We start from the raw sequence: 112,497 nt of genomic DNA, 5'->3' as shown, positions 1-112,497 counted from the left end.
AGGCGAAACCCATGCTCGAACGCGCCAAACACTTCTCCATCAAGCAGCTCGCGACCCAGGCGGGCGTGAGCAAGGCCACGGTCGACCGCGTGCTGCACCAGCGCGGCAGCGTGCACGCCCAGACTCGCCGACGTATCGAGCAGGCGCTGGATGAACTGGAATCCCAGGAGAAAAACGGCCTGGCGGTAGGGCGCACCTTCCATGTCGACGTGATCATGCACACCCCTCAGCGTTTCAGCGCCGCAGTGCAGGCGGCGATCACCGCGCAACTGGCCAGCCTGGCGCCGTTTCGCATCGCCCCGCGTTTTCACCTGTTCGAAGAAATCGAACCCCAGGCCATGCACGATCAGTTGCTGCGCTGCCTCGACACCGGCAGCCAGGGCGTGGTGCTCAAGGCCGCCGACGAACCGGCGGTGAACCAGGCCGTCAAGCACCTGATCGCGGCGGGCATCCCGGTGGTGACCTTGGTGACGGACCTGCCGCAAAGCGAACGCATCGGCTACGTCGGCATGGACAACCGCACCGCCGGCCAGACCGCCGCCTACCTGATGTCGCGCTGGCTGCCGGCGTTGCCCCAGGACGTGGCGGTGGTGATCGGCAGCGAGTTGTTCCGGGGCGAGGAGGAGCGCGAGATGGGCTTTCGCGCCTGGCTGCGCGGGCGAGCCCCTCACCTGCGGGTGCTGGACGTCAGCGGCGGCTATGGCGTGTACCCGCGCACCTTCGAGCGGGTCACCCAGGCGCTGCAACAGCATCCCGGCCTCAAGGCGGTGTACAGCGTCGGCGGCGGCAACCGTGCGATTGTCGACGCCTTCGCCGCCCTGGGTCGCCCGCTGGAAGTGTTTATCGGCCATGACCTCGACGAAGAAAACCGCCAACTGCTGCTGGACGAAAAAATCGCCGCGATCATCGACCACAACCTGCAGATCGATGCCCGCCACGTGTTCCTGCACATCCTGCACTACCACCGGTTGTGGAAGGCCGGGCCGATTGCGCCGTCACAGGTGCAGATCGTCACCCCGTTCAACCTGCCGGACTGAGTACTCCCTCCAACAACAACACCAGGAGTTCAACCATGCTACGTATCGCTGTTCTAGGTGCCGGGCGCATCGCCAGGATCCACGCCGCCAACGTCGCCGCCCACCCGAATGCCACGCTGGTGCTGGTGGCCGACCCCTGGCGCGAAGGCGTCGATGCCCTCAGCCGCCAACTGGGCTGCGAGGCGGCCTACGATTGTGCCGCCGCCCTCACGCGCAAAGACATAGACGCCGTGGTCATCGGCACCCCCACCGACACCCATATCGACCTGCTGTTGGCCGCCGTCGCCGAGGGCAAGGCGGTACTCTGCGAGAAGCCCATCGACCTCGATATCGCCAAGGCCCGCAGCGCCGCCCAGGCCGTGGAGCGCCAGGGCGGCAAGGTGATGCTCGGCTTCAATCGCCGTTTCGACCCCGACATGCTGCGCCTGCGCCAGGCCCTGGATGCCGGCCAGATCGGCGCAGTGCGCCAGGTGATCATCACCAGCCGCGACCCAGGCCTGGCGCCGCGGGACTACCTGGAACACTCCGGCGGCATCCTGCGCGACATGACCATCCACGACTTCGACACCGCCCGCCACCTGCTCGGCGAGGAACCGGTGGAAGTCAGCGCCATTGCCAGCCGCCTGGTGGACCCGAGCCTGGAACAGATCGACGACTACGACAGCGTGATGGTCCTGCTGCGTACCGCCTCCGGCAAGCAATGCCATATCAACTGCTGCCGCCAGGCGGTGTACGGCTACGACCAGCGCGTGGAAGTCTCCGGCGCCCTTGGCGTGCTGCTCACCGACAACCATCGCCCCAGCACCCTGCGCCACTGGAGCGCCGACCACACCGAAGCGCTGGAACCGTTGCAGCATTTCTTCCTGGAGCGTTACGCCGATGCCTATCGCAATGAGCTGACCCGGTTTATCGATGCGCTGAACAGCGGCCAGCCGCTGCCCACCAGTGTGCGCGACGGGTTGTATGCGCTGCATCTGGCAGATTGTGCGTTGGAGTCGGTGAGGACGGGGAGGTGTGTGGCGGTCAGTTACGACCTGTAGGCCCCGGTCCGATCCACCAACCGAATGCTGTCCCGTCCGCCACGCTTGGATTCATACAGCGTGGTATCGCCCTGTTCGATCAGCGCCGCCAGGCTGGCCGGCGGCTGGTCGAACAGGGTGGCGCCGATGCTCAGGGTCACCGGCGCGGGCGTGGCGAAGGTTTGTGCGGCCAGTTGCTGGAACTGCTCGCGCAGGCTGCTGCCCAGTTCGACGATCTGCTCGGTCGAGGCCGGGTTGAGCAGGATCACAAACTCATCACCGCCCAAACGTGCGGCCAGCGCGCCTCGGGGCACGACGGCGCGAATCATCTCGCTCAAGGCGATCAGCACGCGGTCGCCGGCGGTATGGCCGTGGAGGTCGTTGACCGACTTGAAGTTGTCGATATCGATCAGCAGCAGGGCGCCCGGTTGTTGCGCCGACACCTGGGCCAGCAGGCGCGGCGCGCGCAGGTCGAGGGCGCGGCGGTTGTAGAGGGCGGTGAGCGGGTCGCGGGCGGCGAGGCGGGCGATCTGCTGTTCGCGGCGGTAGCGCTCCGAGCCGGTCATTGACAGCGCAATCAGCATGATCGCCATGGCGCCTTCCACCAGGGACACCTGGATGATCTCGCCCTTGAACGCCGCAAGGTCGATCAAGGTGCCGGGGATCACCACCGACAGCGCCTTGGCCACGTAGAACATGCCGTGGACCAGCAGCACATAACGCAGTTGCACCGCGCCGATGCTCAATGATCGGCCGTGGGGCCGCAGCAGGAAACTGGCGCGCAGGGTCGGCAGTGCGACCAGCAGCGACTGCACGCCCAACATGGCTTTGGACCACGGCAGGTCGGTCGGGAGCATCAGCATGCCCAGCCACACGGCCAGCAGCAGCCACCATCGCGGCGACAGGCGTACCTGGGTAAAGCGCGCGACCCCGAGCAAGAACAGGCAGTGCGCGGCCACCAGCAAGCCGTTGGCAAACCAGATGCCGATGAGCAGGTAGCCATTGATGCGCAGCAGGGCCAGGGTGGAGCCGACGGTGATGGTGGCGAAACCGGCGCTCCAGAACAGCAGCGAAGGTTCGCGTACGCTGCGCCATTCTATGGCCAGGTACAGGGCAGCAGCAGCGGCCAGGGCAACGGTGAGTGCCAAAATCGTAGGAGGGTCGAGCGTCATTTCGTGCCGGGTCTGCCTGGGTGTGCGTTGAAGCCGGGGATTGTAAGCGCACACGCAGGTTTTTCAGAGCCCAAACGATAATGGCATACAGCCATCCGATGATCGGCGGTCTAGACGCCTTTGGTCGACGGCAGCAGTATCGTCAGGATGCCCACCAGTGGCAGGAACGAGCACAGTGTGTAGACGTACTCGATGCCGTGGCTGTCGGCGAGCAGGCCGAGCAAGGCCGCGCCGATCCCGCTGAAGCCGAACATCAGGCCGAAAAAGATCCCGGCGATCATGCCGACATTGCCCGGCACCAGTTCCTGGGCAAACACCACGATGGCCGAGAACGCCGAGGCGAGGATAAAGCCGATCACCACGCTGAGCACGGCGGTCCAGAACAGGTCGACGTAGGGCAGGGCCAGGGTGAACGGCGCGGCACCGAGGATCGAGAACCAGATGACTTTCTTGCGCCCGATCCGGTCGCCGATCGGCCCGCCCGCGAAGGTGCCCACGGCCACCGCACCGAGGAACAGGAACAGGTACATCTGGGAACTCGATACCGACAGGTGGAATTTTTCAATCAGGTAGAACGTGAAGTAGCTGGTCAGGCTGGTCATGTAGAAGTACTTGGAGAACACCAGCACCGCCAGCACCACCAGGGCAAACGTCACGCGGCCCTTGGACAAGCCGTGGGTGGCCTTGCCGCCTTGCTTGAGCTTGAACAGGTTGAGGTGGTTGCGGTACCAGCGGCTCAAGCCATACAGCACCAGGATCGCGAACACGGCAAACAGCCCGAACCAGGCGATGTTGCCCTGGCCGTAAGGAATGATGATCGCCGCCGCGAGCAACGGCCCCAACGCGCTGCCGGTGTTGCCGCCGACCTGGAAGGTCGATTGCGCCAGGCCATAGCGCCCGCCGGAGGCCAGGCGGGCGACGCGCGAGGTTTCCGGGTGGAAGGTCGACGAGCCGACGCCCACCAGGCCTGCCGCCAGCAGGATCGCCGGGAAGCTGCCGACAAACGCCAGCATCAGGATGCCGACCAGGGTGCAGACCATGCCCGCCGGCAGCAGCCACGGCTTGGGATGCCGGTCGGTGTGGTAGCCGATCCAGGGTTGCAGCAGCGAGGCGGTCAGCTGGAACGTCAGGGTGATCAGGCCGACCTGGGTAAACGTCAGGCCGTAGTTGGCCTTGAGCATCGGGTAGATCGACGGCAATACGGCCTGGATCAGGTCATTGATCAGGTGCGCCAGGGCACAGGCGCCGAGGATACGCAGGACTAACGGGCTTACTTGGGGCGGACTCGAGGTGGCGGCAGGTGATGCGGTCAGGGTCGACATGCAGGCATTCCATACAAGGCAGCGAACAGGGGCAGCGAGTACTTGAGCAGGCTGCCCATTTCAATTTGTTTCAGAGCTTATGCTAGATTCGCCAGGAATGCCTGTCTCGCGTAATTCGGGAGGCAACCATCGTAAAAAGGGCGAAATGATCAAATCACTGGATAAATTTTTGCAGGAAATCGATGAGGGCGACTGGGCTGTCATCAGTTCGGCCACCGATTATCCGGAAAACTGGGTGATCCCCGACCACAGTCACGAAAAGCATCAATTACTCTACGCCACCGAAGGCGTGATGGTGGTGCATTCGGCGCACAACCAATGGACGGTGCCGCCCCATCGCGGCTTCTGGATGCCCTGCGGGCACGTGCACTCCCTGCGCTGCGTGGGCGCCCTGAAAATGCGCAGCGTGTTCGTGCGCCCCGACAGTTTCCCCAACCTGCCGACCGAGACCAAGGCGGTGAGTATCTCGCCGCTGCTCAGCGAGCTGATCAAGGCCTCCGTGAGCTTGAAACCGCCCTATGCCGAAGACTCCCGCGATGCGCGGATCATGCACTTGATCCTCGACGAGCTGGCGCTGTTGCCGGCCTTGCCGCTGTCGCTGCCGCAGCCTGCCGATCTGCGGATCCAGCAGATCTGCCTGGCGTGGCAGGAGGACCCGGGCGATGCCTCCACCGTGGCGGATTGGAGCGAGCGCCTGGCCCTCGACCAGAAAACCATCCAGCGCCTGTTCCGCAAGGACACCGGCATGACCTTCGGCCAATGGCGCCAGCAGGCGCGGCTGCTGCTGGCACTGGAGCGTATCGCGGTGGGGCAGAAGATTATCGACGTGGCCCTGGAGCTGGGCTACGAAAGCCCCAGCGCATTTACCAGCATGTTCAAGAAACAGTTTGGCAAGACCCCGAGTCATTTTTTCCGCTGACGTCGGCGCAGTAGTCGTCCAGCAAACCGTTGAATGCGTCGATATCCAGCGGTCGGCTGAGGAAGTAGCCCTGGCCTTCTTCACACGCCACGCTTTTGAGCATGGCCAGGTGCTCAGCGGTCTCAATGCCTTCGGCCGTGACCGTCAGGGCAAGGGCACGGCCCAAGCCGACAATGGCTTGGATAATCGCCTTGTCATCCTCGCTTTCCTCCAGGCGGGTGAGGAAGCTGCGGTCGATTTTCAGGCCATCGAACGGGAACGCCCGCAGGTAGCTGAGGGACGAATAGCCGGTGCCGAAGTCATCCATGGCAATGCGGATGCCCAGTTGCTTGAGCGTGCGCATCACCTCAAGTGCGCCGACGGCGTCCTCGAGCATCACGCTTTCGGTCATTTCCACCTCAAGGCGCGCAGGGTCGATACCCGAGGCGTCCAGGGCGTGGCGCACGCGCTCCACCAGGTTGCCGCGCTTGAACTCGGTGGGTGACAGGTTCACCGAGACGAACAGCGTGTCGGGCCACTGCGCCGCGCACGCACACGCGGTGGCCAGTACCCAGTCACTCAGCGCCAGGATCAGCCCCGATTCTTCGGCAATCGGAATAAAGGTGTCCGGGGCGATCAGCCCGCGTACCGGGTGCTGCCAGCGCACCAGGGCTTCGGCCCCGACCATCTGCCCATCGGCGATGCGATAGCGCGGCTGGAAGTGCAGGCGCAGTTCGGCGTGCTTGATCGCAAAGCGCAGATCGCTCTCCAGGCGCCGCCGCTCGATGATCCGCGTATTCATGTCCCCGGAGTAAAAGCGCCAGGTATTGCGCCCGGCCGCCTTGGCCTCATACAGCGCGATATCGGCGTAGCGCAGCAGTTCGGTGGCATCGCGGGCATCGGTGGGCGCCAGGGCAATGCCGATACTGGCACTGATAAACACCTCTTGTTCGTCGATTTTGATCGCCTGCTCGATGGACTCGATCAAGCGCAGGCACAGGCTTTCGACTTCATCCTGGCTGCCGGCGTCGCTGAGGATCAACACAAACTCATCGCCGCCGACGCGAGCCACCAGGTCACCATGGCGCACGCAAGCAGCCAGGCGGGCGGACACTTGATTAAGCACCCGGTCACCGGCGGCGTGGCCGAGCAGGTCATTGACCGGCTTGAAGCGGTCCAGATCGAGGCTGAGCATCACCAGCGGCTGCTCGGTGCCGGGCAGGGCCTTGAGTTTTCCGTCCAGGAACGCCTGCAGGCGTGTGCGGTTGGGCAGCCCGGTCAGGGCGTCGTGTTGAGACAGGTACTCGATGCGCCGACGTGCTTCGACCTCTTCGGTGACGTCGGTGGCCGTCCCGCGAAACCCGCCACAGGGCATTTCCCGGGCCGACAGCCGGGTTGTGCGCTCCTGTCCCTGGGCATCGATATAGCGGCATTGCACACTGATGTCCACGCGCCGGCCCGGAGTGCTCAGCCACTGCGACAGCAGGTCGGCCTCGGTGTCCAGCAGGTCGCTCATGGCCGCCCCGAGCCAGGCTTGCCGGGTCAGGCCGGTGACGCTTTCGAAGCGTTCCGACAGGTAGATAAAACGCCAGCCGGCATCGATTTCCCAGACCCAGTCCGAGCTGGCCTCCACCACGTCGCGAAAGCGCGCCTCGCTGGTGGCCAGGGCGGCCTGGCTGTCCAGCAGAGAGGTGTGGCTGGCATCCAGGGCGAGGGCGGCGGCGGTGGTGCGGCGCAGTATCACCCAGGTCATCAGGCACACCAGCAACGCGGCCAGGCCCAGCAGCGGCAGGCCTACGCCCATCAAGCGCAGGCCGGGCCGGGCCGGTTCCCAGTGCAGGCTGCCGGCGGCGCCGTTGTCGCCCAGGGGGAAAACCAGGGTCTGGCCGATGTCATCGGGCGTGGCCACATGCAGCTTGCCCACGCCGAACTCATCGCCGATTGCGTGCAACTTGGCGCTGTTGAGGACATCGACAAAGATCAATACCGAGGCCGGCCGGCCATCGGGCACTACCGTGGGGTCGGTGCCGGGTGTGATCGCGGCGGCGGCCACCAGCGCCGGGCTGCCGCGTACATTGATGAACGCCGTGACCGGTGTTTCGTTTTCAGCCCCGGCACGCGCCTGCTCGATAATTTCGGTCAAGGGCTGGTCGAGCCACTGCGAGAGCTCGATGCTTTGCAGCTCGCCCTTGATCACCGAGTAGACCGTGCCATTGTCGTTATCGACCACAAACAGGCCTTGGAAACCGAAGTCCTGATACAGCGTGGCGCCGACGTTGCCGCGCGCGTAGGCCCAGTTGCTGTCCACGGTCATGTGCAGGTGCTTGTAGGCATCGCTCCAGAAGGCGTAGTCCTTGACAGTCACCCGCAGGGACTTCTCCAGGGATTGCACGGCTTTACGCGTATAAAACGCGCTTTCCTGCTGTTCGGAGTGATCCAGCTCGTGCGCGAGATAAACCAGGGAATAGGCGGCGGCGGCAAAGACCAGGGCCAGCAACGCCACGAAATTGAACAGCGACGTGCGCGCCAGCGACAGGCTGCTGCGGTCGGACAAGGTGCGGACGATAGGGGCGAGAGAGTTCGGCATGGTTTCCCGCAGGACGTCGCTGCAAGTCATTGGTATGACGGGTTATCGGCGGTGCGGGTAAAAAGCTTAGTGCTTCGGTGTTGGCGGGCGTTGAAGCGCGGTGCGCCCTCGGGATGGCGGCTTCACCGGCAGGCTTTCGCCGTATTCAGCCCACCACGCCATCAGCGCCTGCAGGGTCGGCGCGAGCGCGCGGGCTTTGGCGGTTATTTCATATTCGACCCGGGGCGGTACTTCGGCGAACACCGTGCGGGTCACCAGGCCATCGTCTTCCAGCTCGCGAAGTTGGGCCGTGAGCATATGTTGGGTAATGCCGCCGATGGTCTTGCGCAGCTCGCCGAACCGATAGACCCGCTGGTTCAACAGCCACATGATTTCCAGTTTCCACTTGCCGCTGAGCAGTGAAAATGCACGCCGCATTTCTTCATGCATATTCAGCTTTTCAACGCTTTTAGTCTGGTTTTCCATACTGACTGCCACTTTTTCATCCTACTTGTGCGAATTCATCTCCGCGGGGATCTTAGCTGAAATTCATCCCTCACAGACTGGAGAAAACACATGTCCCGACTCAACGCAAAAGTCGCCATTGTCACCGGTGCCGGACGTGGTATCGGCCGCGCCACGGCCAAGCTGTTCGCGGCCCAGGGCGCCAAGGTCGCCGTGGTGTCGCGCACCCCGGAAAACGTCGCGCGCGTGGTGGCCGATATCCAGGCCGCAGGCGGCACGGCGCTCGGCGTGGTGTGCGACCTGGCTGATGCGGCGCAGGTCAGCGCAGCGGTGGCGAACGTCGTCGCCACCTATGGCGGCATCGACATTCTGGTCAATAACGCATTCGACCCGTCCGTGGTGTTTTCCTCGGTGCTCGAGTTGCCGGTCGAACAACTGCAACGCAACCTGGACATGGGCCCGATCGCCTACCTGCGCACCATGCAAGCCTGCTACCCGTACCTCAAGGCCAGCGGCGCAGGGCGGGTGATCAACTTCGGTTCGCTGGCCGGCATCATCGGCATGCAAGGCTACGCGCCCTACAACATGGCCAAGGAAGCGGTGCGCGCGCTGACCCGCTCGGCCGCGCGGGAATGGGGCGTGGATAACATCACCGTCAATAACCTGCTGCCGGTGGCCGATACCTGGGGTGATAGTTATGACGCGCCGGCACCCTCCAATGTGCTCGGGCGTTATGGCTCGCCGGAAGACGACATCGCGCCGGTGGCGCTGTTCCTGGCCAGCCAGGATGCGCAGTTCATCACCGGCTACAGCCTGACACCGGATGGCGGGCAGATCATCGACAGTGCGCGTTGACTGACCCGCGCAGCGGCCCAGGCGAGTAGCGCTGCGATGCACAGGAGCGCGGCGCTCAATGCAAACGTCACCTGGTAGCCGCACAGGTCAAACACCACACCGCCCAGCGTTGCCCCGGCAGCGATTGCCAGTTGGATGATGGCAACCATTAAGCCGCCCCCTGCCTCGGCATCGTCAGGCAGGGTTTTTGCCAGCCAGGTCCACCAGCCCACCGGCGCGGCGGTGGCTACCAGGCCCCACACACCGAGGAGCGCGGCGGTAATAACGGGCGAACTGCCGAATGCGACCAATGCCAGAGCGATCACCGCCATCAATACGGGAATGGCGATCAGCGTGGGGTACAGGCCGTTCTTCAGGAAACGCTCGATCAGCAGTGTGCCGGCCAAACCGGCCAGGCCGAGCACCAGCAGCATCAACGACAGCAGCGATACACCCACCTGGGTAACACCTTCCAGAAACGGCCGCAGGTAGGTGAACAGCATGAACTGGCCCATGAAAAACACGCTGACGGCCAGCATGCCCAGGGCCACCGGGGCGCGCTTGATCAAGCGCAACAGGTGGCCGTTGCCGGCCTGGCTGCGGGGCTTGATCGACGGCAGGCTCAGCAGCAGCCACAGCACCGCGACCACGGCCACCGGCACCACGCAGAAAAACGCGCCACGCCAGCCGATCAAACCACCGAGGAAACTGCCCAGCGGTGCCGCGATCACGGTTGCCAGTGCGTTACCGCCATTGACGATAGCCAAGGCGCGCGGCACCTGGCCCTCGGGCACCAGGCCCATGGCAGTGGCTGCCGACAGTGACCAGAAACCGCCGATGGCCACGCCGATCAGGGCGCGGCCCAGCATGAAGATCAGGTAGTTCGGCGCGAACGCTACCACGCTGCCGGACACGATCATCAGCAAGGTCAGCGCGACCAGCAGGCGCTTGCGATCCACGCGCGCCGCCACTCGGGCGATCACCAGGCTGGTGAGCAAGGCAAACAGGCCTGACACCGAAATACCCTGGCCGGCCTGGCCTTGGCTGATGCCCAGGTCGGCGGCCAGCGGGGTCAACAGGCTCACCGGCATGAACTCCGAGGCCACCAGGGCAAAGGCTGCCAGGGACAGGGCGAAGACGGCGCCCCAGCGGGGCGCGTGAGGGTTTATCGAGATCACTTCAAGTGACTGTTAAAGAAGCTGGTGAGCTTGGCGAAGGGGATCAGGTTGACCCGGTCGTAAAGGTCTACATGGCCGGCGTTGGGGATGATTACCAGCTCCTTGGGCTCGGCGGCACGGTTGTAGGCGTCTTCGCTGAACTCGCGGGAGTGGGCATCGGCACCGGCAATCAACAGCAACGGGCGAGGGGAAATGGTCTCGATGTCGCTGAACGGATAGAAGTTCATGAACTTCACGTTGCTGGTCAGCGTCGGCATGGTGGTGGTCTGCGGCGACGCGCCAGCCGGGGTGACTTCGCCGCGCGGCGTGCGGTAGAAATCGAAAAACTCATCGCCAATCGGGTTGCCGGTCCGCTTGAGCGGCGTGCCGCTGGTGTAGAGGGTCTGGCCGCCCTGGAATTCCACGTAACGCTGGTTGGCCGCCTGCACCAGCACCTGCTGGCGTTGTTCCGCTGTCATGCCGTGCTTGAGACCGTTGCGGTTGGCGGCGCCCATGTCGTACATGCTGACCGTGGCGATGGCCTTGAGGCGCGGGTCGATCTTGGCCGCCGCGATGGCAAAACTGCCGCTGCCGCAGATGCCGATCACGCCGATGCGCTCACGATCGACCAGCGGCCGGGTGCCGAGGAAGTCCACGGCGGCGCTGAAGTCTTCGGCGTAGAGGTCGGGCAGCACCGCATTGCGTGGTGTGCCTGCGCTTTCGCCCCAGAACGACAGGTCCAGCGACAAGGTGACAAAGCCCTGTTCGGCCATTTTGGTGGCGTAGAGGTTGGCGCTCTGTTCCTTGACGGCACCCATCGGGTGGCCGACGATCAGCGCGGCATTTTTCGAGGCCGGGGCGAGCTGTTTGGGCACGAACAGGTTGCCCGCCACCGGCATGCCGTATTGATTGTTGAAGGTGACTTTTTCGACGGACACCTTGTCGCTTGTGTAGAAGTTGTTTGCACCGTTGGACATGTCGGCTCCCAGAGAAGAGAACGAAATCACCAGCAGACTCAGGGTGAGCAAGAGGCTTTTCATGGATGGATCCTTGAGAAGGGGGTCGGCACATTTTCCCGGCGTGGCTGAGGGTTCTGTAGTGCGTTCCACTGGATTACTTGCCTGATCCTCTGAGTCTGGCGGGTTGCCGGGGACGTAAGCGGGCCGGTCGGGGTAAAGTCCAACGATCAGAGCGAAGGGCCCTTTATGAAGATCAATCAAATGCCCCTGGACGTGCTGGTCCACGCGATCGGCTCAAGGGTCTGCATACCCGGCGACTACCCCATGCCCATCCCCGGCCTGGGCTTTTATCGGCGTGAGCAGCCCGCGACACCCGTGGTGTGCATGGTCGAGCCGAGCATCGTGCTGGTTGCCCAGGGTGAGAAGCGGCTGTGGGTCGGCGGCGAGGGGTACCCGTATGACACGGCACGATTTCTGCTCACGTCGCTGGATATACCGGCCAACTCCGAAGTGCTGGTCGCCAGCCCGACCCGCCCGTGCCTGGGCCTGACCTTCAAGCTCGACCTGCGCATCCTGGCCGAGCTGATCGCCCAGGGGGCGTTGCCGCCAACGCGTGAGCGGGCGGTGATGAAAGGCGTGGGGATTGGTGTCGTGACCGGCGCCATGCTCGCCTCCTTTGCGCGCCTGGTTGAATTGCTTGATGAGCCCGAAGCGATACCGGTGCTCGCACCCTTGATCCAGCGCGAGATTCACTTCCGGCTATTGCAGAGCGACCAGGCCGGCCGACTGCGCCAGATCTGTTCCGTGGACGGGCAGGGTTATCGGATTGCGCGGGCGATCGATTGGCTCAAGCTCAATTACGACGTGCCGTTGCGCGTGGACGAACTGGCCGCGCGTGTGCAGATGAGCGCGGCGACCTTTCACCATCACTTTCGCCAACTGACGGCGATGAGCCCGCTGCAGTATCAGAAATGGCTGCGCCTCAACGAAGCGCGGCGCTTAATGTTGAACGAGCACCGGGACGTGTCCAGTGCGGCGTTCAAGGTCGGCTATGAAAGCCCGTCGCAGTTCAGCCGCGAGTACAGCCGGCTTTTTGGTGTGCCGCCCAAGCGCGATATGGCCATGCTGCGCGGCAAAGCGCCGGTCAGCGATCCGCTGGCGTCAAGTTAGCGTAGAAGATGCAGCCGATCAGCCGCGCAAACAGGCTGAGGGTTTCCGGCAGGTTGGGGTCGTCAAACAGCATCGCCCGGGAATCCAGCGCACACAGTGCGCCGAACAGGCGGCCATCCGGCAGGAAGATCGGCGCCCCGGCGTAGCTCTCGATGGCGTATTGCTTGACCACCGGGCGCGTGGCAAAGCGGCCATTGGCGCTGACCTGCGGGATGAACAGGGTCTGCGGGTTGATGCAGAACTCGCTGCACAGGGTGGTTTCCAGGTCGAGCACGTCATCGGCATGAATGCCCATGTCGAAGGGGTCGTGCGCTGAACAGACAATCCATTCCAGGTCAGTGAACTTGGCGATGCCGGCAAAGCGCATGCCCGTCAGGCGGGTGACCAATTGCAGGATGCTGGTGGTGGCTTCGATTTCGGCGATGGCAGCGCGTTCGTCGGCGCTGAGTAACGCGTGTGCGGCGGTGAAGCTTGGAAGCATGGTTGAACACTCCACTGGCGTGGCGGCCCTTGCCACCACGCTTGGTCAGGTCTTAATTGATACGCGGATGCTGCTGCACCAGGTTCTGGCGCTTGGCTTCCAGTTCGGCAATCTCGGCGTCGATGTCTTCGATTTTCTGCTCGATATTGTCGTGATGCTCCTGCAGCAACTCCTTCGCTTCTTCCATGTCCGACGCAGCCGGTGCGGCGCCGCGCAGGGGTTTGTTGGCGGTTTCCTTCATGGTCAGGCCGGTGATCAGGCCGACCACCGCAAACACCATCAGGTAGTAGGCGGGCATGTACAGGTCGTTGGTGCTTTCCACCAGCCAGGCCACCGCGGTAGGGGTGACGCCGGCGATCAATACGGAGACGTTGAACGCACTGGCCAAGGCACTGTAGCGCAGGTGCGTGGGGAACATCGCCGGCAGCGTGGACGCCATGACGCCGATGAAGAAGTTAAGCACGACGGCCAGGATCAGCAAGCCGGCGAAGATCAGGCCGGTCTTGCCGCTGGTAATCAGCATAAAGGCCGGAATGGCCAGGAACAGCAGGCCGATGCTGCCGGCGATGATGAAGGGCTTGCGGCCGATCTTGTCGCTGACAAAACCGATGAACGGCTGCACGAACAGCATGCCGACCATGATCGCGATGATGATCAGCACGCCGCTGTTTTCGGAGTAGTGCAGGTTATGGGACAGGTAGCTCGGCATGTACGTGAGCAGCATGTAGTACGTCACGTTGGTGGCCGCGACGATGCCGATGCAAGTCAGCAGGCTGCGCCAGTGCTTGGTGGCGATCTCCTTGAATGACACTTTCGGGCCATGGGTCAGGCCTTCGCGGTCACCCTGTTCGAGCTTGTCGACATGCTGTTGGAACGCCGGGGTTTCTTCCAGCGCATGGCGCAGGTACAGGCCGATCATGCCCAGGGGCAGGGCCAGGAAGAACGGCAGGCGCCAGCCCCAGGCCTCGAAGTCGGCTTCGCCCAGCACGCTGGAGATCAGCACCACGACACCGGCACCGAGGACGAAACCGGCGATGGAACCGAAGTCCAGCCAGCTGCCGAGGAAACCGCGCTTGCGGTCCGGCGCATATTCGGCAACGAAGATCGAGGCGCCGGTGTATTCACCGCCCACCGAGAAGCCCTGGGCCATTTTGCACAGCAGCAGCAGGATCGGCGCCCAGATGCCGATGGAGGCGTACCCGGGAATCAGGCCGATGGCGAAGGTGCTCAGCGACATGATCACAATGGTCGCGGCGAGGACTTTCTGGCGTCCGTATTTATCGCCCAGCGCGCCGAAGAACAGGCCGCCCAGGGGACGAATCAGGAACGGCACGGAGAACGTCGCCAGTGCCGCGATCATTTGTACGCTGGGGGAGGCGTCGGGGAAGAACACCTTGCCCAATACATAGGCGACAAACCCGTAGACACCAAAGTCGAACCACTCCATGGCGTTACCCAGTGCGGCGGCGGTGATCGCCTTGCGCATCTTGGCGTCGTCAACAATGGTGATGTCTTTCAAACCGATGGGCTTGACGCTTTTCTTACGTAATTTCATGCGGACCACTCTAAAACAGAACAGGGGAGGTGCCATCGTTGCAATGGCACCGCTCTGTCAGTTCAGATACAAGCGGACATGAAATAATTCACCGCTATTTGCGTTTTTTTGCCTGGGGTGCAATTTGCGTGCAATTGCCTGGGTTTTCGGGGTGAGCACCTACCCTGGGGCGATCCGGCATTCTGTGGTGAGCGGGCTTGCCCCGCGTTGGGCTGCGAAGCGGCCCCAATCAAGATCACTGTGTTCCATCAGACAAACCGCAGTGCCTGATTTTGGGGCCGCTTCGCAGCCCAGCGCGGGGCAAGCCCGCTCACCACAAAAAGCCTGTTCGCCACGGTCATGCGCGCCTGTCGTCCTACAACCTAGCCGCGCCTGACACTTTTCACACCCGTGAGATAGCCCGCAAAAGCCGTAATCTTTCAGATTGACAGCGGGTAGGTAGCCCGATATAAAAGCCACAGTTGTACGACGACATATGACGTTACATATGTCCTACCTAACAAAAATAAAAAGTGATGCCATGAACTTGATCGAGCCCATCAACGCCCAGCGCGTTGGCCAAGCTGTAGGCAACTATCGCTGGACCATCTGCGCGATGTTGTTTTTCGCGACCACCGTCAACTACCTCGACCGCCAGGTGCTCAGCCTGCTTGCGCCGCAGTTGTCGACGCAATTTGGCTGGAGCAACACCGATTACGCCAATATCGCGGCGGTGTTCCAGTTTGTGTATGCGATTTCCATGCTGTTTGCCGGGCGGTTTGTCGACAAGATCGGCACCAAGGCCGCCTACGTGATCGCGATTGCGGTCTGGTCCACCGGCGCCATCATGCATGCGTTCTCGGTGCCGATGGGCGAGGGCATCGCGGCGGTCAGCGCCGCGTTCGGCCTGGCGGTGATCCCCGTGTCCATCGCCGGCTTCATGCTGTCCCGGGCCGTGCTGGCGATTGGCGAGGCGGGTAACTTCCCGATTGCGATCAAGGCCACCGCCGAATATTTCCCCAAGAAAGAACGCTCGCTGGCCACCGGGATCTTCAACTCCGGCGCCAACGTCGGCGCGATCCTGGCGCCGATCTGCGTGCCCCTGATCGCCGGGATGTGGGGCTGGGAAGCGGCCTTTATGGTTATCGGCATGCTGGGCTTTGTGTGGGTGGCGGTTTGGGCGGCGGTGTATGAGAAGCCGGAGCAGCAGAAACGCCTGTCGGCCGAAGAGCTGGCCTATATCCGCAGCGACCAGGCGCAGCAGCCCTCTATCCCGCCGTTTGCAGGCGCGGTACAGAAAAAAGTCTCGTGGTTCAAGTTGCTCACCTACCGCCAGACCTGGGCGTTTGCTTTCGGCAAGTTCATGACCGATGGCGTGTGGTGGTTCTTCCTGTTCTGGCTGCCTACCTACCTGTCGGCGCAATACGGCATGAAAGGCGCCGATATCGTCATGCCGCTGGCCGTGCTGTACAGCATGACCATGGTCGGCAGCATCGGCGGCGGCTGGTTCCCCAGCTACTTCATGGCCCGTGGCGATGCCCCCTACGACGGCCGCATGAAAGCCATGCTGGTAATCGCGCTGTTCCCGTTGGTGGTGTTGCTGGCACAACCGTTGGGCTACATCAGCTTCTGGGTCCCGGTATTGCTGATCGGCGTCGGCGCCTCGGCGCACCAGGCGTGGTCGTGCAACATCTTCACCACCGTGTCCGACATGTTCCCGCAGAAAACCGTGGCCTCGGTGGTCGGCATCGGCGGCATGGCCGGCGGCATCGGCGGTGTGGTGATGACCAAGATCGGCGGCTGGGTGTTCGACTACTACAAGTCCATCAATGACATTCACACCGGCTACATGATCATGTTCGCGATCTGTGCGCTGGCGTACCTGGTGGCGTGGAGCGTGATGAAGACCCTGGTGCCGCGCCACAAGGAAATCACGGACCTGTAAACCCAGACCCGCTACCTCTGTGGTGAGCGGGCTTGTCGAATCGTCGCACCGCCCGCGTTGGGGTGCGAAGCGCCCCTAATAAAGACGGATGCGTTGTATCAGGCACTCCGCTGCGCCTGGTTTAGGGGCTGCTGCGCAGCCCAACGCGGGACAAGCCCGCTCGCCACAGGTCCGTCGAATCACCCATAACGTTGTGTCGAGACCCATTCCTTCAAGCGTCTTTTCTACAACGCGCACGCCCAGGTCTGGCTGACCAGCTGCTTGCCGAAACTCAAGGTCGGCTCTTCTTCCACCAACTCGAAACCGGCTTTCTGGTAGAGCTTGCGCGCATCGGTCAGGGCGCTCATGGTCCACAGCATCATGCGGGTGTAGCCGGCATCGCGGGCAAAGCGCAGGCATTCGTCCACCAGGCGCTGGCCGATGCCCAGGCCCCGCGCACTCGCATCCACGTAGAGCATGCGCAGCTTGGCGGTTGTATCGTCATGGCGCACGACGAACACCGAACCCACCACCTCGCCATCCTTCTCCGCGATCCAGCAGTGCTCCCGCGCCGGGTCGAACTCGCGCAGGTACTTGGCGACGATCTCCGCCACCAGCGCTTCAAACTCCCAGTTCCAATGGTATTCGCGGGCATACAGCGCGGCTTGCCGCTGCACCACCAGGCCCATATCCCCGGGGCGTGGATCGCGCAGCAGGTAGCTCGACGGGCTGCCTTGCAACAGGGCCTGGATGCGTTGCATGGCGTCGGTCAATTGCTGCTGCTGGGGTTCGGGCAGGCTCTCGAGCAGGGCGATGACTTCATCCTGGGTCTGCTGTTCCAGCGGCGCCAGGACCGCGCGACCGAGATCGGTGAGGTGCAATTGCACCGCGCGCGCATCGGTGGCGCAGCGGACTTTCTGGATCAGGCCGTTTTTCTCGAAGCCACTGGTCAGGCGGCTCAGGTAACCCGCGTCGAGGCTGAGCATCTGGCACAGGTCGGCGCTGGTGAGGTCGCCACGGGAGGACAGCTCGTACATCACCCGAATTTCAGTCAGGGAATAGTCGCTGTGCAGCAGGTGTTCCTGCAGCACGCCGATCTGGTGGGTGTAGAAGCGATTGAAGCCGCGCACGATGCCGGCGCGTTCCACAAGCAGGGGAGTGGACATGGCGGATGCTCGAATGGTTGCCTTAGGCAATTATATTGTTGCCTCAGGCAAGCATGTCAATGGCTTTGCTCGACGGTCACCGTCCTCCCTGCACTGGCCGTCGCCTGGGGGCTCGTCAATATGATTCGAATCGCCATGACCACGCCGATCAGCACCGCGCCCAGGCCCGCGGCTTCCATGGGTGTGGGCCATCGCCCGTGGAACCCCAGGCCGAGCAGGGTGGCGAAGAGGGATTCGAGGGCGATCAATTGGCCGCTGAGCACCATCGGCAGGCGTCGGGTCGCGGCGTTCCAGGCCCAGGCGCCGACGAGGGTCGACATCACCGCAATGATCAGGGCCCAGGCATAGAGCGGGCCTGCCTGGGAAAGGCCGAAGCCGAGCGTCGGCAGCGTGAACAAGCCAAGTGCCTGGATGAACGGCAGCAGGCACAGCGTAGCGACACCGGCGCCCACCATCATCAGTGCGGTCCAGAGGCCGGTTGCCTGCGCCGCGAGGTGCGTCAGTTGCCGTTGGTTGATCACGCTGAACCACAACCAGAGGGCGACCGCACTCAGGGAAAAAACCAGCCCCGCCAACCAGGCGCTTGTATCCAATGCAGGTTGATGAAAGCTGCTGATGTTCGACAGCACGAGGCCCGTCGTGAGGCATGCCAGGGGGGCTGCCAGTCGGCGCCATGGGACTGTCCGGGTGCTGGCGTTACCCACCAGAGCCAACAATACCGGCACCGTGCCGATAAACGCCGGGGTCATGACCGGGCCGCCGAACATCACGCCGGCAGCGATGCACAGGCCGTAGCCCAGGCAACCCACCGCCCCGAGGGCGGCAGCGAGGCATCGCTGGGCGGGCCTGAGCGTGCGCAGTTGTGCCCGGCATAGCAGCACACCCGTGCCGCCCAGCACGCCTGCGATCAAAAACCGCACGGCCATCAGGTCATAAAGGCTGTAGCCGCCAGTGACGTAGGGCGCGATGAAGTTCAGCGCCCAGCCCAGTGTGGCAACAATCGCGAGCAGCACGCCGACGGCAATGGAGGTCTGTGCAGCGTTCATCTGGGGGCATCCATTGAGGTAATGGATCCATGGTGCCCAGTCATGCGGGTGTGCTACAAACGAGTTCTCGGCCGTGGATGTATAACCTCAGATTATGAATACACTTGGCAAGACCCTGCCGCCCCTGGCCAGCCTGTTGCCGTTTGAAGCGGCGGCACGCCTGGGCAGTTTCTCCAAGGCAGCCGATGAGCTGCACATCACCCAGGCCGCCATCAGCCGCCAGATTCGCGGGCTGGAAGACAACCTGGGGGTGAAGCTGTTCAGCCGACGCAACCGGGCGGTGTTCCTCACCCAAGAGGGGCGGGAACTGGGCCGGGTGGTCGGCGAGGCGCTGCGCAGCATCAGTGAGAGTGCCACCAGCCTGCGGGGGTCAACCCACAGTCATCGCGTGGTGTTGCTGTGCCAGTTGTGCGAAGCGTTTTATTGGCTGATGCCGCGCCTGTCGACGTTCCACCAGCAATACCCGCACATCGAAATCCAGGTGGTGACCTCCACCCGGCCCCTGACGGAGTTCACCAGTCACTTCGACGTGGCCTTGCAAAGTACCGGGCGCGCGAGTGGCAGCCATCCGCTGATGTTCACCGCCGCCGACGAAGTGTTCCCGGTGTGCAGCCCCGGCTATCTGGACAGCAAACCACCGCTGTCGCTCGCCGGGTTGCAGTCGCGCACCTTGTTGCACCACAGCTCCCATCCTCCGCACCTGATGGAGTGGGACAGCTGGTTGCAGGTGTTCGGCCAGGCCTTGGGCGGGGAGGTGCGCGGTGCGACCTTCGATAGCTACCCGCTGATGTTGCAGGCGGCGGTGGAGGGGCATGGGATCGCCATGGGCTGGCGGCGTACGGCGAGCCGGTTGATTGACAGCGGGGCGCTGGTAAGGCCCTGTGTCGAGAGTGTGCATTTGCCCCAGGCGCTATCGATTTATCGGCAGCAGGGAGAGGACATCCGCGCTGAAGTCATGGCGTTGCTCGACTGGCTGGAGGTGCAATTGCAGGATGAAGGCTGACAGGGGCGCCGCCGCCCCTGTCATATGCCGCTATGGCTTGCGCGTCACCCGCCACACGGTATTGGCCAGGTCGTCGGCGATGATCAGCGCGCCTTTCGGGTCGACCGTCACCCCCACCGGGCGCCCACGGGTCTTGCCGTCGTCACCGCGAAAGCCGGTGGCGAAATCAATCGGCTCACCCGATGGCCTGCCATTGCTGAACGGCACGAAGATCACCTTGTAGCCCACCGGGTTGTCGCGGTTCCAGCTGCCGTGCTCGCCGACGAATACGCCGTCGGCAAATTGCTCGCCCATGGCCGGGATGGAAAAGTCCACGCCGAGTGCGGCCACGTGGGAGCCCAGGCTGTAGTCGGGCTTGATCGCGGCGGCGACTTTGGCCGGGTTCTGCGGTTGCGCGCGCGGGTCGACGTTCTGGCCCCAATAGCTGTAGGGCCAGCCGTAGAACGCGCCTTCTTTCACCGAGGTCAGGTAGTCGGGCACCAGGTCGGGGCCGAGTTCGTCGCGCTCGTTGACCACCGTCCACAGTTGCCCGGAGTCGGGTTGGATGGTCAGCGCCGTCGGGTTGCGCAGGCCGGTGGCGTATGGTTTGTGCGCGCCGGTCGCTGCATCGATCTGCCAGACCATGGCGCGGTCGATTTCCACTTCCATGCCACGTTCGGTCACGTTGCTGTTGGAGCCGATCCCCACATACAACTGGCGTCCATCGGCACTCACCGCCAGGGACTTGGTCCAGTGATGGTTGATCTGCGCCGGCAGGTCGGTGACTTTGACCGGTGCGCCGCTGGCCTTGGTCTGGCCATCGGTGTAGTCGAAGCGCACGAGCGCATCCTGGTTGGCCACGTAGAGCTTGCCATCGGCAAACGCCAGGCCGTAGGGCGCGTTGAGGTTGTCGGCGAACACCGTCTTCAACTCATAGGTGCCGTCACCGTCGGCATCGCGCAGCAGCGTCAGGCGGTTGCCGCCCTTGACCTTGGTATTGCCCTGGGCCTTGATCACGCTGGCGATCACATCCTTGGGCTTGAGCTTGGCCGCACTGCCGCCTCGGCCTTCGGCGATCAGGATGTCGCCGTTGGGCAGCACCAGGGTCTGGCGCGGGATGGCCAGGTCGGTGGCGATGGCCGTGACGCTGTAGCCGTCGGGCACCTTGGGTTTCTGATCGCCCCAGGGGGTGGGCTCGGCGATCTTCATGCTCGGCAACAGGCTGCTTTGTTGCTCCGGCAACGTGGGGTCGGGGCCACGGGCCTGGGTCTTGTCACCTTCGCCGCCGCAGGCGCTCAGCAACAGCGCGGCGCTCAATACGCTCAGTGTGTGGGACGTTTTCATTTGGCACCTCCCGAGCGCAGGCCGGTCCAGGTGGCCGCCAGTGTCAGCAGCAAGACGACGGCCGACATGATCAGCCCGGCAGGCATTGAGGCGTAGGCATCCTTGGCATGTTGAAAGGCATTGACCAGCCCTAATACCCAGGTGGCTAACAGCAGCAGGACATACCGCGTGGGTTGCCCCGCCTTGCGCTCGGCGCGAAGCAGGTTGACCAGCGCAAACAGGAACGCGAACCCACAGAACAACAGAGCACCGGCAATCAACCAGGACGCAAAGTTGGCCCATTGAATCTGGTAGGTCTGGGTGTAGGCAATGTCGCTGAGCAAGGCCCCGAGAAACAGCGGCACGGTGCCGGCCAGCAAGGTCGCATGCAGCGGCCCCGGCATGTATCGGTAGGCGGGAAGGGTTGTCATGGTAAGGCGGCTCCTTGTTGTACAACGCCCCTGGTCGGGGCTGCGCATAGGAAATGAACGCCTTACCTGTCAGATAGTTCAGCATAATTCGTGTCGAAATATTAAGAACCAGCCGGAAAGCTGGCATGCTCAAGGCTTCACATAAGGAGCCGTACCCATGCCAACCCTGCACCTGCTGTGCGGCAAGATCGCCTCGGGCAAGTCGACACTGGCCAAGACCCTGGTGGCCGAACACGCCGCCATCCTGCTCAGCGAAGACACCTGGCTCGCCCAGTTGTACCCCGGTGAAATCCTCTCGATCGCCGACTACCTGCGCTGTGCCCAGCGTATTCGCGGGGTGTTGGGCCCGCTGGTGATCAACCTGCTTGAATCCGGCGTCAACGTGGTGCTGGATTTTCCCGCCAATACCCTGGCCAATCGCGAATGGCTGCTGGGGTTGGCGCAGGCCGCCAAGGTGCCGCACCGCCTGCATTACCTCGAGCTGGACGACGCCACCTGCCGCGCAAGGCTGCATGCGCGCAATGCCCGGGGCGATCATGATTTCGCGGCAACGGATGCCGAGTTCGACCTGATCACCCGGCATTTCTGCGTGCCGAGTGAGGCGGAAGGGCTGGTGATCGAGGTGCATCGCCCATGAGTCCGCCTTCTGCGGGCATCGACGCGGACGGTTTTATCCTCACCGTCCCCGACACCGCCGTGCAGCTTGAATACCAGCCGTTGCTGGCGGATGTCTGCGCGTCGCTCTCGAGGGACGACCTGGGCCTGGACGGCCTCTATCTCTACGGCAGTGTCGCAAGGGGCGACGCCATTCCCGGCGTTTCCGACCTCGACCTCACCTTGGTGCTGCACGAGCCGGCAACCGCGGAGCTATTGGCCCGGCTGGAGGCAGTCCGGCGTGCGCTGGAGCAGCGGCACCCCCTTGTCACCAAGGTGGATTTCGATATCGGCCACCGCGCGCAAGTACTGGCGGCGGAAAACCGCAACAGGTGGGGCTTCTGGCTCAAACACCAGTGCCGCTGCCTGTGGGGCAATGATCTGTCAGTGCATTTCGAACGGTTTCGGCCATCCCGTGACATCGCGCTGGCGGTAAATGGTGATTTTTACGCCGTATTGAGCACGTACCTCACGCGCATCGCGTGCGCCGACACCGAGGTGCAGCGACTTCGCTTGCAGCGCGAGGCTTCACGCAAGCTGATCAGGTCCACCCATGTATTGCTTTCGGAAGATGCGTCGACATGGCCCCTCACCCTCGAAGAGCATGTGGCGATGTTCGTCCGGGGGTATCCGCAGCGGGTCACTCACCTTGCGTTCTTTCTCTTTGAGGCCAGGAACCCTGGCGCCACGATGGAAAACTTCACCGCGCGGCTTCGGGCTTTTCTGGATTGGATGGATTCACCCACCGTCCTTCCTACGTACGTAGCGGATTAAAAATGTGGGGCTGTGCTTGCGCCATAAGGCTTATCCAAAGATGATAGGTTTATTAGCGTTAAACCTGACATTTCATACGTCAAGCCTATGGAACTCCCATGATCAACTTCCGCCTTATTCGCCACCTCTGGCTGTTCCTCGCCGTGGCCGAAGAACAGAACTTCGGCCGTGCCGCCAAGCGCCTGGGCATGTCGCAGCCGCCGTTGAGCGAGCAGATCCAGGTGCTGGAGCAGGCGCTCAAGGTCACGTTGTTCGAGCGTTCGCGGCGGGGCGCCAAGTTGACGCCGGTGGGTGCGGCGATCCTGCCGGCGGTGCGCAAGTTCGCCGAACAGTTGGAGCGCCTGGAGCTGGCGGTGGAGGAGGCGGTGGCGGGGCAGTCGGGCATGCTCACCATTGGCGCGATTTCCACGGCGATGTTTGATGTGTTGCCTGGCTTGATCGACCTGCTCAAGCAGCGATACCCCCAGCTCACCGTATCGGTGCGCGAGATCGACAGCGTGGAGGCGGTACCGGCGCTGGAGGCGGGGGATATCGACCTGGCGTTTGCGCGATTGGACGGCGACCTCGGCCCGGCGATCCAGTCCTTGCCGTTGCGCGAGGACCGCCTGATGGTGGCGCTGCCCGGCGATCACCCGCTGGCGTCGCGCACGCGCATCAGCCTGTCGAGCCTGGCCAGCGAGCCTTTGGTGATGTTTTCGCGCAAGGTCAGCCCGGTGTACTTCGACAACCTGATCGCCACGTGCCGCGCCAGCGGGTTCTCGCCGCGGGTGCTGCATGAGGTGCGTTCGGTGGCCTCGCAGATTGCCTTTGTCAGCTGCGGCCAGGGCATCGCGCTGGTGCCGGCCTCGTTGAAAAAACTCGCCCCGGATAACGTGGTGCTGCGGGCCTTGACCCAGAAGCTCAACGTCGTGACGACGGCGGTCGCCTGGAACTCGCAAAGGCCAAACCCGTTAGTCACAGAACTGGTCGCACAATTCCAGGCTCATACGATTGGCGTATGAAAACGTTCTGCAATCGGTCATTTACACGCGCAGGGAAACCCTTGAAATTGGCCGCCTTTGTGTTCAAGGAGCCCTCGCCATGTCGTTCACTCACACCCGTCTGCCGCTGACGGTAGATGGCGTATCGCTGGATATCGCCGCCCTGCATCGCTCCGGTGAGCACGCGCCGATCCTGTTCCTGCACGGCTTTGGCTCCACCAAGGAAGACTACGCCGATATCGTCCTGCACCCGGCTTTCGACGGGTATCCCTTTGTTGCGTATGACGCGCCCGGCTGTGGCGAAAGTGAATGCGCCGACCTGGGGGCAATCAGCATCCCGTTCCTGCTCGAAACCGCCTTGCAGGTGCTGGAGCACTTCCAGATCGAACGTTTCCACCTGGTCGGCCACTCCATGGGCGGGTTGACGGCCTTGCTGCTGGCGCACCGTTTCCCTGGCCGTGTCCTGAGTTTCACCGATATCGAAGGCAATATCGCCGCGCAAGACTGCTTTCTCAGTCGCCAGATCGTCGACTACCCGGCGGATGACCCGGAGGTGTTCTTCAGCGCCTTCATCGAACGCACCCGCCAGGCGCCGGCGTATGCCAGCGCCCTGTATTCAGCGAGCTTGCGCCACAAGGTCCGCGCCGGCGCGGTGCGCGGGATTTTCCAATCGATGGTGACGCTTTCCGATAACGCCGACCTGATGGACAAGTTCCTCGGCCTGCCATGCCCCAAGCTGTTCATGTACGGCGCGGAGAACGCCGGGCTGTCCTACCTGCCGCACATCCAGGCTAACGGTGTGCGCCTGGCGCCCATTGCGACGTGCGGGCACTTCCCGATGTATTCCAACCCGCAGGCGATGTGGCAACAGATCGCGGCATTCATCAGGACTTGAAGCGCCCCACCAGGCCATTCAGCTCATCCGACAGGTTCGACAGGCGCCCCGAGTCGTCCTGCGCCGAGTTGGCCAGGCTTTCCACCAGGCGTGCCTCGTCGTAGATCTGCTGGATATGCCGGTTGATCTCTTCGGCCACGCTGTGTTGTTCCTCCGCGGCGGCGGAGATTTGCAGGTTCTGGTCGCGGATTTCGTTGACCGACAGCTGGATGCCTTCAAAGCTGTCCCGCGCGCTTTCGATGGACGACACACTGGCCCGTGACAGGTCCAGGCAACTGCCCATTTTTTGCGTGACTTCCTGGGTCTTGTTTTCCAGGGTGCCGAGCAGGTGCTCGATCTCGCCGGTGGAGTCGGAGGTGCGCTTGGCCAACGCGCGCACCTCGTCGGCGACCACGGCAAAACCACGGCCCTGGTCACCGGCACGGGCAGCCTCGATGGCGGCGTTGAGGGCCAGCAGGTTGGTCTGTTCGGCAATCGCACGGATGGTGCCGATGATTTGGTTGATGCTGCGGCTGCCGGCTTCCAGTTCGACCATGGCGTCGGACGATTCGGTCAGGCGGCGGCCCAGACGGTTGACGTTATCGGTGGTGACTTCGATCTGCTGCTTGCCCTCGGCCACGCGGCGATGGCCGTTCTCCGCCGACTCTGCCGCACTGCTGCAGGAGCGGGCGACTTCGTTGGCGGTGGCGACCATTTCGTTGAACGCGGTGGACACCAGTTCCACCGCCTCGCGCTGGCGCCCGGCGGCTTCGTTCATGTTATGTGCGACTTCGCTGTTGACCTTGGAGGCGTTGTGCAAATTGGCCGACGCCGCGCCGATGTGCTGGATCAATTGGCGAATCGCGGCGAGGAACTTGTTGAACCAGCCGGCCAGTTCGGCGGTTTCATCCTTGCCCTGCACCTGCAGTGCGTGGCGCAGGTCGCCTTCGCCCTCGGCAATCGACTGCAAGCCGCTGCTGACCTGGCCGATGGGCTTGACGATCACCTTGGAAAACGCCGCCGCAAGCACGCCGAAGATCAGCACCAGCACGCCGACGATGACCGCTGTGAGGTAGGTCATGCGCGTGGCTTCGGCCATCACTTCGCGGTGCTCGATCAGGCCGATATAGCGCCAGCCCAGGCCGGGAGAGGTCCACACGTTGGCCATGTAGCGCACGCCGTCGATTTCCACCTCGGTAGAACCCTGGGACGTCTCGGCCAGGTGCGCATAGGCGGCGCCCAGGTCCTTGAGCGGCTTGAAACTGTGGGCGGCGTCGCGCGGGTCGACCAGCACCACGCCGTCTTCGATCAGCATCACGTAGCCGCTTTCGCCGAGCTTGATGCTCTTGACCAGTTCGGTGAGGTTCTTCAGCGACACGCTGACCACGAACACGCCCTTGGCCTTGCCGGCGTTATCCAGCAGCGCCCGGGCAGTGCCCACCAGCGCCACGTCGTCTTTGTCGTAGTAGTAAGCCGGCGTGCGCACGGTCTTGCCGGGGCTGGCCATCGCGGCCTTGTACCAGGGGCGCGTGCGTGGATCGTACTTGGCCAACTGCGGGTCATCCGGCCATTTGGCGTAGGTACCGTCTTCCAGGCCGATGGACAGGATCGCGGCGGCCGGGTGCGTGGCGCCGAAGCGTGCAAAGCGCTTGATCACATCCTGCGCCGCCGCCGGCATCGGCTGGCTGGCTGCATCGGCAGGCTGGTAATTCTTCAGAGAGTCCACGGCGGTGTATACAGGATCGGTGGCCATTTGATCGACGTTCTGCAGTGTGCCGTCGAAGAACTGGCGGATATTGCCGTCGATCTGGCGGATTTCCCGGGTGCTGCCATCGATGAACTGATCCACCGCCTGGGTCCGTGTGTTCATCACGGAGATCACGGCCACCAGGCTTACCGGAATAAACGCCACAGAGACAAATGCCAGCACCAGCTTATTTTTTATTTTCATCGAGACGACCATCAGCGCAGAGGGTGGTCAAATCGTCCGCTCAGGAAAAACAGCGCGGCGATTTGCTATCACTGCTGTTTCGGCCCGGTGCCGGTAAATCTTTAGGGTTTTTTGTACACAATACAAAGTGCTTATTGTTCTGTATCCAATCAGTAGACATCACGCAGGTAACGCTTCTGTTCGCTCAACTGGCGCCAGTATTCCACTGCGCCCTCAACGCCAAGCCCGCCGTGGGTTTGCGCGACCTGGCGCAGCGCCTGGTCGACATCCTTGGCCATATGGCTGGCATCCCCGCAGATATACAGCCTGGCGCCGTCCTGCAACCAGCGCCACAGCTCGGCACCCTGTTCGTGGATGCGGTCCTGTACGTAGATCTTTTGCGCCTGGTCGCGGGAGAACGCCAGGCTCAGGTGGGTGAGCAGGCCGTCGCGCTGCATGCCTTGCAGTTCATCCTGGTAATAGAAGTCGCTGGCCGCGTGCTGCTCGCCGAAGAACAGCCAGTTGCGGCCCTGGTGCCCCTGGGCCCGACGTTCCTGCAAAAACGCGCGGAACGGCGCCACACCGGTGCCGGGGCCGATCATGATCATCGGTACGTCGCCGTCGGCCGGTGTGCGGAAGTGCTTGGACGGCTGCACGAACAACGGCACCTCGCTGTCTGCGGCGCGGTCGGCGAGGAAGGTCGAGGACACGCCCTTGCGCTTGCCATAACGCACGGCGGCCACGGTGAGGTGCACTTCCTGTGGGTAGGCCTTGGCGCTGGAGGCGATTGAATACAAACGTGGTTGCAGGCGCTTGAGGGTGCCGAGCAGTTCGTCCGCCGAGCAATCGATGGGGTACTCGTGCAGCACATCCACCAGTTGCCGGCCCCACAGCCAAGCCTGCAGTTCGGTCTTGTGCTCGGGGCTCAGCAGGCGCTTAAGGCCTGGGTTGGCACTGCGCTCGGCGATAAAGGCGAGGGTGTCGCTGCTGGGGCGGGCGATTTCGAAACGCTGGGTCAATGCCTGGTGCAGCGGTACATCGCCGAAGGTGTCGATGTTCACGCAGGCACTGGCATCCAGGCGCGTCAGGTCGAGCAGTTCGTTGACCAGTTCCGGGCAGTTGCGCGGCATCACTCCCAGGGCATCACCGGCTTCATAGCTCAGCCCGGAGTCGGTCAGGTCCAGGGCGAACTGGCGGGTTTCCTTGTGGGTGCTCTGCGGGTTCAGGTGCCGGTTGAGCAGCAGCCGTGAGCCATGCAGCTTGGTTTTGCCGGCCGGTGTGGCGGGTGTTACCGGGGCTACGGGCTTTGCCGGGTGGAGGGTCTGTTGGAATTGGGCCAGCCACGCATCGGCGCGCTCTTCGAATTCGGTGTCGCAATCCACGCGCTCCAGCAGGCGGGTCGCGCCCAGCTCCAGCAGGCGCTGGTCAAGGCGTTTGCCGTGCTTGCAGAACTGGTCGTAATTCGGATCGCCCAGGGCCAGTACCGCAAAGCGCAGCGACTCCAGGCGCATCTCGGCGGTGCTGAGGCTGTGCCAGAAGCCTTCGCCATTGTCCGGCGGGTCGCCGTCGCCGAAGGTACTGCTGATCAGCGCCAGGTTTTGTGTGCTCGCCAGTTTGCTGGCCGGGAAATCCGCCATCGCGCTGAGCTCGACGCTGATACCGGCGTCGCGCAGGCGCTTGGCGAATCGCTCGGCGAGGGCTTCGGCGTTGCCGGTCTGGGAGGCCCATAACAGGGTGACGCCCGGGGAGGGCGTTGCGGCGATGGCGCTGACGTCTGCGCGGCTGAACAATCCGCCGAGCAAACCGTCCAGCCACAGTCGGGAATCCTTGGTCAGCGGCGCATGGGTTGGCATCACCGGCACACCCGCTGCCAGGCGCCCGGCCTCGGAGCGCAGACCGCTGAGGAAACCTGCCAGGTAAGTACGCTCGCTGTCGCTCAGTGTCGGCGCCGGCACGTTACGGAGGCCGGCAATATCGGCGAAGGCGTCGAGGCGCGACAGGGTGAGGTCCTCTACTAAGGGGGGCAAGTCTTGCGAGACCGGCCCATCGAGAAACTGGTGATCGATCAACTCGACCCGGGCCAGGGCGACGGCACAGAACTTGAACTCGGGTTGCAGGGAAATCGGATCGACCGCGTCGTTGGTCACCGCGTTGATCGCCAGGTTTTCGCCAAATACATCGTTCCAGTGGAAAGGCGCAAAACAGTTGCCCGGCCGCACGCGGTCGGTGACCACCGCAGGCAGTACGGCACGCCCACGGCAGGAGCGCACCTCCACGCGGTCCTTGTCCTGGATGCCCAGGCTGGCGGCGTCTTCGGGGTGCAGTTCGACGAAGGGGCCGGGGTTGAGTTTGTTCAGGGTGGCGACCTTGCCGGTCTTGGTCAGGGTGTGCCACTGGTGCTGCAAACGCCCGGTGTTGAGCACGAAAGGGAAGGCCTCATCCGGCATCTCCGCCGGCGGCATATGCGGGCGCGCCAGGAACTGGCCCTTGCCGTTCTCGGTGGCGAATCTGAGCGTGCCTGTATTCAGGTAGCGGATCGGGTTGCGGTCCGCGCCGGCGTCTGAAGCGCAGGGCCATTGCAGCGGTTGCGCGCGCAGCCGTTGATGGCTGGCGCCGCGAATGTCATAGCCGGTCTTGGGGTTCCAGGCGCGCTTGATCTCGTCGAAGACCTCGGCGGCGCTGGCATAGGTGAAGGCTTCGGCAAAGCCCATCTCGCAAGCGACCCTGGCGATGATCTGCCAGTCGGGCAAGGTCTGGCCCGGTGGTTCGACGGCTTTTTGCATCAGGGTCAGGTTGCGCTCGGAGTTGATCATCACCCCATCGGCCTCGGCCCACAGCGCACCGGGCAGCAGGATGTCGGCGTAGCGGTTGGTTTCGGTGTCGAGGAAGGCGTCCTGGGTGATCACCAGTTCGGCGGCTTGCAGGCCTTCGATGACCTTGCGGCGATTGGGCGCGCTGGCCACCGGGTTGGTGCAGATGATCCAGCAGGCCTTGATCTGCCCGGCGCTCATCTGCTCGAACAGCGCCACGGTGCCGCCGCCGACCTGGCGCGGCAGGCTGCCTGGGGGGATCTGCCAGAGGTCTTCGATAAATGCGCGGTCGGCTTCCACCAGCACCGAGCGCTGCCCCGGCAGGCCCGGGCCCATGTAGCCCATCTCACGGCCGCCCATGGCATTGGGTTGGCCGGTGAGGGAAAACGGCCCGCTGCCGGGGCGGCAGATGGCGCCGGTGGCCAGGTGCAGGTTGCACAGGGCGTTGGTGTTCCAGGTGCCGTGGGTGCTTTGGTTGAGGCCCATGGTCCAGCAGCTCATCCACTCGGCGGCGGCGCCTATCCAGTCGGCGGCCTGGCGGATATCCGCTTCCGCCAGGCCGGTGATCTCGGCGACCGTGTGCGGCGGGTAGTCCTCGAGAAAGCCGGGCATGGCCTCCCAGCCCTCGGTGAACGCGGCAATGAACGCGGGGTCGGTGTGGCCGTTCTTGACCAGCAGGTGCAACAGGCCATTGAGCAGGGCGAGGTCGGTGCCGGGTTTGATCGGCAGGTACAGGCCGGCCTTGTCCGCCGTGGCGCTGCGCCGTGGGTCGACCACGATCAGCTTCGCCCCGGCCTTGATCCGGTCCATCATGCGCAGGAACAGGATCGGGTGACAGTCGGCCATATTGGCGCCGATCACGAAGAACAGGTCGGCGCGGTCGAAGTCTTCATAGGAGCCCGGCGGCCCGTCGGAGCCCAGGGACAGCTTGTAGCCGCTGCCGGCGCTGGCCATGCACAGGCGCGAGTTGGACTCGACGTTGTTGGTGCGCACAAAGCCCTTGGCCAGCTTATTGATCAGGTACTGGGCCTCCAGGGACATTTGCCCGGAGACGTAAAAGGACAGGGCATCCGGCCCGTGACTGTCGAGGATGCCGCGCAGGCGCCCGGCGGTTTCGCTGATGGCGGTGTCCATGGCGATGCGCACCGGGTCGTGGTCACGCTTCTCGCGCAGGTAGGCGTTTTCCATCCGCCCGGACTCGGCGATGGCCTGCCCGCAGGTGGTGCCTTTGGTGCACAGGCGGCCGAAGTTGGTGGGGTGGGCCTTATCACCGATGACCTTGACCACCTTATTGTGCTCGACCTGCATGATGATGCCGCAGCCCACACCACAATAGGGACACACACTGCGTACGCTTTGGTTTGCCATCCGTCACCCTCGAAACTTTTTCTGCCCGCCAACAAAAAAGCGCCCTGCAACCCTCCGTTGGAAACGGGGATTGCACGGCGCCTTTGTCGTGAATGGGCAATCAGCGTTGACTGCTCTGTGTGTGTTCCTAGCAAGTCACGCGCCAATTTCTTAAGCACGGGCAAATTGTGGCAAGCCCGCTCACCACAATAAGCCCGCTCTTCCGTGACCCTTTGATTTTTATCCGGGAATGCACTTTTTTGTCGCGGGATGCACCAGTTGGAGGCGCTGAAGTGTGCATTCAGTCTCGATGAGTACCGCCAGAAGGCGTCGCAGTAAGGCTCGCGACCAATTGGCACAGACCCTGCAAGCTCCCCCTCAACCCACCTCGGTCAACGACGATCGACAACAGGGGCATAAAGCGGTAGATCCGGCGCAGTCGCCGATCCGATCCCGCATAAGAACAGGCAAAGGCGCCTGGAACCGCAAGGTTTCAGGCGTTTTTTTTTGCTTTTTAAACCGTGATGAACGTTGTCGGGTGCTTGCTATGAACAAACAGATGAAAACCCTGATCGTCGTCGGCAATGGCATGGTCGGCCACCATTGCGTGGAGCAATTGATCGAACGCGGCGCGCTGGATCACTACCGGTTGCACGTGTTCAGCGAAGAGCCGATGCGTGCCTATGACCGCGTGCATCTTTCGGAGTACTTCACCGGCCGCGATGCCGAGTCCCTGGCGTTGTCGGACGCCGCGTTGTACCAGACGCCGGGTGTCACCCTGCACCTGGGCGTACCGGTGCTGGAGATCGACCGCGAACGCTGTGAAGTGATCACCGCCCAGGGCTGCGTGGGCTACGACAAGCTGGTGCTGGCCACCGGTTCCTATCCGTTCGTGCCGCCGATCGAGGGCGCCGAAGGCGACTCGCGCCTGGTGTATCGCACCCTCGAAGACCTCGACGCCATCCGTGCCGCAGCCGCCAATGCCCGCCGTGGTGTGGTGGTGGGCGGTGGCCTGCTCGGCCTGGAAGCCGCCAACGCCCTGAAAAGCCTGGGCCTGGAAGCCCATGTGGTGGAGTTCGCGCCGCGCTTGATGCCGGTACAGCTGGATGATTTTGGCGGCCTGGCCCTCAAGGCCCAGATCGAGCGGCTGGGCGTCGGTGTGCATCTGTCCCGCGCCACCCAGTCGATCAGCGCCGGCGAGCGGTACCGCTATCGCATGAACTTTGCCAATGACGAGTTCCTTGAGACTGACCTGATTGTGTTCTCCGCCGGGATCCGCGCCCAGGACGCCCTGGCTCGCCAGGCCGGCCTGGACATTGGCCCGCGCGGCGGCGTGGTGATCAACGACGAGTGCTTGAGCTGCGACCCCAACATCTATGCGATTGGCGAATGCGCTTCCTGGAACGGCAGCCTGTTCGGCCTGGTTGCGCCGGGTTACCAAATGGCCCGTGGCGTCGCCGCGCTGTTGTGCGAGCACAGCGCCGAGCCGTTTGTCGGCGCCGACATGTCCACCAAGCTCAAGTTGCTGGGCGTGGACGTGGGCTCCATCGGCGACGCCCACGCCCATACGCCGGGTGCGCGCAGCTACCAGTTCATCGACGAGGCGACCGCCAGCTATCGGCGCCTGGTGGTGGATGCGAGCGGCAAACACGTGATCGGCGCGGTGCTGGTCGGCGACAACAGCTACTACGACACCTTGCTGCAATACATGCAGAACAGCATCGCGCTGCCGGCCGAACCGGCCAGCCTGATCCTGCCATCGTCCAGCGGCGCACCGACCCTCGGCCCAGGCGCCTTGCCGGACTCGGCCACGGTGTGCTCGTGCCACAACGTCAACAAGGGCGCGATCTGCTCGGCCATCGACGGCGGTTGCAGCGACCTTGGCCTGCTCAAGTCGCAGACCAAGGCCTGCACCGGTTGCGGTGGGTGTGCCGGATTGCTCAAGCAGGTGTTCGAGCACGAGCTGATTGCCCGTGGCGTCAGCGTCGACAAGAGCCTGTGCGAACACTTCGCCTATACCCGCCAGGAGTTGTATGCCCTGGTGCGCGTGGAAGGGGTGACCACCTTCGAAGAACTGCTGGCCAGACACGGCCGTGGCCACACCGGCTGCGATGTGTGCAAACCGGCGGTGGGGTCGATCCTGGCCTCGTGCTGGAACCAGCCGATCATGGACGCGTCCCTGGTGCCGTTGCAGGACACCAACGACACCTTCATGGCCAACATGCAGAAGAACGGCACCTACTCGGTAGTGCCGCGTATTCCGGGCGGTGAGATCACCGCCGACAAGCTGATCGTGATTGGCGAAGTGGCGAAGAAATACGACCTCTACACCAAGATCACCGGCGGCCAGCGCATCGACCTGTTTGGCGCGCAACTGCACGAGTTGCCGGACATCTGGGCCGAGCTGATCGCGGCCGGGTTTGAAACCGGCCACGCCTATGGCAAGTCCACGCGCACGGTGAAGTCCTGCGTGGGCAGCACCTGGTGCCGCTACGGTGTGCAGGACAGCGTGAAAATGGCGCTGCTGATCGAGGACCGCTACAAGGGCCTGCGTTCGCCGCACAAGCTCAAGTTCGCGGTATCCGGCTGCACCCGCGAATGCGCCGAGGCGCAGAGCAAGGACGTGGGCGTGATCGCCACCGAGAAGGGCTGGAACCTCTACATCGCCGGCAACGGCGGCATGCGCCCACGCCACGCCGAACTGTTCGCCACCGACCTGGATGACGCCACGCTGATCCAGTACATCGACCGCTTCCTGATGTTCTACATCCGCACCGCCGACAAATTGCAACGCACCTCGGTCTGGCGCGAAAGCCTGGAAGGCGGCCTGGATTTCCTCAAGGACGTGATCCTGCACGACAGCCTGGGCCTGGGCGCCGAGCTCGAAGCGCAGATGCAACTGGTGGTCGACCGCTATGAATGCGAGTGGGCCAACGCCCTCAAGGACCCGGAAAAACTCAAGCGCTTCCGCACCTTCGTCAACGACAAACGCCCCGACCCGGACATCCACTTTGTCCAGGAACGCGGCCAGCGTCGGCCGATCATGGCCGCCGAACTCAACCTGATTGCCGTCACCGAGGAGCTTGCCTGATGAGCCAGTCCAACACGCAGCGCAACCTTGCCACCTGGAAAAGCGTGTGCAACGAGACCGACCTGGTGAGTAATTCCGGCGTCGTAGTGTGGCTGGACGGCGCCCAGGTCGCGCTGTTCTACCTGCCCGGCGCCCGGGACCAGACGCTGTACGCTATCGACAACCACGACCCGGAATCCGGCGCGAATGTGATCGGACGCGGGCTGGTCGGCAGCATCAAGGGCGACCTGGTGGTGGCCGCGCCGATCTATAAGCAGCATTACCGTTTGGAAGACGGCCAGTGCCTGGAGGCACCGCACCAGCGTTTGCGGGTATGGCCGGTGCGGCTGAGCGGTGGGGTGGTGGAGTTGGGAGTGGACTGATGCAGCGCTGCAGGTGAGTGGCCAAGCCGCTCTCCTGCAGCACCCTGGCGCCTACTTGCCGGCTTTGCGGCTGGCCGGCCTGAACAGCAGGCTCAAGAGGAACACAGCCGTCTTGATATCAAGCAGGCGCAAGGCTGCACGTGCTTCTTCCGGTCGCACCCTGGCCAGCATGGGCATGGCGCCGAAGATCTTACCCTTGAGTACCAGGTCGTCACCGCTGCGCTCTATGGCGCTCACGGTCATCAGCTCGCTGTTGTCGCTGCCGAATATTTTCATGATCAGTTCCTTGTCACACGGTCGAAATCGATGCCCAGGTCATCGAATATTTTGATTGCGGTGCCCCGGCCGGCGCCGAATACGCCGCCGCCCGGGTGCATGAAAGGACCCACCAGGTACAGGTTGTCCAGCCCGGGTACGCTCAAGCGGCCGAGGTCGGGCGTAGGGCGGTGGGCGAAACTCTGGTAGAAGTAGGGGGCGACGCCGTGTACATCGCCCTTGACCATGGAGTTGGGCGAACTGCGTTCCAGGTCCAGCGGCGAGCACACCTTGCGGGCGATGATGTTATCCGGCGTAAGGTTCTTGACGAACTTGCGGTACGCCTGGAGGCTCAGATCGCCGAATTCCTCCTTGTACTCGTCCCAGCGTGCGGCACCGCCTTCGGCGAGGTCATAGGGTGCGAACGTCATACCGTGGAACATGCCCTTGCCTGGCGGCACGCGGGTCGGGTCGTTGATGCTCTCGTCGCCACCGGCCACCAGCCTGCGCCTGGACACCCGCCCACGGCGCAACTCGTCGAAGTCGTCGAGCATGTCGCTCAGGCGGTCGCAGCTCATCATGGTCAGCATCGTGGCGCGACCGACATCGGCGCCGGCATGAAACTCGGCCTGCCGGTGCAAGTCGTAGTGGCTCACGAACAGGCTGAATGGGGCCAGCGTGGCGCGTTCGGCGCGTGCGGTCACCCCAGGATCAAGCCCGTCGACGAAGCGTTTGATGACATGGGGGTGCAAGGCGCCGACCACCGCGTCTCGGGCCAGAATTCGCTCACCGTCGGCCAGCTCCACACCGTTGGCGCGCCCGCCTTCGACGATCACCTTGCGCACTTCGCTGTTACAACGGATCTCGCCGCCGTGGTGCTCGATGCAGCGCACCAGGGCTTCTGAAAGCTTGCCACTGCCACCCACCGGTTGCGACACGCCGTAGGTGTGCATGATGCCGACGAACACATACACCCCCATACCTGTACCCAACTCGTCCGGGGCTTGCAGGTTTTCGGCGATCACCCGCAACAGGTGGATCTTGACCTTGTCGTGCTCAAACAGGTTGTCGACGATGTCCAGGGTACTGCGCTGCATGGCGTCGAACATCTCGCGGCCTTCCTGGCTCTGGTCAAGCATGGCGACCATGGCCCCCATGGGCGGCGGGGGCGAATAGAAACCGGAGAGGAACATCGGCAGCAGCCCGGCGGCCTTGGTCGCCAGCTTGCGATAGGTCTCTGCGTCGCGAGGCGACACGCTGGCGATGGATTCGCAGGCCTTGTCCAGGTCGCGGTAGGTAATCAGTGCGCTGCCGTCTTCGAAGACGGTCGCATGGGGCACATCGGAGTAGTTGTACTTGAGGCCGAACCGGCTGAACAGACCGAGCTCGTCGCGGGTGATCATGGGGTTGCCCTGGATCATGATATGCACGCTGGAGTGCTCGTCATGCCAGAAGCCTGGAGTGTTAAGCTGGCGCGTTGTCACGCCACCGCCCACATAGTCCTTGCGTTCCAGCACGAGGACTTTTTTGCCGGCCTTGGCCAGATAGGCTGCGGCCACGAGGCCATTGTGCCCGCCGCCGATGGCGACGATATCGTAATGATTCATAGGATCTTCCGCTTCTGTTGTTTTTGTTGTCGGCGTACTGCCCGGGGGCAGGGCGCCGCTGTGCCGGATACTGGGGCAACGGGCCGGCAGGCGGAAGACGGCACTTTAATGTAGGTCGGTTACCTGAATGTACGTACCCCCCAGGGGCTGGCAGGGAGAGAGGGATGCACAAAGGTGAAGGCTCGATGCATGTGGTCGACAAGATTCAGCGCCAGGCGCTGGATGATCTGAAAGCGCGGGTGCTGCGCGGCGGCAATGATCCCCATGGGCCTGTGCGTGAATCCCTGGCTCGGCTTGGCGACCGCTGGACCCCGTTGCTGTTGCTGGTGCTGCACACCGGTACGCTGCGTTTTACCGAACTGCAACGGCAGGTCAACGATATGGCGGAAGGTAGCTTGTCGCAGCGCATTCTCACCCTCAAGCTGCGTGCGCTGGAACGTGACGGCATGCTCGAACGTCGTGTGATCGCTACCATTCCGCCGCAGGTGGAATACAGCCTCAAGCCATTGGGCGTTTCATTGGTCACCCAGTTTGAGGCGCTGCTGGTGTGGCTCGAACAACAGGCCCCGGTCATCGAGGCCGCCCGCCAGGCCTACGATGCCTGATCGGGATCCATCGAGGCGGCGGTCTCGATGATCAGGTTGCGCAACCAGGCCAGCCCGGGGTCGAGCTGCTGGTATTTGTTCCACTGCATGGACATGGTCAGCGGCGGCGCGGTCCAGGGGGCGGACACGATCCGCAGCGGCAAGTATTGTGCCCATCTCTCCGCCAGGCGACGGTGCATGGTGGCGACCCGCAGGGTACCGATCAGAAACGGCGGCACACTGTTGAAGGTGTTGGTGGTCACTTCCACCCGGCGTGTGAACCCGAAACTGCGCGCAAACCACTCATCAGCCATGGGGGCGCGATGTTCGCCGCCCCAGCGCACCAGCACGTGCCCCAGCGCCTTGTAGTCATCCATGGACAAAGGCCCATTGGCCGCCGGATGGTCCTTGCACATCACGCACACGTATTCATCGCTGAACAGCGCCACACAGGGGTGTTCCTTGAGGATGTTCTTGTCCGGCAGCACCAGGAAGTCCACGTGCCCACGCTCGATCTCAAGGGCGGCCTCATCCGTGGGCAGGAACTGTTCGATGGAGCATGACGGTGCCAGGGTGTTCAGCCTGCGACTGACCTCGGGCAGCAGCACCATGCCCACATAATCCGACGCCATCAGCGTGAAGTTTCGGCGTGCCAGGTCCGGCTGGAATCGGCTGCGGTTTTCCAAGGTGGAGCGCATCTGGATCAGCAAATCACGAATCGGCTGGGCCAGGGTTTCGGCCATCGGTGTACGGACCATCCTGCGACCGACCTGTACCAGTAAATCATCTTCGAAATAGTCGCGCAGGCGTGACAACGCCGCACTGGTGGCCGGCTGGCTGAGGTGCAGGCGCTCACCGGTACGGGTGATGTTCTGCTCCGCCAGCAGCATGTCCAGCACCACGAGGAGGTTCAAATCCAGACCGTGAAAGCGCATGGCGTTACTCCGTTTTTTATGATTGTGCTTACGGGCATCCAGGCTTGTTATACCTGCCTGGCAAAGGATTTGAAACGCAAATAGCGGTGGCTGTTGGGCTATCCATCTGATGGATGGGACCTATCCGAACAAACAATTTCCGGCATACCTGAGGGGTGAGTAAGGTTGGCCCATGTTCAGCCAGCCCCCTGTGAGGCCGGCCATAACAACAATAAATATGGAGAGCAGTCCTGTGTCCCACCTCACGCTTCCAAGCCTGTGTGCCCACTTCACTCTGCATCCAAGAGGAGTGCGTTGATGAGCGCCATCAAGCATGTGCTGATCGTCGGCGGTGGCATTGGCGGCCTCAGCGCCGCCATCGCCCTGCGCAAGTCCGGCGTAGTGGTCGATATTGTCGAAATCAGCCCCCAGGCCAAGGTGTATCACGTGGGTATCGTGGTCCAGGCCAACTGCATTCGCGCCATGGCGCAACTGGGTATTGCCGACGCGGCCGTGGCCGCGGGTTTCCCTTACAAGGGCCTGCGCATCTGCAACCAGCAGGGGGAGGTAAAAGCCGAACTCAGTGGTGCACGGCTGGCCGGCGAGCAGTATCCCGCGAACCTCGGACTGACCCGTCCGGCGTTGCATCAGGTATTGCTTGATGCGGTGGCCGCCAGTGGCGCCAACCTGCGTCTGGGCCTGACCTTCAGTGATATTTCTCAACATGAACACGGCGTCAGCGTGGGGTTCACCGACGGCAGTCGGGGTGATTATGACCTGGTGGTGGGGGCTGACGGTGTGTACTCCAAAGTGCGTACGACGGTATTCGGCGAGCAGTACACGCCGCAATTCACGGGGCAGGGCGTGTGGCGCTACAACCTGCCACGGCCCAAGGACCTGCTCTGGTCGCACATGTTTGAGGGCAAGCCGGGCGGCAAGGCTGGCTACACGCCATTGACCGAAGACAGCCTGTACATCCTGTCGGTGTTCGAAGAACCCGGCAACCCGTTCTTCGACCCGGACACGCTGGCCGCCGAGTTCCGCCGACGTCTTGAAGGCTACGGCGGCCTGGTGCCGGAGCTGAGCGCCCAGATCACCGACAACACCCAAGTGGTCTACCGCCCACTCGAAGCCCTGTTGATGCCGGCCCCCTGGTACCGCGGGCGCGTGTTGTTGATTGGCGATGCCGCGCACGCCACCACGCCGCACATGGGCCAGGGCGCCGCGCAGGCGGTGGAGGATGCCGTGGTGCTGGGTGAACTGTGTGGCGCCGAGCTGAGTCTGGCCGAGGTGCTCGAAGGTTTCATGCAGCGTCGCTACGAGCGTTGCAAATTCATCAACCAAGGGTCCGTGCAGATCGGCGAGTGGGAGCAGCGGCCGACACCGGATGCCAACTTCGCCGGTTTGATGAAACAGATGATCGATGTGGTCGCCCAGCCTATCTGACCCAAGGACATGCTCATGCAACGTAATCCACTCAAAGGCTGGCAGGTCGACCGCGACGCTATCGGTTTCGTCGGCCACGATCTGCAACGCCCCGAATGCATCATCGCCCAGCCCGACGGCAGCCTGTGGTCCGCCGACGCACGTGGCGGGGTGATGCATATTACTGCCAATGGCGAGCAGACCTTGTTGGCGCCCACGCAGGTGGAGGCGCAGGCGGCGTCCTTCGAATCGCGCTATGTGCAGTCCCAGGGCGCGTCGCTGCCCAATGGCCTGGCGCTGACGGAGCAGGGCGACTTCATCATCTGCAACTGGGGCCTGGACCGTATCGAGAAGCTCGACCGCCAGGGCCATGTCCAGGTGCTGTTTGACCAGCTCGACGGCAAGCCCCTGGGCAAGACCAACTTCCCTCTACGGGATCGCAAGGGGCGTATCTGGTTCACGGTGACGACCACGATGCAACCGTGGACCGACTCGATCAATTCCGGCGTGCTGGATGGCTACATCGGCGTGATCGACGCCCAGGGCATTCGCATCGTCGCCGAAGGGTTTGGCGGCACCAACGAAATCCGCTTCGACGACAACGAAGAATGGTTGTACGTGGTGGAAAGCAATGTGCGGCGAATCTCCCGCCTGCGCCAGCAGGCCGACGGCTCGCTAGGGGAGCGTGAAGTGTTTGGCCCGGCGGAGCTGGAGGGCTTTCCCGACGGTTTTGCCTTCGACAGCTTCGGCAACCTGTGGGTGACCTTGGTGATGAGCGACAAGCTGATTGCCCTGACCCCCGATGGCGAAGTACTCAACCTGCTTGATGACGGTAACCCGGTCGCCACAGCGTTGCTGAACCAGCACTACCGCGCCAAAACCCTCACCCCGCAGATCATGCAGGCCGCCCACGGCACACTGGCACCGTGGATGGCCAGCCTGACGTTTGGCGGGCCCGATTTGAAAACCGTGTACCTGGGCAGTCTGCAGGGCACACGCATTCCGTTTTTCCGGGCGCCACTGGCGGGCCAACCGCTGATCCACTGGCGCTGAATACCGAATAACAAGACAGGAACCGGCTCATGATTCGTTATCTGAAAAAAGGCAAACCGGCGGAGCACAAGGCGGCACTCAACGCCCAGGTGCGCGACACGGTCGAACAGATTATCCATGCGATCGATCAGCGTGGTGAAGCGGCTGTGCGGGAGTACTCGCAACAGTTCGACGGCTGGAACCCGCCGAGCCTGCGGCTGAGCCAGGAGCAGATCCAGGCGTGCATAGACAGCCTGTCGCCCCAGGCCATTGAGGACATCACCTTCGCCCAGGCCCAGATCCGTCGCTTCGCCCAAATCCAGTTGCTGTCGATGCGCGACGTGGAGGTCGAAACCCTGCCGGGCGTGGTGCTCGGGCACAAGCACATCCCGGTGAGTTCGGTAGGCTGTTACATCCCTGGCGGCAAGTACCCGCTGCTGGCCTCGGCGCACATGAGCGTGCTTACCGCCAAAGTGGCCGGTGTGAAACGCGTGATCGCCTGTGCACCGCCATTCGATGGCCAGCCGTCGCCGGAGATCATCGCCGCGATGGCCATGGCGGGGGCTGATGAAATCTATGTGATGGGTGGCGTGCAAGGTGTCGCTGCCATGGCCCTGGGCACCGAACACATCGAGAAGGTCGACATGATCGTCGGTCCGGGCAATGCCTACGTGGCCGAAGCCAAGCGTCAACTGTACGGTCGCGTCGGTATTGACCTGTTCGCCGGGCCTACGGAAACCATGGTCATCTGCGATGACACGGTGGATGCCGAACTGGTGGCGGTCGACCTGCTGGGCCAGGCCGAACATGGGCCGACTTCACCGGCGTTTTGCGTGACCACCAGCCGCCGTATTGCCGAAGAATTGCCGGCGGCCATCGAGCAGGTGCTCGCGCGCCTGGACACCGCTCCGGTGGCCAGTGTGGCCTGGCGCGACTATGGCGAGATCATCTTGTGTGACAGCGACGAAGAGATGCTCGCCGAATCCGAGCGCATCTGCTCTGAACACGTGCAGGTGATGACCCGCGACCCGGACTGGTTCCTGGCGCGCATGACTCACTATGGCGGCCTGTTCCTGGGGCATCGCACCAATGTGTCCTACGGCGACAAAGTGATCGGCACCAATCACACGCTGCCGACCATGGGCGCCGGGCGTTACACCGGCGGGCTCTGGGTGGGCAAGTTCATCAAGACTCATACCTACCAGCGGGTGCTCACAGACGAAGCCAGCGTGGCCATCGGTGAAGTCTGCTCGCGGTTGTGTGCACTGGAGCATTTCTCCGGCCACAAGGAACAGGCGGATATCCGTGTGCGTCGCCTGAAGAAGGCCTCCTGATGGGCCGCCTGGAAGGCAAGGTCGCCGTCGTTACCGGAGCCACCGGCGGGTTGGGGGTGGTGATCTGCCATGCCCTGGCCCGCGCGGGTGCCAGCGTAGTGGCGGGGTACAACCGCTCCAGCGATGCCGCCCATACCCTGGTGACTGACCTGCCGACTGTTGCCGGTGGCCACCTCGCCGTGGCGGCACCTGTCACCGACAGCGCCATGCTCGAGCGACTGGCCACTCAGGTACAGAGGCACTTTGGGCGTTGCGACATTCTGGTCAATTGCGCCGGCACGACGCGGTTTGTCGAACATGCCGACCTTGAGGGTCTGGATGACGGGCTGATCGACAATATCCTGGCCATCAACGTGCGCGGTCCGATCGCCTGTATCCGGGCCTTGGCACCGCTGCTCAAGGCCGGCGGCGATGGGCTGGTGGTGAACATCAGCTCGATTGCCGCGCGTACGGCGATGGGCAGCAATATTGCCTACTGCGCCAGCAAGGCGGCGGTGGACAACCTGACCCAGTCCCTGGCCCGTGCCCTGGCGCCTCAGGTAAGGGTGGTGTCGGTGGCGCCGGGGTTGGCCGATACGGAGTTCGTCCAGGGCCTGGCCCAGGGCTGGCGTGACGAGCAAGCCGCACGTACCCCGTTGGGTCGCCTGGCCTTGCCCGAAGAGGTCGCCCAGGCGGTGTTGGCCCTGGCCTGCCACCTGACATTTACCACCGGCGCGGTCATCCCAGTGGATGGCGGTCGGGCACTGAACTGAGGAAGGCTGCCATGTTTGCGATCAAACCCCACCACGGCGGGATCAGCGTCCCCGACCTGGAGGCGTCCATCGGCTGGTACCGGCGGATGCTCGGTTTCGAGCTGGAAAGCCGCGCCTACATTGACCGGATCCCGGCGCATATCGCCTTTATCCGCTGCGGCGACTACCGCATCGAGCTGTTCCAGCTGGACCAAGCGCACCCGTTACCGAGTGACCGTCGCGAGCCGCACCTGGACCTCAAGACCCACGGCCACAAGCACTTGTGCTTTGCCGTGCAGGATGCCGCGACTGCCTTCCACGCGTTGCGCGGCAAAGGTGCCGACATCGTTTTTGAGACGGTCATCGAAGGCAGCCCCATGGGCTTTGTGCGCGACAACAGCGGCAATCTGCTGGAACTCATTGAATGCCCGGCCCTGTGGTCCGGGCCAGGAGCACACCGATGAAACTTGCAACCCTGAAGGATCACACCCGCGATGGGCGCTTGGTGGTTGTCAGTCGCGACCTGGGCCGCGCGGTGCTGGCCAGTGGAATCGCCGGCACCCTGCAGGCTGCGCTGGAAGAATGGCCCCGCTGCGAACCGGCATTGCAGCAGTTGTCCGCCGCACTTAACGCAGGCCGGGCACCCCAGGCGTTCGATTTTGACCCGCGCGCGGCCATGGCACCGCTGCCCCGTGCCTACCAATGGGCCGATGCCTCGTCGTTCCTCAACCACGGCAGCCTGATGGAGCGTGCGTACAATCTGGACATCAAGAAAGATCCCGGCGTGCCTATCATCTACCAGGGCGCCGGGGACGATTTCTTCGGTGCCTGCGACGATTACCCGGTGCCCGGCGAGGACCACCAGATCGATTTCGAGGGCGAGGTGGCAGTGGTGCTTGATGATGTGCCCATGGGCGTTCAGCCAACGGCAGCGGCGGGTCATATCAAGCTGCTGATGCTGCTCAACGACGTGAGCCTGCGCGCGCATCTGTTCAAGGAGGTGAGTATCGGTTTCGGTCCACTGCGGGCCAAACCCAGTACGGTGTTTGCGCCGGTGGCGGTCACCCCGGATGAACTGGGCGAAGCCTGGCACGACGGCCGCGTCAAGCTGCCGCTGCATGTGCAGTGCAACGGCCAGCGTTTCGGCGAACCCAACGGCGATGAAATGGACTTCAGCTTCCCGGAACTGGTAATGCACCTGGCTCGTACCCGCAACTTGCGCGCCGGTACGGTGCTGGGCTCGGGCACCTTCTCCAACCGTGACTACACCGCCAAAGGCTCGGCCTGCCTGGCCGAGCGACGTGCAATAGAAGTGATCGAGCAGGGTGAGGCGAACACGCCTTTCCTGAAATTCGGCGACCGTTTGCGCTTTGAAATCTTTGGCCTGGACGGGCAAAGCCTGTTCGGCGCCATCGATCACCGGTTTGTTCCAGCCCCCGTGCAGGAGCACTGACATGCATGTATTGATCACCGGCGCCAATGGTTTTGTGGGCGCCACCCTGGTACGTCGCTTACTGGCCGATCCCTATGCACTGCCGGGCTGGACACGTTTGACCCTGCTGGACCTGGCGTTTCCTCAGATACCGCCGGACCCCCGCGTGCGCTGCCTTGCCGGCAGTATCGCCGACCTGCGGTTGCTGGCCGATGCCCTGGAAACGCCGGTCGATATCGCCTTCCATTTGGCGAGCATCCCCGGTGGGGCCGCCGAGCGCGACTACAGCCTGGGCCGTCGAGTCAACCTGGACGCCACGTTGGCGTTGCTGGAAGGGCTCAAGGATCAACCCAACCCGGCGCGGGTAGTGTTCGCCAGCACCATTGCGGTGTATGGCTCGCCCTTGCCGACCGCGGTAGACGACCATACGCCCCTGCACCCGCAATTGAGTTACGCCACCCAGAAATTGATGGGTGAGTTGCTGATCGATGATTTCAGCCGCCGTGGCTGGATCGATGGCATCAGCCTGCGCTTACCGGGCATTGTGGCCCGCCCGCCGCAACCTTCCGGGTTGTTGTCGGCCTTCATGAGCGAGGTGTTCTGGGCGCTGGCGGCGGGCACGCGTTTCGAGTGCCCGGTATCGCCGCAGGCGCAGGCCTGGTGGATGTCGGCGGCACGCTGTGTCGATAACCTGCTGCACGCCGCTACGCTGGCGCCCGAGCGACTGGTGGCGCGGCGAGTGTTCGCGCTGCCGGTGTTGCACCTGAGTATGGCGCAGTTGGTCGACGGGCTGTGCAGGCGTTTCGGCGAAGACCGCCGTGCACAGGTGGAGTACCAGCCTGATGAACACCTGGAGGCGAATTTCGGCCGCTATCCGCCCTTGCATGCCGAGGCATCCGAAGCCCTGGGCTTGCGCCATGATGGAGGCATCGAGCAACTGATCGAGCGAACCCTGCAGTTGTAATACCCAAGCGTGCGTTTCACCCTTTAATAATAACAATCCGGAGAGGCCATGAACGCTCCTACCCGCGTCACCCAGTCAAAGGCGACCCTCGCTACGTACCTGTTGTTGTTGATCAACTGTCTGTCACCGATGGCGGCCATCGTGGTAGCGCCGAGCCTGCCACAGATGCAGGCGCATTTTTCCGACGTGCCTAACGTCGAGTTCCTGATCCCGGTGGCACTGACTATTCCCGGCTTGCTGGTGGCGTTGCTCAGCCCGCTGGTGGGCGTGTTGGCCGATCGGTATGGGCGCAAGCAATTGCTGGTGGCGTCGATTGTCGGCTACGGCGTGTTCGGCCTGATGCCGATGTTTCTCGACTCGCTCTACGCAATCATCGTCAGTCGTATCGCCCTGGGCTGCGTGGAGGCGGTGGTGGTGACCATCAGCACCATGCTGATCGGCGACTACTACAGCGGTGCGCAACGCCAGAAGTACCTGGCGCTGCAAACCACCTTTGCGTCGTCGTCGGCGATCCTGTTCTTCATGGTAGGCGGCGCCTTGGGTGAACTTGGCTGGCGCATGCCCTATGTAGTCTACGCGGTGCCCCTGGCACTGGCGCTATTGAGCAAGGTCATGCTGTGGGAACCGCGCGCAGCCAGCATGGCGTCGGACGAAGAGCAGGCGCGCAACAACGTGAGCTTTCGGCCGTTGCTGATGCTGGGGATTTGTGTGGTGACCTTCATCGGCGCGGTCATGTTCATGATCCTGCAGATCCAGATGGCCTACCTGCTCGGGGACATCGGCGAACCGTCGCCGCAGACCGCTGGCCTCGTCGCGTCGGCGTGCAGCGTGATGATCGTGCTGGGTACTCTTAGCGTGCACCTGCTGACTCGCCTGGGCCTGCGTACCCCCCATTGCCTGGCCCTGGCCTTTGGCCTGATCGCTACCAGCTTTCTGTTGATTCCGGCGATGCACACCTGGCAGGCAATCATGGTTGTTGCACTGATCAACGGCCTGGGCTGCGGCCTGATGTTGCCCACCCTGGCCATCTGGAACATGCGTGAACTGCCGTGGCAGCGCCGCGGGTTGGGCACTGGCATGTGGTACGGCAGCTACTGCCTGGGCATGTTTTTCAGTCCGATCCTGGTCGTGGCCGTTGGCAAGGTCAGCGGAAGCCTGGCCACCACCATTGGCTGGGCCGGCTGGCTCTGCCTGCCGGTGGTACTGCTGGCACTCGGCGCCAGCCTGGTGAAGTGCCGGGCGGCACGCAACCTGCGCCTGACCGGCGTCAATCTCGAAGACGCCTGACCCTGGAATGACCGAACACTCCGGTGCCCTGGTACCGGAGCAGGCCCCCTTATCTCATAAAAACAACAAAAGAGACTGAACATGACGATTCGAATGGTGGTTGGTTGTGCATTGATCATCGTGACGGCAGGCCCCGCCCTGGCTGCCGACGCGCCGAGCGACGAGTACCCGAATGAAAAAGTCGGTCCGCGCGTATTGAATGTGGAGCCCAATGTGCCACCCAAAAGTGGCAAGCTTCTTGAGGCGCAGGGCAAGTGGCTCAACGACCATGGTGTGAGCCCGCACCTGTCGATGACTGAGATTTACCTGCGCAACCCCAGCGCCGGCCTGTACACCGGTAACCACGAGTCACTGACCATCTTTGCCATCGGCGCCGACTTCAACCTCGACAAGCTCATTGGCCTGCCCGGTGGGACGATCCACTTCGAGCAGCTGTACGTGCCCTGGACCAGCAACCTGGACTACGGTCGGCAGGTGGGTGATGTGATTGCCGGTAAACCGGGCCCTTACATTCCGAATGTCAGCCACCTGAGCCTGTTCACCTACGAGCAGAAATTGCTCGACGACAAGCTGTCCATCGAAGCGGGCAAGAGCAACGCCGGCAACTACTTTGCGCTGCCGCTGTGCAACGTGCCGCTGGGATGCGTGAACGCGATCCTGCAGGACACGGCCGGTATCAACCCGCCGCCCTACGCCAACTGGGGCGCGCGCGTCGGCTACGATTTCAGCCCCGCCGTGCGCGCGCAGGTCGGTGCGTGGCGCAGCAACAATGCCTATCCCTTCACCAATGGCTGGGAGCGCGACGTCGGCGAAAGTGGCGGCACCTTGAGTACGGTGTACCTGGCGAACCTGGCCTATCGCACCGACTACCGCATGCAAGCCTACCCGCAAACGTTCGAGGTGCTGGGCTTTCACAATAACGGGCAACAGACCGACCCCTATTTCACGGTCAACGGCACCTCGAAAGTCACTGACACAACTGCCGCTGCCGATACCCGCAAGGGCGTGACAGGTTTCTACCTGGGCGCCAAGAAAACCGTCTGGCGCCAGGACGGCGGCGCCACCCAAGACCTCAACCCAACGGCGGTAGCGGCCTATGCCAGCTTGACCCACACACTTGATGAAGGCACCACCAATGGCGTCGGCACCCAAGGCAACGCAGGGCTGATTCTTTCCGCACCCTTTCGCAGCCGACCGTTCGACAGCTATTCGGTGAACGTCAACTGGGCACAACTGACCAGTCGCGAGCAACGCTTCCTTGAAGAGGCCCACGCGGCATCGGGCGGTGGCAGTTACCGCCCCGGGCGCAACGAGTATGCGGTCGCGCTGGACGCCAACTTCATCCTCACCGACAGCATCGTCCTCAGCCCCTTCGTGCTGCGTACGTGGGGAGCCAGCAGTTGGTTGAACCCCTACACCGGCGTCAACCCGCGCGATGGTTATGCCGCCGGGCTGCTGTTGCATGTGCAATTCGACGAGATGCTGGGTTTGAACAGCCGTCACTGATTCGCCGCACTCCATGGCGGGCGCCTGAAGCCATCCACGCCATGGATAGAACCCATGTCGACAAACGATTAGTCGGCATGGGCCGGGCTTCTTACTCTGGCCTTAGACCCCTGTTTGACGAGGACACAACCATGCAGCGCAATTTCACTTTCCAGGAGACCTGAGATGGCGATCATCGGCATCGACACCCTGTTGTATGGCGTCGAGGACCTGGCCCTGGCCTCGCGCTTCTTTGATGATTTCGGCCTGGTGCGCCTCAGTGCCAACGATCAGGAAAGCCTGTATCGACTGGAGGAAGGCTCGACCATTATCGTGCGCGAAATGCATCACCCCTCTATTCCGGCGTCGCGCTACGAAGGCTTCGGTGTGAAGGAGACCATCTGGGGCGTGGACAACGCTGAAAACCTGGCGCGGCTGGTCGCCGACTTGTCCAGCGACCGTGAGGTTCTCCTGGGCGATGATGATGCCTGGCACTTTCTCAGCGATTGCGGCCAGGCCTTGGGGCTTCGCGTGTTCAACCGCAGGAAAGTCACTTACGCCCCCGACCCGGTCAACGCTGCCGGCAACGTCAACCGTCTCAACCAGCACCGCAAATGGCGCACGCGGGCTCGACCTAAAACCATCAACCACGTGGTGTTTGCCGTGGATGACTATTGGCAGAGCTTTGCGTTCTTTCGCGACCGTCTGAACTTTCGCCTGTCCGACCATCAGAAAGGCGTGGGTACCTACCTGCGCGCCGACGGTGCCAATGAGCACCACAACACCTTCCTGCTCAATAACAAGGCACCGGGGGCGGGCGGGGTGCCGCGTTTTCATCACACCTGCTTCGGGGTCGAGGACTTCGACGAGGTGATGGTCGGCTCCAATTACATGACCCGACGCGGTTGGCAGCATGGCTTTCTCGGTACCGGCCGCCACCGCATCGCTTCGGCAATCTTCTGCTACTTCAACTCACCCACCGGTGGTGAGGCCGAGTACGGCGCCGACACCGATTACCTCGACGACAGTTGGGTACCGCGCGAATGGGAGTTTCGCTTCGGCACGGCCCAGTGGATGGGCAACCCGCCTGCGTTCATGCAGGACGACATTCCCTGGGACGTGACCTTTTACCAGGGCGAATTCCCGGCTATGCGCCGCTGATTTTCACAAGGATTGACCCATGAGCATGTTCCAGTATTTCGAAACCAATTATGTGTGGAGCCTGGCAGTTGCGGCAGCCATCGAGATGGGCGGCAAGATCGGCGAGATCGACACCATGTGCCGGCCGCTGCTGGAGGTAGCCCGCCAGGGTGACGATGCGGGCACCCAGGCGTTTATGGCCGCCTGGGAGGCTGGAGGCGACAACCTGGTGGCCTTGGCGCAGGAAGACAAGGCGGCCGGCAGGTGGCTCAGCGCCGGTGACAAGTTGAACCGCGCGGCGGTGTATTTCATCACTGCCGAGCGTATGCAGGCTCACGGTCATGCGCCTCGCAAAGCGTTGTACGCCAAGTTTCTGCGCACCTTCGCCGAAGGCGTCGAACTGTCTGGCGAAAATACCCGGCGGTTTGAAATTCCCTACGACGGTGCCCATCTCGCCGGGCTGTTCACCCCGGCTGAGGGCGTAACTGACGCGGCGCCGTGTCTGGTGGTGATCAATGGCCTGGACAGCACCAAGGAGATGGTCCATCGCGCCGGGCTGTTCCCGCAATTGCTTGCCAAACGCGGCATCTCCAGCCTGTTCATCGACCAGCCCGGCACCGGCGAAGCCCTGCGCCTGCATGGCATGACCGCAGTCGTCAACACCGAACTGTGGGCCAGCCCGCTGATGGACTACCTGCAAACCCGCCGCGAAATCGACCCGCTGCGTATCGGCTTGCTGGGGGTGTCCCTGGGTGGGTATTACTGCCCGCGCGCTGTAGCGTTCGAACCGCGCTTCGCCCTGGGCGCAGTGTGGGGGGCGAACCATAACTGGGGCGAAATGCAGAAGCGCCGCCTGGCCCGCGAAGGTGAACGACCGGTGCCGCACTACTGGGAGCACGTGTGCTGGGTGTGGGGTGCGAGCAGCATGGAGGCGTTCATGACGCTCGCCGAGCAGGTGCACCTCAACGGGGTAATGGAGCGTATCAAGGTGCCGTTCCTGGTGAGTCATGGCGAGGCCGACCGGCAGATTCCGCTGGCGTACGCGCATCAGTCCTATGACCAACTCACCAACAGCCCGGATCGCGAATTGAAGGTGTTCACCCCGCGTGAAGGCGGTATCCACCACAGCAGCCTGGACAACACCTCGAACGCCGGCGCCTGGATTGCCGATTGGGTTGCTGAGCGCCTGGGCGGTACTACCCACTCCGGGTGAGCGCTCAACAACGGTCTATTTCGGGCTTACTGCTCTTTGCTGCAATCCCGCGGCGTGATGCCTTTCTCCTTGGCGTACTGCGCCGCCGAGGCTTCGATGATCGGCCGCAGCAGGGCGCGGTCGGCCTGTACCCAGTCGCTGATCAGGTTCCAGCGTTGGCCATCCCATTGCTGGAAGCGCACGGCGCCGCCGCCTTCGTGGTCGGCGCAGGACAGTTTCAGCGGTTGCACCAGGCCCTTGGCGCCCAGGGCCTGCAGGCGTGCGTCGTCGAGGTTCAGGTGTTCGAAGCCCCAGCGTACCTGCTCGCCGGTCAGTGGTTTTTGCCCGTATTTTTCCTGGGCCAGGCGCAGGGCTTCGACGTTGAGGATGCCGTTGACCACGCCCAGGTTGTAATACACGGTGCCGAAACGCTTGGGGTCGGCCAGGTTGCCCTTGCCGGCGTCTACCACGCTTTGCTTGATCCCTTGCAGCACCGGGAAGTCGGTGCCCGACGGGTGGGTGGTGATCGAGATAAAGCCTTTGGCGGCGGCGCCGGCCGGTACCACGTCTTCTTCAGAGTTGCTCCAGATATTGCCGATGATGTGATCGGCCGGGTAGCCGACTTTCTGCGCGGACTTGAGCGCCACCGGGTTCATCACGCCCCAGCCGCGCAGGATCACCCAGTCGGGCTTGAGGCGCCGGATGTTCAGCCACTGCGATTGCTGCTCGTTGCCGGGGTGCGGCACTTCCAGCAGGGTCAGTTCGAAGCCGGCGTTTTTCGCCAGGGTTTCGAGCACGCCATTGGTTTCCTTGCCGTAGGGCGAGCCGTGGTAGAGCACGGCGATTTTCTTGCCCTTGAGCTTGTCGGCGCCGCCTTCGCGTTGGCCGATGTAGTTGATGATCGCCGAGACTTCCGAATACGGGTTGAGCTGCAGCGGGAACACGTAGGGGAACACGCTGCCGTCGGTGGAATCGGTGCGGCCATGGTTGATGGTGATCAGCGGCAGTTTGTCGGCGGTGGAGCGGTCCAGGGTGGCATAGGCGATGCCGACTGACAGCGGGTTGGTGGCGGCGGCCGGCGCACCGTTGAGCCCACCCTTGAGGCGCTCATAGCATTCAACGCCTTTTTCCACCACGTACTCGGTCTCGCATTCGCTCCAGGTCAGCTTGACGCCGTTCACCCCGCCCTTGGCATTGATGTATTGCAGGTAGTCGATAAAGCCCCCGAAAAAACCGGTGCCACCGGCCGCGTACGGGCCGACCCGGTAGCTCTGCAACGGGAAGTATTGTTCGTTGGCAGCCTGGGCGCCGGCCGTGAGCCCGGCGGTGATCAGGGCCAGGCCCAAGGCCAGGCGGCGCAGCGATAAGCGATGTGTCATGGAGGTGATTCCTGGGGGGTTATTGAGTTCAGTAACGCAGCGGCCAGACCCTGGCCCGTTGACGAAAGCGCTGCCACAGACGGGCCAGCCCCTCCGGTTCCTTGATCAAAAACGCGATGATCAGCGCGCCAAACAGCATCTTCTGGATGTTTTCCAGCTGTCCGGCATCCATCAGTCCGGCGGGCAACAGCGCGAAGAGATTGGCCAGCAGAATCGGGAACAACACGATGAATGCCGCGCCAAGGACGTTGCCGAGCACGCTGCCCAGGCCGCCGATAATGATGATGAACAGCACCTGGAACGAGCGGCTCAGGTCAAAGCCGTGGGGCTCCACCGTGCCGAGGTAGGCGAACGCCCACAGTGAACCGGCGATGCCCAGGTAGAAGCCGCTGATGGCAAACGCCAGCAGCTTGGCCTTCAACAGGCGAATGCCGATGACGGCAGCGGCGGTGTCCATGTCGCGCACCGCCATCCAGTTGCGGCCCAGTTCGCTGCGCACCAGGTTCTTGCCCAGCCAGAACAGCGTCACCACCACGGCCAGCGTCAGCACGTAGCGGCCGCGCGGTGAGCTGAAATCCAGCCCGGCAATCAGCAGTGGCGGCGAGGTGATCACGCCCGAGGCGTTGTCGTTGGTAAACCAGCTGAAGCGGGTGAGCACCCACTCCACCACGAACTGCGCGGCCAGGGTCGCCACCAGCAGGTAAAAGCCCTTGATGCGCAGGCTCGGCAAGCCGAAGAACACCGCCACCGCGGCGGCGATCACGCCACCCAGGGCAAAGCTCACCAGCAGCGGCAGGCCGGGCACCCGCAACTGCAGGTTGTAGGCGGCAAACGCGCCCACCGCCATGAACGCCGCCGAGCCGAGTGAAAGTTGCCCGGCGTAGCCCGTCAGCAGGTTGAGCCCAAGCCCGGCCAGCGACAGCACCAGCAGCGGCACCAGGATCGCGCTGAACCAGTAGTCATTGCCCAGCCAGGGCACCGCAAAGAACGCCACGCCCAGCAGCAGCCACAGCGCGACGCGGTCCTGGCGCAGGCGAAAGGTGCGGCGCTCGGCCGCGTAGGAGGTGCTGATTTGACCGACTTCTTGATACAACATGCAGGCATTTCCCCAAGGACAATCAAACCCGTTCGATGGCGCGCTCGCCGAACAACCCGGCAGGCCGCACCAGCAGGAACAGCAACGCGAGGACGTAGGGCACCCAGTTCTCGATGCCGCTGCCGATGATCGGGCCGAGGTAGATCTCGGCGACTTTCTCCGCCGCCCCGATGATCAGGCCGCCGACAATCGCCCCGCCGATGGACGAGAACCCGCCGATGATCAGCACCGGCAGCGCCTTGAGCACCACCAGCGAGAGCGAGAACTGCACTCCCAGGCGTGCGCCCCAGAGCAACCCGGCCACCAGCCCGACGAACCCGGCCACCGCCCACACCAACGCCCAGATGCGCGGCAGGCGAATACCGATGGCCATGGACGCCAGCGGGTCATCGGCCACCGCACGCAACGACAGGCCCACCCGGGTCTTGTTGAACAGCAGCGACAGCACGATCACCAGGGCGGCGGCGGTGCCGGCGGCAAACAGGTCGAATTGCGAAAGCAGCATGCCGCGGATTTCCAGCGGTTCGTCGGCGATGCCCAGGTCCAGCCCGTGCACCTGCGCACCCCACAGGAACTGCGCGAAACCTTCGATCAGGTAGGACAGCCCGAGGGTGGCCATGAAGAGGATGATCGGTGGGCGATTGACCAAGGGCCGCAGCACCACTTTTTCGATCAGCAGCGCCAGCACCACCATGCTCGCCAGGGTGATCAGGAACGCCCAGGCAAACGGGAAGCCGCGCTCCAACAGGCTGACAAACGTCAGCGCGGCGAACAGCACCATGGCGCCCTGGGCAAAATTGAACACGCCGGAGGCCTTGTAGATCAGTACAAAACCAATCGCTACCAGGGCATACATCACGCCCGCCAGCAGGCCGCCGATCAGCACTTCGAAGAAAAATTCCATGCTCAGGTCCCCAGGTAGGCGGCGATGACATGGGGGTTGGCGCGCACCTGTTGCGGGGTGCCGTCGCCGATCTTGCGACCGTAGTCGAGGACCACCACGTGGTCGCACAAGCCCATGACCACGCCGATGTCGTGCTCGATCAACACCACGGTGGTGCCGAACTCGCGGTTGATGTCGCGGATGAACTGGCTCATCTGGGCTTTCTCCTGGGCGTTCATGCCGGCCATGGGTTCATCCAGCAACAGCAGGGTCGGTTCGGCGGCCAGGGCGCGGGCCAGTTCGACACGTTTTTGCAGGCCATAGGGCAGGGTGCCGACCAGCACGTGGCGCCAGGGATGGATCTGCAGGAAGGCAATCACCTTTTCCGCGTGCAGGCGGTGGGCGTCGTCCTCCCGTGGCGCACGGCCCACGCGCAGCATCTGCTCCAGCCAACTGCTGCGGCGCTTGAGGTTGCGCCCGGTAAGCACGTTGTCGAGCACGCTCATGCCCTTGAACAGCGCGATATTCTGGAAGGTCCGCGCAATCCCGCCTTCGGCCGCCTGGTGCGCACGCATGCGCCGCCGGGTCTGGCCGGCGTAGCGGATGCTGCCGCCCTGGGGGTGGTAGACCCCGTTGATCACGTTGAGCAGCGAGCTTTTACCCGCGCCGTTGGGGCCGATCAGGCCGCAGATGTCACCGGCCTTGACCTCGAAACTGATGGAGGTGATGGCCTTGATGCCCTTGAACGACAGGGAGATGTCATCGAGCCGCAGTAATACCGCTTCAGTGGGTGTGGGCATGGAAGGCTCGTCAGGCAGATTGAGGCAGCAAGTGGTCGCTGGGTTCGTTGCGGGTGGACGGCTCTTGCCAATGGCCGGGACGAATGCCCAGGGCCGCAAAGAAGGCGGCACTTTCCGGATGCAGCGGCGGCCCGACCAGCAAGGGCACGCGCAGGCGGCTCATGCCCAGTACATCCAGCAACGGGCGACGCACCAGCCAATGGCCCAGCCAGCGGCGCACGGGGGAGGGGGTCGGCTGCATGGCCCAGTGGTATAAACGATGGCTGAAGCTGCCCGGCAGTGGCAGGCGTTCACGCACCCATTGCTCCAGGCGCCCATAGGATTCGCGGGTGCCCAGCACCAGGGTCGGGCCCAGCTCGCGGCGGTCGGTGTCGCGGGTGGCCAGGGCCTCGGGGAAGTTCAGCCGAAAGCCGGCGTGCAGCCAGGGCGCGAGCAGGTAGCGTGCCTGTCCGCTGGCGGCAAACACCCGTGCGGCGAGGGCTTCGTCGTCGGCGCCGAGGTGTTCGCGGTCGATCAGCGTCCGCGCGCCCGCGAGCAGTTGCGCGTGGGTCAAGTGCAGGGAGGTGTCGGCATGAAAGACGAAGGCGGTGTCGCTCGGCTGCGGGGCGTGGGCGGGTGGCGGTGCATCGGCACGCAGCTCGGCATAGTCGATCAAATCGGCGTCTGCGAACTGGCTCAGGCCACGCCCGTCAAGAAACACCACCACCCCGCGTTCACCGAGTTGTTGCAGCGCTTCCAGGTCTTGCACGAGCACGAAGCGCGGTCGCAGCCCGGCCAGCAGCGCCCGGTTGTCGCGGTCCGGGTCCAGCAGCGTGACGCTGGCGCCCAGCCATTGCGCGGCCAGCGCCAGCAGCAACGCTTCGGGGCGCGCCTGGCTGAGGATCAACAGGTTATCGTCAGGCCCGAAGCGGCGCTGATGCAAGGCGGCAGCGAGCTGGCTGACCTCGTGCGCCACCGCGCTCCAGCTGCGCTCATGCCAGATACCCAGGCGCTTGAAGCGCAAGGCAATCGCCGACCCTCGGGTGTGGGCTTGGCGCAACAGCGCCTGGGGCAGTGTCTGGGGCATGGGGGTATTCCTTCGTCAGTATGCGAAGGCGATTGCACGCGCCATGCCAGAGGATTAAATGCTTTTATTTCAAGGGGATATGTGGATTTTTGGGGGAGGAGGCGTGTGTTGATTCAGCACAAGCTGTCCAAGCAGTGTTGTTGGGCCAACAGCGATGGGGCCATTGCTGGAGCGCTACCTGTCGCCGGCAGGGCTCCAGCTTGTCACGCCGGGATAAGCCCCGCGTCCCGATAACTCTGGACCAGTTCGTCGTACAAACCGAGATCGGCCCGGGTGCGGGCAATCAACTGCGCGCCGGCAATGGCGGTGTAGATGGCACGCGCGCGACGCTCGCATGCCTCTGTATTGCCGGGTTCGATCTCGGCAAGCAACGCCCCCAGCCAGGCTACGTTGATATTGGCAAACGTCAGTATCTCTTCCTTCACCGGCTCCGGCAGGTCCTGATATTCGGCCGCCATAAAACTGGACAGGCACAAGCGGTTGCCGTCTTCGAGTGATTTTCGAAAGATGCTCGGATAAGCACGCAGGCATTGCAGCGGCTCCGGGTTCTCGCTGCGTATCGCCGCGAGGGCGCTGGCGGCGTCTTCCCAATAGCGCCTGGCAACGGCTGCGCCGAGATCGGCTTTGCTCGGGAAGTGGTAATAGATACTGGCGTTCTTGATCCCCACCGTTTCGCCGATGCTGCGGAAGTTGATGCCACTGTAGCCGTAGTGCTGAGCGGCGAGTCTGGCGGCTTCCAGAATCGCTTCGCGGGCATTTTCACTCACGGGTGGATTGCTCTTAAATGTGGGGAGGGGCGAATTCTACGCTGATAAGGGTTTACCTGCCAACTGGTAGGTAATGCTTGACGGCCTGGAATAATACCTTCAGTCTCTACCTACCATTTGACAGGTAGGCGAGCAGATCATGACGTTCCAACAACCACAACCCCACTTATGCCAACCGCCGTTGATGAAGATTTATGATTGGTACAACGGCCCTTATCCAGCGCGTGTTCGTATTGCGCTGGCCGAGAAAGATCTGTTACCGCGCGTTGAGTTCGTGTCGGTCAACCTATGGAAAGGGGAGCACAAACAGCCTGAGTTCCGGGCCCTCAACTACTCCGGCACCCTGCCAGTGCTGCAACTGCACGACGGCACATTCATCGCTGAATGCACGGCTATCACCCAATACCTGGACACGCTCGATGGCAACCCGACCCTCACCGGCAGGACGCCGACCGAGCAAGGCCTGATCCATATGATGACCAAGCGCGCAGAGATTGAATTGATGGATGCGGTCAGCGTGTATTTCCATCATGCCACCCCTGGGCTTGGGCCTGAGGTCGAGCTTTATCAGAACGCCGAATGGGGCATGCGCATGCGGGACAAGGCGGTCAGGGGGATGCACTATTTCGATAACGTGCTCAAGACCCGCGCCTTTGTGGCAGGCGATGCCTTCTCAATGGCCGATATCGCGTTACTCGGCGGCATGATCTTCGCGGACCTGGTGCAATTGCCCGTGCCGCAGACGTGTGAAGCCCTGCGCGCCTGGCAGGCCAGGGTCAACGAGCGAGCTAGCGTTCAGGCCTGGCGTGCAATGGTTGCACAACCGCACTGAGGGCAACGGCCCGCATAGCTGCCGCCAGCCCGGCCGCTGCGCTGGTGAGGGGCAGCGGGCCGGCCGTTACCTGCACGGCGGCCGCGCTCATCGACGCCTGGCCCAGCGCAACCCGTGTCATTCCATCCCTATAGGCGGCATCGGCAGCTTTGGCGATTGTCGCCAGGTAGCCGTCGATGTCACCCGCCTTGAACAAGCGCCATGCCCCCGGAACCAGCCGCACTTCGACGACGGCGTTCGATTGCAGCGCGGCCTTGTGAAACAGCCGCGCGGTCGGTTCGAGGGTGGTTTCCACCGCGCACAGCACCGCAATTTTTCCGCCCGCCTGCACCGCCGAGGCGGCCAGCGCTTCGTCTGTCCTCAGGATCGGGACACTGCTGGAGATACCTTCAACGACCGGACCCAGGGTCGAGCAGGTGAGCACCACGGCGTCGGCCTGTTCAGCCAGTGCAAGCAGGGCTGATGCGGTGGATGCGCAGATGTCGGCGCTCAGATGACCGGCGTTTTCGGCAGCAGCCAACAGGTCGGCGCGCACTTCATGGCGTAGCACATCAGCGCCGATACCCAGTGCTTTCGCGGCGGTTTCAAACACGCTGATATTGCTGGCTGCGGTATGAAGGCAGGCGATGCGCATGGGCTGTTTCCAGTGCTGAAAATGTCGACGATGGTTAAGATGCAGCCCGCACTTGCCTATAGCAAGGGCGCGAGTTGACATGCTGGTGCAAGCCGGCGTGTTCAGCGCATAGCGCCGAGAATCCCGGCCGTTTCGACCACCCTGGCGTAGTCCATGGCCAGGTTGCTCAGCGACAGCGCGTGCACGTCCTCCGCTGGCCACAGGCGTCCGGATCCATCGGTTTGATCGAAGGTGTAGCAGGCGTCTGCGGCGACGAGCACGTCAAAGCCCAGGTTGCCGCCTGTGCGTGCCGTTGCTTCGACGGAATTGTTGGTGATCACCCCGGCGATCACCAGTTGCTTGATCGATCGCGCGTGCAGCCAGCGGTCCAGCCCGGTGGCGATAAAGGCACAGGGTACGTTCTTTTCCACCACGTGTTCGTGGGCCAGTGGTTGCAGCGCAGGCTGAAATTCGCAGCCCGGCTGGCCCGGCCAGAATACCGAGCCGGGGGTACGGGAGATGTGCCTGACGTGCACCACAGGCCGCCCCGACTGCCGCCAGGCGCCGAGCAATTGCTGCAACTGTTGCTCGGCCTGCGGGTTGTTGCGGCGCCCGAGCTTCGGGTCATTCATGCCCTGCTGCATGTCGATGATCACCAGTGCAGCGTTGGTGGCTAACGGTTCCATGGCACATCCTTTGGCTCGTGAGGCACAAAACATAGCAGCCATTGAGTGCGCCTAAACAGCGATTTGTTCGATGCCTTTGCCATTTGCCTTTACACTGCCGCCCCCGAATTTCAGCAAGGATGCGTTGGATGCGTACGCGACTCAGCGGTGTACTCCTCTCCCTGGCCCTGGCCGCTCCCGTCATGGCCGAGCCCCGTTCGTTCTCGGTCAATGACCCCAGCGGTCAATACCTGGTCGAGGTGTTGTTCCCGGACGTGCCGCAGGACTTACAGCACCTGGCGCCGGCGCTCATCACCCTGCGCGACAAACGCTCCCTCGAAATCCTTCAGCAATTGCAGACCCCGGATGCCCAGGTGCCGCTGGATCAGCAAGGCAGAACCGTGGACTGGCGCCTGATGGGGGAGAACGGCGTGGTGTACTTCGCCGATATCAACCAGGATGGCCGCCAGGACCTGGCGATCCGCAATGGCACCGGTGCGGACAAGGACTTCCAGTCCAGTTACGACGTGTATCTGCAAGACCCGCACACGTCCCACTGGGTGCTGAATGGCCCCTTGACCGACCTGGCCAACGAGACCTCCGGCGGGATGTTTTCGATCAATCCCAAGGACGGCATTATCCATTCGCAGACCGACCGGGGTTGCTGCTGGACCCGCGCCAGCCGCTATCAGATGCGCGACGGCAAACTGGTGCGACTCAGCGCGTACACCCAGGCGGAAGTGCCGGCGACGGACGATGACGCCAACAACAGCATGCCCAGCGGCTACATGCTGCGCACCACCGGTGAGTGGAAGGACGGCCAGTGGCTGGAAACGCCCAGACTGGAAGGACCGGTCAACGAAGACCCCGAGTTCCTGGCCGGCACCCTCAACGGCAAGATCCCGGTGCAGCTCTGGTACCAGCAACAGGGCGCGGTGCTGATCGGTGAGTTGCGCTATACCAAAAGCGGCAGCGGCAAGCCGATCAAACTGGTGGGGGATCAGGGTGAATACGGCGACCAGTCGTTTATCTACCTGCACGAATACGCCGATGATGGCCGTCAAACCGGCATCTGGCGCATCACGCGGGAAACCGTCGAACCTTATGCCTACGCGGGCACCTGGGTCAGTGGCGCCAAGGGCGACCAGCCCGAGCTGCAGATTCAACTGCACAGGCAGGACCGGGCGCCTGAGTACGACAAACTCGGCGACGTGGCCCGCGACCAGCGCGATGGCCATTACCAGATGCGCGATGACTTTCTCGGCCGCGACGGTGACCTGGACCTGAAAATCCTTCCCGAACGCGATGCCCAGGGCCGGGAAGTGGCGGAACTCAGCGTGACGCTCAAAGACACCGGCACCGACAAGATCATCATCACTACGCACCAACGCGTGCCGATGGAAACCGCAAACCTGATCATCGTGCGCGCGCCCCAGGCGCCCCCTCGGGCCGGGCCGTATCACATCCAACTGGTGAAGGGTTTTGCCGTGATCGAGCACAACTCGGCGCCGGACAGCCAGGACTACCTGACCGGGTTTTATCGTAAGCAGCCCTGAGGCCGGGGAGTAATGCCGCCTGAGTGTCGATCCTGGGTCAGGCGGTTAGACACATCGGGTATCTTCAACCGCCGGCCGCTTCAGGCTCGGCGCACAATTGATTGATCAAGGAAGCAGGCAATGGCACTCAGGGTGATGGTGATCGGCGGCTACGGCAACTTTGGCAGCATCATTTGCCGGCACCTGGCGGGCGCGCCGGGCATTGAACTGGTGGTCTCGGGCCGCAACTCACACAAGTTGCAGGGCAAAGTCGACGGGTTGAAAACGTCCTCGGGCCGCGAGTGCGAAAGCTGGTGCGGCGATGCCATGGCGGCCGGGTTCGCTGGCGTCTTGCAGTCGATGGACATCCAGTTGGTGATCCACACCGGCGGCCCGTTCCAGGGGCAGTCCTATGCCGTCGCCCAGCACTGCATCGACGCGGGCGTGAACTACTGCGACCTGTCGGATTGCCGGACCTTCGTCAATGGCGTCGGCGTGCTGGATGCGAAAGCCCGGCAGGCGGGCGTGGCCGTCCTCAGCGGTTGCAGCTCTGTACCGACGTTGTCGTCCGCCCTCATCGATCAGTACCGCGATCGCTTCATGCGCATCGACACCATCGAGCATGGCATTTCCTCTTCGGCGAAGATGCCGGGGCTGTCGACCATCGAAGGCGTGCTTGCCTACGCGGGCAAACCGATCAAGCAACTCAAGCAGGGCCAGGTGCACGAGGTGCTGGGCTGGCAGGACCTGACCCTGCGCAGGATGCCCCAGCTCGGCACGCGGGTGCTGGCCAATGTGGACGTGCCCGACATGGATATATTCGCTGGCCGTTATGGCGCCCATACCCTGCGCTTCAAGGCCGGTGCGGGGCTCAAGCTGGGCGGTGTCGCCAATTATCTGCTGGCGCAAGCGCTACGCATGGGCATTGTGCGCGACCACCTCGTGTGGGCCGCCAGGCTGCATCGCCTGGGCACCTGGTTCGAACGATTTGGCGATGGCAAAAGCGCGATGTACATCGACGTGCAGGGGCTGGGCATGCAAGGCCAGCCGCTGTCCCTGGCGGTGCAACTCACGGCCCTGGACGACAAGGGACCGGAAATCCCCAGCTGTGCAGCCGTCGCCCTTGCCATCAAAATGGCCCACGGTTACGTGCCCGAACCCGGTGCCCGCCCGTGCGTAGGTGAAATCAGCGTCGACGAATACATGGCCGCCATCAACGAACCGACGAAGCTCAGCCTGACGGTGCGCTTCTCTGACGGGCAGGCCTGACCGATGCTCTACCTGTGCCTGAAGTACCTGCACATCATCGCGGCGATTTTCCTGTTCGGCTTCGGCATGGGCTCGTACCTCTACCTGATCGCCGCCAGTCGCACGGCCAACCCGCAAGTGATCGCCCAAGTGGCGCGCATGGTCGTGCGGTTTGATACCTGGATTACCACGCCGGCGGGCGTCATTCAGATCATCACGGGCTTGCTGCTGATCCAGCTTGCCGGGCTGCCTGTGACCACGGAATGGGTACTGACCGCGTTGATCATCTTCCTCGGCGTGGGCTCGCTGTGGCTGCCGGTGCTGGTACTGCAGAAGCGCATGCAGCAGATGGCCTCGCGGGCGGTCGAGACCGACACGGTGCTGGATGATGGATACCGTGGTGTGTACCGGCAATGGTTCTGGCTGGGCGTCTTCGGCTTCCTGGGGATGTTTGTGATCGTGATGATCATGGTGACGAAGATGACGCCGTGGCAGTTGGTCGGGCTGTTGGCGGCGGGCTGAGTGCCCGCTCAAGGCTTGGCATCCCAAACCGGTGCAACGATGCATAGCGCTGTGTTCATAGCGGCCCCCTCAAAAAGCGCTGCTCATGCGTCGGCCGCTGCTACGGTTTGGACGGTGTGGGTGCTTAACGCGAGAGCAGCGGCGCCGGGCTTTTGTCCTCTGCGCCCACGTCGTGCAGGGAAATCCTCGACGTCTCCGGCAATGCCAGTCCGCCCGCCAACGCCAGCAATGCCACGGCAATCAGGTAGAACGCCGGTGACAGGTTGCTGCCGGTGGTGCTGATCAACCACGTGGCCATCAGCGGCGCGGTGCCGCCGAAGATCGTATACGCCATGTTGTAGGTAATCGCCGAAGCGGTATAACGCGTGCGGGTCGGAAAGGTCTCCGACAGCAACGCCGCCGTCACCACACCACACAGTACTGCGCCGACCGCCAGCAACATCACCCCGACAATTGACGCCGTGAACGAACCGGAACTGGCCATCAGGAACGACGGATACACCACCACCATCAACAACACGCACGCCGTCATCACCGTGACCCGACGCCCCACGCGATCCGAATACAGCCCCGCCAGCGGGCAAATCGCCGCGGCGAAGATCAACGCGATCAGCGACACCAGCAACGCCATCGCCCGACTCAGCCCACCGGCCACTTGCAGGTACGTGGCGAAGTAGGTGGTGAACATATAAAACGACAGCGCCGTCAGTGACACAAAAGCGCCCAGGCAGCAGATCGCCGCACCATGGTTGCGCAAGGTTTCCTTGAGTGGTGAGTGGGCCACCGCGTGCTCCTGCTTCACGGCCTGGAAGGCGGGCGTCTCATCCAGCTTCCAGCGCAGGTAAAGGCCCACCAGGCCCAGCGGCGCGGCGATCAGGAACGGCAGGCGCCAGCCCCAACTGCCCATCGCCTCGGCGGACAACGACGCTTCGAGTGCGTACGCCACCACGGCGGCGGCGGCGAAGGCAGAGAACGTCGACACCGGCACGAAGCTGCCGTACCAGGCGCGTTTGTCCCGGGGCGCGTGCTCCATCAGGTAGGCACAGGCGCCGGCGTATTCGCCGCCGGCGGAGAAGCCCTGGGCGCAGCGGATCAGCGATAACAGGATCGGCGCCGTGACGCCGATGGCGGCGTAGGTGGGCAGCAGGCCGATCAAGGTGGTGGCGCCGGCCATCAGCAGGATGGTCATGGCCAGGGTGCGCTTGCGCCCGATACGGTCGCCGAGCATGCCGAAGAAAATCCCGCCCAGGGGCCGGAAGGCGAAGGCGACGGCGAACACCGCGAAGGTTTTGAGCAAGGCCGCGCTGGCATCGCCGCTGGGGAAGAACTGTTGGGCGATGGTGGTAGCGAGGAAACCGTACAAGGCGAAGTCAAACCATTCGACGAAGTTACCGATGCCGGCGGCGATGATGACCTTGCGCAGGGTTTGGGGGCTTACCTGTTCGGTGGAGGGGCTCGTCATGGGGAAGGCCTCGGAAGGGGGTCGGAGATGCTGGATTATCCGGGGAGGGTGTTGGGCGGCCGGGCTCAAAAGAGTCGTCCGCGTAGTCAGTAGCGACCGGGTGGGATGAGGGAGGCAGGAATTGGGCCAGGTCAGGCGGGGATTTATCGTTACCGGGCAGACGTGCGATAGGTCAGCAGCACAATCCCGGTCACCACGATGACGCCGCCGACTATCTGGCCGGCGCTGAGCATTTGATCGAGCACGACCCAGCCCATCAACAGCGTGGCCAGCGGCTCAATGTTCATGACCGGCGCATTGCGCGGCATGTCCAGGCGCGGGACCGACATGAACAGCACGATAAAACCGGTGCCGTACAGCACCACCAACGTTGCGAGTGCCAGCCAGCCGGTACCCGTGGCCGGCGGGTTCAGGCCGCCGGGGAGGGCGCCGCTGAGGCCGGCGAGGTTGACACTGCTGAATACGATGAAGATGGTCAGCAGGCTGCGCACGGAGCCGCGCACCTGGGACAACTTGTGGTCGGTGATCCACAGCGCGCAGGCGAACACGAACGCGGCGCAGAGGGCCAGGCCGACGCCGAGCAGCCAGTGCGGGCCGATATCGGCATGGCCTGAGAGGCGGCCGGGTACGTCCAGCACAAACACCAGGCCCACCAGAATCAACCCCATCAGCAAGGCGGTGCGCGCCGTCGGACGTGGGCCGCCGAATGCCCAGGTGAGCAGGGCGAGCAGAATCGGGAACACGTTGCCCACCAGCAGCGCCAGCGCCACCGGCACACGGGCGACGGCGGAGTAGAGGCACAGGCTCTGGGTAGCGATAAGCAGGCCCAGCAGCACTTGCCAGCGCCATGCACCTGCGGGCAGGCGCAGGCTTTGGCGTTGCCACAGTACCAGCACCGCCAGCACCAGCAAGGTGCCACCCGAGCGCAGCAGAATGGCCAACAGCACACCGGCACCATCATCGAAGGCGACCCGAGCGGCGATGTGATTGCCGGCGAAGGCACAGCCCATGCAGAGCAGAATCAACACGGCAATGGGGCGGGAGAACAGGGCGGGGGCAGTTTGCGTCGGGGCAGGCGGAGTCATGCTGGGGCTCGGGCGGTTGGCGCCATCGTCGGGGATGGCGATTTATTTTTAGGTTGTCGTACAACTTCGCGACGGGGTGATTTGTAGCGTGTTTGCGCCGAGTGAGCAAGGAGGGATTTGGTCTGGAAAAAACTCAGCGCCTGCTGAGCGCGAGCTTTGCGGCAAACAGCAAGAAGATCACACCGGTGGTGCGATCCATCCACTGGATGACCTTTTCGCGGCGCAGGAACCCGGACAGCGACTGCGTGGCGCCGATCAATACCAGCGACCACAGCAGCCCGAGCAGCACATGGATGCTCACCAGGCCGAAGGTCCAGGCAATCAGCGAATGCCCTTGGGGGATAAATTGCGGCAGGAACGACACGTAGAAAATCCCCACCTTGGGGTTCAGCACATTGCCCAGCATGCCCTTGATAAACCAGTTGCCGCCGGGCTTGCGGTCGTCTGCGGCCGGTGCCAGTGAGCGACGCGGACGCACCAGCATGTTCAGCCCCAGCCAGGCCAGGTAAGCCGCGCCGCAGTACTTGAGCAGGTTGAACGCCATCTCCGACACCGCGATCAACGCGCCCAGGCCAAAGGCAACCGCGGCGCCCCACACCAGGCAACCCGCGTTGATGCCCAGCGTGGCCTGCAGCGCCTGGCGCTTGCCTTCCACCGTGGCGGTGCGCAGGACCAGGGCGGTGTCGAGCCCCGGCGTGAGGGTCAGCAGGGTGGCGGCGAAGGTGAAGGCGATGAGGTTGTCGGCGATGGACATGAGCGGGCTTCATGCAGAGGGATGAGTGGGCGTTAACCCAAGCTTGGCATGAGTGGTTATCTTGTGGCGAGCGGGCTTGTTGTGGCAGCCGGCTTGTAGTGGTGAGCAGGCTTACTATGGTGAGCGGGCCTGTTGTGAGTGACCGGGCTTGTTGTGGTGAGCGGGCTTGCCCCGCGCTGGGCTGCGAAGCAGCCCCAAAACCAGGCACTGCGGTTTGTCTGATGGAACGCAGTGATCTTGATCGGGGCCGCTTCGCAGCCCAGCGCGGGGCAAGCCCGCTCACCACAGTAAGCGGGCTTGTCTGCCTTCAGCGGTTGAAGCGTTCAACCAGCGCGTATTGGGTGGACGCGGTATTGGTCAGTTCCTTGCTCAGGTCCGTGGATTGATGGGCTTGTATCGAGGTCTGGTCGGCCAGTTCGGCGATGGTGGTGATGTTGCGGCTGATCTCCTCGGCGACGGCGCTTTGTTCTTCGGTGGCGGCGGCGATCTGGGTGGTCATGTCGGTGATATGCGACACCGCTTCGCTGATCCCCACCAGGGCCTGGTCCGCTTCCAGCACCCAGGCCACGCCTTCCTGGGCCTGGCGCTGGCCGTTTTCCATGCTTTGCACCGCGTTGCTGGAGGATGCCTGGAGCTTGGTGATCAGCCCATGGATCTGGGTGGTCGATTGTGACGTGCGCTGGGCCAGTTGGCGCACTTCGTCGGCTACCACGGCAAAGCCTCGGCCTTGCTCGCCGGCCCGTGCCGCTTCGATTGCGGCGTTGAGGGCGAGCAGGTTGGTTTGGTCGGCGATGCCTTTGATCACATCCACCACGCTGCCGATTTCGTCGCTGTCCCTGGCCAGTTGCGCCACGGTCACCCCGGTCTCGCCGACCATGGTGGACAGACGCTCGATGGCTTCACGGGTATCGCGCGCCACTTCGCGGCCGCGCCCGGTCAGCACGTTGGCCTGTTGGGTGGCGTCGGCGGTGCGTTGTACATGGCTGGCGACTTCCTGGGTGGTCGCGGCCATCTGGTTGACGGCCGCCGAGACCTGTTCGGTTTCCACGCGCTGGCGGTTCAGGCCTTTGGCACTGGCGGCAGCCAACTGATCGGATTGCCCCGCCAGGGTACTCAGTTGTTCGGCGCTGTCCTGCAGGCGGGTGAGGCAGGTTTTCAGGCGCGCGGTCTGGCTGAGGAACGCGGTTTCCAAACGCGACTGTGGGCCGCGTGCGTCACTGTACATCTGCGCGATCAAGGCATCCGACGTCGAGGGTTCGACCCCCTCCAATAGACGCAGGGTACTGCCCTGGCGCCAGCGCGAGCACAGCAGGCCCACCGGCAGCGCGACCGCCACGGCCACTGCGACGGCCGCCGGTGCACTGAGGAACAGCCCGGCGACGCTGCCCGCCACACCGGTGGCCATGTACGGCACGCAACTCACTGCCGCCGGCAGCCAGGCATCCTGGCGCGGCACGCCCGGCTTGCCTTGGCTCAGACGCCGGTAGAGGGCCTGGGCGCGGCGGATTTCATCGGCCGTGGGCTTGACCCGCACCGACTCGAAGCCAACGACACGGCTGCCGTCGAAGATCGGCGTGACGTAGGCATTGACCCAATAGTGGTCGCCGTTTTTCGAGCGGTTCTTGACGATGCCCATCCACGGCAGGCCTTGCTTGAGCGCGCTCCACATGTGGGCGAAAACGGCGGGTGGCACGTCGGGGTGACGCACGATGTTCTGGGGCGCGCCGATCAGGTCGGCGCGTTCAAAACCGCTGATATCGACGAAGGCGTCGTTGCAGTAAGTGATCATCCCTTGAACATCGGTGGCGGAGATGAGTTTTTGCGAAGGCGCGAGTGAAATCTCGCGCTGTGTTACAGGCTGGTTGTTGCGCATTCCGACTACTCCCTGAATTGCCATAAGTTCATCGGCATCACACGGAATAAGTTGATGGCGATTGTTTGATATAAACCGAGACGTGACGAATGGCGTTCAGGAGGGCCTAAATGGCGAATTGTCCTGGTGCGATACGAAAACAGTTTTTGCCTGCGCGCTTGGCTTCATATAACGCACCATCCGCATGGGCAATCACTGTTTGTGCACAGGTATGTGACGTACTGTCGGCGCCTTCAAAGAGGGCAATGCCGATGCTGGCTTGCAAGGCATAGGGAAGAGCGCAACGCTCAGAGGCCTGTCGCAATGTGTCTATAATTCGTTGCGCTGCAAGGGTGGCAGAGGTCATGCCGGAATTATTCATCAGCAGAATAAATTCGTCTCCGCCCAAGCGGCCGGCACAATCCTGGTTTAGCCTGACAATCGATTTAAGTGTTGCGCCAAATTCGGCTAACGCCTTGTCACCTTCGGCATGTCCGTGGTTATCGTTGATGCCCTTGAAACCATCCAGATCTATGTAGAGCACCGCAAAGTGTTTATCGGCATGCCGGCTGCGGGCCAGGGTGTTTTCAATCAGTTCGAGTATCCCCATACGGTTGTACAGGCCCGTGAGGGGGTCATGGGTCGCGCGGATTTGGTTTTTGGCCTCGGCCAGTAACGCGCGCACCAGGTTATCGTTCAACGTGTTGAGCAGTAGCCACATGCCCGTCAAGTACAGCGGGGCCTGGAGCAGGAATATCCTGAGCAGCGGTTCCGGCTGAAACAAGGTGGCGAGCTTCATGGGCACATCCGTCAGCAATATTTGAGTGAATGCGTAGCGCGGTACGCCTTGGTTGCGCATGGCGATCGCGGCATTCACGCTGACCATTGACGTGCACCCGAGAACTTGAAGAATCGCATCGCCGCTGATCAGGCAACCAGCGGTACCCAGGCCCAGCTCCGCCGCCCAGACCAGGCCCAGTAATAACGATAGATCAATGACATAAGGATATTTTTGGCCGCCGTATGTATTGATCCAATACAGCAGTGCTAACCGTGAGACCCAGATCATCGAATCAATGATGAGCCAGGCAATGAAGAATTGGCTCGGGCGCAGTGTAACCACGACTGTGCATATCACCAGGCTGTTAAACCAGCCGACCCACAGCACCCCCTTCGAAGAAAAAGGCCCGGCTATAAGTTCGCTGCGTATGCGTGTGTCATACGGCGCGTCTGCATTTGTCAGCCATCTCATCGCCTTTGTTGCAGGGAGTTGATATTCCATATTGACCCTCACCTGAAGCGCTGAAATTAAATGATGGCACATAGCCATGCTGGCACTGTTCCAGCGGCTTTTCAAATGCTATGAGATAAAGAATCGCGCCGGCAGAAACGCTATCCATCACCCCGCATGATTGAAAAGCCTGAAACTTCCCGATGAAAAACCTCATAATGGCGGCCATTTTTGTTTAGCCCGTTATTCTGGTGTGCCCCCATGGAAATCAAGGTCAACTTTCTCGACAACCTCCGGCTTGAAGCCAAGTTCGATGACTTCACGGTGATTGCCGACCAGCCTATTCGCTATAAAGGCGATGGCTCGGCACCGGGGCCGTTCGATTATTTCCTGGCCTCGTCGGCGTTGTGCGCGGCGTACTTCGTCAAGTTGTACTGCAGCACGCGCAACATCCCCACGGACAATATTCGCCTGTCGCAGAACAATATTGTCGATCCGGAAAACCGCTATAACCAGATCTTCAAGATCCAGGTCGAGTTGCCGGCCGATATTTCCGATAAGGACCGCCAGGGCATCCTGCGTTCCATCGACCGTTGCACCGTGAAGAAAGTGGTGCAGGCCGGGCCGCAATTCGTGATCGAAGAAGTGGACAACCTCGACGCCGATGCCCAGGCCCTGTTGATGCCGGGCGCGGGCAGCGAGGCGGGCACTTATATTGCCGGCAAGGACCTGCCGCTGGAGCAGACCATCGCCAACATGTCCGGGATCCTTGCCGGCCTGGGCATGAAGATCGAGATTGCCTCGTGGCGCAATATCGTGCCAAACGTGTGGTCGCTGCATATCCGCGACGCCCATTCACCGATGTGCTTTACCAACGGCAAGGGCGCGACCAAGGAGGGCGCCCTGGCGTCGGCGTTGGGCGAGTTCATCGAGCGGCTCAACTGCAACTTCTTCTACAACGACCAGTTCTGGGGTGAGGAACTGGCCAACGCGCCGTTCGTGCATTACCCGGACGAGCGCTGGTTCCAGCCGGGCCCGAATGACGAGCTGCCCGGCGAAATCCTCGATGCCTACTGCCTGAAGGTCTACAACCGCGACGGCGAGTTGCGCGGCTCGCACCTGTTCGACACCAACTCCGGCAACGAAGCGCGCGGCATCGTTTCGCTGCCGTTCGTGCGCCAGTCGGATGGCGAGGTGGTGTATTTCCCGTCCAACCTGATCGAGAACCTCTACCTCAGCAACGGCATGAGCGCGGGCAACACCCTGGCCGAGGCCCAGGTGCAGTGCCTGTCGGAGATTTTCGAGCGTGCGGTGAAGCGCGAAATCATCGAGGGCGAATTTGCCCTGCCGGACGTGCCGGCTGACGTGCTCGCTAAGTACCCGGGCATCCTGGCGGGTATTGCAGGCCTGGAAGCCCAGGGTTTCCCGGTGCTGGTCAAGGACGCGTCCCTGGGCGGCGAATTCCCGGTGATGTGCGTGACCTTGATGAACCCGCGCACCGGCGGCGTGTTCGCCTCGTTCGGTGCCCACCCGAGCCTGGAAGTGGCGCTGGAACGCAGCCTTACCGAACTGCTGCAAGGCCGCAGCTTCGAAGGCTTGAACGACCTGCCGCAGCCGACCTTCGAAGCCCAGGCGGTGACCGAGCCGAACAACTTCGTCGAGCACTTTATCGACTCCAGCGGTGTGGTGTCGTGGCGCTTCTTCAGCGCCCAATCGGACTACGAATTTGTCGAGTGGGACTTCTCAGGCGAAGGTGAAGACTCCAACGCCCAAGAGGCCGCGACCTTGTTCGGCATCCTCGAAGGCATGGGCAAGGAAGCCTATATGGCGGTGTACGAACACCTCGGCGCAACCGCCTGCCGCATCCTGGTGCCGGATTACTCGGAAATCTACCCGGTGGACGACCTGATCTGGGACAACACCAACAAGGCGCTGTTTTTCCGCGAGGACATCCTCAACCTGCACCGCCTGGACGAAGCGGAATTGCAGGGGTTGGTCGAGCGCCTGATCGAAAGCGAGCTGGACGACTACACCGACATCACCACCCTGATCGGCATCGAGTTCGACGACAACACGGCCTGGGGCCAACTGACCATCCTCGAATTGAAGCTGCTGATCTTCCTCGCCTTGCAACAGTACGAAGAGGCCAAGGAGTGCGTGGAGATGTTCCTGCAGTACAACGACAACACCGCCGAGCGTGGCCTGTTCTACCAGGCGTTGAATGCGGTGCTGGAGATGGAACTGGACGACGACCTGGAACTGGCGGACTACGAAGCCAACTTCCGCCGCATGTTCGGCAATGAGCGGATGGACGCGGTGATCGGTTCGGTCAATGGCAGTGTGCGCTTCCATGGGTTGACGCCGACCAGCATGAAGCTGGAAGGGCTGGACCGGCATTTGCGCTTGATCGAGAGCTACAAGAAGCTGCATTCGGCGCGTGCCAACATCGTCCAGGGGTGACGCATACCCAATGTGGGAGGGAGCAAGCCCCCTCCCACAGTTGATCTTTGTTTTCTGGGGGGATTTATATCCGGGCCAAGGCCTGGGCGAGGTCTGCCCGTAGATCCTCCACGTCCTCAACCCCCACCGACAACCGCACCAGCCCGTCGCCAATCCCCAACTGCGCGCGGGTCGCCGCCGGGATGCTGGCGTGGGTCATGATCGCCGGGTGTTCGATCAGGCTTTCCACGCCGCCCAGGCTCTCGGCCAGGGCGAAGAGCTTGACGGTTTCCAGGAAGCGCGTGGCGCCGGCCAGGTCGCTGTTCAAGTCCACCGAGATCATCCCGCCAAACCCGCGCATCTGCCTGCGCGCCAGTTCGTGCTGCGGGTGGGACGCCAGGCCTGGGTAATAGACCCGTGATACCTGCGGTTGCTGCTCCAGCCAGGTCGCCAGGTCGAGGGCGTTGCTGCAATGGCGCTCCATGCGCAGGGCCAGGGTTTTCACGCCGCGCAGGGTGAGGAAGGCGTCGAACGGGCCGGCGATGGCCCCAACCGAGTTTTGCAAAAAGCCCACGCGCTCGGCCAACTCGGGGTTGTCACCGACGATGGCGATGCCGCCGATCACATCGGAGTGACCATTGAGGTACTTGGTGCTGGAGTGCACCACGATGTCGACACCCAACTCCAGCGGGCGCTGGATCCACGGGCTGGCGAAGGTATTGTCGGCCACGCAGAGAATGCCGCGGCTGCGGCAGATCCGGGCGATGGCGGCGAGGTCGGTGAGGCTCAGCAGCGGGTTGCTTGGGGTTTCGACCCAGACCATCCGCGTGTCGTCCTGCAAGGACGCTTCGAACGCCGTCACATCACTCAGGTCGACAAAGCTGAAACGGTGCCCGGCACTGCGCTGGCGCACCTTGTCGAACAGGCGGAAGGTGCCGCCGTAGAGGTCGTTGCCGGACACGATATGGGCGCCGGCATCCAGCAACTCCAGCACCGTGGAGATTGCCGCCAGCCCGGACGCGAAGGCAAACGCCTGGCTGCCGCCTTCGAGGTCGGCCACGCAGCGCTCCAGGGCAAACCGCGTGGGGTTGTGGGAGCGGCCGTAGTCGAAGCCCTTGTGCACGCCGGGGCTGTCCTGCAGGTAGGTGGAGTTGGCGTAGATCGGCGGCATCAGCGCGCCCGTGGTCGGGTCGGGTGACTGCCCGGCGTGGATCACACGGGTGGCAAACGCGCTTTTATCGGGCTGGCTCATGCAAGGGATCTCCGCAGGTGGTTGAGCAGGTCGACGCGGGTGATCAGGCCGTGAAAGCCCGCCGCGTCGGCAATGATGGCGACCAGGCCGCGGTCCAGTTCGGCCTGCAATTCGGCCAGGCTGGCGCCAGGGGCCAGGGTGTGGACTTTGTCGCTCATGGCGCTGGCGACCATCATGGAGAAGTCCGCCGCGTCATGGTGCAGGCCCAGCAGGATGTCGGACTCATCGATCACCCCCACCAGTTCGCGGCCGTCCACCAGCACCGGCAGTTGCGACACGTCCGCCAGGCGCATGCGCTGGAAGGCGGTGAGCAGGGTGTCGTCGGGGCTTACGCTGATCACGCGGCCATCTTCGAAGCGCCGCGCGATCAAGTCGCGCAGGTCGCCGTAGTGCTTGTAGTGCAGCAGGCCCGCATCGGTCATCCATTGGTCGTTATAGACCTTCGACAGGTAGCGGGTACCGGTGTCGCAAACGAAGGTGACCACGCGCTTGGGCACGGTCTGCTCGCGGCAATAACGCAGCGCGGCCGCGAACAGGGTACCGGTGGAGGAACCGCCGAGAATGCCCTCGGCCTTGAGCAACTGGCGGGCGTGATCGAAGCTGTCTTCATCGCTGATGGAGTAGGCGTGGCGCACGCTGGACAGGTCGGCAATCGACGGGATGAAGTCCTCGCCGATGCCTTCCACCGCCCACGAGCCAGGTGTTTCCAGCTTTCCGCTGCGGCTGTATTCGGCCATCACCGAACCCACCGGGTCGGCGAGGACCATTTCCAGCTCGGGCTGCACCCGTTTGAAGAAGCGCGTCAGGCCGGTGAGGGTGCCGGCCGAGCCGACACCCACCACGATCGCGTCCACATCGTGTTGGGTCTGTGCCCAGATCTCCGGCGCGGTGCTGGTCTCGTGGGCCAGGGGGTTGGCCGGGTTGTTGAATTGGTCGGCGAAGAAACAGCCGTCAATTTCCTTGGCCAGCCGCGCGGCCATGTCCTGGTAATACTCGGGATGGCCCTTGCCCACATCGGAGCGGGTGATATGCACCTCGGCGCCCATGGCCTTGAGGTGCAGCACTTTTTCCGTGGACATCTTGTCGGGCACCACCAGCACCACCCGATAACCTTTCGCCCGGCCCACCAGCGCCAGGCCCAGGCCGGTGTTGCCGGCGGTGGCTTCAATGATGGTGCCGCCGGGGCGCAGGCGGCCGTCGCGTTCGGCGGCGTCGATCATGGCCAGGCCGATGCGGTCCTTGATGGAACCGCCGGGGTTTTGGGATTCAAGCTTGAGGAACAGCGTGCAGGGGCCGGTATCGAAACGGCTGACCCGAACCAGCGGCGTGTTGCCGATCAGCTCGAGTACGGCAGGGCGGGGGAGCGTGGGCATGTCGTCACCTGAAGGCTTAGGGTGGGGGACAGCAAATGGCAGAGCATGGTCTGGAACAGTAGGTCGGTATCGGGTCGGTCGCAACCGAGGGGTCGATTGAATGTCTTTTTTTGGCGCATGGACGATGCCCGGGTGCGCTATCTAAGCGCACGTTGTGCGGCGATACCTGCGTAATCACTGGCAGAGTGACCTGGCGTGGGCTTTGCTTTAGAGAAATCCAAACTTGGATACAAGATGGAGTTTCCCATGCACAACGTTTTTGGCTGGACCCTCGGTGAATGGCAGGCTGCTTACCGCAGCGGCGCGATCACGCCGGACATTTTGCTCACCCTGGCCGCGCAATACCCCCCCGAGGACAGCGCCTGGATCGCCCGCGCCCAGCCGTCGTCATTGGCCGAGCAACTGGCACAGTTGAGCGAACGGCTGGCAGCGCTGGGCGGTGATATGACCCAGCTGCTGTTGTATGGCGTGCCGTTTGCGATCAAGGACAACATCGACGCGGCCGGCTGGGACACCACTGCCGCCTGCCCAGAATTTGCCTACCGCGCGACCCGGGATGCCTCGGTCGTGCAGAAGCTGCGCGCCGCCGGCGCGATCCTGATGGGCAAGACCAACCTCGATCAGTTCGCCACCGGCCTGGTGGGCACCCGTTCGCCGTATGGCGCGGTGGGCAACAGTTTCAATGGCGATTACGTCAGCGGCGGCTCCAGCTCCGGTTCTGCATCGGTGGTCGCCCGTGGGCTGGTGGCGTTTTCCCTGGGCACCGACACGGCGGGCTCCGGGCGCGTACCGGCGGGGTTCAACAATATCGTCGGGTTGAAGCCGACCAAGGGGCGTTTGTCCAATACCGGCCTGGTGCCGGCTTGCCGCACGGTGGATTGCGTCTCGGTGTTTGCCTTGACCGTGGAAGATGCCGAGACCGTGGCGCACGTTGCGGCGGGATACGACGCCAGCGATGCCTATTCCCGCGCCAACCCCAACACGGCGCCAGTGGCGGTGGGCGCTTCGATCAAGCTGGCCATCCCGGCGGCCCTGGAGTTTTTCGGCGATACCCAGAACCAGGCCGTGTTCGAACACGCGGTCGAACACTTCAAGGCGCTGGGCGCGGTGATCACCCCGGTGGATTTCACTGCGTTCAAGGAACTGGCGGACCAGCTGTACTTCGGCCCCTGGGTCGCCGAACGCACCGTGGCCCTGGAAAGCATGCTGGAAAACCAGCCCGAGGCAATCAACCCGGTGGTGCGCGGCATTGTCGAGAATGGCCGCCAGTACAGCGCCTGCGACGCCTTCAAAGCCGAATACCTGCGGGCCGAACTGAGCCGCCGCATCAACGACAGCCTGGCCGGTTTCGATGCCTTGCTGGTGCCGACTTCGCCAACCCTGCGCACCATGGCCGAGATGGCGGAAGAGCCGGTGCGCTACAACTCGCAGTTCGGCTACTACACCAACTTCACCAACCTGGCCGACCTCTCGGCCCTGGCGCTGCCGGCCGGTATCCGCGCCGATGGCTTGCCCAGCGGCATTACCTTGCTCGCACCGGCCTGGCATGACACGGCGCTGGCGCACCTGGGCAAGCGCTGGCAAGCCAGCCTGGAGCTGCCTTTGGGCGCCACCCAGCGTTATCTGCCGTCACCGTCCGCACCCGCCCAAGCCCCCGGCTGCGTGCGCGTGGCGGTGGTGGGCGCGCACCTCACCGGCATGCCACTGAATGTCCAGCTGACGACGCGTAACGCGGTGCTGGTGGAGCAAACCCTGACGGCCGACACTTACCGCCTGTACGCGCTGCCGGGCACGGTGCCGCCCAAGCCAGGGCTGGCCAAGGCGGACAGCGGTCGGGCGATCATCGTCGAGCTGTGGGACATGCCCCTCGCACGCTTCGGCGAGTTCGTCGCCGAGATCCCCGCACCGCTGGGGATCGGCAACCTGCTGCTGGCGGATGGGCGCAGCGTCAAAGGCTTCATCTGCGAGCCCTGGGCACTGGCCGATGCCCTCGACATTACCGAGTTCGGTGGCTGGCGCGCCTTTATTGCGAGCCGGGGCTGAGCATGGGGGCCAAGACACGCCCCGACAGCCTGGCCGAGCAGGTCTACGCGCAGCTCAAGGCGGATATCTTCGACTTCCGCCTGCTGCCGGGCGATCGCTTCAGCGAAGGCGAGGTGGCCGAACGCATGCACGCCAGCCGTACGCCGGTGCGTCAGGCGCTGTATCGCTTGGAACGGGAAGGGTATGTGGAGGTGTATTTTCGCAGCGGCTGGCAGGTGAAGCCGTTCGATTTCGCCTACTTCGAAGAGCTCTACGACGTGCGCATCGTGTTGGAACTGGCGGCTGTCGGCCGGTTATGTGCGATGGATGAACCGAACCCGATGCTGCAAGCGTTGCAGGCCACCTGGCAGGTGCAGGAGGGCGAGCGCCTGGAGGACGCCCAGGCCGTATCGGCGCTGGATGAGCGTTTTCATTGCGCGTTGGTGGAAGCCACCGGCAACCGTGAAATGGCGCGCATGCACTACGCCATCACGGAGCAGATCCGCATCATCCGGCGGCTCGACTTTACCCAGGCGCCCCGCATTGCGGCGACGTACGAAGAGCATGGGCAAATACTTGCGGCCATCGTGCAACGCCAGGCTGACCAGGCGCAGCACCTGCTGAAGCGGCACATCGAACTGAGCAAGCAGGCGGTGCGCGAGATCACGTTGCACCGGTTGCATACCGCCCGGCAGGTGGGGGGGCAGATTTCCTGATGCCCTGAGCTTCTGTGGTGAGCGGGCTTGTTGTGATGAGCGGGCTTGCTGTGGTGAGCGGGCTTGTTGTGGTGAGCGGGCTTGCCCCGCGCCGGGCTGCGCAGCAGCCCCAATCAGGCTCCCTGTGTTCTGTCAGGTAAACCGCAGCGCCTGGTTTTGGGTCTGCTTCGCAGCCCAGCGCGGGGCAAGCCCGCTCACCACAAGTTACGAGTAGTCCTCAGATCACGTGGGGTGTGGAGGTGCGCTCTCGAATGCGTTATTGGTTGAGCCTGCGCAAGCTTATTGTGATGAGCGGGCTTGTTGTGGTGAGCGGGCTTGCCCCGCGCCGGGCTGCGCAGCAGCCCCAATCAGGCTCCCTGTGTTCTGTCAGGTAAACCGCAGCGCCTGGTTTTGGGTCTGCTTCGCAGCCCAACGCGGGGCAAGCCCGCTCACCACAAGTTACGAGTAGTCCTCAGATCACTTGGGGCGTGGAGGTGCAATGGGTGAGCCTGCGCAAGCTTATTGTGATGAGCGGGCAAGCTCGCTCACCACAGGTTATTGGGCCTGGCGTGAAAGCCTTTGCAGCTTTGCGATGACCGCCTCGGTTGCCCGCTGCATCGGCGCCCGCAACTCACTCTCGATCAAGCCCTCCAGCGCCAGTGCGGCTTTCACCGGCGCCGGGTTGGGCTCCATGAACAGTGTGTTGATCAACGGCACCAAGCCAAGGAACGTCGCCCGCGCCTCAGCCAACTGGTTGTCCCTTACCTGTTGCCACAGCGCCACAAACTGTTCGGTGCACACATGGGCCGACGCGGCAATCGCACCGCTGGCACCCAGGCACAGCGCATTGAAGATCTGCAGGTCCTCGCCACACAACACATCGGCCTCACCGCTGGCCAACACCGCCAGGGTATTGCCCAGGTTGCCGCCGCAGTCCTTGATCGCCACGATCTGCGGGTGCGCGACGATGTTCAGCAAGGTCGCCTGCTCGAAGGTCACGCCGGTACGGTAGGGAATGTCGTAGAGAATGATCGGCACGCTGGACGCATCGGCCACCGTGCGAAAGAACGCTTCAAGGCCGGCCTGGGAGGGGCGGATGTAACTCGGCGCGGGCACCAGCAAACCCGCCAGCGGGCGCTTGAGCACCTCGGCCTGGAATTGCAGCAGCTCAATCTGGTTGTTGCCCGCCAGACCCATCACCACACGGTGGGCGGGCACCTGTTGCAATACCGCATCCAGCACCGCCAATTGTTCCTGGCGGCTGAGAGATGCGGCTTCGCCGGTGGTGGTGCACACCATGATCCCGGCCACGTGCTTGTCCAGCAGGTGGCTGACCAGGCGGTGCAGGCCGACAAAATCGATGGCGCCGTCCTGGAACGGCGTGACCACGGGAACCCAGATACCTTGAAACGATGACATGCACTTTCTCCTGATGATTGACCGTTTGAGTCACCGTCAGAAAGGCATGGGCAATTGTGCAAGGGGGAGGGAGTCCGCGCTCAATGTCCTGTCAGCTCATCTGACGGGACAGCGCGCCCCGGTCACATGAGCGACTGTTTCTTCGATTTGAGGGCGTGCGCCACGCAACCTTGCGCCTTGGCAATCAAGCCAATGACGGAAAGGTTAACCACTGAGGTTGCGGACATAAGCTGACACACCCATGAAGACTGGGGCTATCTTCATGGAATATTACGAGGTGTGTCAACTTCCCCCGTGGCTTGAATGCGCCGGTGCAGGTGGATCAGCCTTTTATCGCGGCTTCAATCGCCGCAATGTCGATTTTGGTCATGGTCATCATCGCGTCGAAAGCACGTTTGGCTATTGTCGGGTCAGGGTTGGCCACCGCATCGGTCAACACCCGAGGCGTGATCTGCCACGACAATCCCCACTTATCCTTGCACCAACCGCAGGCGCTGGCCTGGCCGCCGTTGTCGATAATGGCGTTCCAGTAGCGATCGGTTTCGGCCTGGTCATCGGTGGCGACCTGGAAGGAAAACGCTTCGCTGTGGGGGAATATCGGGCCGCCATTGAGGCCGATGCACGGGATGCCCATCACGGTGAATTCCACCGTGAGCACATCGCCCTGTTTGCCGGACGGGTAGTCACCGGGGGCCAGGTGCACGGCGTCGACCGTGCTGTCGGGGAAGGTGCTGGCGTAGAAGCGCGCAGCCTCCTCGGCGGTGCCGTTGTACCAGAGGCAGAGGGTGTTCTTGGGTTTCATGATCGGTCTCCACGGACAATGGGTCCATGGAGTTTAGACGGCCAACTGCCGTTCGATCGCCGCCTTGTCGATCACCGACCAGACCTGGGCGATTTTGCCGTCGACGAAGGTGTAGAAAACGTTTTCCGAGAACGCCACCTGGCGACCATTGATCGCCAGCCCGAAAAACTCGCCCCGGGGCGTAACATTGAAGTTCAGCCGGCTGGCGACGGTGGGCGGGTCGGCGATCAGCAACTGGATGTGGAACACCAGGTCGGGGATCTCGCGAAAGTCGCGCTCCAGCATGGCGCGGTAGCCCTCCAGGCCGACCACCTGGGCGTTGTAGCACACGTCCGGGTGGACGAAGTCGCCCAGGCGGTTCCAATCCTGTTGGTTGAGGCAGTCGATGTAGCCGAGGTACAGGTCGGCAAGTTGGTTGCGGGTCATGTTTTTTTCCTCAAGCCCTGCGCGCGGTCAACAACACCGTCGCCGCCGCCGACAACAATCCCGCACAGCAGCGATTGAATATCCGTTTGCCACGCGGCTCGGCAAACCAGCGGCGCATGTGCAGGCCCATATAGGCGTAGAGGCTGATGGCGATCCATTCCAACACCAGGAACAGCGCGCCCAGCACGGCGAATTGCGGGGTGATGGGTTGGCCGGGGACCACGAATTGCGGGAGGAACGCGGTGAAGATCAGGATGGCCTTCGGGTTGCCTGCCGCCACCAGGAACTCCTGTCGCGCCAGTGCCCACAAACCCACCTTCGCGCCTGCCGATTGCGCCTCAGCCTGCGGATCAGCCCGCCACAGCTGGAACGCCAGATAAAACAGATACGCCGCGCCCACAATCTTGATCGCGTAGAACAACAACTCCGACGTCTGCAGCACCACCGCCAAGCCTGCGGAGGCGAGGGCGATCATCCCGGCAAAGGCCAGCAGGCGACCGACACCGGCCAGGCACGAGGTGCGGTAGCCGTAGCGCGTGGCGTTGCTGACGGACAGCAGGTTGTTCGGGCCGGGCGCCATGTTCAGGGCGAAGCAGGCGGGGAGGAACAGGGCGAGGGTGGCGAGGTCCATGGCGGCTCCGGTTTTGGACGGACGGGGACCGTCGAGGATAAGGGGAGTGGAGGTGGTTGGACAATGTGCGCGTTGCTTTCGACCAACAGTGGACTCAGCGGCTCGTCTACTTGTCATGCCCAAAACCCTTCTCACGCGCATGTGGCGCATTATGCGAGTCGCTTGGCGCCATCCGCTAGTGCTGCGAACCGGCAGAGCAGGCAAGCTGAGGGTAAATCTGAGCCAGGAGCCTGATATGCATATCGACAAAACCAAACCTGTAATGGTCACTGGAGCTACGGGCTATGTGGCCGGTTGGCTGGTCAGCCGCCTGCTGCAAGAAGGTTTGACGGTGCACGCTGCCGTCCGTGACCCGGATGATGCATCGAAACTGCACCCTCTGGCTGCGCTGGCTGAAAGCATGCCGGGCACTATCCACTTCTTCGCGGCAGATCTGCTTGCGCCGGGCTCTTACCAGAAGGCGATGCAAGGCTGCGAAGTCGTGTTCCATACCGCCTCGCCCTTCACCCTGGATATTCAGGACCCGGTCAAAGAACTGATAGAGCCGGCTCAACTCGGCACGCGCAATGTTCTGGAGTCTGCCAATGGGACGCCTTCGGTAAAGCGCGTTGTGGTGACTAGCAGCTGCGCCGCCATCTATGGCGACAATGCCGACCTGGCCAAGACCCCAGAAGGGCTGTTCACTGAAGAAATCTGGAACACCAGCTCCTCGGTCGATCATCAGGCCTATTCCTATTCGAAGCTGCTGGCGGAAAAAGAGGCTTGGTCCATTGCAAAGAAACAGGATCGCTGGCACCTGGTAACCATCAACCCTTCGCTGGTGATCGGGCCAGGAGTGAACCCCAACGGTACCTCCGAAAGCTTCAACCTCATTCGTCAGATGGGCGACGGCACCCTGAAGATGGGCGTGCCTGACATCGGCTTCGGTGTCGTCGATGTCAGGGATCTTGCGGAGGCCCACTTCCGGGGCGGTTTTGTCCCAGAGGCCAAAGGGCGCTTCATCGTATCAGGGCATAACACCAGCTTCCTGAAGATGGCTGAGACGCTGCTGGAACGCTATGGTGCGCGCTATCCAATCCCTCGTCGCAAGCTGCCCAAGTGGCTGGTCTGGACGGTCGGGCCACTTATGAACAAGGGACTCACGCGCAAAATGATCAGCCTGAATGTTGACCTGCCATGGCGAGCGGACAATCGTCGCAGCCGTGAGATATTGGGTGTGAGCTATCGTCCGATGCAGGACTCCATGAATGATTTCTTCGCGCAGCTGATAGAAAGTGGCCGCATAAAGGCACGTTGATCACATTATGGAACGATTCTCCGTCTCGTCAGGCTGGAAGGTACTGCTCGCAGACCTGGGCGTCCCGGTCCGCGAGTTCTTGGCTATGGCGCAACTGCCTAAAGACCTGTTCGAACGACGCGATGCCAGCCTGGCGAGCGCGGATTACTTTCGGCTATGGGAAACGCTGACAATATTGCTCGGTGATGCGCAGTTACCGCTGCGCATACTGCGTAATTTTTCAGCAGAAATGTTCGACCCGGCGACTTTCGCGGCATTTTGCAGCCCCAACCTGATTGTCGCATCCCAGCGTATTCAGCAATTCAAACCCCTGATCGGTCCAATGCACCTGGACATCGAGGTACACCCGGAGCGGCTGCGCCTGGGCATCCACTTCGGCGCGACCAGCGAGCAGCCCGCCACCGCGTTGATCGCTGTGGAACTGGGTTATTTCGTCCAGATTGCACGCATGGCGACGCGACAGGTTGTCGTGCCGCTGCGTGTCATTTCCCCCAGGACGCTCGAACCGAAACTGGCATACGAAGAGTTCTTTGGTTGTACCCTGGAGTTAGGTGACAGCATTGGCCTGGAGTTTTCCCGCGCCGACGCCGAGCGCCCGTTTATTACAGAAAACCAGGCCATGTGGGCACTGTTCGAGCCGAAGCTGCAGGAGCGGCTGGCCGAGCTGACCAGAGACTCATCCATAGCCAGCCAAGTGCGTAGTGTTCTGCTTGAGCTGGTGCCAAGTGGGATTACAGGTGCTGATGAGGTCGCACGCAAACTTGCAGTCAGTCGGCGCACCTTGCAACGACGACTCGCCGAGGAGAAAACAAGCTTTTCGCAAGTCCTGCACGGACTACGTGAAGAGTTGGCCCGCCATTACATCCGCAATTCAGAGCTGCCTTACACGCAGATTTCATTCTTGCTGGGTTACGACGACCCCAACTCTTTCTTTCGCGCCTTTCACGGCTGGACCGGGACAACACCGGAACGCTTGCGCCATGAGAACAAGCATTGATCCGAAAAAAAGCTCCACTTTAGTCGCTGGTTGTTGCAGGCATCCCAGGCATTGAATCTGGGGCAGGCGTACAGCAAATAGTTCCCTTGCATCCAACCCTCAAAAGACAGCCCCACAGTGGCCACCATCGATTGCTATGTCATCGCTATCGAATTCGCCTGCGCCACTGCGGGCAAGCTAAGCCACCTGATTCGCAAACCTGCCCACCGCGTCGACCACCCGCTTGGCGCCGTCCTGAATTTCCACAATGACCTGGCCTGCCTGCGTGGCGAGTTCAAGACCTTGCTCTGCCTGGGATTTGCTGTTGGCCATTTCGGCGACGGTCTCATCCACCAGTTTCTGGTTCTGCAGCACCACCGAGGCGATTTCTTCCGTCGCCGTGCTGGTGCGCCCGGCCAGTTGCCGCACTTCATCAGCCACCACCGCAAAGCCGCGACCTTGCTCGCCTGCACGGGCGGCTTCGATCGCGGCATTCAATGCCAGCAGGTTGGTTTGCTGGGCAATGCTGCTGATGGTCTGAATGATCGAACTGATCAGCAGTGACTGTTTTCCGAGGGCTTCGACTCCGCCGGCGGCCGCCTGCATATCAGCGGCGATTTTATGCATGGTATGCATCGTGTCGTTGACCACCACGGCTCCGCGCTCGGCACTGACATCGGTCTGCCGGGAAATTTCAAACGCGGTTTGCGCCGCGCCACTGACTTCCTGTTCCCGGGCAACCTGGTCGGAGACCACCGTGGCGAACTTGACCACCTTGCACAGTGCGCCTTCAGTGTCGTACACCGGGTTGTAGGTTGCTTCCAGCCAGACCGTCTGGCCGCGGCTGTCAACGCGTTCAAATCGGCCGGCTACAAACTCGCCCCTGTTCAGGGTTGCCCAGAAATCCTTGTAGTGCTGCGACGAGGTTTCCTCCGGCTTGCAGAAAATCCGGTGGTGGCTGCCTTTGGCTTGCTCCAGGCTGTAGCCCATGGCGTGCAGGAACTGTTCATTGGCGGTGATGACATGCCCGGAGAGGTCGAACTCGATCACCGCCGTCGAGCGCAGCAATGCCTGGATGAAAGAGGTGTTTTCCGAGGCTTTTTCTACCCGGGCGGTAATGTTCGTTGCATAGCAGGTGACATGACTCAGCTGGCCGCTCGCATCCGTAATCGGCTGCCAATGTGCATGCAGCCATATCAATGAACCGTCGGCATGCAGGTAGCGGTAATCGTCGGTAATGGACTTGCCAGCGGCGACCGCCGCTCGAAAATTATGAAAGCAGGGCAGCTTGGAGACGTACTGCGGCACGATCTCGGCCATGGCACGGCCTCGAAGTTGCTCCGGGGTGTAGCCCAACGACTTGGCAAAGTTGTCGTTGCATGCGGTGATCTTGAATGTCGAGTCGATACTCAACGTCAGCATTTCACGGTTCAGGCCATCGCGCAGTTGGCGCAGTTCCAACAGCTCGGCTGCCTGGGCGTGAAGCTGGTTCTTGGCTTTTGTATTGAACATGGGAAACCGCCTCCTTGGGTTACATCCAGCCTATCGGCACGTCATTCTGCAAATTTAGACCGTTCGACGGGTAAAGCTTCATCAGCCAGCCGGATCCCTGCTAACGCGTTGCGGTCCGCCGCATGTACCGCGCCGGCGGCGAGCCCAGTGTCTTGCGAAACATGCTGATGAACGAACTGACCGACTCGTACCCGAGGGCTTCGGCGGTGCGTTGCACGGATTCGCCCTCGGCCAGGCTCTGCAAGGCCACGATGATTTGCCATTGCTTGCGCCATTGGCCAAAGGTTAGCCCAGTTTCGCTTTTAACCAAGCGCGCCAGGGAGCGCTCGCTCATGGCGACCTGGCGTGCCCATTGGGCCATGGTGCAGCGATTTGACGGGTCCTGGGCCAACCCCCGTGCGATGAAACGCAGCTGCGTTGTGGCCGGAAGCGGCAGGTACAGCTGTTCCGAGGGAGCCAGTTCCAACTGTTCGAGGAGCACGCTCGCCACGCGTGCATTGGCAGACGCCGGCGGATAGTCCTGGGCTTGGGCGCTCAGGTGCAGGATCAATTCCAGGACCAGCGGTGACAGCACCAGCGTGCAGCATGTGTGCGGTAGCGCGGCCGCACCGGGCTCTACGAACAGATAGCCGATCTTGCCGTTGGCGGTCACCCGGTTGCTGTGGGCAATACCGCCCGGGATCCATACGCCGAACCCCGACGGCACCATCCACACGCCATCCTCTACGGTGCATACGATGCCGCCGTGATACGCCACTACCAGTTGGCCTTTGCGGTGGGTATGGACGGGGAATTCGGTGTCGTTTCGCTGACTCCCCAGCATCAAAGCCACTGCGGGCTGGTCGAAACTGTCCAGTTCGAATTGATCCACCCCGTAGAGATGTGTCTCGTCCACGTCGCGCCACCTCGATTGTCTGAATTTGATTATATCTTGGCAGCATACTCAATATCGGCACGGCCTTGCAGTCCCTACCATCGTCAGCAAGGCCATTGCCGACTGCGAGATTCAACGATGCTGAGCGAAATCACGATTGCCCACCTCTACCTGCCGCCTTTCTTGCTCTACCTGGGCGTTACCGCCGTGGTTTACGCACTGCTGGAGCGGATCATGCGGCCCTGGCTGGACTGGGCCTGGCACCCGAGCATGGCGCGTTTCTGCATGTCGTTGATCGTTCTCTCGATCCTTGTGCTGAAGTTTTGAGGCGCGGGCGATGACGATCAAACACCTGCTCAAGACCCTCGTCACCCTGGTGCTCGGCTTGACCGCACTGCTGCTGTGTACGCAGTTGTGGCGCGCCTATGAGTTGGCCCCCTGGACACGGGACGGGCGGGTCAGTGCGCAAGTCATCCGCATTGCCCCCGAAGTGTCCGGCCAGGTTGAACAACTGCTGATCGAGGACAACCAGTGGGTCGCCAAGGGCGCGTTGTTGTATCAGATCGACCGCAGCGCCTATCTGCTGGCCCGGCAACAGCGAACGGCCGAGCTTGCCGAGGCGCGCAGTGTGTTCGAACAGCGCCGCTCACAGCTCAGCCGTCGCCAGCAACTCGGCGATGCCATTGCGCGGGAGGAGACCGACAATGCGGCCCGGGACCTGGCGGTGGCCAGGGCGCGGGTGGACGCGGCCCAGAGCCAGTTGGCCCACGCGCAGCTGGATCTGCAGCGTACGACGGTTCGTTCACCGGTCGACGGGTATGTGACCCAGCTGCGGCTGCAGCCGGGTGACTACGCGGCGGCGGGCGATACCAATATCTTTGTGGTCGACAGCCATAGCTTCTGGGTCACCGCTTACTTCGAGGAGACCAAGCTGCCGGGTGTTCGCGTGGGGGCCGCGGCGTCCATCAAGCTCATGGGCTTTGCACCGCTGCTTGAAGGGCATGTGGCGAGCCTCGGCAGAGGCATTGCCGACGGCAACGAGCTGCGCAGTAACAGCGGCTTGCCCCAGGTGGCTCCTACGTTCAGCTGGATACGCCTGGCCCAGCGTGTGCCGGTTCGGATTGAGCTGGACAAGGTGCCACCGGGCGTGGAGCTGGCGGCGGGGATGACCGCGAGTATCGAGGTCGCCGAGGCGGGGGCCGCTCCCCATTGGCGGCTTACCCAGTGGCTGCAGGATTTCATGTGATGGCCGGTGCACTGCGAATGCTCGGGGCATGGTCGCCCGAGACCTCGGGGTATGTGCTGCGCAGTCTTGCGGCGGCGACATTGGCCCTGTGGCTGGGCTTCCAATTGCACCTGGAGGCGCCGTTCTCGGCGGCTTCGACCGTGTTGCTGCTGATCCATCCGCTGCAGGGCGCGGTGGTCGGCAAGGGCTTCAATCGCGTTCTGGGAACCCTGGTGGGGTTGCTCGCCGCCCTGGTCCTGACCGGCCTGTTCGCGCAAAAAATGCTGCTGTTCATCCTCGGGATCGGGGTGTGGCTCGGCCTTTGTGTCGGTGCCATGACCGTGCTTCGGCACTACCAGGCCACGGCGGCAGTGGTCGCAGGCTATACGGTTTGCCTTGCCCTGGGCCCGGCCATTGTCGCCCCGCAGCAAGGTTTCGAGCATATCGTGGCGCGGGGCACGGCCGTGGTCCTCGGGGTGTTGAGCCTGAGTCTGGTGGCGACGTTGTTCAGCCGCAAGACCGTCGAGTCCAAACTGAACAAGACGCTTGAGGACATCGCCGCCCGTACCTTGGAATTGCTGGCCTTGCGAATTGAGGGGGAGCAGGGCGCGCAACTGGCTAGTGCGCAGGGCCAACTCGCCATCGAGGTGAGTAAGGTGGACGAGCTTCTCGGGATCGGCCGAGGTGAGTCCCGCCTGATCCGTTCCAGGCTCGCGACCCTGCAGGCAGGGCTTGCGTATGTGCACGGGGTGATCCTGGACGAGTCACCGCTCAACCACGGTGGCTTGCCTTCCCTCGTTCGAATGGGCGCGCAACTGCAACAGCTGGCCGACGCAAAGCCGGGTTTTTCCGCGGCAGCCGAGCATGTCCGGGAGATGCAGCACTGCCTCGCCCAGGCCCATGAAAACCGTCAAAGCCAGCAGTGCTTGAGTGAACAATTGGCAGACCTGTCCAGCGCCTTGCTGAGCTTTGCCTGCCTTGAGCGCGCGCCCCGGACGCCGGCCCGCGCCGTGGGGTTCCACCGCCATTACGGCGACGCGCTGCGCAACGGTCTACGCGCCCTGGCGGCCACGCTTGCAACCGCTGCGGTCTGGTACCTGAGCGCCTGGGACCAGGGGCCAACCTTGCTGGCAGTGTTGGGCCCGTGCTGCACCTTGCTGGCCACCAGCCCGGCGCCCGCTCAAGGCATCGGCCGTTTCTTCGAGGGAACGCTGTACGGCATCGTAACGGCAGCGGCGTGCAAGTTCCTGGTGTTGCCGCACATCAGCGGGTTCGCGTTGCTCAGCGTCGTGCTGATCGCCTTCTGGACCGTCGGCATTCATGCCACCACCCGGCCGCGCTACGCCTTGCAGGGCATTGCCTACCTGATCGCGTTCAACACCCTCGTCGGCACCGGCGGCACGGCCCAGTACGACTTCACGGACTTCGCCAATCAAGCGCTCGCCTGGCTGGTAGCGCTTGCCATCTGCCTGCTGGCCTTCCAGCTACTGCCGGGGCAATCCGCCCGCCATGTACACGTCCTGACCCAGGCGCTGCACAGGGACACCCGGCGCTTACTCCGGCACGGGCGCCGCATGGACCTGCTCAAGTGGCAGGCCCGGCAACAGCACCGATTGGTTGCCTTGCAGGCACTCTTGGGCGCTGGTCACCAACCGGCGGGCGGCGCCGGCTCTGTGTCCCTTCAATTGAGCCGCCGGCTGCTGACTTTGCAACGCCAGACACGGGAGCTGGAACCTGACTCAGCAATCGCCAAATGTGCGCAAAGGGGCGAGCGGCGTATTTCACGGTATGCCTCCACTCCCGCGATCAGCGCGGCTCAGGCACGTCGGACGTCGAGATCATTGACCCGGCTGGGGGCTCACGCTCTGGCGGCTGGCTACCAGGATTTAGCCGGGCTGCTCGACACCTATTCAAGCATTACCAACGCGGATATCCGCATCCATTCCAGTTCAAACAACCAAGGTGAGATGAAATGAAGCAACTCCTTATCTGGACGCTTTTCGGCATGATCGCGTCGACGCCATGGGCCGTGCAGGCATCGGACGGGGCTGAGGCGCTGGCGCGCTGGCAGCAGCAATTCAAGCAGGAGCAAAAACAGCGGGCTGAACGCCCGAGGGGGGATCAGGGCTCCAGGTCCAAGGCCGCAATGATCGGGAAAGGGAAAACCTGATCGGATAGCGGCCGGGGCAGGGACATTCATCGGGCGAGGGCTTGATTGAACAGGTTCTGCAGAAGCCCCTCACCCCGCCGCAGAGTCAGAAGCTCTCAAGACGCACGTGGATTCCCGCTCGTCCAGCCAGCTCGATAACGTCTTCGAGTCGATCCGTGTCAACAATGAAACCGTCGTAATTTTCACCTCCGGAATCCAGGTGAAGAAACCGTTTACCGAACCGGGCGAGCCACTGATCAAAGTTATCGAGAACCTGTGGCATGGAGGTAGCGTTTTCCCGTACATAGGCGTAGGGCGTCTTCAAGCCACTGGCGCTGACCAGAAAGGGCGCTAGATACTCAAACACGTCATAGCCCCTCCAATCCACGCTGAGGAGTACAAGGTGTTCGAGTTTTTGCCCCTTGGCGTCATTCAGGAAACCTTCGGTGAGGGCACTGCAGGGGTCATCTCCCATCGCGTATCTGCGCATAACGCGGCGGACAAGTCTGGCGCCTTCTTTTTCCGCCGTGGTGGCCACCAGCGCCTGGGCAAAGGCTTCGAGGGCTTTTTTCTGGGAGGGGTCGCTGCGCTCGGGCCGCAGCTCTTTCATGATCGCTGAAGCGCTGAGGTTGGTTTCCTCGGGAGGAGGCATGGTAAAGCGTCCACCAAACAATCGATCCAAAATGCCCATGTCTGTCCCTGTATGAGTGTGAGGAAAACCATTGAGTCAAATGCAACTGCCGTTCAACAACTGCCCAGGGGCGATCAAGGCAAGGGCGCCGGGGTCACGGTGTACCAGCCCGACGGTGTTTTGGCACACACCTGCGGTCTCAGCGGCGTTTCTACGGTGGTGTCGGCCTGGGTGGAGAGCTGGCGGACGGCAATCACGCAGCCGGCCTTGAACGTGCTGATTTTCATCATTTGAAGTTCCATTTCATAGTCTTTACCGGGCTCGGGGATAAGCGTGACGGGCGCGGGAAAGCAGGATAGCTGCGAGCCCCCCATGGCGAACCCTGCAATAAACGGTTTACCGGCCGGGATGACATGTTCGTCAAACACCTTGGGCGATTGATTGATGGCTTTGCTCGCCTTGCTGGCAGGCATGCCAATCACGCTGTTCTGGCGGTCTGTCGCCCGGAAAGGGTAGAGCCCCGCCGAGTCGACATGGGCTGTTTGCCATCCGGCTTCTTCGGGGGTTTTGGTCAGCAGGGACTCGTTGTAGAACATCTCGCAGGTCTGGCCACTGATAAAGCCGGCGTGGGTGGTGTCACCGGTGATCAGGCGGACACGCGCGGTAGTGGTCGGGTCATATCGGCTGATGTGTGCTTCGTTGCGAACGTCGGTCTTGGTGGTGGCGCAGCCGATCAGCGTCAAGCTGACGGCCAGGGGAAACAGTAAACGCATGGGTAACCTTCATATCCTGTGAGGGTTGGGGGCCGCAACCATTACTATGGCGGGGATATGTTCGCCCACTTGCGATACACAGGGGAAGGGACAGGGAGGGGACGTTCATGGCGGCTGTACATTGACGTAACATAGCCGCATAACACTCAGCCTCGGATGTTATCGGGAATGAAAATTGGCCCACTGGACGGGATGAAAATTGCCTATCACATCACCAGCTCACACGTTACGTGCACTGTCGGAGCTCGATTACTACCACATTAGGTCGGTTCAGCTCCCCGTTGAAATCACCATGCTTGACGCGTGGAACATCACAACCGCTGAGCCGGGACTGGCCATGCGGCTGGCTTTCCGAATAAGGGACGCAATTTCTTCGTTATTCGGTGTGAAGCGAATCGGCGGGTTCTCCGGCGTTGCGCGAAAAACGGTACACGCAGGCGAACACCTGGATTTCTTTCTGGTTGAGCACAGCGCCTCCGATATCCTGGTTCTTACCGAGCGTGACAGGCATCTGGATGTCATGGTCTGCCTTTCGATAACAGATCGTGTGCTCACCATCACATCATCGGTCGTCACGCATAACCTCTATGGACGCATCTACATGTTACCGGTAGGGCTCGCCCATAAAGTGATCGTCAGTAGTCATCTGCGCCGACTGAAGAGAAGCCTTGAAAGGCCGTAGAGGTTGGTTGTTCCGGTCGATCAGCGAACCCATACACGCGTCCATCAGCACCCATCCTGTCGCCCACTGACAGGCGCATGCACGGCCAGCAACTCAGCCACCCATTCGATAAACACGCGCAGCTTGAGGCTGATATGCCGGTTCGGCGGAAAGGCCACGTAAAGCGGCATCGGATCAAGGTGCCAGTCCTTGAACAAGGGCACTAATTCGCCCCGGTCCTCGAAGGCTTTCGACATGTAGCTGGGCAACCACAGCACGCCAAGTCGGCAGCCATGCAGACGGCTCGCCCGAGCCCGATCTGGAGGATCAGGTCCGTCTGGCGTTCAACAACCTGAATGCGATCCTGGGGTCTGCCGGCTGCACCTTTGACGATGTGATCGATGTGACGGTGTTTATCGTCGATCCCGAATCCAGGTTCGAGACGATCTGGAAGGTGGTGCCGGAGTTCTGGGGCGAGGCACCGCACCCGACGCTGACTGGCGTGGGGGTTACGTGGCTGTATGGGTACCAGTTCGAGATCAAGGTGATTGCCAGGCTTCCTTTGTGAATCCGTGCTGGCACATCTACCTCAGCAAGCACGGCTAGGCGCAGGCTGTCGGTATAGTTGATCCTATCGTCCAACGCCTATCCCGGAGCTTGCAACCCGTGTCTGACTTGCCAGGCAACGCCGCCTACACACAGCGCTTCGACGCCGTACTCGCTTATATCGACGCGAATCTTGAAGGTGACTTGTCGGTGAAGGCGCTGAGCGAGGTGGCGCATTTTTCGGTGTTTCACTTCCATCGGCAATTCACCGCGTTCGTGGGCATGCCGGTTGCGCGCTATGTGCAACTGATGCGCCTGCGCCGCGCGGCACATGACTTGTCTTCCCGCGCTGATTATTCGGTGCTGGAGGCGGCGCTGGGGGCCGGCTTCGAAAGTCCTGAAGCCTTTGCCAGGGCGTTCAGGCGAGCGTTCGGCATGGCGCCGAGCGTATTCCGGAAACGACCGGATTGGCAGCTCTGGCGCGGGGTATTCAGCGTCCCTTACTTTTCCAGGAGCATCATCATGCAGGTACGAATTGTGGAGTTTCCTGCGGTCAAGGTGGCCGCATTCGAGCACCGCAGCGCCCCAGGGCGCGTGAATGAAAGCGTGCAGACATTCATTGCGTGGCGCATGCACAGCGGGCAGTCGCCGGTGGCTTCAAGTCGCAGCTTCGGTATTCCCTTCGACAATCCTGATACGACCCCGGCCGACGAGTTCCGGTTTGCCATTTGCGGCGAGATTCACCAGGCGCTGGCCGCGAATGAGTTCGGCGTCACTGAACGCGTCATCCCCGGCGGGCGCTGTGTGGTGGTGCGTCATGTGGGTTCGCCGGATCACATCGCAGAGTCGATCTATCCGATCTACCGCGACTGGCTGCCTGGCAGCGGCGAGGAGCTTCGGGACCAGCCGTTGTTTTTCGAATACCTGAGCATTTTCCCCGAGACACCGCAGGATCAATGGCAGACCGATATTTATGTGCCGTTGCAATAGCGGCGCTCGCCAGCCTGTGGGAGCGCGACTGCGCTTCCACGCCAGGTGTTGCGGCCAGCTACGGCTGAGCGGTCCACACCGCCAGTTCATAACCATCCGGATCAATGAAGTGAAACCTGCTGCCACCGGGGAACGAAAAGGTCTCGCGGCTGATCGCGGCGCCTGCGGATTTGAGCCGCTGCTGCGTGCCTTCAAGATCATCCGCGTACAGGATCACCAGCGGGCCACCCGGTCGAACGGGCTCTGCGGTAGTGAACCCGCCGGTCAGCCTGCCATCGCTGAACTCGGTGTAGGTGGGGCCGTAGTCGACGAATGTCCAGCCGAACACTGCGCCGTAGAAGGCTTTGCTGCGGGCGATGTCGCCCACGTTGAACTCGATATTGTCGATCTGTCGGTCTTGACCGCGAACGCTCATGGTTGCCTCCTTGGCGGACGGTTGAGGGGCGAGTGTAGCGGTTTACACCCGGGACTGGGTTACCATGCCGGCGCGAAATTCCCGCCGAACCCTCTGGCCACTTATGTCCTCCAACGCGCTGTACACCGACCTGTCCATCTACTACGACCTGATGTGCGCCGACATCGACTACCGCGCGCAGAGCCACAGCGTGCGCCGCCTGCACCAGTTGTTCGGCAATGAGGGGCGCCGCCATCTGGACCTTGCCTGCGGCACCGGGCCCCATGTGCGGCACTTCCTCGACTTCGGCTACCGCAGCACCGGCCTGGACATCAGCCAACCGATGCTGGACCTCGCCCAACTGCGTTGCCCCGAGGCACGGTTCAGCCGCCAGGACATGGCCGGCTTCCAGGTGGACGAACCGCAAGACCTGATCACCTGTTTCCTGTACTCGACCCACTACAACCCCGGGCTGGCCCAACTGCGCGCCTGCCTCGCCAGCGTGCACGACGCACTCGCCGACAACGGCGTGTTCTGCTTCAACGCGGTGGACAAACTGCATATCGACAACCGCTTGCTGGTACGCCATAGCGTGGAGTTTGAAGGCAGTCATTTCACCTTTGGCTCCGGCTGGCATTACCGCGGAGAAGGGGAGCAGCAGGCGCTGCGCCTGAGTATCGAGAAGACCACGGCGGGTGTGACCCAGGCCTGGCAGGATGAGCACACCATGGTGGCGCTGAGTTTCACGGAGTTGCAGGGGCTGTTACAGCCGTACTTTGAGGTGCAGGTGTTCGAGCATGACTATGAACGGATCACGCCCTGGGCGGGCGTGACCGGCAATGCGTTGTTTGTGTGTGTGAAACGTTAATAAACTGCCGCTCCTTCATATGCCTGAAAAAGGCCCAGGCAGATCAACCGTCGCCTCCACCTCCGCAAGCAATCAGTTCAATAAGTCCCATTTGGTACCACTTATTCTGGCAACTCCATCCATGTTCAAAAGTAAAGGCGCTGGCCGTACCGCTGAACGCAAGGCCTGCTGAGAGAGCCAATGCTAATGCGATGGTCGAACGTACTTTCTTCATATTGTCTTTCATAAAAACTCCCTCTATCACTTGATCGCTGTGTGGCCCGAGTCGGTCAAGGTGGCGCGGTTGTCAAAACCAACCGCCCGTCTTTCGGCTGGGACACTCCTTACGCTTAATTGAACGGTATCTGAATCAAGGCAGCGGAGGATCGGCCTGCGCTGAAACAACGTTGATTCAGCGCAGCACGTTCCTCAGGCGCATTGGATAACGGGGAGCCAGCGACATCAATACGACAAGTGACCTATTACCTCGCCGCAAACCGACAGGCGAATGGCAAGCCGCGCTAATGATAGGCGTGCATTCCACACACCGCCGCACCCGGATATATCCGGGCATGGACATCCCCCAGCTAACCCATTTCCCTGGCGAAATGCTTGGTCAGTTCGAGCAGGGTCGTTCGCAATTCAGGCGGACGCACGGGCTTGGACAGGATGGAGATATTCATATGGATCAATGTGCTGCGGATACGCTCGATTTCATGGCCGGTCATGATCATGGCCGGTACTTCCCAGCCACGCTGTTCGCGAATCGCGGCGATACACTCGGCGCCTGAAATCCTAGGGCCCAGGTCGAAGTCGGCAATGATGATGTCGCATTCCGTGGTCACGTTCAGTCCATCGCTATGACTTTCTACCTCGCATCCCCATTTTTCCAGCAAGGCCGAGGTCGCCATCAGTACGTTGGAATCGTCTTCCACCAGGCAGACCCGCAGACCCTGCAGACGGCTTTGCGTGGCCGCTGGCCGTTGTGTCTCGGTGCCCGGCGCGACGCTTTCCAGGCGTTGGATAGTGGCGCGGGTGCCTTGGCCGAGCCGGGAGTCCAACTGGATATCCAGATTGAGCAACTGGCTGATGCGCTTGACGATGGACAAGCCCAACCCCAGGCCCTCGACATCCTTGTCGCGTGCGTGGCGGACCCGGTAAAACTCCTTGAATACGTCCCGCAGATGTTCAGCGGCGATGCCGCGTCCCTTGTCGTAGATGACAATGGCCAAGCCCTTGCCTCTGGGACGCACACCGATCAAGACCGGTTGGCCGGACGCGTATTTGAGCGTATTTGACACCAGGTTCTGCACCATGGTGGTCAACAGTCCCGCATTGACATTCACCCAGTGCTCGCAAGGGCGCAGGCGCAGTTGAACCCCGGCCCAGCGCGCGGCCTCGGTGTTCTGTTTGACGACGTCCCGCAGCAGCGCGCCCAGGTTCACCGGTTCCGCTTGCGGTTCCAGCTTTCCGTTGTCGAGGGTGTAGATATCCAGGATCGAACGGAACAGTTGAGAGACGGTATGCAGCGAGCGGTCGATGTTGTCTACCAGGCGCAGTTCTTCGCCGCCCAGATTCGCGTCCCGCAGGCACGCGGTGAACAGGCCGATGGAGTGGATGGGCTGGCGCAGGTCGTGGCTGGCCTGGGCGAGAAAGCGTGATTTCTCCTGATTGGCGGCGATTGCCTCTTCCGATGCGATACGCGTGCGCTTGAGCAGAATGTGCGCATAGGCCGGTACTACGATGGTGGTCACGATCAGCATCAGGAACATGTAGGGCTGTGCGCGCCAGAAGGGGGTAAGCATGAAGATCATGACCAGCATGCTCAGCGCGATGAGTGTCGCGGCGGTCAAGTAGCGCGAGCCAAAGCGCATGCCATTGCCCAATGTGACCCAGAGCAACGCGGCATAAACCGGCAACGCGCCTTCTCCACCCACGATCATGGCGAAAGCGATGCCGGTATAGTCATGGGCCATGGCGAACAATCGGCGCCAGAAAAAGTGCCCTGGCCAGCGCTTGATCGCCATGCGCAGGGGGACTGCCACGCTGATGAAAAACGCCATGTACCACATGATCGGTACATAGGTGGCGAAGTCACTTGAAGGAAGGAGGGCCACCACAAAGATGTACAGCGAAGCACAGGTGCTGACCGTCAACCGCAATGTGGCCTGGTCCAGTTCACTGTTCTTTTCCGTCATGTTCATTGCGATTCTCCAGGGCAAGAAGTCGCTTAAAAGTTGAAACCTGGCGTTACAGTTTGCGTTACGATGCGCCGGACCTGATGTGAGATGGACCTTGACATGACGCACAGAATAATAGTGGCAGATGACCATCCTCTGTTTCGCGAAGGTATGCTGAGAACCATAGAACGGCTTATGCCGACAGCGATGATAGAGCAGGCGGGCAATCTGGATGAAGTACTGGCGCTGGCGCGTGCGGGCGCAGAAGTTGATTCGTTGATTCTGGACCTGCGCTTTCCCGGTATCACGTCTATGCAGGTCATAGGCCAGCTGCGCAATGAGTTCAAGCGCACCTCGATCATTGTGGTGTCGATGGTCGATGACCTGGACATTATTTCCCAGGTCATCGCCCAAGGCGCTGATGGCTTTATCGGCAAAAACGTTGATCCGGCAGGCATTGCCGAAGCCATCCTGGCGATTCGGGAAGGGGAAGTCGTGGTGAAGTACAACCCCGAAAATCCCCTGCTGGACCCAAGCCTTGCCTCACTCACGGCCCGCCAACGGCAAGTGCTCGGCCTGGTTGCAGCGGGCAAGACCAATAAGGAAATAGCCAAGCAACTGGGGATCTCCCCGTTCACCGTACGCATCCATGTTTCCACTCTGCTTAAATCCCTGGGTGTGCCCACCCGTGCGGCGGCGGCGGCTCAATTCAGTAACTTTCCCGGTGCCAGTGGGTGGCCGGGCAAGCTCGATACGTGAATCAAGACGGTGCAGTGACCATTAGAGCGTGGGTTGGGGCACGGGGGTGTTACCGGGGATCAACTTGGCGCCTTTAGGCCTTTTTGGACAGTCGCCAGATGAATACCAGCGGGTCACCACGCCCTTTTCAATCATGAACCGCTGTTCGCAACGGGCGTAATCAGGCACATAACCCCATTCCATCGAATGGCTGCCGTTTGTAAGCCATACGTAGTCGTAGCCGATGATTTTCGAGTTGCCATCACTGAGGCCATGGCTGTTTTTCGGCGCCCCCCATGACGTCACCAACTCATCTTCGGATGCACCTACCCATGAAGCAGTAATGTCCGATGTCGTTTGATAACGCTGGTTCATGACCAGATTACTCAAGGGAGAACCCGCACACCCGGACAGCATCAGAATGGATAAGACGGTGATCCATGATTTCATATTTCGACTCCATTCATGCGGCTTCAATAATCGGGCATTACATCAACTGGCGAGCAATTTATTACATTAATTCAAGCCATTAATGTCCATCTGGCTATGCTAGACAAGTCCCTGTTGTCCGCCTATAGCACACTTGTACTATGGCGTCAGCTCACGCGCCCTCATAAGCTGTACACGCTCGAAAAAGTCTTAAAGGCTTTGAGCCCGAGCGCACACCGGAATGCACTTTAACTTCAGCGTTTAAGTGTTCCAGTGTGTTTGCCCGCCTGTGAATCCAAAGGCTCGATTAGTTGCACTACGTTGTGTCAACTTCACCGTGCATCCGGTCGAAATGGAATGGTATTAATCACAACTCAAGGTAAGTCTATGTGCTTGAAATATGGAAAACTACTTAGAATCGGATTCACGCTGTGCATACTGACCGCAGGCCTGGGAGGCTGTGCTAACACTGGGGATTTGATGAATTCCTTAAATCCGGGAGCACAAAAGTACGATGTTGCTTACCTGAAGAAAACCATCATCCCGGGAAAAACTACCAAGACTCAGGTGACGCAATTGTTCGGCGCTCCAGCCGAAGAGGAACTTGATTCAACGAGCAGAAGCAATGGGTCCAACTGGACCTATGATAAAAACCAGGAGGGCCTGGAAAAGTACATGACCCTGGCCCACAAATATGTCTCGACCGAGACAAGCCTGAAGATGTACGACGCCTCGTCGCAAGTGTCCAAGGCTCAGGGTGTCGCCAATGATGTCGGCAGTGTGACGGGCACGAAAAAAGCTCAAAGCCAGACCAAGGGAACGAGGTTGATAATCTACTTCGTGGATGACGTGGTGGATTACTACAGGCTTTACTGACACGTTCCACTTCTGATACGACACGCTGTGTCGTTTGATGCCTTAACACGCCAACCTACGCCTTATTGTTCTCAAGGGGGCGGCATCCAGCGATGCATCCCCCATGGTCCATGAGGTTGAACGCGTGGAAAAGAACAGCGAACTCAATCAGGCCACGTTACGCCTGACCGTCAGCGCCTGTGCGCTGCTGTACATCATCGTACTGAGCGGGCTGCGCCCCAGCGATACCGCAGCCTACACGCCCATCATCGTGTATATCTCCACATTCATCGTGGTGTCGATATTCCTGCGCATGGCGATCAAGCGCTGGCCAGGACACTTTTTTTGGCGGCGCTTGCTCTCCATGCTTCATGACTACACCGGTATCGCTTTCGCCATGGTGCTGGGAGGCGAAGGTGCATTGCCTATCTATGCCGCGCTGCTCTGGGTAACCCTGGGTAATGGCATGCGTTTCGGCTCACACTATCTGGCCCTGGCAACCGTGATCGCGTTGTCCACCCTTATCGTTATTTTCTTGTTCAACCCCTTCTGGCGCGCACAGCCCTACATGTTCCTGATGCTGATCGTGACCACCATCGTAGTACCGGCCTATGCGCACATTCTGCTCAAGCGCACGCGTATCGCATCGGAAGAGGCAATCGCCGCCAATCAGGAGAAATCACGCTTTCTCGCCCAGGCCAGCCACGACCTGCGCCAGCCCATCCACTCCATCGGCCTGTTCACCGCGTGCCTGCGTGACGCGAATCTGGGCGGCGAAGAACTGCGCCTGGTAGACAACATCGACCGCTCGCTGCATACCGTCTCTCAACTGTTCCGTTCGATCCTGGATATCTACACCCTCGACAACGGAAAGCTGGAGCCGCGAGCGGAACCGGTGAACCTGGGCGCGCTGTTGCAGGAGGTCGTCAAACAGAACACCGAGGCCGCGCGCTGGGCCGGGATTGAACTGCGCCTGCGCCCTTGCGAGCACTGGGTGAATGTCAATGCGGGGCTGTTGACCACCATGGTGCAGAACCTGGTGTCCAATGCGATCAAGTACGCATCGGGAGAGCCCGTGCTGATCGGTGTCAGACGCCAGGCAAAGGGCTTGGCCGTGGTGGTTTACGATAAGGGCTGCGGTATCGCCGCCGAACATCTGCCGGACGTATTCAAAGAGTTTTACCGGGTGCGCCACGCACGCGACAAGGATGTCGAGGGCCTGGGGTTGGGCTTGTCCATCGTCAAGCGCATCAGCCAGTTGCTCAATGTCGATGTAGATATTCGCTCCACGCCCGGGCGCGGCACCCAGGTGGCAATCAGCGGGTTGAAACACGCCGCCCCCAAGGTCGTCGCGCCTCGGATGAAAAGCACCCATGAGCGCCTGAACGGACTACGGATATGCCTGATTGAAGACGACGCCAATGTGTTGCTGGCCACCAAGGCCCTGCTGGAGAAATGGGGCTGCGTCGTCGAGACCCACAGTGATGCGGATACCCTGGCCAGCGATTGCGACATCATCATTGCCGACTTCGACCTGGGCACAAAGGTCTCGGGGGCCGAATGTATCGCGGCAATACGCGAGTTCCGGGGTCAAGAGATACCGGCATTGGTCATCACCGGGCACGAAATCGAGCGCATCCGTCAATCACTGCACGCATTCAATATCTCGGTACTGGCCAAACCCGTGCGACCGCCGGAACTGCGTAACGTATTGCTTGAACAGGTCAAGTCAATGAAGTGTGAGTTACCCGTAGATCCATCAAGGGACTAGCAGGTGTAGCGCCCCGCGAAACGCGCGGCGGCTACTGCTCTATTGGGTACGTTCAAGGCACGTATCAGCGAAGACACGTGAATACGCACGGTATAGGGAGAGATTTCCAGTTCAGCGGCAATTTCCTTGTTGGTTTTACCTTGTGCGATCAAATGCCAGACTTCCCGCTGCCGCGACGTCAGTTTGCCCATCGCGTGATCACTCTCAAATGATGGCGATTCGGCCGGTTCGTATTTGACCACTACTTGGCCGTTCCGAATATCGTTGATGGCGTTACGTACCTCTTCGGCTGAAATGTTCTTGCCAATAAAACCATTGGCGCCGGCCTCCATCACTCGCGTAATGACCACGCTGTCATCGACTGTCGAAACAACAACGACTGCAGTAGTGCCTCTTTCCTCGCACAGTTTTGCAAGCTCTTTCAAGGAGCAAAGCCCTGGCAAATATACTTCGATAAACAGCATGGCGACAGGTTGCCAGCGATTCAGGAGAGCCCAGACTTCCTCCAGGTTTCCTGCCTGTTTTATTTTTGCTCCAGGTATTAAGCACTCCAGTAATCCTGTCATGCCCTCTCGATAAAGTGGATGTTCGTCCGCCACCACAATTCGGCAACTCATATCAGCAAGCACAACCCGTCCAGATCAATGAAAACACGCTTTGATCATGTCCGACTCATACAACTTATGATATAGAACAGCTGAACTAGTACACCTGTACTAGTTGCTAAAGGCCATTAAGCAATTAAGTGCATTTTGCTCGATGCAACTGCGGCACAAACAGCGTGCTTGAACCCGTTGCCAGGAAGGGCAGTGCTATCCTCCTTCTCAGCGCCTGGGCATAAAGCTACCTAGTTGGCTCGCGTCTCATATCGCATCTTGACCACTTCAACGAGCCGCTCCTGTCCACCATTCGTTCCGGAGAGACTGGTCGACCTGATTGATTGCCCACGGTAGGGCCCTTCGGCAGCAAACCAATTCTGCACCACGACCTTCTGGGTCGGTTGTTGACCGGACGTTGACCCAGTAGAAATTTCATTGGTGAAGCGACAGGTCTCGAATGTCCCGAGTGCTGTTTTGATCGTCTCGCGGCCATGGTAGGTCAGCTTTTCTGATACCTCAAACTCAAGCGTGGTGCCGCCGCTGACGACCTGGTTCTTGTAACTGACGGCGACTGTCTGCCCGGGTTGTAAATCCAGCGGCGTGGTGGGAGGAGGGGTGTAAAGGGTCGTGGTCAACGAAGGCCCGGCACCGTGCCGATCACCATAGCGAATCAACTGGCCGTCCTTGATTTGCGCAAAGGTGGTCGTTAAATACACCGGCGAATTGCTTATGAACGTGGTGTGTAATGACGCCACCGGGTTGGCCCCGGCGAAGTCTTCATGGCCCAGCGTTTCGGTTTTACTACGATTGGTTACTGCAGAGGTGTTGTCGCGACTTTCAGACTCCACAACGGTGCCGGCCTGGAAATCCGCTTCATTGGTACACGGTGCCGAGGAGGCCGTTGCACCAACGGCTGCCTCGGTCCAGGTAGCGCTGGTGGTTAACAGCGAGATCAAGGCCATCGCCAGCGCAGCGTTCATTTCAATTTTTCTGGTGGTTATAGGTTTCAAAAAAAGCATCCCTGTTCAATACGATCGGCAGCGTCGAATAGCGTAGAAAAGACCTATTAGAGCGCGAACAACTGTGATCCAGCGCCAAAGCTCGATGCAATAGGGCAGCTGTGCTATTGAGTTATCTCGATAGCCCCGGTTTTATAAGCAGCCAACGACAGCAGCACCCTTTATCCGCTCGACCATCACCCTGGGTGCTAAGGATTTGCGGGAATAACATGACGTTAGTGAAAAAAACAGCAGCGACTACCCTGGTTTTAATCGTCACCGTGGGGCTGAGCATTCAAGCCTCGTCATTCGAGAGCGGAGCAGACAACAAGGTATTCGATGCCGCGAGTCTTGAGGTGTCGAACGTGCCGTTGGGCGCCTTTCCCTACATCGCCCTTCCCGACGGATATGTCATCGCCACCGCGCCCGATGTCTCCGACTTTGATCAGGTACCCTTCTGGACCGGTGATCGCCTGGCAGTAGTAGAAGGCAAGGTCTGGTCAGCCCATATCGACGCCGCGCAGGGCAAGGCGTTCTCCGACCTGGAATTGCAGCGCAACCTCGAGTCCGTCGTGTCCTCGTTGGGCGGCAGCAAGATCTTCGATGGCAGGATTCCGGAAGACCCCGGCCAGAAGATCAAAGAATGGCCGCGGGACTTCGCGCTCAAATACAACAGTGGCCTGGGGGACATTTGGAATAACGCCGCGCAGGTGTTTGTTATCCATCGCGCCGACCGCGATATCTGGATTCATTTGTGCAGCTACGCGTTCGGCGGCGGCCTGCTGATTGCCGAAACCAAACCGCTGCAAATAACGGCCAGCCTGTTGCCGGCCAGTGAACTGAAAGCGCAGATAGATAAAACCGGCAAGGTGGCATTGCACATCAACTTTGCGACTGACCAGACCCGCATCCTTCCGGGTTCACAGCCACAGATCGAGCAAGTGTTGTTGTTACTCAAGCAAAATACATCGTTGAAACTGGCCATTAACGGCTACACCGATCACACCGGTGACCCCGCGCACAACAAGACACTGTCATACGGCCGCGCCAAGGCCGTCGAGGCCGCCATCACCGCCAAGGGCATCGACGCGGCGAGGTTATCTGCGGCCGGGTTTGGCGAGGCTGACCCGGTGGCCGACAACGCCACCGAGGCAGGCAAAGCTGAAAACCGCAGGGTCGAGCTGGTCAAGCAAGACTAAGCGAACGCTCAGGACCAGGGGCGGCCCGGGCCGTCAAGACGAGACCCGTGATGGCTTCCGGCCGATGGCGAGCCCCAAACTATCACGGGTGAAACCGCCGCCCCAACGCATCCAACCGCACCGCAATCGGCGGCAACTGCTCGCTGCTCCTGGCCAACATCTCCACGTCGTCAGCGGTGTTTTGAGCAATGCTCTGCACCGATTGCAAGCGCCCGACAATCTCCTGATTCGCCGAGGTCTGTTCGCGTGTGGTGGAGACAATCCGCCCATTCAGCGCATCGATCTGGGTAATGTCATTGCCCACCGCTCGCAGCATTTCCACTGCCAGCTGACTGTCCTCCACACACCGTTCCACGCCCTGGCGGCTGTCGTGCATGGCTTCCACGGCCTGGCGGCTGCCTTGCTGCAGGCCCTCGATGATGGTTTTGATTTCCTGGGTGGAAACGGCGGTGCGTTGCGCCAGGCTGCGCACTTCGTCGGCGACGACGGCGAAGCCGCGGCCTTGTTCGCCGGCGCGGGCGGCTTCGATGGCGGCGTTGAGGGCAAGGAGGTTGGTCTGGTTGGCGATGCTGCTGATGACTTCCAGTACCGAGCCGATTTGTTCGGCCTGGACCGCCAGGCCTTGCACGGTGTGGTGGGTGCCTTCCAGGCGTGTGGCCAGTTGGGTGATTTCGTGTTGGGCGCGGCCGACGCTTTCCTGGCCACGCAGGATTTGTTGGCTGGCGACGCCCGCGTGCTCAACCGCTTCTTCGACGTGCACCGTAATGTGGCCCATGGCGTCTTCCATGCGCTGCATGGAGTCGGTCATTTGCGCGATTTCGGCCAGTTGGTGGCGAGCACCTTTTTCCAGGGTGCCGCTGGCGTGGGCCAGTTCCTGGCCGAGTTGGCCGAGACCGTGGGAGTCGCGGGCGACGCCGTCGATGAGGTGGGTGATTTGTTGCAGGAAATGGTCGAAGCGCTTGGCAAGAGAGACGTGCACCTTACCTTCACCTTTGGCGCTGTCCACGGTGAATTGGGTGGTGACGGCGAGCATTTTTTCCAGCATTTCCTCGCTTTCCACCGCCTCGGCCTGGCTGTTTACCGCGAGGTAGAGCAGGGCGATGGTTTCCATCACGACGTAGAAGGCGTGGACAAATACCATGGTCCAACCGCCGTGATGCGCCATCACGAACACCGGGAAGCCTTGATGCTGCAACGCATGGAACACCACGTGGTGCACGGCAATCGTCAGGGCGGCCACCAGGATCGGCAGCCAGTCTCGATAGAACGTCAGTACCGCCAGCAGCGCGAAAATCCCGAAGTGCGCTTCGATCACGCCCTGGGCCTGGTTGATGTGCAGCGCCGCCATGACCATCAAGCCCGCGCCCAGTGCACAACGCATCACCCGCGTGCCGCCGATGGCGCGGTAGAGCGCGGTGAGCACCGTGCTGGTGCCTCCTCCCACGACAATTGCCTGGGTCAGGGTGTCGTGCCAGAACGCGAGCCCGACGGAGAACAGCGTCATCAGCCAGATCAATGCCAGCATGATACGGTCGGCCTTGCGGTAGTGCTCCAGGAAACGTGCGCGTGCGGGCATTCACTCTTACTCCATGTGGTCTGGCAAGAATCAAAGCATGCGGCGTGCCACTACGGCCCGCGTTCAGGCACTTTGCGGGGGCAGGGAAACCAGAAAGCTTATCGGCTTTGGGGGAGGGGACTTTAAGCGCGAATGCGTTCGCCGAGCGGCTGCCCGAGCGGGCAGCCGCCAGGTGGATCAGAAGCTGTACTTGGCCGTCAGCATCATGTTGCGTGGGGTGCCGTAGGCGTCGCCGCCATAGCTCACGGAGTTGGCGATGGTGGAGTAGTAGCGGCGGTCGAAGATGTTGTTGGCGTTGAGCTGCAGGTCGAGGTGGTCGTTGACCTTGTAGCCGGCCATCAGGTCGGTGACGGCGTAGGCGCCCTGTTGGAGGCGGTAGGTGCTGCCGTCAGCCAGCTTGACGTCGTTGTACAGGCGGCTTTGCCAGGAGATGTTGCCGCCCACGCGCAGTTTCTCCAGCGGGCCCTGGAAGTTGTAGCGGGTGGTCAGCTTGAACAGGTGCTCCGGAACGTCCGTGTCGTACTGCTTGTTGACCTTCTGCGGGTTGGCTTCATCCTTGATGGTGTGGGTACGCGCGTAGGTGTAGCCACCGCCGACCTGCCAGTTCTCGGTCAGTGCGCCTTGCAGTTCGAAGTCGATCCCCTGGCTGCGAATCTCGCCCGAGGCCTCATAGCACTCCGTCTGTGGGCAGTTTTGCACGGTCACCTGGGTGGCGCGGTTTTCCTGGTCGACACGGAATAGCGCCACGCTCGCATTCAGCGCGCCACCCAGGTACTCGCCCTTGATGCCGACCTCGTAGTTCTTGCCGACAATCGGCTTGACCGGAGTGCCGGAGGTGTCCTTGGCGCTCTGCGGCGTGAAGATGTCGCTGTAGCTGACGTACACCGAGTGGTGATCGTCCAGCTCGTAGATCAGCCCCGCGTAGCGGGTGAGGTTGCGGGTGACGTGATAGTCGCCGTCGTTGCTGCCATGGGCATCGTAGTCATACCAGTCCAGGCGCCCGCCGAGGATCAGCTTCAACGGGTCCGCCAGGCTCAGGCGCGTGGTCACGTAGACACCGTCCTGGGTGGTGACCTCGCGATCGTTGGTGGTGTGGACGAAGTCCGGTTTGCCTGCGGTGAGGGGCCAGTTGGTGTCGTAGGGGCTGTAGTTGTGGGTGGTCATGTCGTAGATGCGTCGGCTGGCGCCCACCACCAGTTCATGGGTGCGCCCGAATGCCTGGAACGGGCCGCTGGCAAAGGCGTCGACGCCGGCCTGGTTTTCATCGTAGGCGGCCTGGTAGACCGTGCGCGCCAGGGTGTTGTTGACCCAGCGCGACTGGTAGGAGCCGGAAAACAACGCGTTCTGTTCGGCGTAGTTGGCGTTGACCTGAAGCTTCCAGTCATTGGCCAGGCGCTGGCGCAGTTCGGCGAAGACCGTGTTGATTTCCTGGTCCTTGTTCTCCCAGTCGGTACCGGGATTGTAGGAGCGCGGCAGGTCCAGGTGATGGCCGTCCTGGCCGATCATCGACGAGCCCCAGAAGTAGTTGGTCTTGTCCTTCTGGTTCGAGAAACCGAGGGTGAGGGTGGTGTCTTCGCTCAGGTCGGCTTCGGTGACGGCATAGAACAGGCCGTGATAGGACTCGGCGTTGTCGATGAAGCTGTTGGCGTCGCGGTAGGAGGTGACCACCCGGCCGCGCCAGGTGCCGCTGTCATTGAGCGGGCTGGAGGCGTCGAGCTCGCCACGGTAGTCATCCCAGCTGCCGGCGGCGCCGGTGAGGGTGACTTTCTGTTCGTCCAGCGGCCGCTTGCGGACCAGGTTGATGGCCGCCGACGGGTTGCCCGCACCGGTCACCAGGCCGGTGGCGCCACGCACGACCTCGACACGGTCGAACATCGCCAGGTTCGGCTGGGCGCCTACGGAAACGCCGTTGTAGCCGCTGGGAATGCCGTCGTACATCAGGTTGTCGATGTCGAAACCGCGTGAGGTGTAGGACTGCCGGCCCGGGCCGTTGGAATAATTGAGGAATAGCCCAGGCGTGGCATTGACCACGTCGTTGATGCTGGTCATCCCCTGGTCATCCATGCGCTGGCGTGTGATGACGGTGACGGCCTGCGGGGTTTCACGCAGGGTGAGGGGCAGTTTGGTCGCGGTTTTCATCGCGCCGGTGGTGTAGGACTGCGTACCCTCGGTGGTTTCGCCCAGTTGCTGCTCGCCGGAGATCTGGGTCGCACCCAGTTCCAAGGTGGTTGCCGGCGTTTCAGCGTCGGCGGCGAAGGCCGCGTGCGAAGTGGCGAGACACACCGCCAAAGCGATCAGACTGGGTGTAAAACCTTTACCGCCGTGTTGTTGCACAGACATGGAACGGACTCTCCCCTAAGTGCCGTCCTTGGCGAATAATAAATCTGTTGATAATTATTCGCATTAGTTTGGCAGATTAAACCTGTCGGAAAAAGCCTTTGGGGAGAATTAGTTAACGAATTTTTCACATCTGCAGGGCAGGCTTTTGGCCATTACCTGCCGTCGGCGAGTGCTTTTTTTGCGTGTTCAATCGCGCTTCGGAATCGCCATCCGACTCGTCGCCTTCACCTCGCGCAGCGCCAGGCTCGACTGGATCGACGCAATCCCCAGCTGCCGTCGCAGCACGCTTTCGACAAATTCGCTGTAGCTGTCCAGATCCTCCGCCAGCACCTGCAAGAGGTAATCCGCGTCGCCGGTGATCTTGTGGCACGCCAGCACCTGAGGGAGCTCCTTCACCACCGCCTCGAACGCATCCGGCGCATGGTCGGTATGGATCGCAAAACGCACATGCACAAACGCCATGATGTCCAGGCCGAGCAACTTGCGATCGAGGTTGGCCTGGTAGTCCTTGATCACGCCTTCTTCCTCCAGGCGTTTGCGCCGCCGCCAGCAAGGGGTGAGGCTCAGGGCCAGGCGCTCGCTCAGTTGGGCGTTGGAAATACTCGCGTCTTCCTGCAGCAGGGCGAGGATGGCGAGATCGGTGTCGTCCAGAACGACCTGCTTGGTTTTATTTTTCATATTTGGCTGTAACCAGGGTAAAAACACCCGATAAAGCTATCAGTGTAAGAAGTAAAAGCAAAGAAAGCCCTACGCAGCCAGAACAAAATAGACCCTGTCTTTTTCTGGCGGATGTATCCAAATGCTGACTGTTTTTAGTGATGACCACCGTTTGCACCACGGCACCGAACTCAAGGACGGCGTGCTCAAGCCCTCATTCGAACAACCCAGCCGCGCCGACACCGTGCGTGACCGCGTCCGGCACGTCGGGCTGGGCGATATCATCGTGCCGCGCCGCTTCGAGCGCGCCTGCTACGTCAACGCCCACAGCGAGCGCTACGTCAGCTTCCTCGAAACCGCCTGGGCCGAATGGACCGCCATCGGCCGCCGCCATGACGCGCTGCCGCTGGTGTGGCCGGTACGCGACCTGGCCAATGAGCAGGTGCCGGATTTTATCGACGGCAAACTGGGCTTCTTTGCCATGGACGCCGGCTCGCCGATCACCGCCACCACCTGGCAGGCGGTCAAGACCAGCGCGGACATCGCGCTCACCGGCCTGGCGCTGATCGACGAAGGCCATCACAGCGCCTTCGCCCTGTGCCGCCCACCGGGGCACCACGCGGCCCGCGAATACATGGGCGGTTATTGCTACCTCAACAATGCCGCGATTGCCGCGCAACAGGCCATCACCCAAGGTGCCAGGCGCGTGGCGGTGCTGGATGTGGATTTCCACCACGGTAACGGCACGCAGAATATTTTCTACGACCGCGCGGATGTGCTGTTCATTTCCCTGCACGGCGACCCGTCGGTGTCCTATCCGTACTTTTCCGGCGCCGACAGCGAACGCGGCGCAGGTACGGGGGAGGGCTTCAACCTGAACTACCCCTTGCCGAAAAACACCACGTGGGACCATTACAAAACCGCGCTGAACCACGCCTGCCAGCAACTCAAACACTTCGCCCCCGAGGTGCTGGTGATCTCCCTCGGCGTCGACACCTTCAAGGACGACCCCATCAGCCACTTCCTCCTCGACAGCCAGGACTTCCTCAGCATGGGCGAGATCATCGCCGGGGTCGGCGTGCCGACGCTGTTCGTGATGGAAGGCGGCTACATGGTCGACGAGATCGGCATCAACGCCGTCAACGTCCTGCACGGCTTCGAAAGCAAGACTGCCTGACCTGATAACAACACTCGCTCGATTTTTTTTCTGCCAAAACTCAAAAACATAACAAGAGGTTTTGTGATGAAAACAACCACGTCCGGGCTGTGTGAAAAGCCTGCGTTGCAACGCACCCTGAGCAACCGCCACATCCAGCTGATGGCCATGGGCGGTGCGATCGGCACCGGCCTGTTCATGGGCTCCGGCAAGATCATCGCGTTGTCCGGCACCTCGATCATCCTGATCTACATGATCATCGGGCTGTTCGTGTACTTCGTGATGCGCGCCATGGGTGAGCTGCTGCTGTCCAACCTCAACTTCAAGAGCTTCGCCGACTTTGCCGGCGCGTACCTGGGCCCGCGTGCGGCGTTCTTTCTCGGCTGGTCGTACTGGCTGAGCTGGAGCGTGGCGGTGGTGGGGGACGCGGTGGTGGTCGGCGGGTTTTTCCAGTACTGGTTCCCGCATGTGCCGGCATGGATGCCGGCGGTGGGCATGCTGTTGACGCTGTTCGCGTTGAACGTGCTGACGGTCAGGCTGTTCGGCGAAGTGGAGTTCTGGTTCGCGATCATCAAGATCATCGCGGTGCTGACCCTGATCGGCGTGAGCGTGGTGCTGATTGCCAGCTCGTTTGTCTCGCCCACCGGGGTCACGGCCTCCGTGAGCCACTTGCTGGACAAACAGGCGGCGTTTCCCAATGGCCTGTTCGGTTTTTTCGCCGGCTTCCAGATGGCGATCTTTTCCTTTGCCGGCACCGAACTGATCGGCACCGCAGCCGCCGAAACCCGAGCACCGGAGAGGACCTTGCCCAAGGCGATCAACTCGATTCCGCTGCGCATCATCCTGTTCTACGTGCTGGCCCTGGCGTGCATCATCGCGGTCACTTCGTGGCAACAGGTGTCGCCGAGCAAGAGCCCGTTCGTGGAACTGTTCCTGGTGGCGGGCTTTCCAGCGGCGGCGGGGATCGTCAATTTCGTGGTGCTGACCTCGGCGGCCTCGTCGGCCAACAGCGGGGTGTTCTCCGCCAGCCGCATGTTGTTCGGCCTGGCTGACCTGGGGGACGCCCCGGGTATCTTTGGACGCTTGTCGAAAAGCAGCGTGCCGTTTATCAGCCTGGCCTTCACCACCTTGCTGATGCTGCTGGGCCTGGTGTTGCTGTTTGTGGTGCCGGAGGTGATGACCGCCTTCACGATTGTGTCGACGGTGTCGGCGATCCTGGTGATTTTCACCTGGTCGACCATCCTCGCGTCCTACATTGCGTACCGCAAAAAGCGCCCTGACCTGCACGCCAGATCCCTCTACAAGATGCCCGGTGGTGTGCCGATGGCCTGGTTTTCCCTGGCCTTCATGGCCTTCGTCCTCGGCCTGCTGGCGTTGCGGCCGGATACACGCCTGGCGCTGTACGTGATGCCGGCCTGGTTTATCTGGCTGGGCATTGCCTTTCAGTTTTCACGCTTCAAGGCGGCCGGGGTGGTCAATCCCGGTCATAGGTGATTCACGGGTTCCCTAGAACTCCATTCTCAGGCCGACCGTGCCCTGGCGGCCGTTGAAGGTGTTGCTGTCCAGGTTGCGGTTGTAGCCCACCTCGCCGTACAGGCTGATGCCCGTGGCCACCTTCAGCGTGGCGCCGGCGCCCAGGTCCAGGGTGGTGGACTTCTGCTCGGTGTCGATGGCTGTCACACCGTTGAAGGTGACGGTGTTCTGCCCGGCACTGGTGTGCCAGACATTCGCCCGTACGTAGGGTTGAAGCGGCATGCTGCGGACCTGATAGTCACCGCGCAGGCGCACCCCGAGGCGGCTGGTGACGTTAGTGTCGGCGTCATAGGAAACGTTGGAGATCCCGTCGTTTTGCTTATCCAGTCTGGTCTTGCCGACGATCAGTTGCGCCTGGGGTTCAACCACCCAGTTACCCATCCCGGCAAACGGCCAGCCGACTTCGGCGGACGCCGTGACATTGTGCCCCCGGGTGTCCATCTTCACGCCACGATCCGACTCGTTATTGCCGTCGAAGCGGGTGCCCATCAATACCAGGTCGAGGTAGGCCTGGTTGGCGCCGATCAGCGTCCAGTAGACCCCCAGGCTGTCCCCGCGCAAGGTGGTCTTGCCGGCGTCCTTGTCCTGCCAGCCGCCGTTGAAGCCCTTGATGTTGCCTTTGAGGGTGCTGTGGCCGACGAAGAACCCGCTGCGTTGGGTCAGGCCATTGTCGTAGGTGCTGGCGTACAGGTCGGTACCCACCTGGAAGCCGGTCACCGAACTGTCGAGCGACGGGCTGACCGTCCCGGTAAAGCTCTGGCGCGTGCTGTTGCCGTAGGTCCGCCCCCAGCCCGAAGTGAACGGGCCGGTGTGCAACTGCTGGCTTTGGTCGCCCATGCGTTGGTGAAAGGTGCCGAGCATGCCCTGCACGAGTTGCTGTGCGGCGGGAAACAACGCAGCGTAGATCGGCACTTCCGGACGATAAATAGGGATCGGTTCGGTCCCGGGATTGGGCGGCAGCGGTGGTTCACCGGGAACCGGGGTGGGTAACGGCACGATAATCACCGGGCCAGGCGGCACCACGGGGATCGTCGAGCGCAGGTAGTAGTTCTCCGCCGTACCGGCCGTGACACCGCCTTTGAACAGGTAGTAGTCGAACGCGCCGGCAGGTACCGGGCCCGCCAGTGTAAATGCGCTGCCACTGCCAGACGCGCCGTTGAGGGCCTGCACCACCTGGATGCCGTCCTGCAGGGTGGCCGCGCCCGCGCCGCCGAGGTTGGTGACGCTGATGGCGGTGGTACCGGCGAGGGTGCCCTGGTTGATGATCAGTTTGTCGCTGGGGGAATCATCCGCGCCCAGGGCGCTTTGCAGTAAAAGCCGTCCATTGTCGCCGGTGTAATTGCCATTGATGGTCAAGGTGTCGCTGGTGCGGGTGTTGCCGGTGGTCATGTTGAGGGTGCCGCTGTTGGTGACGTTCACCCGTTGGCCGGCCGTAAACGGGTCGATCACCCCGGTGCCGATCAACAGTTCACTGGTCCCGTCGATGCTCAGGCTGCCCGTGCCGGTGTCGCTGTCACCCAGTTTCAGCGTTCCGCCCAGGATCAGCTGCGACTGGTTGTCCAGCCGAATGCTCTCCCAGTTGGAAAACAGGCCCGGATCGCCTGCCTTGGTATTGTCCAGTGTGAGCGTGTCGACACCCAGGCCAGCGTCGATCAACTGCGCCGCGGCCAGTTGGGTATTGACCAGGTTTTGCAGCACCGCCGTGTCGTCACCGGCGCCCAGCAGTACGAACGAATGCAGGTTGCCACCGGTCCATTCGAAGTGATCGTCGCCAAAGCTGAGGAGTATCTGGCCGTTGACGTCACCACCGGACACCGCCACGTGATCGTTGCCCCCGCTGACACTGATATTGCCGCCGACGAAGGCCGTGCCCGAGATCAGGATGGTGTCGTCGCCGAAGCCGGTTACCAGGTTGGCGATGATGCTGCCACCCGACATATCGAACAGGTTGTTGTCGAGTTTCATGTCGACTCGGCCAATGCGGCCGCCGCTCATCTTGGCCCGGTCGCCATCCTCGAAAGCACCGTCGATGATGCCGCCGCTCATGTTGAAGTCGTCCAGCCCATCGCCCTGGGCCAGTGACGCAATCCTGCCGCCGCTCTGGGCGTAGCTGTCGACGCCTGCGCCCTGGCTGACGGCGCCGGCCTGGCCGCCGCTGATCTGCGCCACATCCGCGCCCGAGCCCTGGCTGACGCTGCCGGTGATGTTGCCCAGGTTGAGCCGGAAAATATTACTGCCATCGCCCTGGTTGAGGTTGCCATCAATCCCGGCACTGGGCCCGTTCACATCCACCAGATCGTTGCCGGCGCCATAGGTGACATTCCCGGTAATCCGCCCCGTGGCGCTGAGGTTCAGGGTGTTATTGCCGGCACTGTCGGTAAAGCCTGGTGCCGTGCCGCTGTCGCAGGAAGAGAGGTCGTCGCCGGCGGTGTTGCTGATGGTGCACGCCCCGTAAGAGGCGCTCGGCAGTGTCGCCAGGGCAATCAGGTACAACAGGGTCGGAGTCCGTGAGCGCATGATCCATCCTCGTGCGAGGGGAAAGTTGCCCCGGCACCGGCAAAGGCCGGTGCAGGCCAGACCATGACAACGTGACACGCGATACGGAGCAGGGAGTGCGGGTTACCTGTTCGAAAACACCGGCCAATGCAAGGAGTTGGCATGGCTTTCTCGACTGCACCTCAACGGGTGCAGCGCTGTTTGCACCCTAGCCATACATCGTGCAGGGCGCTACTGTCAGAGTTGACAGGTATAGACGAGCTGCCGGTCTTACGAAAACACAATCTCGTAAGGCTCGCGCATACGCTCCAGCAGCACCTGGGCCAATATCGGCGCCAGGCCGATCTGCGGGTCGCCCGCCAACTGGCTGGCATACGCATGGACGGCGTGGAGTTTGCGCGCCACGGTCCAGGTGTCCAGGCGTACCTTGCGCGCCCGCTGCCAGGGGATCGTCGCACCCTCGCGGGCGGGGCAGTGCCAGGCCCAGATCGGCAGTTCATAGAGCTGCGCGCCCACCAGCCTGCAGGCGTTGGCGCTGGCACGGCCGACGGCCTCATGGTCGTCATTGCCGTCGTTGCGCCAGGTGGAAAACACCACATCGCCCGGTTGCAGGTAGCGCGCGATAAATTGGCTCAGTTGCGGTTCGCGGGCGGCGAGGGCGTTGTCGCAGAAACCGCCGCGAATCCACTTCAGGCTGTGCAAGGGCATGCCCAGGCGGCGCAGCGCCTCGGCGCTTTCCTGGGGCCGCACCACACTCAGGCGGCTGGCTGGCCACACGTGGGACCCCGGGTGGCTGGCACTGCCGTCCGTGATGGAGATCATTTGCAGGGGGTGTTCCAGGGTGCTGAGCAATTGCAGTAGACCACCGCAGGCCACCACCTCGTCGCCGGGATGGGGCGCGATGATCACCACGCGCGCGCCAGCGGGCACCAGGGAGGTGGTAGAGATAGGCGGGATTTGCGCCAGCTGCGGTGCGCTGTTCCAGATTTGCGCGGGGCCGCGACGGCCTTCACTGAGGGAGGCAGGCTTCATGGGCGTTACGTCCTTGTCGATTGATGCTGGGTCGTGCCCCGTTGACGGGACGACTCTATTTATTCACCACAGACTCCGCCGTGGTGCACGCGTGGTAATCCAACCCTGAATTACCAGCAAGGCGTCATCAGCATAGACAAGGATTGGTCGCTTTTACATTTTGCAATGTCGTTTTTTTCAAGACGCGCACATCAGGCTCTTCAAATAATCGCCGAACCCGCCCTGGGCGCGGGCCTCCAGGCGCGCGCTGGTGATGACTTGCGGGGCGTGGCTCCAGGCGATGGACGCCCCGCAGCGCTCGAGGTCGCGCACCAATTGCACATCTTCGTGACAGGGCAGCGGTTCGAACCCTCCGGCCCGCACATAGGCCCCGGCACTGATGCCCAGGTTGGCGCCATGGATATGCCGGTGGCCGTCACGGGCGTGGTACGCCTGCTGGTAACGGATCTGCGCCGCCGGGTCGAACCCTTCGCTCCAGGCGTCGACGGTCACGGTGCCGCACACCGCGTCGGCGCCCAGTGCCAACTGGGCCACCAGCCAATCGGGGGCCACGCGGCTGTCGGCGTCGGTGCATGAGATCCAGCGCGCACCCTGGTTGAGCAGGTGTCGCGCGCCCACCCCGCGCACATGGCCCACGTTGCGCGCCTGCACCTCCAGGCGCTGCACCGGGAACCCCTCGGCAATCGCCGCACTGGCATCGCTGCAACTGTCGAGCAGCACCAGGATCTGCACCGCTTCACCCAGCAGGCCTGGGTGACGGGCAGCCACCAATGCGGCCTCCAGACACTCGCCGAGCAGCGCCTCTTCGTTATGTACCGGGATCAGAATACCGATCATCGCAGGCCCTCAAGGGTGGCAACCGAAGTGCCGTCACGGCTCCACAGGTCGAGTAGAAAGTCGGGTTCGTGGTGGGTGGCGACCAGGGGCATCCCCAACCGCTCATGGAGCAGGGCATGCACCTGTTCGGCGGTCTGCGGGCACCCGTCGATCGTCGGGCGCCAGTGGCAGGCCAACACCTGGCCGCTGGCGGTGAGGCTGCCGAGGGCGCGATCGATCAAGCGGCACAGGTCATCGCGGTCGAGGTAGTAGCACAGCTCGCTCAAGACGATCAGATCGAATTCGCCGGTCGGCCATTGCCCGGGCAGGCGGCTCTGCTCCACTCGGGCATGGGCAAAGCCCAGCAAGCGGCTGCGTGCCAGGGCGACAGCGGCCGAGGCCGTGTCGCAACACAGCAGGTGATCACAGCGCGGAGCCAGCTCGAAGCTCAATTCGCCATTGGCGCAACCGGGTTCGAACACCGAGGCATAGCGCGGCCGGGTCAGGAGTGCCAGGGTCAGCGCCCGTTTGCGACGCTCGTACCAGCGTTGGCGAAAGGCCCAGGGGTCGTCGTTACCGGCAAACAGTTGATCGAAATACGGTGTCGCCACACTCATACGAATACCACTTCAAAAGGTTGTAGCAGACGTTCCACCACATAGGGCGCCAGCACCGGCGGCAGGCCGATCTGCGGGTCACCCTCCAGCT

100 protein-coding genes and 5 pseudogenes (1 of these 105 cut by a window edge) are annotated in these 112,497 nt (G+C 62.1%); 48 read left to right on the top strand and 57 right to left on the bottom strand.

What is annotated here, in order from left to right:
• Positions 1–11: 11 nt before the first annotated feature.
• On the top strand, positions 12–1,037 hold the full coding sequence (locus B9N88_RS01545) for a LacI family DNA-binding transcriptional regulator (RefSeq protein ID WP_027608509.1): 1,026 nt from the start codon (positions 12–14) through the stop codon (positions 1,035–1,037).
• 35 nt (positions 1,038–1,072) lie between these two features.
• Entirely contained in the window at positions 1,073–2,077 is a 1,005-nt protein-coding gene (gene iolG / locus B9N88_RS01540; RefSeq protein ID WP_027608508.1) for an inositol 2-dehydrogenase, read from the top strand.
• Here the strand turns inward: iolG and B9N88_RS01535 are convergent.
• A complete protein-coding gene (locus tag B9N88_RS01535; RefSeq protein ID WP_027608507.1) occupies positions 2,065–3,228 on the bottom strand; it encodes a GGDEF domain-containing protein in 1,164 nt (387 codons plus the stop codon). The genes iolG and B9N88_RS01535 overlap by 13 nt on opposite strands.
• Positions 3,229–3,338: 110 nt before the next feature.
• Positions 3,339–4,550, bottom strand: a complete 1,212-nt coding sequence (locus B9N88_RS01530; protein WP_027608506.1) for an MFS transporter — start codon at positions 4,548–4,550, stop codon at positions 3,339–3,341.
• Between the two features lie 97 nt (positions 4,551–4,647).
• Here B9N88_RS01530 and B9N88_RS01525 point away from each other — a divergent pair, with 97 nt between their 5' ends.
• Entirely contained in the window at positions 4,648–5,469 is an 822-nt protein-coding gene (locus B9N88_RS01525) for an AraC family transcriptional regulator (protein WP_027608505.1), read from the top strand.
• Here the strand turns inward: B9N88_RS01525 and B9N88_RS01520 are convergent.
• Together B9N88_RS01520 and B9N88_RS01515 are read right to left on the bottom strand one after the other, a co-directional pair.
• On the bottom strand, positions 5,426–8,035 hold the full coding sequence (locus B9N88_RS01520) for a bifunctional diguanylate cyclase/phosphodiesterase (protein ID WP_051429432.1): 2,610 nt from the start codon (positions 8,033–8,035) through the stop codon (positions 5,426–5,428). The genes B9N88_RS01525 and B9N88_RS01520 overlap by 44 nt on opposite strands.
• 66 nt (positions 8,036–8,101) lie before the next feature.
• Entirely contained in the window at positions 8,102–8,500 is a 399-nt protein-coding gene (locus B9N88_RS01515; protein WP_043293886.1) for a winged helix-turn-helix transcriptional regulator, read from the bottom strand.
• Positions 8,501–8,590: 90 nt separating this feature from the next.
• On the opposite strand from B9N88_RS01515, the gene B9N88_RS01510 reads away from it, so the two are divergent.
• The gene (locus tag B9N88_RS01510; RefSeq protein WP_027608503.1) at positions 8,591–9,334 is read left to right on the top strand and encodes an SDR family NAD(P)-dependent oxidoreductase; all 744 of its coding nucleotides are present in this window, start codon (positions 8,591–8,593) and stop codon (positions 9,332–9,334) included.
• Here B9N88_RS01510 and B9N88_RS01505 read toward each other — a convergent pair.
• The gene (locus B9N88_RS01505; RefSeq protein ID WP_043293884.1) at positions 9,286–10,491 is read right to left on the bottom strand and encodes an MFS transporter; all 1,206 of its coding nucleotides are present in this window, start codon (positions 10,489–10,491) and stop codon (positions 9,286–9,288) included. The two genes, B9N88_RS01510 and B9N88_RS01505, sit on opposite strands and share 49 nt — an antisense overlap.
• Positions 10,488–11,510, bottom strand: coding sequence for an alpha/beta hydrolase (locus B9N88_RS01500; RefSeq protein WP_027608502.1), 1,023 nt, complete (start codon positions 11,508–11,510; stop codon positions 10,488–10,490). The genes B9N88_RS01505 and B9N88_RS01500 overlap by 4 nt, the downstream gene beginning before the upstream one ends.
• A 165-nt stretch (positions 11,511–11,675) precedes the next feature.
• Between B9N88_RS01500 and B9N88_RS01495 the strand changes: the two genes are divergently transcribed.
• Positions 11,676–12,599, top strand: a complete 924-nt coding sequence (locus B9N88_RS01495) for an AraC family transcriptional regulator (protein WP_027608501.1) — start codon at positions 11,676–11,678, stop codon at positions 12,597–12,599.
• Here B9N88_RS01495 and B9N88_RS01490 read toward each other — a convergent pair.
• Both B9N88_RS01490 and proP read right to left on the bottom strand, forming a co-directional pair.
• Positions 12,574–13,080 carry a GAF domain-containing protein gene (locus tag B9N88_RS01490; protein WP_027608500.1) on the bottom strand — a complete coding sequence of 169 codons (507 nt, stop codon included), beginning with the start codon at positions 13,078–13,080 and terminating at the stop codon, positions 12,574–12,576. The two genes, B9N88_RS01495 and B9N88_RS01490, sit on opposite strands and share 26 nt — an antisense overlap.
• A gap of 52 nt (positions 13,081–13,132) precedes the next feature.
• Positions 13,133–14,635, bottom strand: a complete 1,503-nt coding sequence (gene proP, locus B9N88_RS01485) for a glycine betaine/L-proline transporter ProP (RefSeq protein ID WP_027608499.1) — start codon at positions 14,633–14,635, stop codon at positions 13,133–13,135.
• A 520-nt stretch (positions 14,636–15,155) separates the two neighbouring features.
• Between proP and B9N88_RS01480 the strand changes: the two genes are divergently transcribed.
• Entirely contained in the window at positions 15,156–16,559 is a 1,404-nt protein-coding gene (locus B9N88_RS01480; RefSeq protein ID WP_027608498.1) for an MFS transporter, read from the top strand.
• A 224-nt stretch (positions 16,560–16,783) separates the two neighbouring features.
• Here the strand turns inward: B9N88_RS01480 and B9N88_RS01475 are convergent, their stop codons facing one another.
• Together B9N88_RS01475 and B9N88_RS01470 are read right to left on the bottom strand one after the other, a co-directional pair.
• The gene (locus B9N88_RS01475) at positions 16,784–17,704 is read right to left on the bottom strand and encodes a bifunctional helix-turn-helix transcriptional regulator/GNAT family N-acetyltransferase (RefSeq protein WP_027608497.1); all 921 of its coding nucleotides are present in this window, start codon (positions 17,702–17,704) and stop codon (positions 16,784–16,786) included.
• A gap of 56 nt (positions 17,705–17,760) precedes the next feature.
• Complete coding sequence (locus B9N88_RS01470; protein WP_027608496.1) at positions 17,761–18,750, bottom strand: DMT family transporter; 990 nt, start codon at positions 18,748–18,750, stop codon at positions 17,761–17,763.
• Positions 18,751–18,844: 94 nt separating this feature from the next.
• Between B9N88_RS01470 and B9N88_RS01465 the strand changes: the two genes are divergently transcribed.
• Positions 18,845–19,753 carry a LysR substrate-binding domain-containing protein gene (locus B9N88_RS01465; RefSeq protein WP_027608495.1) on the top strand — a complete coding sequence of 303 codons (909 nt, stop codon included), beginning with the start codon at positions 18,845–18,847 and terminating at the stop codon, positions 19,751–19,753.
• A 30-nt stretch (positions 19,754–19,783) separates the two neighbouring features.
• Here B9N88_RS01465 and B9N88_RS01460 read toward each other — a convergent pair whose 3' ends face one another.
• Together B9N88_RS01460 and B9N88_RS01455 are read right to left on the bottom strand one after the other, a co-directional pair.
• The gene (locus B9N88_RS01460; RefSeq protein WP_027608494.1) at positions 19,784–21,076 is read right to left on the bottom strand and encodes a PQQ-dependent sugar dehydrogenase; all 1,293 of its coding nucleotides are present in this window, start codon (positions 21,074–21,076) and stop codon (positions 19,784–19,786) included.
• Complete coding sequence (locus tag B9N88_RS01455; protein ID WP_027608493.1) at positions 21,073–21,486, bottom strand: DUF2231 domain-containing protein; 414 nt, start codon at positions 21,484–21,486, stop codon at positions 21,073–21,075. Before B9N88_RS01455 ends, B9N88_RS01460 begins: the two co-directional genes overlap by 4 nt.
• 157 nt (positions 21,487–21,643) lie before the next feature.
• Here B9N88_RS01455 and B9N88_RS01450 point away from each other — a divergent pair, with 157 nt between their 5' ends.
• The 4 genes from B9N88_RS01450 to B9N88_RS01435 all read left to right on the top strand — a co-directional run bounded on the left by B9N88_RS01450 (position 21,644) and on the right by B9N88_RS01435 (position 24,789).
• Complete coding sequence (locus tag B9N88_RS01450) at positions 21,644–22,123, top strand: P-loop nucleotide/nucleoside kinase family protein (protein WP_027608492.1); 480 nt, start codon at positions 21,644–21,646, stop codon at positions 22,121–22,123.
• Positions 22,120–22,914 carry a nucleotidyltransferase domain-containing protein gene (locus B9N88_RS01445; protein WP_027608491.1) on the top strand — a complete coding sequence of 265 codons (795 nt, stop codon included), beginning with the start codon at positions 22,120–22,122 and terminating at the stop codon, positions 22,912–22,914. Before B9N88_RS01450 ends, B9N88_RS01445 begins: the two co-directional genes overlap by 4 nt.
• Before the next feature lie 98 nt (positions 22,915–23,012).
• Complete coding sequence (locus B9N88_RS01440) at positions 23,013–23,915, top strand: LysR family transcriptional regulator (RefSeq protein ID WP_027608490.1); 903 nt, start codon at positions 23,013–23,015, stop codon at positions 23,913–23,915.
• Positions 23,916–23,994: 79 nt separating this feature from the next.
• On the top strand, positions 23,995–24,789 hold the full coding sequence (locus B9N88_RS01435) for an alpha/beta fold hydrolase (RefSeq protein ID WP_027608489.1): 795 nt from the start codon (positions 23,995–23,997) through the stop codon (positions 24,787–24,789).
• Here B9N88_RS01435 and B9N88_RS33130 read toward each other — a convergent pair.
• The 3 genes and pseudogenes from B9N88_RS33130 to B9N88_RS01425 all read right to left on the bottom strand — a co-directional run bounded on the left by B9N88_RS33130 (position 24,779) and on the right by B9N88_RS01425 (position 30,876).
• A complete protein-coding gene (locus tag B9N88_RS33130) occupies positions 24,779–25,546 on the bottom strand; it encodes a methyl-accepting chemotaxis protein (protein ID WP_370737674.1) in 768 nt (255 codons plus the stop codon). The two genes, B9N88_RS01435 and B9N88_RS33130, sit on opposite strands and share 11 nt — an antisense overlap.
• 87 nt (positions 25,547–25,633) lie before the next feature.
• Positions 25,634–26,638, bottom strand: a pseudogene (locus tag B9N88_RS33125) (cache domain-containing protein); the annotation flags it as partial.
• Positions 26,639–26,868: 230 nt separating this feature from the next.
• Entirely contained in the window at positions 26,869–30,876 is a 4,008-nt protein-coding gene (locus tag B9N88_RS01425) for a bifunctional nitrate reductase/sulfite reductase flavoprotein subunit alpha (protein WP_027608487.1), read from the bottom strand.
• Between the two features lie 526 nt (positions 30,877–31,402).
• On the opposite strand from B9N88_RS01425, the gene nirB reads away from it, so the two are divergent.
• Positions 31,403–33,946, top strand: coding sequence for a nitrite reductase large subunit NirB (gene nirB, locus B9N88_RS01420; protein ID WP_027608486.1), 2,544 nt, complete (start codon positions 31,403–31,405; stop codon positions 33,944–33,946).
• Complete coding sequence (nirD, locus tag B9N88_RS01415) at positions 33,946–34,308, top strand: nitrite reductase small subunit NirD (protein ID WP_027608485.1); 363 nt, start codon at positions 33,946–33,948, stop codon at positions 34,306–34,308. Before nirB ends, nirD begins: the two co-directional genes overlap by 1 nt.
• Before the next feature lie 51 nt (positions 34,309–34,359).
• Here the strand turns inward: nirD and B9N88_RS01410 are convergent, their stop codons facing one another.
• Together B9N88_RS01410 and B9N88_RS01405 are read right to left on the bottom strand one after the other, a co-directional pair.
• On the bottom strand, positions 34,360–34,584 hold the full coding sequence (locus B9N88_RS01410) for a hypothetical protein (protein ID WP_027608484.1): 225 nt from the start codon (positions 34,582–34,584) through the stop codon (positions 34,360–34,362).
• 2 nt (positions 34,585–34,586) lie between these two features.
• The gene (locus tag B9N88_RS01405; RefSeq protein ID WP_027608483.1) at positions 34,587–36,170 is read right to left on the bottom strand and encodes a phytoene desaturase family protein; all 1,584 of its coding nucleotides are present in this window, start codon (positions 36,168–36,170) and stop codon (positions 34,587–34,589) included.
• 164 nt (positions 36,171–36,334) lie between these two features.
• Here B9N88_RS01405 and B9N88_RS01400 point away from each other — a divergent pair, with 164 nt between their 5' ends.
• The gene (locus tag B9N88_RS01400) at positions 36,335–36,775 is read left to right on the top strand and encodes a winged helix-turn-helix transcriptional regulator (RefSeq protein ID WP_027608482.1); all 441 of its coding nucleotides are present in this window, start codon (positions 36,335–36,337) and stop codon (positions 36,773–36,775) included.
• Here the strand turns inward: B9N88_RS01400 and B9N88_RS01395 are convergent.
• The gene (locus B9N88_RS01395) at positions 36,763–37,689 is read right to left on the bottom strand and encodes a LysR family transcriptional regulator (protein WP_027608481.1); all 927 of its coding nucleotides are present in this window, start codon (positions 37,687–37,689) and stop codon (positions 36,763–36,765) included. The two genes, B9N88_RS01400 and B9N88_RS01395, sit on opposite strands and share 13 nt — an antisense overlap.
• A gap of 297 nt (positions 37,690–37,986) precedes the next feature.
• Here B9N88_RS01395 and B9N88_RS01390 point away from each other — a divergent pair, with 297 nt between their 5' ends.
• The 11 genes from B9N88_RS01390 to B9N88_RS01340 all read left to right on the top strand — a co-directional run bounded on the left by B9N88_RS01390 (position 37,987) and on the right by B9N88_RS01340 (position 49,711).
• Entirely contained in the window at positions 37,987–39,114 is a 1,128-nt protein-coding gene (locus tag B9N88_RS01390; RefSeq protein ID WP_027608480.1) for an FAD-dependent oxidoreductase, read from the top strand.
• A gap of 15 nt (positions 39,115–39,129) precedes the next feature.
• Entirely contained in the window at positions 39,130–40,146 is a 1,017-nt protein-coding gene (locus B9N88_RS01385) for an SMP-30/gluconolactonase/LRE family protein (RefSeq protein WP_027608479.1), read from the top strand.
• A gap of 29 nt (positions 40,147–40,175) precedes the next feature.
• On the top strand, positions 40,176–41,459 hold the full coding sequence (hisD, locus tag B9N88_RS01380) for a histidinol dehydrogenase (protein ID WP_027608478.1): 1,284 nt from the start codon (positions 40,176–40,178) through the stop codon (positions 41,457–41,459).
• The gene (locus B9N88_RS01375) at positions 41,459–42,211 is read left to right on the top strand and encodes an SDR family NAD(P)-dependent oxidoreductase (protein WP_027608477.1); all 753 of its coding nucleotides are present in this window, start codon (positions 41,459–41,461) and stop codon (positions 42,209–42,211) included. Before hisD ends, B9N88_RS01375 begins: the two co-directional genes overlap by 1 nt.
• Positions 42,212–42,222: 11 nt before the next feature.
• Entirely contained in the window at positions 42,223–42,654 is a 432-nt protein-coding gene (locus B9N88_RS01370) for a VOC family protein (RefSeq protein WP_027608476.1), read from the top strand.
• Positions 42,651–43,643 (top strand): fumarylacetoacetate hydrolase family protein, encoded by a 993-nt coding sequence (locus tag B9N88_RS01365; protein WP_027608475.1) that lies wholly within the window; start codon positions 42,651–42,653, stop codon positions 43,641–43,643. Before B9N88_RS01370 ends, B9N88_RS01365 begins: the two co-directional genes overlap by 4 nt.
• Before the next feature lies 1 nt (position 43,644).
• Positions 43,645–44,586 carry an NAD-dependent epimerase/dehydratase family protein gene (locus B9N88_RS01360; protein WP_027608474.1) on the top strand — a complete coding sequence of 314 codons (942 nt, stop codon included), beginning with the start codon at positions 43,645–43,647 and terminating at the stop codon, positions 44,584–44,586.
• Positions 44,587–44,634: 48 nt separating this feature from the next.
• Entirely contained in the window at positions 44,635–45,873 is a 1,239-nt protein-coding gene (locus tag B9N88_RS01355) for an MFS transporter (protein WP_027608473.1), read from the top strand.
• Between the two features lie 81 nt (positions 45,874–45,954).
• Positions 45,955–47,379, top strand: a complete 1,425-nt coding sequence (locus B9N88_RS01350) for a carbohydrate porin (protein ID WP_027608472.1) — start codon at positions 45,955–45,957, stop codon at positions 47,377–47,379.
• Positions 47,380–47,544: 165 nt separating this feature from the next.
• The gene (locus B9N88_RS01345; protein ID WP_027608471.1) at positions 47,545–48,519 is read left to right on the top strand and encodes a VOC family protein; all 975 of its coding nucleotides are present in this window, start codon (positions 47,545–47,547) and stop codon (positions 48,517–48,519) included.
• A gap of 25 nt (positions 48,520–48,544) precedes the next feature.
• Positions 48,545–49,711, top strand: coding sequence for an alpha/beta hydrolase family protein (locus B9N88_RS01340; protein ID WP_027608470.1), 1,167 nt, complete (start codon positions 48,545–48,547; stop codon positions 49,709–49,711).
• A gap of 26 nt (positions 49,712–49,737) precedes the next feature.
• Here the strand turns inward: B9N88_RS01340 and B9N88_RS01335 are convergent, their stop codons facing one another.
• From B9N88_RS01335 to B9N88_RS01310, 6 genes are all read right to left on the bottom strand, one after another.
• A complete protein-coding gene (locus B9N88_RS01335) occupies positions 49,738–51,069 on the bottom strand; it encodes an ABC transporter substrate-binding protein (protein WP_027608469.1) in 1,332 nt (443 codons plus the stop codon).
• A 28-nt stretch (positions 51,070–51,097) separates the two neighbouring features.
• Positions 51,098–52,165, bottom strand: a complete 1,068-nt coding sequence (locus B9N88_RS01330; protein ID WP_027608468.1) for a branched-chain amino acid ABC transporter permease — start codon at positions 52,163–52,165, stop codon at positions 51,098–51,100.
• 22 nt (positions 52,166–52,187) lie between these two features.
• Entirely contained in the window at positions 52,188–53,069 is an 882-nt protein-coding gene (locus B9N88_RS01325; protein ID WP_027608467.1) for a branched-chain amino acid ABC transporter permease, read from the bottom strand.
• Positions 53,070–53,071: 2 nt separating this feature from the next.
• Entirely contained in the window at positions 53,072–53,848 is a 777-nt protein-coding gene (locus B9N88_RS01320; protein ID WP_027608466.1) for an ABC transporter ATP-binding protein, read from the bottom strand.
• 10 nt (positions 53,849–53,858) lie between these two features.
• The gene (locus tag B9N88_RS01315; RefSeq protein ID WP_027608465.1) at positions 53,859–54,914 is read right to left on the bottom strand and encodes an AMP-binding protein; all 1,056 of its coding nucleotides are present in this window, start codon (positions 54,912–54,914) and stop codon (positions 53,859–53,861) included.
• A 203-nt stretch (positions 54,915–55,117) separates the two neighbouring features.
• Positions 55,118–55,681 (bottom strand): TetR/AcrR family transcriptional regulator, encoded by a 564-nt coding sequence (locus B9N88_RS01310; RefSeq protein ID WP_027608464.1) that lies wholly within the window; start codon positions 55,679–55,681, stop codon positions 55,118–55,120.
• 139 nt (positions 55,682–55,820) lie between these two features.
• Between B9N88_RS01310 and B9N88_RS01305 the strand changes: the two genes are divergently transcribed.
• Complete coding sequence (locus B9N88_RS01305) at positions 55,821–56,513, top strand: glutathione S-transferase (protein ID WP_027608463.1); 693 nt, start codon at positions 55,821–55,823, stop codon at positions 56,511–56,513.
• On the opposite strand, the gene B9N88_RS01300 is transcribed toward B9N88_RS01305, so the two are convergent.
• The gene (locus B9N88_RS01300) at positions 56,470–57,147 is read right to left on the bottom strand and encodes an aspartate/glutamate racemase family protein (protein ID WP_027608462.1); all 678 of its coding nucleotides are present in this window, start codon (positions 57,145–57,147) and stop codon (positions 56,470–56,472) included. The genes B9N88_RS01305 and B9N88_RS01300 overlap by 44 nt on opposite strands.
• 101 nt (positions 57,148–57,248) lie before the next feature.
• Positions 57,249–57,812 (bottom strand): cysteine hydrolase family protein, encoded by a 564-nt coding sequence (locus tag B9N88_RS01295; protein WP_027608461.1) that lies wholly within the window; start codon positions 57,810–57,812, stop codon positions 57,249–57,251.
• 128 nt (positions 57,813–57,940) lie between these two features.
• Between B9N88_RS01295 and B9N88_RS01290 the strand changes: the two genes are divergently transcribed.
• From B9N88_RS01290 to B9N88_RS01280, 3 genes are all read left to right on the top strand, one after another.
• Positions 57,941–59,347, top strand: coding sequence for an XAC2610-related protein (locus B9N88_RS01290; RefSeq protein WP_027608460.1), 1,407 nt, complete (start codon positions 57,941–57,943; stop codon positions 59,345–59,347).
• A 120-nt stretch (positions 59,348–59,467) separates the two neighbouring features.
• Positions 59,468–60,595 carry a saccharopine dehydrogenase family protein gene (locus B9N88_RS01285; RefSeq protein WP_027608459.1) on the top strand — a complete coding sequence of 376 codons (1,128 nt, stop codon included), beginning with the start codon at positions 59,468–59,470 and terminating at the stop codon, positions 60,593–60,595.
• Positions 60,596–60,598: 3 nt separating this feature from the next.
• Positions 60,599–61,096: a DUF2269 family protein gene (locus tag B9N88_RS01280; RefSeq protein ID WP_027608458.1), complete on the top strand. Its 498-nt coding sequence runs from the start codon at positions 60,599–60,601 to the stop codon at positions 61,094–61,096.
• A 124-nt stretch (positions 61,097–61,220) separates the two neighbouring features.
• On the opposite strand, the gene B9N88_RS01275 is transcribed toward B9N88_RS01280, so the two are convergent.
• The 5 genes from B9N88_RS01275 to B9N88_RS01255 all read right to left on the bottom strand — a co-directional run bounded on the left by B9N88_RS01275 (position 61,221) and on the right by B9N88_RS01255 (position 67,531).
• On the bottom strand, positions 61,221–62,558 hold the full coding sequence (locus tag B9N88_RS01275; protein WP_027608457.1) for an MFS transporter: 1,338 nt from the start codon (positions 62,556–62,558) through the stop codon (positions 61,221–61,223).
• Between the two features lie 149 nt (positions 62,559–62,707).
• On the bottom strand, positions 62,708–63,643 hold the full coding sequence (locus tag B9N88_RS01270; protein WP_027608456.1) for an EamA family transporter: 936 nt from the start codon (positions 63,641–63,643) through the stop codon (positions 62,708–62,710).
• Between the two features lie 133 nt (positions 63,644–63,776).
• Positions 63,777–64,397 carry a LysE family translocator gene (locus B9N88_RS01265; RefSeq protein WP_027608455.1) on the bottom strand — a complete coding sequence of 207 codons (621 nt, stop codon included), beginning with the start codon at positions 64,395–64,397 and terminating at the stop codon, positions 63,777–63,779.
• Between the two features lie 307 nt (positions 64,398–64,704).
• Positions 64,705–66,186 carry a methyl-accepting chemotaxis protein gene (locus tag B9N88_RS01260; RefSeq protein WP_371263392.1) on the bottom strand — a complete coding sequence of 494 codons (1,482 nt, stop codon included), beginning with the start codon at positions 66,184–66,186 and terminating at the stop codon, positions 64,705–64,707.
• Positions 66,187–66,376: 190 nt separating this feature from the next.
• A complete protein-coding gene (locus tag B9N88_RS01255; protein WP_043293903.1) occupies positions 66,377–67,531 on the bottom strand; it encodes a GGDEF domain-containing protein in 1,155 nt (384 codons plus the stop codon).
• A 210-nt stretch (positions 67,532–67,741) separates the two neighbouring features.
• Here B9N88_RS01255 and B9N88_RS01250 point away from each other — a divergent pair, with 210 nt between their 5' ends.
• Positions 67,742–69,940, top strand: coding sequence for an OsmC domain/YcaO domain-containing protein (locus B9N88_RS01250; protein WP_027608452.1), 2,199 nt, complete (start codon positions 67,742–67,744; stop codon positions 69,938–69,940).
• A gap of 64 nt (positions 69,941–70,004) precedes the next feature.
• On the opposite strand, the gene B9N88_RS01245 is transcribed toward B9N88_RS01250, so the two are convergent.
• Entirely contained in the window at positions 70,005–71,171 is a 1,167-nt protein-coding gene (locus B9N88_RS01245) for a cystathionine gamma-synthase (protein WP_027608451.1), read from the bottom strand.
• Positions 71,168–72,544: a pyridoxal-phosphate dependent enzyme gene (locus B9N88_RS01240; RefSeq protein ID WP_027608450.1), complete on the bottom strand. Its 1,377-nt coding sequence runs from the start codon at positions 72,542–72,544 to the stop codon at positions 71,168–71,170. The genes B9N88_RS01245 and B9N88_RS01240 overlap by 4 nt, the downstream gene beginning before the upstream one ends.
• Before the next feature lie 246 nt (positions 72,545–72,790).
• Between B9N88_RS01240 and atzF the strand changes: the two genes are divergently transcribed.
• Positions 72,791–74,587: an allophanate hydrolase gene (atzF, locus tag B9N88_RS01235; RefSeq protein WP_027608449.1), complete on the top strand. Its 1,797-nt coding sequence runs from the start codon at positions 72,791–72,793 to the stop codon at positions 74,585–74,587.
• Between the two features lie 2 nt (positions 74,588–74,589).
• Positions 74,590–75,282 carry a GntR family transcriptional regulator gene (locus B9N88_RS01230; protein WP_043293882.1) on the top strand — a complete coding sequence of 231 codons (693 nt, stop codon included), beginning with the start codon at positions 74,590–74,592 and terminating at the stop codon, positions 75,280–75,282.
• Between the two features lie 534 nt (positions 75,283–75,816).
• Here B9N88_RS01230 and dapA read toward each other — a convergent pair.
• The 4 genes from dapA to B9N88_RS01210 form a co-directional block, all read right to left on the bottom strand.
• Complete coding sequence (gene dapA, locus B9N88_RS01225) at positions 75,817–76,680, bottom strand: 4-hydroxy-tetrahydrodipicolinate synthase (protein ID WP_027608447.1); 864 nt, start codon at positions 76,678–76,680, stop codon at positions 75,817–75,819.
• 322 nt (positions 76,681–77,002) lie between these two features.
• Positions 77,003–77,482, bottom strand: coding sequence for a VOC family protein (locus B9N88_RS01220; protein ID WP_027608446.1), 480 nt, complete (start codon positions 77,480–77,482; stop codon positions 77,003–77,005).
• A 33-nt stretch (positions 77,483–77,515) separates the two neighbouring features.
• The gene (locus B9N88_RS01215) at positions 77,516–77,908 is read right to left on the bottom strand and encodes an ester cyclase (RefSeq protein ID WP_027608445.1); all 393 of its coding nucleotides are present in this window, start codon (positions 77,906–77,908) and stop codon (positions 77,516–77,518) included.
• Positions 77,909–77,918: 10 nt separating this feature from the next.
• Positions 77,919–78,539 carry a LysE family translocator gene (locus B9N88_RS01210; protein WP_027608444.1) on the bottom strand — a complete coding sequence of 207 codons (621 nt, stop codon included), beginning with the start codon at positions 78,537–78,539 and terminating at the stop codon, positions 77,919–77,921.
• A 235-nt stretch (positions 78,540–78,774) separates the two neighbouring features.
• Here B9N88_RS01210 and B9N88_RS01205 point away from each other — a divergent pair, with 235 nt between their 5' ends.
• Positions 78,775–79,836, top strand: a complete 1,062-nt coding sequence (locus B9N88_RS01205; protein ID WP_027608443.1) for an NAD-dependent epimerase/dehydratase family protein — start codon at positions 78,775–78,777, stop codon at positions 79,834–79,836.
• A 7-nt stretch (positions 79,837–79,843) separates the two neighbouring features.
• The gene (locus tag B9N88_RS01200) at positions 79,844–80,833 is read left to right on the top strand and encodes a helix-turn-helix domain-containing protein (RefSeq protein ID WP_027608442.1); all 990 of its coding nucleotides are present in this window, start codon (positions 79,844–79,846) and stop codon (positions 80,831–80,833) included.
• A gap of 177 nt (positions 80,834–81,010) precedes the next feature.
• On the opposite strand, the pseudogene B9N88_RS33120 reads toward B9N88_RS01200, so the two are convergent.
• From B9N88_RS33120 to B9N88_RS01190, 3 genes and pseudogenes are all read right to left on the bottom strand, one after another.
• Positions 81,011–81,445 (bottom strand): annotated as a pseudogene (locus tag B9N88_RS33120) (methyl-accepting chemotaxis protein); the annotation flags it as partial.
• 105 nt (positions 81,446–81,550) lie between these two features.
• A pseudogene (locus B9N88_RS33115) lies at positions 81,551–82,234 on the bottom strand (PAS domain-containing protein); the annotation flags it as partial.
• A 190-nt stretch (positions 82,235–82,424) separates the two neighbouring features.
• Entirely contained in the window at positions 82,425–83,219 is a 795-nt protein-coding gene (locus B9N88_RS01190; RefSeq protein ID WP_027608440.1) for an AraC family transcriptional regulator, read from the bottom strand.
• Positions 83,220–83,336: 117 nt separating this feature from the next.
• Between B9N88_RS01190 and B9N88_RS01185 the strand changes: the two genes are divergently transcribed.
• From B9N88_RS01185 to B9N88_RS01170, 4 genes are read left to right on the top strand one after another with little or no spacing between them, the layout of a single operon-like run.
• A complete protein-coding gene (locus B9N88_RS01185; protein ID WP_027608439.1) occupies positions 83,337–83,525 on the top strand; it encodes a DUF1656 domain-containing protein in 189 nt (62 codons plus the stop codon).
• Positions 83,526–83,535: 10 nt separating this feature from the next.
• Positions 83,536–84,444, top strand: a complete 909-nt coding sequence (locus tag B9N88_RS01180) for an efflux RND transporter periplasmic adaptor subunit (protein WP_027608438.1) — start codon at positions 83,536–83,538, stop codon at positions 84,442–84,444.
• Entirely contained in the window at positions 84,444–86,399 is a 1,956-nt protein-coding gene (locus tag B9N88_RS01175; RefSeq protein ID WP_051429429.1) for an FUSC family protein, read from the top strand. Before B9N88_RS01180 ends, B9N88_RS01175 begins: the two co-directional genes overlap by 1 nt.
• Complete coding sequence (locus B9N88_RS01170) at positions 86,396–86,593, top strand: hypothetical protein (RefSeq protein WP_027608437.1); 198 nt, start codon at positions 86,396–86,398, stop codon at positions 86,591–86,593. Before B9N88_RS01175 ends, B9N88_RS01170 begins: the two co-directional genes overlap by 4 nt.
• Positions 86,594–86,678: 85 nt before the next feature.
• On the opposite strand, the gene B9N88_RS01165 is transcribed toward B9N88_RS01170, so the two are convergent.
• Both B9N88_RS01165 and B9N88_RS01160 read right to left on the bottom strand, forming a co-directional pair.
• The gene (locus tag B9N88_RS01165) at positions 86,679–87,263 is read right to left on the bottom strand and encodes a DUF6630 family protein (protein ID WP_027608436.1); all 585 of its coding nucleotides are present in this window, start codon (positions 87,261–87,263) and stop codon (positions 86,679–86,681) included.
• 74 nt (positions 87,264–87,337) lie between these two features.
• Entirely contained in the window at positions 87,338–87,976 is a 639-nt protein-coding gene (locus B9N88_RS01160; RefSeq protein WP_027608435.1) for a hypothetical protein, read from the bottom strand.
• 199 nt (positions 87,977–88,175) lie between these two features.
• Here B9N88_RS01160 and B9N88_RS01155 point away from each other — a divergent pair, with 199 nt between their 5' ends.
• The gene (locus tag B9N88_RS01155) at positions 88,176–88,658 is read left to right on the top strand and encodes a DUF2867 domain-containing protein (protein WP_081744501.1); all 483 of its coding nucleotides are present in this window, start codon (positions 88,176–88,178) and stop codon (positions 88,656–88,658) included.
• A gap of 44 nt (positions 88,659–88,702) precedes the next feature.
• Here B9N88_RS01155 and B9N88_RS01150 read toward each other — a convergent pair.
• Positions 88,703–88,921 (bottom strand): annotated as a pseudogene (locus tag B9N88_RS01150) (LysR substrate-binding domain-containing protein); the annotation flags it as partial.
• On the opposite strand from B9N88_RS01150, the pseudogene B9N88_RS01145 reads away from it, so the two are divergent.
• Together B9N88_RS01145 and B9N88_RS01140 are read left to right on the top strand one after the other, a co-directional pair.
• Positions 88,918–89,205 (top strand): annotated as a pseudogene (locus B9N88_RS01145) (Rid family hydrolase); the annotation flags it as partial. The pseudogenes B9N88_RS01150 and B9N88_RS01145 sit on opposite strands and share 4 nt — an antisense overlap.
• Positions 89,206–89,303: 98 nt before the next feature.
• A complete protein-coding gene (locus B9N88_RS01140) occupies positions 89,304–90,173 on the top strand; it encodes an AraC family transcriptional regulator (protein ID WP_027608433.1) in 870 nt (289 codons plus the stop codon).
• A gap of 58 nt (positions 90,174–90,231) precedes the next feature.
• Here the strand turns inward: B9N88_RS01140 and B9N88_RS01135 are convergent, their stop codons facing one another.
• Entirely contained in the window at positions 90,232–90,588 is a 357-nt protein-coding gene (locus B9N88_RS01135) for a VOC family protein (RefSeq protein WP_027608432.1), read from the bottom strand.
• 103 nt (positions 90,589–90,691) lie between these two features.
• On the opposite strand from B9N88_RS01135, the gene B9N88_RS01130 reads away from it, so the two are divergent.
• Positions 90,692–91,435: a class I SAM-dependent DNA methyltransferase gene (locus B9N88_RS01130; protein ID WP_027608431.1), complete on the top strand. Its 744-nt coding sequence runs from the start codon at positions 90,692–90,694 to the stop codon at positions 91,433–91,435.
• Between the two features lie 43 nt (positions 91,436–91,478).
• Here B9N88_RS01130 and B9N88_RS01125 read toward each other — a convergent pair whose 3' ends face one another.
• Positions 91,479–91,661, bottom strand: coding sequence for a hypothetical protein (locus B9N88_RS01125; protein ID WP_081744500.1), 183 nt, complete (start codon positions 91,659–91,661; stop codon positions 91,479–91,481).
• A gap of 340 nt (positions 91,662–92,001) precedes the next feature.
• Positions 92,002–93,618, bottom strand: a complete 1,617-nt coding sequence (locus tag B9N88_RS01120) for an ATP-binding response regulator (protein WP_371918173.1) — start codon at positions 93,616–93,618, stop codon at positions 92,002–92,004.
• A 96-nt stretch (positions 93,619–93,714) separates the two neighbouring features.
• On the opposite strand from B9N88_RS01120, the gene B9N88_RS01115 reads away from it, so the two are divergent.
• Positions 93,715–94,353, top strand: coding sequence for a response regulator (locus B9N88_RS01115; protein WP_027608115.1), 639 nt, complete (start codon positions 93,715–93,717; stop codon positions 94,351–94,353).
• A 21-nt stretch (positions 94,354–94,374) separates the two neighbouring features.
• Here B9N88_RS01115 and B9N88_RS01110 read toward each other — a convergent pair whose 3' ends face one another.
• Positions 94,375–94,782, bottom strand: coding sequence for a hypothetical protein (locus tag B9N88_RS01110; RefSeq protein WP_027608114.1), 408 nt, complete (start codon positions 94,780–94,782; stop codon positions 94,375–94,377).
• 459 nt (positions 94,783–95,241) lie between these two features.
• Here B9N88_RS01110 and B9N88_RS01105 point away from each other — a divergent pair, with 459 nt between their 5' ends.
• Positions 95,242–95,637, top strand: a complete 396-nt coding sequence (locus B9N88_RS01105; protein WP_027608113.1) for a hypothetical protein — start codon at positions 95,242–95,244, stop codon at positions 95,635–95,637.
• Between the two features lie 103 nt (positions 95,638–95,740).
• Positions 95,741–97,387 carry an ATP-binding response regulator gene (locus B9N88_RS01100; RefSeq protein WP_085205415.1) on the top strand — a complete coding sequence of 549 codons (1,647 nt, stop codon included), beginning with the start codon at positions 95,741–95,743 and terminating at the stop codon, positions 97,385–97,387.
• Here B9N88_RS01100 and B9N88_RS01095 read toward each other — a convergent pair.
• Both B9N88_RS01095 and B9N88_RS01090 read right to left on the bottom strand, forming a co-directional pair.
• Complete coding sequence (locus B9N88_RS01095) at positions 97,384–98,004, bottom strand: response regulator transcription factor (RefSeq protein WP_027606758.1); 621 nt, start codon at positions 98,002–98,004, stop codon at positions 97,384–97,386. The genes B9N88_RS01100 and B9N88_RS01095 overlap by 4 nt on opposite strands.
• Before the next feature lie 230 nt (positions 98,005–98,234).
• Complete coding sequence (locus B9N88_RS01090) at positions 98,235–98,948, bottom strand: DUF3108 domain-containing protein (protein WP_027606757.1); 714 nt, start codon at positions 98,946–98,948, stop codon at positions 98,235–98,237.
• A gap of 266 nt (positions 98,949–99,214) precedes the next feature.
• On the opposite strand from B9N88_RS01090, the gene B9N88_RS01085 reads away from it, so the two are divergent.
• On the top strand, positions 99,215–100,183 hold the full coding sequence (locus tag B9N88_RS01085; RefSeq protein ID WP_027606756.1) for an OmpA family protein: 969 nt from the start codon (positions 99,215–99,217) through the stop codon (positions 100,181–100,183).
• An 82-nt stretch (positions 100,184–100,265) separates the two neighbouring features.
• Here B9N88_RS01085 and B9N88_RS33050 read toward each other — a convergent pair whose 3' ends face one another.
• The 3 genes from B9N88_RS33050 to B9N88_RS01070 all read right to left on the bottom strand — a co-directional run bounded on the left by B9N88_RS33050 (position 100,266) and on the right by B9N88_RS01070 (position 104,777).
• A complete protein-coding gene (locus tag B9N88_RS33050) occupies positions 100,266–101,759 on the bottom strand; it encodes a methyl-accepting chemotaxis protein (RefSeq protein WP_027606755.1) in 1,494 nt (497 codons plus the stop codon).
• A gap of 177 nt (positions 101,760–101,936) precedes the next feature.
• Complete coding sequence (locus B9N88_RS01075; RefSeq protein ID WP_027606754.1) at positions 101,937–104,099, bottom strand: TonB-dependent siderophore receptor; 2,163 nt, start codon at positions 104,097–104,099, stop codon at positions 101,937–101,939.
• A 186-nt stretch (positions 104,100–104,285) separates the two neighbouring features.
• A complete protein-coding gene (locus tag B9N88_RS01070) occupies positions 104,286–104,777 on the bottom strand; it encodes an Lrp/AsnC family transcriptional regulator (RefSeq protein ID WP_027606753.1) in 492 nt (163 codons plus the stop codon).
• Between the two features lie 121 nt (positions 104,778–104,898).
• Here B9N88_RS01070 and B9N88_RS01065 point away from each other — a divergent pair, with 121 nt between their 5' ends.
• A complete protein-coding gene (locus B9N88_RS01065) occupies positions 104,899–105,933 on the top strand; it encodes a histone deacetylase family protein (protein WP_027606752.1) in 1,035 nt (344 codons plus the stop codon).
• 66 nt (positions 105,934–105,999) lie between these two features.
• Positions 106,000–107,406, top strand: a complete 1,407-nt coding sequence (locus B9N88_RS01060) for an amino acid permease (protein ID WP_027606751.1) — start codon at positions 106,000–106,002, stop codon at positions 107,404–107,406.
• 12 nt (positions 107,407–107,418) lie between these two features.
• On the opposite strand, the gene B9N88_RS01055 is transcribed toward B9N88_RS01060, so the two are convergent.
• From B9N88_RS01055 to B9N88_RS01035, 5 genes are all read right to left on the bottom strand, one after another.
• Positions 107,419–109,962, bottom strand: a complete 2,544-nt coding sequence (locus B9N88_RS01055; protein ID WP_027606750.1) for an autotransporter family protein — start codon at positions 109,960–109,962, stop codon at positions 107,419–107,421.
• Between the two features lie 249 nt (positions 109,963–110,211).
• The gene (locus B9N88_RS01050; RefSeq protein ID WP_027606749.1) at positions 110,212–110,973 is read right to left on the bottom strand and encodes a PIG-L deacetylase family protein; all 762 of its coding nucleotides are present in this window, start codon (positions 110,971–110,973) and stop codon (positions 110,212–110,214) included.
• Between the two features lie 177 nt (positions 110,974–111,150).
• Positions 111,151–111,810, bottom strand: a complete 660-nt coding sequence (locus B9N88_RS01045) for a glycosyltransferase family 2 protein (protein ID WP_027606748.1) — start codon at positions 111,808–111,810, stop codon at positions 111,151–111,153.
• On the bottom strand, positions 111,807–112,406 hold the full coding sequence (locus B9N88_RS01040; protein WP_027606747.1) for an SAM-dependent methyltransferase: 600 nt from the start codon (positions 112,404–112,406) through the stop codon (positions 111,807–111,809). Before B9N88_RS01040 ends, B9N88_RS01045 begins: the two co-directional genes overlap by 4 nt.
• Positions 112,403–112,497, bottom strand: the 3' end of a protein-coding gene (locus B9N88_RS01035; protein WP_027606746.1) for a PIG-L deacetylase family protein. 664 nt of this gene lie beyond the right edge of the window; the window shows 95 of its 759 coding nt (coding positions 665–759); its start codon lies off the right edge, out of view; it ends in the stop codon at positions 112,403–112,405. Before B9N88_RS01035 ends, B9N88_RS01040 begins: the two co-directional genes overlap by 4 nt.

Origin of the sequence: Pseudomonas sp. LAMO17WK12:I1 (assembly GCF_900177315.1) — a bacterium.
GTDB lineage: Bacteria > Pseudomonadota > Gammaproteobacteria > Pseudomonadales > Pseudomonadaceae > Aquipseudomonas > Aquipseudomonas marginalis.
Note: the sequence above shows the minus strand (reverse complement) of the source record. Positions and strands in the feature narration are given on the sequence as shown.

What these genes read in the sequence shown, in the direction of transcription:
- B9N88_RS01545 (WP_027608509.1), top strand. Translation starts at nt 12, where the DNA reads ATGCTCGAACGCGCCAAACACTTCTCCATCAAGCAGCTCGCGACCCAG.
- iolG (WP_027608508.1), top strand. Translation starts at nt 1,073, where the DNA reads ATGCTACGTATCGCTGTTCTAGGTGCCGGGCGCATCGCCAGGATCCAC.
- B9N88_RS01535 (WP_027608507.1), bottom strand. Translation starts at nt 3,228, where the DNA reads ATGACGCTCGACCCTCCTACGATTTTGGCACTCACCGTTGCCCTGGCC.
- B9N88_RS01530 (WP_027608506.1), bottom strand. Translation starts at nt 4,550, where the DNA reads ATGTCGACCCTGACCGCATCACCTGCCGCCACCTCGAGTCCGCCCCAA.
- B9N88_RS01525 (WP_027608505.1), top strand. Translation starts at nt 4,648, where the DNA reads ATGCCTGTCTCGCGTAATTCGGGAGGCAACCATCGTAAAAAGGGCGAA.
- B9N88_RS01520 (WP_051429432.1), bottom strand. Translation starts at nt 8,035, where the DNA reads ATGCCGAACTCTCTCGCCCCTATCGTCCGCACCTTGTCCGACCGCAGC.
- B9N88_RS01515 (WP_043293886.1), bottom strand. Translation starts at nt 8,500, where the DNA reads ATGGAAAACCAGACTAAAAGCGTTGAAAAGCTGAATATGCATGAAGAA.
- B9N88_RS01510 (WP_027608503.1), top strand. Translation starts at nt 8,591, where the DNA reads ATGTCCCGACTCAACGCAAAAGTCGCCATTGTCACCGGTGCCGGACGT.
- B9N88_RS01500 (WP_027608502.1), bottom strand. Translation starts at nt 11,510, where the DNA reads ATGAAAAGCCTCTTGCTCACCCTGAGTCTGCTGGTGATTTCGTTCTCT.
- B9N88_RS01495 (WP_027608501.1), top strand. Translation starts at nt 11,676, where the DNA reads ATGAAGATCAATCAAATGCCCCTGGACGTGCTGGTCCACGCGATCGGC.
- B9N88_RS01490 (WP_027608500.1), bottom strand. Translation starts at nt 13,080, where the DNA reads ATGCTTCCAAGCTTCACCGCCGCACACGCGTTACTCAGCGCCGACGAA.
- proP (WP_027608499.1), bottom strand. Translation starts at nt 14,635, where the DNA reads ATGAAATTACGTAAGAAAAGCGTCAAGCCCATCGGTTTGAAAGACATC.
- B9N88_RS01480 (WP_027608498.1), top strand. Translation starts at nt 15,156, where the DNA reads ATGAACTTGATCGAGCCCATCAACGCCCAGCGCGTTGGCCAAGCTGTA.
- B9N88_RS01475 (WP_027608497.1), bottom strand. Translation starts at nt 17,704, where the DNA reads ATGTCCACTCCCCTGCTTGTGGAACGCGCCGGCATCGTGCGCGGCTTC.
- B9N88_RS01470 (WP_027608496.1), bottom strand. Translation starts at nt 18,750, where the DNA reads ATGAACGCTGCACAGACCTCCATTGCCGTCGGCGTGCTGCTCGCGATT.
- B9N88_RS01465 (WP_027608495.1), top strand. Translation starts at nt 18,845, where the DNA reads ATGAATACACTTGGCAAGACCCTGCCGCCCCTGGCCAGCCTGTTGCCG.
- B9N88_RS01460 (WP_027608494.1), bottom strand. Translation starts at nt 21,076, where the DNA reads ATGAAAACGTCCCACACACTGAGCGTATTGAGCGCCGCGCTGTTGCTG.
- B9N88_RS01455 (WP_027608493.1), bottom strand. Translation starts at nt 21,486, where the DNA reads ATGACAACCCTTCCCGCCTACCGATACATGCCGGGGCCGCTGCATGCG.
- B9N88_RS01450 (WP_027608492.1), top strand. Translation starts at nt 21,644, where the DNA reads ATGCCAACCCTGCACCTGCTGTGCGGCAAGATCGCCTCGGGCAAGTCG.
- B9N88_RS01445 (WP_027608491.1), top strand. Translation starts at nt 22,120, where the DNA reads ATGAGTCCGCCTTCTGCGGGCATCGACGCGGACGGTTTTATCCTCACC.
- B9N88_RS01440 (WP_027608490.1), top strand. Translation starts at nt 23,013, where the DNA reads ATGATCAACTTCCGCCTTATTCGCCACCTCTGGCTGTTCCTCGCCGTG.
- B9N88_RS01435 (WP_027608489.1), top strand. Translation starts at nt 23,995, where the DNA reads ATGTCGTTCACTCACACCCGTCTGCCGCTGACGGTAGATGGCGTATCG.
- B9N88_RS33130 (WP_370737674.1), bottom strand. Translation starts at nt 25,546, where the DNA reads ATGAACGAAGCCGCCGGGCGCCAGCGCGAGGCGGTGGAACTGGTGTCC.
- B9N88_RS01425 (WP_027608487.1), bottom strand. Translation starts at nt 30,876, where the DNA reads ATGGCAAACCAAAGCGTACGCAGTGTGTGTCCCTATTGTGGTGTGGGC.
- nirB (WP_027608486.1), top strand. Translation starts at nt 31,403, where the DNA reads ATGAACAAACAGATGAAAACCCTGATCGTCGTCGGCAATGGCATGGTC.
- nirD (WP_027608485.1), top strand. Translation starts at nt 33,946, where the DNA reads ATGAGCCAGTCCAACACGCAGCGCAACCTTGCCACCTGGAAAAGCGTG.
- B9N88_RS01410 (WP_027608484.1), bottom strand. Translation starts at nt 34,584, where the DNA reads ATGAAAATATTCGGCAGCGACAACAGCGAGCTGATGACCGTGAGCGCC.
- B9N88_RS01405 (WP_027608483.1), bottom strand. Translation starts at nt 36,170, where the DNA reads ATGAATCATTACGATATCGTCGCCATCGGCGGCGGGCACAATGGCCTC.
- B9N88_RS01400 (WP_027608482.1), top strand. Translation starts at nt 36,335, where the DNA reads ATGCACAAAGGTGAAGGCTCGATGCATGTGGTCGACAAGATTCAGCGC.
- B9N88_RS01395 (WP_027608481.1), bottom strand. Translation starts at nt 37,689, where the DNA reads ATGCGCTTTCACGGTCTGGATTTGAACCTCCTCGTGGTGCTGGACATG.
- B9N88_RS01390 (WP_027608480.1), top strand. Translation starts at nt 37,987, where the DNA reads ATGAGCGCCATCAAGCATGTGCTGATCGTCGGCGGTGGCATTGGCGGC.
- B9N88_RS01385 (WP_027608479.1), top strand. Translation starts at nt 39,130, where the DNA reads ATGCAACGTAATCCACTCAAAGGCTGGCAGGTCGACCGCGACGCTATC.
- hisD (WP_027608478.1), top strand. Translation starts at nt 40,176, where the DNA reads ATGATTCGTTATCTGAAAAAAGGCAAACCGGCGGAGCACAAGGCGGCA.
- B9N88_RS01375 (WP_027608477.1), top strand. Translation starts at nt 41,459, where the DNA reads ATGGGCCGCCTGGAAGGCAAGGTCGCCGTCGTTACCGGAGCCACCGGC.
- B9N88_RS01370 (WP_027608476.1), top strand. Translation starts at nt 42,223, where the DNA reads ATGTTTGCGATCAAACCCCACCACGGCGGGATCAGCGTCCCCGACCTG.
- B9N88_RS01365 (WP_027608475.1), top strand. Translation starts at nt 42,651, where the DNA reads ATGAAACTTGCAACCCTGAAGGATCACACCCGCGATGGGCGCTTGGTG.
- B9N88_RS01360 (WP_027608474.1), top strand. Translation starts at nt 43,645, where the DNA reads ATGCATGTATTGATCACCGGCGCCAATGGTTTTGTGGGCGCCACCCTG.
- B9N88_RS01355 (WP_027608473.1), top strand. Translation starts at nt 44,635, where the DNA reads ATGAACGCTCCTACCCGCGTCACCCAGTCAAAGGCGACCCTCGCTACG.
- B9N88_RS01350 (WP_027608472.1), top strand. Translation starts at nt 45,955, where the DNA reads ATGACGATTCGAATGGTGGTTGGTTGTGCATTGATCATCGTGACGGCA.
- B9N88_RS01345 (WP_027608471.1), top strand. Translation starts at nt 47,545, where the DNA reads ATGGCGATCATCGGCATCGACACCCTGTTGTATGGCGTCGAGGACCTG.
- B9N88_RS01340 (WP_027608470.1), top strand. Translation starts at nt 48,545, where the DNA reads ATGTTCCAGTATTTCGAAACCAATTATGTGTGGAGCCTGGCAGTTGCG.
- B9N88_RS01335 (WP_027608469.1), bottom strand. Translation starts at nt 51,069, where the DNA reads ATGACACATCGCTTATCGCTGCGCCGCCTGGCCTTGGGCCTGGCCCTG.
- B9N88_RS01330 (WP_027608468.1), bottom strand. Translation starts at nt 52,165, where the DNA reads ATGTTGTATCAAGAAGTCGGTCAAATCAGCACCTCCTACGCGGCCGAG.
- B9N88_RS01325 (WP_027608467.1), bottom strand. Translation starts at nt 53,069, where the DNA reads ATGGAATTTTTCTTCGAAGTGCTGATCGGCGGCCTGCTGGCGGGCGTG.
- B9N88_RS01320 (WP_027608466.1), bottom strand. Translation starts at nt 53,848, where the DNA reads ATGCCCACACCCACTGAAGCGGTATTACTGCGGCTCGATGACATCTCC.
- B9N88_RS01315 (WP_027608465.1), bottom strand. Translation starts at nt 54,914, where the DNA reads ATGCCCCAGACACTGCCCCAGGCGCTGTTGCGCCAAGCCCACACCCGA.
- B9N88_RS01305 (WP_027608463.1), top strand. Translation starts at nt 55,821, where the DNA reads ATGACGTTCCAACAACCACAACCCCACTTATGCCAACCGCCGTTGATG.
- B9N88_RS01300 (WP_027608462.1), bottom strand. Translation starts at nt 57,147, where the DNA reads ATGCGCATCGCCTGCCTTCATACCGCAGCCAGCAATATCAGCGTGTTT.
- B9N88_RS01295 (WP_027608461.1), bottom strand. Translation starts at nt 57,812, where the DNA reads ATGGAACCGTTAGCCACCAACGCTGCACTGGTGATCATCGACATGCAG.
- B9N88_RS01290 (WP_027608460.1), top strand. Translation starts at nt 57,941, where the DNA reads ATGCGTACGCGACTCAGCGGTGTACTCCTCTCCCTGGCCCTGGCCGCT.
- B9N88_RS01285 (WP_027608459.1), top strand. Translation starts at nt 59,468, where the DNA reads ATGGCACTCAGGGTGATGGTGATCGGCGGCTACGGCAACTTTGGCAGC.
- B9N88_RS01280 (WP_027608458.1), top strand. Translation starts at nt 60,599, where the DNA reads ATGCTCTACCTGTGCCTGAAGTACCTGCACATCATCGCGGCGATTTTC.
- B9N88_RS01275 (WP_027608457.1), bottom strand. Translation starts at nt 62,558, where the DNA reads ATGACGAGCCCCTCCACCGAACAGGTAAGCCCCCAAACCCTGCGCAAG.
- B9N88_RS01270 (WP_027608456.1), bottom strand. Translation starts at nt 63,643, where the DNA reads ATGACTCCGCCTGCCCCGACGCAAACTGCCCCCGCCCTGTTCTCCCGC.
- B9N88_RS01265 (WP_027608455.1), bottom strand. Translation starts at nt 64,397, where the DNA reads ATGTCCATCGCCGACAACCTCATCGCCTTCACCTTCGCCGCCACCCTG.
- B9N88_RS01260 (WP_371263392.1), bottom strand. Translation starts at nt 66,186, where the DNA reads ATGATCACTTACTGCAACGACGCCTTCGTCGATATCAGCGGTTTTGAA.
- B9N88_RS01255 (WP_043293903.1), bottom strand. Translation starts at nt 67,531, where the DNA reads ATGGAATATCAACTCCCTGCAACAAAGGCGATGAGATGGCTGACAAAT.
- B9N88_RS01250 (WP_027608452.1), top strand. Translation starts at nt 67,742, where the DNA reads ATGGAAATCAAGGTCAACTTTCTCGACAACCTCCGGCTTGAAGCCAAG.
- B9N88_RS01245 (WP_027608451.1), bottom strand. Translation starts at nt 71,171, where the DNA reads ATGAGCCAGCCCGATAAAAGCGCGTTTGCCACCCGTGTGATCCACGCC.
- B9N88_RS01240 (WP_027608450.1), bottom strand. Translation starts at nt 72,544, where the DNA reads ATGCCCACGCTCCCCCGCCCTGCCGTACTCGAGCTGATCGGCAACACG.
- atzF (WP_027608449.1), top strand. Translation starts at nt 72,791, where the DNA reads ATGCACAACGTTTTTGGCTGGACCCTCGGTGAATGGCAGGCTGCTTAC.
- B9N88_RS01230 (WP_043293882.1), top strand. Translation starts at nt 74,590, where the DNA reads ATGGGGGCCAAGACACGCCCCGACAGCCTGGCCGAGCAGGTCTACGCG.
- dapA (WP_027608447.1), bottom strand. Translation starts at nt 76,680, where the DNA reads ATGTCATCGTTTCAAGGTATCTGGGTTCCCGTGGTCACGCCGTTCCAG.
- B9N88_RS01220 (WP_027608446.1), bottom strand. Translation starts at nt 77,482, where the DNA reads ATGAAACCCAAGAACACCCTCTGCCTCTGGTACAACGGCACCGCCGAG.
- B9N88_RS01215 (WP_027608445.1), bottom strand. Translation starts at nt 77,908, where the DNA reads ATGACCCGCAACCAACTTGCCGACCTGTACCTCGGCTACATCGACTGC.
- B9N88_RS01210 (WP_027608444.1), bottom strand. Translation starts at nt 78,539, where the DNA reads ATGGACCTCGCCACCCTCGCCCTGTTCCTCCCCGCCTGCTTCGCCCTG.
- B9N88_RS01205 (WP_027608443.1), top strand. Translation starts at nt 78,775, where the DNA reads ATGCATATCGACAAAACCAAACCTGTAATGGTCACTGGAGCTACGGGC.
- B9N88_RS01200 (WP_027608442.1), top strand. Translation starts at nt 79,844, where the DNA reads ATGGAACGATTCTCCGTCTCGTCAGGCTGGAAGGTACTGCTCGCAGAC.
- B9N88_RS01185 (WP_027608439.1), top strand. Translation starts at nt 83,337, where the DNA reads ATGCTGAGCGAAATCACGATTGCCCACCTCTACCTGCCGCCTTTCTTG.
- B9N88_RS01180 (WP_027608438.1), top strand. Translation starts at nt 83,536, where the DNA reads ATGACGATCAAACACCTGCTCAAGACCCTCGTCACCCTGGTGCTCGGC.
- B9N88_RS01175 (WP_051429429.1), top strand. Translation starts at nt 84,444, where the DNA reads ATGGCCGGTGCACTGCGAATGCTCGGGGCATGGTCGCCCGAGACCTCG.
- B9N88_RS01170 (WP_027608437.1), top strand. Translation starts at nt 86,396, where the DNA reads ATGAAGCAACTCCTTATCTGGACGCTTTTCGGCATGATCGCGTCGACG.
- B9N88_RS01165 (WP_027608436.1), bottom strand. Translation starts at nt 87,263, where the DNA reads ATGGGCATTTTGGATCGATTGTTTGGTGGACGCTTTACCATGCCTCCT.
- B9N88_RS01160 (WP_027608435.1), bottom strand. Translation starts at nt 87,976, where the DNA reads ATGCGTTTACTGTTTCCCCTGGCCGTCAGCTTGACGCTGATCGGCTGC.
- B9N88_RS01135 (WP_027608432.1), bottom strand. Translation starts at nt 90,588, where the DNA reads ATGAGCGTTCGCGGTCAAGACCGACAGATCGACAATATCGAGTTCAAC.
- B9N88_RS01130 (WP_027608431.1), top strand. Translation starts at nt 90,692, where the DNA reads ATGTCCTCCAACGCGCTGTACACCGACCTGTCCATCTACTACGACCTG.
- B9N88_RS01125 (WP_081744500.1), bottom strand. Translation starts at nt 91,661, where the DNA reads ATGAAAGACAATATGAAGAAAGTACGTTCGACCATCGCATTAGCATTG.
- B9N88_RS01120 (WP_371918173.1), bottom strand. Translation starts at nt 93,618, where the DNA reads ATGAACATGACGGAAAAGAACAGTGAACTGGACCAGGCCACATTGCGG.
- B9N88_RS01115 (WP_027608115.1), top strand. Translation starts at nt 93,715, where the DNA reads ATGACGCACAGAATAATAGTGGCAGATGACCATCCTCTGTTTCGCGAA.
- B9N88_RS01110 (WP_027608114.1), bottom strand. Translation starts at nt 94,782, where the DNA reads ATGAAATCATGGATCACCGTCTTATCCATTCTGATGCTGTCCGGGTGT.
- B9N88_RS01105 (WP_027608113.1), top strand. Translation starts at nt 95,242, where the DNA reads ATGAATTCCTTAAATCCGGGAGCACAAAAGTACGATGTTGCTTACCTG.
- B9N88_RS01100 (WP_085205415.1), top strand. Translation starts at nt 95,741, where the DNA reads ATGGTCCATGAGGTTGAACGCGTGGAAAAGAACAGCGAACTCAATCAG.
- B9N88_RS01095 (WP_027606758.1), bottom strand. Translation starts at nt 98,004, where the DNA reads ATGAGTTGCCGAATTGTGGTGGCGGACGAACATCCACTTTATCGAGAG.
- B9N88_RS01090 (WP_027606757.1), bottom strand. Translation starts at nt 98,948, where the DNA reads ATGGCCTTGATCTCGCTGTTAACCACCAGCGCTACCTGGACCGAGGCA.
- B9N88_RS01085 (WP_027606756.1), top strand. Translation starts at nt 99,215, where the DNA reads ATGACGTTAGTGAAAAAAACAGCAGCGACTACCCTGGTTTTAATCGTC.
- B9N88_RS33050 (WP_027606755.1), bottom strand. Translation starts at nt 101,759, where the DNA reads ATGCCCGCACGCGCACGTTTCCTGGAGCACTACCGCAAGGCCGACCGT.
- B9N88_RS01075 (WP_027606754.1), bottom strand. Translation starts at nt 104,099, where the DNA reads ATGTCTGTGCAACAACACGGCGGTAAAGGTTTTACACCCAGTCTGATC.
- B9N88_RS01070 (WP_027606753.1), bottom strand. Translation starts at nt 104,777, where the DNA reads ATGAAAAATAAAACCAAGCAGGTCGTTCTGGACGACACCGATCTCGCC.
- B9N88_RS01065 (WP_027606752.1), top strand. Translation starts at nt 104,899, where the DNA reads ATGCTGACTGTTTTTAGTGATGACCACCGTTTGCACCACGGCACCGAA.
- B9N88_RS01060 (WP_027606751.1), top strand. Translation starts at nt 106,000, where the DNA reads ATGAAAACAACCACGTCCGGGCTGTGTGAAAAGCCTGCGTTGCAACGC.
- B9N88_RS01055 (WP_027606750.1), bottom strand. Translation starts at nt 109,962, where the DNA reads ATGCGCTCACGGACTCCGACCCTGTTGTACCTGATTGCCCTGGCGACA.
- B9N88_RS01050 (WP_027606749.1), bottom strand. Translation starts at nt 110,973, where the DNA reads ATGAAGCCTGCCTCCCTCAGTGAAGGCCGTCGCGGCCCCGCGCAAATC.
- B9N88_RS01045 (WP_027606748.1), bottom strand. Translation starts at nt 111,810, where the DNA reads ATGATCGGTATTCTGATCCCGGTACATAACGAAGAGGCGCTGCTCGGC.
- B9N88_RS01040 (WP_027606747.1), bottom strand. Translation starts at nt 112,406, where the DNA reads ATGAGTGTGGCGACACCGTATTTCGATCAACTGTTTGCCGGTAACGAC.